General features: G+C 71.2%; 99 protein-coding genes, 1 tRNA gene and 1 riboswitch (1 of these 101 cut by a window edge). Of the genes, 32 read left to right on the top strand and 68 right to left on the bottom strand.

Annotated features, from left to right (window positions below):
• Both ALA01S_RS01475 and ALA01S_RS01470 read right to left on the bottom strand, forming a co-directional pair.
• Positions 1-172, bottom strand: the beginning of a protein-coding gene (locus ALA01S_RS01475; protein WP_084267111.1) for a PEPxxWA-CTERM sorting domain-containing protein. The gene continues 920 nt to the left of window position 1, outside the view; only the first 172 of its 1,092 coding nucleotides appear in the window; it begins with the start codon at positions 170-172; the stop codon falls past the left edge of the window.
• 158 nt (positions 173-330) lie between these two features.
• A complete protein-coding gene (locus tag ALA01S_RS01470) occupies positions 331-1,602 on the bottom strand; it encodes an O-acetylhomoserine aminocarboxypropyltransferase/cysteine synthase family protein (RefSeq protein ID WP_066331216.1) in 1,272 nt (423 codons plus the stop codon).
• Positions 1,603-1,774: 172 nt separating this feature from the next.
• Between ALA01S_RS01470 and ALA01S_RS31420 the strand changes: the two genes are divergently transcribed.
• Positions 1,775-1,921 (top strand): DUF3149 domain-containing protein, encoded by a 147-nt coding sequence (locus tag ALA01S_RS31420; RefSeq protein ID WP_084267110.1) that lies wholly within the window; start codon positions 1,775-1,777, stop codon positions 1,919-1,921.
• A 102-nt stretch (positions 1,922-2,023) separates the two neighbouring features.
• Here the strand turns inward: ALA01S_RS31420 and ALA01S_RS01465 are convergent, their stop codons facing one another.
• Positions 2,024-3,061, bottom strand: coding sequence for a TerC family protein (locus ALA01S_RS01465; RefSeq protein ID WP_084267109.1), 1,038 nt, complete (start codon positions 3,059-3,061; stop codon positions 2,024-2,026).
• 121 nt (positions 3,062-3,182) lie between these two features.
• On the bottom strand, positions 3,183-3,629 hold the full coding sequence (locus ALA01S_RS01460; protein WP_066331017.1) for a tellurite resistance TerB family protein: 447 nt from the start codon (positions 3,627-3,629) through the stop codon (positions 3,183-3,185).
• A gap of 152 nt (positions 3,630-3,781) precedes the next feature.
• Here ALA01S_RS01460 and ALA01S_RS01455 point away from each other — a divergent pair, with 152 nt between their 5' ends.
• The 5 genes from ALA01S_RS01455 (at position 3,782) to ALA01S_RS01435 (ending at position 10,098) form a co-directional block, all read left to right on the top strand.
• A complete protein-coding gene (locus tag ALA01S_RS01455; RefSeq protein ID WP_066331016.1) occupies positions 3,782-4,669 on the top strand; it encodes a LysR family transcriptional regulator in 888 nt (295 codons plus the stop codon).
• Positions 4,670-4,720: 51 nt separating this feature from the next.
• Entirely contained in the window at positions 4,721-6,511 is a 1,791-nt protein-coding gene (locus ALA01S_RS01450; RefSeq protein WP_238455656.1) for an MFS transporter, read from the top strand.
• Between the two features lie 4 nt (positions 6,512-6,515).
• Entirely contained in the window at positions 6,516-7,721 is a 1,206-nt protein-coding gene (locus tag ALA01S_RS01445) for an HlyD family secretion protein (RefSeq protein WP_157118696.1), read from the top strand.
• A gap of 302 nt (positions 7,722-8,023) precedes the next feature.
• Positions 8,024-9,532, top strand: coding sequence for an efflux transporter outer membrane subunit (locus ALA01S_RS01440; RefSeq protein WP_084267107.1), 1,509 nt, complete (start codon positions 8,024-8,026; stop codon positions 9,530-9,532).
• Between the two features lie 119 nt (positions 9,533-9,651).
• Positions 9,652-10,098, top strand: coding sequence for a zinc ribbon domain-containing protein (locus tag ALA01S_RS01435; RefSeq protein WP_157118695.1), 447 nt, complete (start codon positions 9,652-9,654; stop codon positions 10,096-10,098).
• Positions 10,099-10,216: 118 nt separating this feature from the next.
• Here ALA01S_RS01435 and glmS read toward each other — a convergent pair whose 3' ends face one another.
• Positions 10,217-12,046 carry a glutamine--fructose-6-phosphate transaminase (isomerizing) gene (gene glmS, locus ALA01S_RS01430; RefSeq protein WP_066331014.1) on the bottom strand — a complete coding sequence of 610 codons (1,830 nt, stop codon included), beginning with the start codon at positions 12,044-12,046 and terminating at the stop codon, positions 10,217-10,219.
• A gap of 152 nt (positions 12,047-12,198) precedes the next feature.
• On the opposite strand from glmS, the gene ALA01S_RS01425 reads away from it, so the two are divergent.
• Entirely contained in the window at positions 12,199-12,684 is a 486-nt protein-coding gene (locus ALA01S_RS01425; RefSeq protein ID WP_066331011.1) for an Lrp/AsnC family transcriptional regulator, read from the top strand.
• On the opposite strand, the gene ALA01S_RS01420 is transcribed toward ALA01S_RS01425, so the two are convergent.
• From ALA01S_RS01420 to ALA01S_RS01395, 6 genes are all read right to left on the bottom strand, one after another.
• Positions 12,656-13,837, bottom strand: a complete 1,182-nt coding sequence (locus ALA01S_RS01420; protein WP_066331009.1) for a class I SAM-dependent rRNA methyltransferase — start codon at positions 13,835-13,837, stop codon at positions 12,656-12,658. The genes ALA01S_RS01425 and ALA01S_RS01420 overlap by 29 nt on opposite strands.
• A 107-nt stretch (positions 13,838-13,944) precedes the next feature.
• Complete coding sequence (locus ALA01S_RS01415) at positions 13,945-14,928, bottom strand: tyrosine recombinase XerC (RefSeq protein ID WP_066331007.1); 984 nt, start codon at positions 14,926-14,928, stop codon at positions 13,945-13,947.
• Positions 14,929-14,930: 2 nt separating this feature from the next.
• The gene (locus ALA01S_RS01410) at positions 14,931-15,626 is read right to left on the bottom strand and encodes a DUF484 family protein (RefSeq protein WP_066331004.1); all 696 of its coding nucleotides are present in this window, start codon (positions 15,624-15,626) and stop codon (positions 14,931-14,933) included.
• On the bottom strand, positions 15,623-16,480 hold the full coding sequence (dapF, locus tag ALA01S_RS01405; protein ID WP_066330999.1) for a diaminopimelate epimerase: 858 nt from the start codon (positions 16,478-16,480) through the stop codon (positions 15,623-15,625). The genes ALA01S_RS01410 and dapF overlap by 4 nt, the downstream gene beginning before the upstream one ends.
• Positions 16,481-16,519: 39 nt before the next feature.
• Positions 16,520-17,404 (bottom strand): LpxL/LpxP family acyltransferase, encoded by an 885-nt coding sequence (locus ALA01S_RS01400; protein ID WP_066330996.1) that lies wholly within the window; start codon positions 17,402-17,404, stop codon positions 16,520-16,522.
• A complete protein-coding gene (locus tag ALA01S_RS01395) occupies positions 17,401-18,300 on the bottom strand; it encodes a lysophospholipid acyltransferase family protein (RefSeq protein ID WP_066330992.1) in 900 nt (299 codons plus the stop codon). Before ALA01S_RS01395 ends, ALA01S_RS01400 begins: the two co-directional genes overlap by 4 nt.
• A gap of 163 nt (positions 18,301-18,463) precedes the next feature.
• On the opposite strand from ALA01S_RS01395, the gene metK reads away from it, so the two are divergent.
• The 8 genes from metK (at position 18,464) to ALA01S_RS01355 (ending at position 31,801) form a co-directional block, all read left to right on the top strand.
• Positions 18,464-19,642, top strand: coding sequence for a methionine adenosyltransferase (gene metK / locus ALA01S_RS01390; RefSeq protein ID WP_066330991.1), 1,179 nt, complete (start codon positions 18,464-18,466; stop codon positions 19,640-19,642).
• A 323-nt stretch (positions 19,643-19,965) separates the two neighbouring features.
• Positions 19,966-20,586 (top strand): DUF2760 domain-containing protein, encoded by a 621-nt coding sequence (locus ALA01S_RS01385; protein WP_066330987.1) that lies wholly within the window; start codon positions 19,966-19,968, stop codon positions 20,584-20,586.
• Between the two features lie 32 nt (positions 20,587-20,618).
• Positions 20,619-22,505, top strand: coding sequence for an Hsp70 family protein (locus tag ALA01S_RS01380; RefSeq protein WP_066331211.1), 1,887 nt, complete (start codon positions 20,619-20,621; stop codon positions 22,503-22,505).
• Complete coding sequence (locus tag ALA01S_RS01375; protein ID WP_066330980.1) at positions 22,502-25,297, top strand: Hsp70 family protein; 2,796 nt, start codon at positions 22,502-22,504, stop codon at positions 25,295-25,297. Before ALA01S_RS01380 ends, ALA01S_RS01375 begins: the two co-directional genes overlap by 4 nt.
• Before the next feature lie 516 nt (positions 25,298-25,813).
• Positions 25,814-27,151, top strand: coding sequence for a dicarboxylate/amino acid:cation symporter (locus ALA01S_RS01370; RefSeq protein ID WP_066330977.1), 1,338 nt, complete (start codon positions 25,814-25,816; stop codon positions 27,149-27,151).
• Positions 27,152-27,244: 93 nt separating this feature from the next.
• Positions 27,245-29,104, top strand: coding sequence for a sensor histidine kinase (locus tag ALA01S_RS01365; protein WP_238455655.1), 1,860 nt, complete (start codon positions 27,245-27,247; stop codon positions 29,102-29,104).
• The gene (locus ALA01S_RS01360; protein WP_066330971.1) at positions 29,101-30,543 is read left to right on the top strand and encodes a sigma-54-dependent transcriptional regulator; all 1,443 of its coding nucleotides are present in this window, start codon (positions 29,101-29,103) and stop codon (positions 30,541-30,543) included. The genes ALA01S_RS01365 and ALA01S_RS01360 overlap by 4 nt, the downstream gene beginning before the upstream one ends.
• Before the next feature lie 283 nt (positions 30,544-30,826).
• The gene (locus ALA01S_RS01355) at positions 30,827-31,801 is read left to right on the top strand and encodes a transglycosylase SLT domain-containing protein (RefSeq protein WP_066330970.1); all 975 of its coding nucleotides are present in this window, start codon (positions 30,827-30,829) and stop codon (positions 31,799-31,801) included.
• 11 nt (positions 31,802-31,812) lie between these two features.
• Here ALA01S_RS01355 and ALA01S_RS32495 read toward each other — a convergent pair whose 3' ends face one another.
• On the bottom strand, positions 31,813-32,742 hold the full coding sequence (locus ALA01S_RS32495; protein WP_157118694.1) for a hypothetical protein: 930 nt from the start codon (positions 32,740-32,742) through the stop codon (positions 31,813-31,815).
• 275 nt (positions 32,743-33,017) lie between these two features.
• Positions 33,018-34,136, bottom strand: coding sequence for a hypothetical protein (locus ALA01S_RS01350; RefSeq protein ID WP_066330968.1), 1,119 nt, complete (start codon positions 34,134-34,136; stop codon positions 33,018-33,020).
• 88 nt (positions 34,137-34,224) lie between these two features.
• Here ALA01S_RS01350 and ALA01S_RS01345 point away from each other — a divergent pair, with 88 nt between their 5' ends.
• Entirely contained in the window at positions 34,225-36,156 is a 1,932-nt protein-coding gene (locus tag ALA01S_RS01345) for an acyl CoA:acetate/3-ketoacid CoA transferase (protein ID WP_066330966.1), read from the top strand.
• 4 nt (positions 36,157-36,160) lie between these two features.
• On the opposite strand, the gene ALA01S_RS01340 is transcribed toward ALA01S_RS01345, so the two are convergent.
• The 24 genes from ALA01S_RS01340 to ALA01S_RS01225 all read right to left on the bottom strand — a co-directional run bounded on the left by ALA01S_RS01340 (position 36,161) and on the right by ALA01S_RS01225 (position 65,747).
• Complete coding sequence (locus tag ALA01S_RS01340) at positions 36,161-37,453, bottom strand: YbfB/YjiJ family MFS transporter (protein WP_084267104.1); 1,293 nt, start codon at positions 37,451-37,453, stop codon at positions 36,161-36,163.
• 506 nt (positions 37,454-37,959) lie between these two features.
• Positions 37,960-38,493 carry an STAS domain-containing protein gene (locus ALA01S_RS01335; RefSeq protein WP_066330964.1) on the bottom strand — a complete coding sequence of 178 codons (534 nt, stop codon included), beginning with the start codon at positions 38,491-38,493 and terminating at the stop codon, positions 37,960-37,962.
• On the bottom strand, positions 38,486-39,655 hold the full coding sequence (locus tag ALA01S_RS01330) for a PP2C family protein-serine/threonine phosphatase (protein ID WP_066330956.1): 1,170 nt from the start codon (positions 39,653-39,655) through the stop codon (positions 38,486-38,488). Before ALA01S_RS01330 ends, ALA01S_RS01335 begins: the two co-directional genes overlap by 8 nt.
• 55 nt (positions 39,656-39,710) lie before the next feature.
• Complete coding sequence (locus ALA01S_RS01325; RefSeq protein WP_066330954.1) at positions 39,711-40,124, bottom strand: response regulator; 414 nt, start codon at positions 40,122-40,124, stop codon at positions 39,711-39,713.
• On the bottom strand, positions 40,121-42,121 hold the full coding sequence (locus tag ALA01S_RS01320; RefSeq protein WP_066330953.1) for a PAS domain S-box protein: 2,001 nt from the start codon (positions 42,119-42,121) through the stop codon (positions 40,121-40,123). Before ALA01S_RS01320 ends, ALA01S_RS01325 begins: the two co-directional genes overlap by 4 nt.
• A 188-nt stretch (positions 42,122-42,309) precedes the next feature.
• A complete protein-coding gene (locus tag ALA01S_RS01315) occupies positions 42,310-44,025 on the bottom strand; it encodes a GGDEF domain-containing protein (protein ID WP_066330952.1) in 1,716 nt (571 codons plus the stop codon).
• Positions 44,026-44,087: 62 nt separating this feature from the next.
• Positions 44,088-47,222 carry an NAD(P)-binding protein gene (locus ALA01S_RS01310; RefSeq protein WP_238455654.1) on the bottom strand — a complete coding sequence of 1,045 codons (3,135 nt, stop codon included), beginning with the start codon at positions 47,220-47,222 and terminating at the stop codon, positions 44,088-44,090.
• A 326-nt stretch (positions 47,223-47,548) separates the two neighbouring features.
• On the bottom strand, positions 47,549-47,776 hold the full coding sequence (locus ALA01S_RS01305; RefSeq protein ID WP_066330947.1) for a hypothetical protein: 228 nt from the start codon (positions 47,774-47,776) through the stop codon (positions 47,549-47,551).
• Between the two features lie 193 nt (positions 47,777-47,969).
• Entirely contained in the window at positions 47,970-48,791 is an 822-nt protein-coding gene (locus ALA01S_RS01300) for a caspase family protein (protein ID WP_066330946.1), read from the bottom strand.
• 26 nt (positions 48,792-48,817) lie between these two features.
• Positions 48,818-49,495, bottom strand: coding sequence for an anti-sigma factor family protein (locus ALA01S_RS01295; protein WP_066330942.1), 678 nt, complete (start codon positions 49,493-49,495; stop codon positions 48,818-48,820).
• Positions 49,492-50,082 (bottom strand): RNA polymerase sigma factor, encoded by a 591-nt coding sequence (locus ALA01S_RS01290; protein ID WP_066330940.1) that lies wholly within the window; start codon positions 50,080-50,082, stop codon positions 49,492-49,494. Before ALA01S_RS01290 ends, ALA01S_RS01295 begins: the two co-directional genes overlap by 4 nt.
• 98 nt (positions 50,083-50,180) lie before the next feature.
• Positions 50,181-50,834 carry an OmpA family protein gene (locus ALA01S_RS01285; protein ID WP_157118692.1) on the bottom strand — a complete coding sequence of 218 codons (654 nt, stop codon included), beginning with the start codon at positions 50,832-50,834 and terminating at the stop codon, positions 50,181-50,183.
• A gap of 186 nt (positions 50,835-51,020) precedes the next feature.
• The gene (locus tag ALA01S_RS01280) at positions 51,021-51,734 is read right to left on the bottom strand and encodes a GIN domain-containing protein (RefSeq protein ID WP_066330935.1); all 714 of its coding nucleotides are present in this window, start codon (positions 51,732-51,734) and stop codon (positions 51,021-51,023) included.
• Positions 51,731-52,087 (bottom strand): hypothetical protein, encoded by a 357-nt coding sequence (locus ALA01S_RS01275; protein WP_066330932.1) that lies wholly within the window; start codon positions 52,085-52,087, stop codon positions 51,731-51,733. The genes ALA01S_RS01280 and ALA01S_RS01275 overlap by 4 nt, the downstream gene beginning before the upstream one ends.
• Positions 52,071-53,636 (bottom strand): DUF4384 domain-containing protein, encoded by a 1,566-nt coding sequence (locus ALA01S_RS01270; protein WP_066330929.1) that lies wholly within the window; start codon positions 53,634-53,636, stop codon positions 52,071-52,073. Before ALA01S_RS01270 ends, ALA01S_RS01275 begins: the two co-directional genes overlap by 17 nt.
• 95 nt (positions 53,637-53,731) lie before the next feature.
• Positions 53,732-54,058, bottom strand: coding sequence for a hypothetical protein (locus ALA01S_RS01265; RefSeq protein WP_066330926.1), 327 nt, complete (start codon positions 54,056-54,058; stop codon positions 53,732-53,734).
• A 108-nt stretch (positions 54,059-54,166) separates the two neighbouring features.
• Positions 54,167-54,739, bottom strand: a complete 573-nt coding sequence (locus ALA01S_RS01260; protein ID WP_066330923.1) for a hypothetical protein — start codon at positions 54,737-54,739, stop codon at positions 54,167-54,169.
• Positions 54,740-54,875: 136 nt separating this feature from the next.
• A complete protein-coding gene (locus ALA01S_RS01255; RefSeq protein WP_066330921.1) occupies positions 54,876-56,579 on the bottom strand; it encodes a caspase family protein in 1,704 nt (567 codons plus the stop codon).
• Positions 56,576-57,199, bottom strand: coding sequence for a type VI secretion system-associated protein TagF (gene tagF / locus ALA01S_RS01250; RefSeq protein WP_238455653.1), 624 nt, complete (start codon positions 57,197-57,199; stop codon positions 56,576-56,578). Before tagF ends, ALA01S_RS01255 begins: the two co-directional genes overlap by 4 nt.
• A complete protein-coding gene (gene tssM / locus ALA01S_RS01245) occupies positions 57,181-60,702 on the bottom strand; it encodes a type VI secretion system membrane subunit TssM (RefSeq protein WP_066330915.1) in 3,522 nt (1,173 codons plus the stop codon). Before tssM ends, tagF begins: the two co-directional genes overlap by 19 nt.
• 45 nt (positions 60,703-60,747) lie before the next feature.
• The gene (gene icmH / locus ALA01S_RS01240; protein ID WP_066330913.1) at positions 60,748-62,502 is read right to left on the bottom strand and encodes a type IVB secretion system protein IcmH/DotU; all 1,755 of its coding nucleotides are present in this window, start codon (positions 62,500-62,502) and stop codon (positions 60,748-60,750) included.
• Between the two features lie 26 nt (positions 62,503-62,528).
• Positions 62,529-63,962 carry a serine/threonine-protein kinase gene (locus ALA01S_RS01235; RefSeq protein ID WP_066330911.1) on the bottom strand — a complete coding sequence of 478 codons (1,434 nt, stop codon included), beginning with the start codon at positions 63,960-63,962 and terminating at the stop codon, positions 62,529-62,531.
• Positions 63,963-63,993: 31 nt separating this feature from the next.
• On the bottom strand, positions 63,994-64,866 hold the full coding sequence (locus ALA01S_RS01230) for a Tll0287-like domain-containing protein (protein ID WP_066330909.1): 873 nt from the start codon (positions 64,864-64,866) through the stop codon (positions 63,994-63,996).
• Positions 64,863-65,747, bottom strand: coding sequence for a FecR family protein (locus ALA01S_RS01225; RefSeq protein WP_066330907.1), 885 nt, complete (start codon positions 65,745-65,747; stop codon positions 64,863-64,865). Before ALA01S_RS01225 ends, ALA01S_RS01230 begins: the two co-directional genes overlap by 4 nt.
• 230 nt (positions 65,748-65,977) lie before the next feature.
• Between ALA01S_RS01225 and tagH the strand changes: the two genes are divergently transcribed.
• The 5 genes from tagH (at position 65,978) to ALA01S_RS01200 (ending at position 71,189) form a co-directional block, all read left to right on the top strand.
• On the top strand, positions 65,978-67,108 hold the full coding sequence (gene tagH, locus ALA01S_RS01220) for a type VI secretion system-associated FHA domain protein TagH (protein ID WP_066330905.1): 1,131 nt from the start codon (positions 65,978-65,980) through the stop codon (positions 67,106-67,108).
• Positions 67,109-67,151: 43 nt separating this feature from the next.
• Positions 67,152-67,242: riboswitch (S-adenosyl-L-homocysteine riboswitch) on the top strand.
• 70 nt (positions 67,243-67,312) lie between these two features.
• A complete protein-coding gene (ahcY, locus tag ALA01S_RS01215) occupies positions 67,313-68,743 on the top strand; it encodes an adenosylhomocysteinase (RefSeq protein WP_066330903.1) in 1,431 nt (476 codons plus the stop codon).
• 52 nt (positions 68,744-68,795) lie between these two features.
• Positions 68,796-69,569, top strand: a complete 774-nt coding sequence (locus tag ALA01S_RS01210; protein WP_066330902.1) for a TlyA family RNA methyltransferase — start codon at positions 68,796-68,798, stop codon at positions 69,567-69,569.
• Complete coding sequence (gene metF, locus ALA01S_RS01205; RefSeq protein ID WP_066330899.1) at positions 69,566-70,417, top strand: methylenetetrahydrofolate reductase [NAD(P)H]; 852 nt, start codon at positions 69,566-69,568, stop codon at positions 70,415-70,417. The genes ALA01S_RS01210 and metF overlap by 4 nt, the downstream gene beginning before the upstream one ends.
• A 166-nt stretch (positions 70,418-70,583) precedes the next feature.
• On the top strand, positions 70,584-71,189 hold the full coding sequence (locus ALA01S_RS01200; RefSeq protein ID WP_066330896.1) for an OmpW/AlkL family protein: 606 nt from the start codon (positions 70,584-70,586) through the stop codon (positions 71,187-71,189).
• 102 nt (positions 71,190-71,291) lie between these two features.
• Here the strand turns inward: ALA01S_RS01200 and ALA01S_RS01195 are convergent, their stop codons facing one another.
• Together ALA01S_RS01195 and ALA01S_RS01190 are read right to left on the bottom strand one after the other, a co-directional pair.
• Positions 71,292-71,888, bottom strand: coding sequence for a 5-formyltetrahydrofolate cyclo-ligase (locus ALA01S_RS01195; protein ID WP_066330894.1), 597 nt, complete (start codon positions 71,886-71,888; stop codon positions 71,292-71,294).
• A gap of 121 nt (positions 71,889-72,009) precedes the next feature.
• Positions 72,010-72,390 (bottom strand): DUF2917 domain-containing protein, encoded by a 381-nt coding sequence (locus ALA01S_RS01190; RefSeq protein WP_066330892.1) that lies wholly within the window; start codon positions 72,388-72,390, stop codon positions 72,010-72,012.
• Between the two features lie 94 nt (positions 72,391-72,484).
• Here ALA01S_RS01190 and ALA01S_RS01185 point away from each other — a divergent pair, with 94 nt between their 5' ends.
• The 3 genes from ALA01S_RS01185 to ALA01S_RS01175 all read left to right on the top strand — a co-directional run bounded on the left by ALA01S_RS01185 (position 72,485) and on the right by ALA01S_RS01175 (position 76,615).
• Positions 72,485-73,456: a LysR substrate-binding domain-containing protein gene (locus ALA01S_RS01185; protein WP_066330890.1), complete on the top strand. Its 972-nt coding sequence runs from the start codon at positions 72,485-72,487 to the stop codon at positions 73,454-73,456.
• A 156-nt stretch (positions 73,457-73,612) separates the two neighbouring features.
• Positions 73,613-75,610: a lytic transglycosylase domain-containing protein gene (locus tag ALA01S_RS01180; RefSeq protein WP_066330889.1), complete on the top strand. Its 1,998-nt coding sequence runs from the start codon at positions 73,613-73,615 to the stop codon at positions 75,608-75,610.
• Between the two features lie 51 nt (positions 75,611-75,661).
• Positions 75,662-76,615, top strand: coding sequence for a complex I NDUFA9 subunit family protein (locus ALA01S_RS01175; RefSeq protein WP_066330887.1), 954 nt, complete (start codon positions 75,662-75,664; stop codon positions 76,613-76,615).
• A gap of 79 nt (positions 76,616-76,694) precedes the next feature.
• Here ALA01S_RS01175 and glmU read toward each other — a convergent pair whose 3' ends face one another.
• Entirely contained in the window at positions 76,695-78,062 is a 1,368-nt protein-coding gene (glmU, locus tag ALA01S_RS01170; RefSeq protein ID WP_066330884.1) for a bifunctional UDP-N-acetylglucosamine diphosphorylase/glucosamine-1-phosphate N-acetyltransferase GlmU, read from the bottom strand.
• Here glmU and ALA01S_RS01165 point away from each other — a divergent pair.
• Entirely contained in the window at positions 78,061-78,936 is an 876-nt protein-coding gene (locus ALA01S_RS01165; protein ID WP_066330882.1) for a DUF6279 family lipoprotein, read from the top strand. The genes glmU and ALA01S_RS01165 overlap by 2 nt on opposite strands.
• 140 nt (positions 78,937-79,076) lie before the next feature.
• On the opposite strand, the gene ALA01S_RS01160 is transcribed toward ALA01S_RS01165, so the two are convergent.
• From ALA01S_RS01160 to ALA01S_RS01145, 4 genes are all read right to left on the bottom strand, one after another.
• The gene (locus ALA01S_RS01160) at positions 79,077-79,718 is read right to left on the bottom strand and encodes a DUF4136 domain-containing protein (RefSeq protein ID WP_066330878.1); all 642 of its coding nucleotides are present in this window, start codon (positions 79,716-79,718) and stop codon (positions 79,077-79,079) included.
• A gap of 74 nt (positions 79,719-79,792) precedes the next feature.
• On the bottom strand, positions 79,793-80,770 hold the full coding sequence (gene ttcA / locus ALA01S_RS01155) for a tRNA 2-thiocytidine(32) synthetase TtcA (protein ID WP_084267100.1): 978 nt from the start codon (positions 80,768-80,770) through the stop codon (positions 79,793-79,795).
• An 8-nt stretch (positions 80,771-80,778) separates the two neighbouring features.
• The gene (locus ALA01S_RS01150; RefSeq protein ID WP_066330876.1) at positions 80,779-81,189 is read right to left on the bottom strand and encodes a dihydroneopterin aldolase; all 411 of its coding nucleotides are present in this window, start codon (positions 81,187-81,189) and stop codon (positions 80,779-80,781) included.
• A gap of 4 nt (positions 81,190-81,193) precedes the next feature.
• Entirely contained in the window at positions 81,194-81,973 is a 780-nt protein-coding gene (locus tag ALA01S_RS01145; protein ID WP_066330874.1) for an SDR family oxidoreductase, read from the bottom strand.
• An 18-nt stretch (positions 81,974-81,991) separates the two neighbouring features.
• Between ALA01S_RS01145 and ALA01S_RS01140 the strand changes: the two genes are divergently transcribed.
• Positions 81,992-83,095, top strand: a complete 1,104-nt coding sequence (locus tag ALA01S_RS01140) for a class I SAM-dependent methyltransferase (RefSeq protein ID WP_066330872.1) — start codon at positions 81,992-81,994, stop codon at positions 83,093-83,095.
• A 19-nt stretch (positions 83,096-83,114) separates the two neighbouring features.
• A complete protein-coding gene (locus tag ALA01S_RS01135) occupies positions 83,115-83,306 on the top strand; it encodes a DUF2905 domain-containing protein (protein WP_066330870.1) in 192 nt (63 codons plus the stop codon).
• 39 nt (positions 83,307-83,345) lie between these two features.
• Here the strand turns inward: ALA01S_RS01135 and ALA01S_RS01130 are convergent, their stop codons facing one another.
• Complete coding sequence (locus ALA01S_RS01130; protein ID WP_066330869.1) at positions 83,346-84,614, bottom strand: multifunctional CCA addition/repair protein; 1,269 nt, start codon at positions 84,612-84,614, stop codon at positions 83,346-83,348.
• A gap of 278 nt (positions 84,615-84,892) precedes the next feature.
• On the opposite strand from ALA01S_RS01130, the gene ALA01S_RS01125 reads away from it, so the two are divergent.
• The gene (locus ALA01S_RS01125; protein ID WP_157118691.1) at positions 84,893-85,228 is read left to right on the top strand and encodes a hypothetical protein; all 336 of its coding nucleotides are present in this window, start codon (positions 84,893-84,895) and stop codon (positions 85,226-85,228) included.
• Between the two features lie 68 nt (positions 85,229-85,296).
• Here the strand turns inward: ALA01S_RS01125 and ALA01S_RS01120 are convergent, their stop codons facing one another.
• Genes ALA01S_RS01120 through tsaB form a run of 3 tightly spaced genes read right to left on the bottom strand, consistent with a single transcriptional unit; the run spans position 85,297 to position 87,484 of the window.
• Entirely contained in the window at positions 85,297-86,274 is a 978-nt protein-coding gene (locus tag ALA01S_RS01120; protein WP_066330863.1) for a uracil-DNA glycosylase, read from the bottom strand.
• Between the two features lie 5 nt (positions 86,275-86,279).
• Positions 86,280-86,765, bottom strand: coding sequence for a ribosomal protein S18-alanine N-acetyltransferase (gene rimI / locus ALA01S_RS01115; protein WP_066330859.1), 486 nt, complete (start codon positions 86,763-86,765; stop codon positions 86,280-86,282).
• Positions 86,762-87,484 carry a tRNA (adenosine(37)-N6)-threonylcarbamoyltransferase complex dimerization subunit type 1 TsaB gene (gene tsaB / locus ALA01S_RS01110; protein ID WP_066330857.1) on the bottom strand — a complete coding sequence of 241 codons (723 nt, stop codon included), beginning with the start codon at positions 87,482-87,484 and terminating at the stop codon, positions 86,762-86,764. The genes rimI and tsaB overlap by 4 nt, the downstream gene beginning before the upstream one ends.
• 113 nt (positions 87,485-87,597) lie before the next feature.
• Here tsaB and dacB point away from each other — a divergent pair, with 113 nt between their 5' ends.
• Entirely contained in the window at positions 87,598-89,037 is a 1,440-nt protein-coding gene (gene dacB, locus ALA01S_RS01105) for a D-alanyl-D-alanine carboxypeptidase/D-alanyl-D-alanine endopeptidase (RefSeq protein ID WP_066330856.1), read from the top strand.
• Between the two features lie 64 nt (positions 89,038-89,101).
• Here the strand turns inward: dacB and ALA01S_RS01100 are convergent, their stop codons facing one another.
• The 4 genes from ALA01S_RS01100 to purE are packed head-to-tail and all read right to left on the bottom strand — an operon-like array spanning position 89,102 to position 92,794.
• Complete coding sequence (locus ALA01S_RS01100) at positions 89,102-90,112, bottom strand: SGNH/GDSL hydrolase family protein (RefSeq protein WP_157118690.1); 1,011 nt, start codon at positions 90,110-90,112, stop codon at positions 89,102-89,104.
• A 47-nt stretch (positions 90,113-90,159) separates the two neighbouring features.
• Positions 90,160-91,143, bottom strand: coding sequence for an L-threonylcarbamoyladenylate synthase (locus tag ALA01S_RS01095; protein WP_066330848.1), 984 nt, complete (start codon positions 91,141-91,143; stop codon positions 90,160-90,162).
• Between the two features lie 2 nt (positions 91,144-91,145).
• Positions 91,146-92,333, bottom strand: a complete 1,188-nt coding sequence (locus ALA01S_RS01090; RefSeq protein ID WP_066330845.1) for a 5-(carboxyamino)imidazole ribonucleotide synthase — start codon at positions 92,331-92,333, stop codon at positions 91,146-91,148.
• A complete protein-coding gene (gene purE / locus ALA01S_RS01085) occupies positions 92,330-92,794 on the bottom strand; it encodes a 5-(carboxyamino)imidazole ribonucleotide mutase (protein ID WP_066331203.1) in 465 nt (154 codons plus the stop codon). Before purE ends, ALA01S_RS01090 begins: the two co-directional genes overlap by 4 nt.
• Positions 92,795-92,923: 129 nt before the next feature.
• Here purE and ALA01S_RS01080 point away from each other — a divergent pair, with 129 nt between their 5' ends.
• Positions 92,924-93,868, top strand: a complete 945-nt coding sequence (locus ALA01S_RS01080) for a tetratricopeptide repeat protein (protein ID WP_066330843.1) — start codon at positions 92,924-92,926, stop codon at positions 93,866-93,868.
• A gap of 112 nt (positions 93,869-93,980) precedes the next feature.
• Here ALA01S_RS01080 and ALA01S_RS01075 read toward each other — a convergent pair whose 3' ends face one another.
• The 12 genes from ALA01S_RS01075 to def all read right to left on the bottom strand — a co-directional run bounded on the left by ALA01S_RS01075 (position 93,981) and on the right by def (position 107,201).
• Positions 93,981-95,351: a methyl-accepting chemotaxis protein gene (locus ALA01S_RS01075; protein ID WP_066330841.1), complete on the bottom strand. Its 1,371-nt coding sequence runs from the start codon at positions 95,349-95,351 to the stop codon at positions 93,981-93,983.
• Between the two features lie 155 nt (positions 95,352-95,506).
• On the bottom strand, positions 95,507-96,415 hold the full coding sequence (locus ALA01S_RS01070; RefSeq protein ID WP_066330838.1) for a phosphoribosylaminoimidazolesuccinocarboxamide synthase: 909 nt from the start codon (positions 96,413-96,415) through the stop codon (positions 95,507-95,509).
• A gap of 127 nt (positions 96,416-96,542) precedes the next feature.
• A complete protein-coding gene (fba, locus tag ALA01S_RS01065) occupies positions 96,543-97,607 on the bottom strand; it encodes a class II fructose-bisphosphate aldolase (RefSeq protein WP_066330835.1) in 1,065 nt (354 codons plus the stop codon).
• 206 nt (positions 97,608-97,813) lie between these two features.
• Complete coding sequence (pyk, locus tag ALA01S_RS01060; protein WP_066330832.1) at positions 97,814-99,244, bottom strand: pyruvate kinase; 1,431 nt, start codon at positions 99,242-99,244, stop codon at positions 97,814-97,816.
• A gap of 146 nt (positions 99,245-99,390) precedes the next feature.
• Complete coding sequence (locus ALA01S_RS01055) at positions 99,391-101,703, bottom strand: NADP-dependent malic enzyme (protein WP_066330830.1); 2,313 nt, start codon at positions 101,701-101,703, stop codon at positions 99,391-99,393.
• A 182-nt stretch (positions 101,704-101,885) separates the two neighbouring features.
• Positions 101,886-103,079 carry a phosphoglycerate kinase gene (locus ALA01S_RS01050; RefSeq protein ID WP_066330828.1) on the bottom strand — a complete coding sequence of 398 codons (1,194 nt, stop codon included), beginning with the start codon at positions 103,077-103,079 and terminating at the stop codon, positions 101,886-101,888.
• A 73-nt stretch (positions 103,080-103,152) separates the two neighbouring features.
• On the bottom strand, positions 103,153-103,506 hold the full coding sequence (locus ALA01S_RS01045; RefSeq protein ID WP_157118689.1) for an AzlD domain-containing protein: 354 nt from the start codon (positions 103,504-103,506) through the stop codon (positions 103,153-103,155).
• Positions 103,479-104,216 carry an AzlC family ABC transporter permease gene (locus ALA01S_RS01040; RefSeq protein WP_066330827.1) on the bottom strand — a complete coding sequence of 246 codons (738 nt, stop codon included), beginning with the start codon at positions 104,214-104,216 and terminating at the stop codon, positions 103,479-103,481. Before ALA01S_RS01040 ends, ALA01S_RS01045 begins: the two co-directional genes overlap by 28 nt.
• Before the next feature lie 33 nt (positions 104,217-104,249).
• On the bottom strand, positions 104,250-104,609 hold the full coding sequence (locus ALA01S_RS01035) for a hypothetical protein (RefSeq protein ID WP_066330825.1): 360 nt from the start codon (positions 104,607-104,609) through the stop codon (positions 104,250-104,252).
• 123 nt (positions 104,610-104,732) lie between these two features.
• On the bottom strand, positions 104,733-105,575 hold the full coding sequence (gene htpX, locus ALA01S_RS01030; protein ID WP_066330821.1) for a zinc metalloprotease HtpX: 843 nt from the start codon (positions 105,573-105,575) through the stop codon (positions 104,733-104,735).
• A 97-nt stretch (positions 105,576-105,672) separates the two neighbouring features.
• Positions 105,673-106,623: a methionyl-tRNA formyltransferase gene (fmt, locus tag ALA01S_RS01025; RefSeq protein WP_066331197.1), complete on the bottom strand. Its 951-nt coding sequence runs from the start codon at positions 106,621-106,623 to the stop codon at positions 105,673-105,675.
• Between the two features lie 62 nt (positions 106,624-106,685).
• Positions 106,686-107,201 (bottom strand): peptide deformylase, encoded by a 516-nt coding sequence (gene def / locus ALA01S_RS01020; RefSeq protein ID WP_066330818.1) that lies wholly within the window; start codon positions 107,199-107,201, stop codon positions 106,686-106,688.
• A gap of 230 nt (positions 107,202-107,431) precedes the next feature.
• Here def and dprA point away from each other — a divergent pair, with 230 nt between their 5' ends.
• Positions 107,432-108,658 (top strand): DNA-processing protein DprA, encoded by a 1,227-nt coding sequence (gene dprA / locus ALA01S_RS01015; protein WP_084267128.1) that lies wholly within the window; start codon positions 107,432-107,434, stop codon positions 108,656-108,658.
• A gap of 74 nt (positions 108,659-108,732) precedes the next feature.
• The gene (locus tag ALA01S_RS01010; RefSeq protein WP_066330816.1) at positions 108,733-109,185 is read left to right on the top strand and encodes a Smg family protein; all 453 of its coding nucleotides are present in this window, start codon (positions 108,733-108,735) and stop codon (positions 109,183-109,185) included.
• A gap of 99 nt (positions 109,186-109,284) precedes the next feature.
• Here the strand turns inward: ALA01S_RS01010 and secF are convergent, their stop codons facing one another.
• The 4 genes from secF to ALA01S_RS00990 all read right to left on the bottom strand — a co-directional run bounded on the left by secF (position 109,285) and on the right by ALA01S_RS00990 (position 112,880).
• A complete protein-coding gene (gene secF / locus ALA01S_RS01005) occupies positions 109,285-110,310 on the bottom strand; it encodes a protein translocase subunit SecF (protein WP_066330814.1) in 1,026 nt (341 codons plus the stop codon).
• Between the two features lie 24 nt (positions 110,311-110,334).
• Positions 110,335-112,218, bottom strand: coding sequence for a protein translocase subunit SecD (gene secD / locus ALA01S_RS01000; RefSeq protein ID WP_066330810.1), 1,884 nt, complete (start codon positions 112,216-112,218; stop codon positions 110,335-110,337).
• Between the two features lie 63 nt (positions 112,219-112,281).
• A complete protein-coding gene (gene yajC, locus ALA01S_RS00995; protein WP_066330807.1) occupies positions 112,282-112,602 on the bottom strand; it encodes a preprotein translocase subunit YajC in 321 nt (106 codons plus the stop codon).
• A gap of 201 nt (positions 112,603-112,803) precedes the next feature.
• Positions 112,804-112,880 (bottom strand) — tRNA-Met (locus ALA01S_RS00990).
• Positions 112,881-112,882 lie beyond the last annotated feature (2 nt).

Raw genomic sequence — 112,882 nt, 5'->3', positions numbered from 1 at the left:
CGTCGTTGATGTCCGCGGCCGAGCTGGTGCTGCGCGGCGCCAGCGTGCCCAGGTTGAACACGCGGTAGCGTGGTGTGTCGGTGTCTTGGGCTGCCAGCGCCGTCTGCGCCGCGCAGCCCAACAGGGCTGCCACGGCCAAAAGGCCCGGCAGCGTTGTGCTTGTTTGCTTCATGCAGTACCTCCGTGGGACGGCCTGGGCACTGTAGGTGCCCGCCGCGCGCTTTCTGGAGGCCGGAAGCGTTTCTTACCGCTCTGTAATAAAAGCGCCCTGGGCGCCCCCGCGGGGCACAGCGCGCGGGCGCTGCGGCGGGGGAGCAGGCGGCGCAGGGCTTACACCGCGTCCAGCGCCTGGGCGATGTCGGCCTTGAGGTCGTCGATGTGCTCGATGCCGATGGACAGCCGCACCGTGTCCACCGTCACGCCGGCCTTGGCCAGCTCTTCCGGTGAGAGCTGGCGGTGCGTGGTGGAGGCCGGGTGGCAGGCCAGCGACTTGGCGTCACCGATGTTGACCAGCCGCGTGACGAGCTTCAAGGCGTCCTGGAAGCGCGCGCCGCCCTCCAGCCCGCCCTGCACGCCGAAGGTGAGGATGCCCGACGCCCGCCCACCCATGTAGCGCTGCACCAGCTCGTGGTCGGCGTGGCCCGGCAGCCCGGCGTAGTTGACCCACTTCACCTTGGGATGGGTGCTCAGGAACTGCGCGATGGCCAGCGTGTTGTCGCAGATGCGTTCCATGCGCAGCGACACCGTCTCGATGCCTTGCAGGATGAGGAAGGCGTTGAACGGGCTCAGGGCCGCGCCCGTGTTGCGCAGCGGCACCACGCGCGCGCGGCCGATGTAGGCCGCCTCGCCCAGCGCCTGCGTGTAGACCACGCCGTGGTAGCTCACGTCCGGCTCGTTGAGCCGCTTGAAGCGCTGCGCGTGCTGGGCCCAGGGGAATTTCCCCGAGTCCACGATCGCGCCGCCTATCGAGTTGCCGTGGCCGCCGAGGTACTTGGTCAGCGAGTGCACCACGATGTCGGCGCCGTGCTCGAAGGGGCGGCACAGGAAAGGCGTGGGCACGGTGTTGTCCACGATGAGCGGGATGCCGTGGCGGTGGGCGATGTCGGCCAGCGCCTTGAAGTCCGTCACGTTGCCCAGCGGGTTGCCGATGGATTCGCAGAAGAGGGCCTTGGTGCGCTCGTCGATGAGCGGCTCGAAGGAGGCGGGGTCGCGCGGGTCGGCGAAGCGCGTCTGTATGCCCGACAGCGGCAGCGTGTGTGCGAACAGGTTGTAGGTGCCGCCGTACAGCGTGGAGGAGGAGACGATGTTGTCGCCCGCCTCGGCGATGGTCTGTATGGCGTAGGTGATGGCGGCCATGCCCGACGCCACGGCCAGGGCGCCGATGCCGCCTTCCAGGGCCGCGATGCGCTGCTCCAGCACCGCGGTGGTCGGATTCATGATGCGCGTGTAGATGTTGCCCGCGACCTTGAGGTCGAACAGGTCGGCGCCGTGCTGCGTGTCGTCGAAGGCGTAGGCCGTCGTCTGGTAGATGGGCACGGCCACGGCCTTGGTGGTCGGATCGGGGCTGTAGCCGCCATGCACGGCCAGGGTTTCAAATTTCAACTTGTGCTCCTCCAATCAGTGGGAACCGGAGTTTAGGCAGGCTGCGCCAGGGTGCGGCCGCATCCGCGCTTGCGCTGGCTCAATGCGGCGCCGTCAGTCGATTTGAGCCTGCGCAAAGGCGTTTTTTGCATGCGGTAGTCAGATACGCGGACTGAACAACAGGAGGACAACCATGCATGCACTCAAGGATCTGCTGACCACCGACTACGGCCTGATGAGCGTCGGCGTGATCGTCGTCACGCTGGGCCTGGGCGGGTTCTACCTGCGCTACTTCCTGCGCCACATCCAGCAGGACATGGCCCGCCACGGCGCCAAGTAAGCCGCCCACGCAGCCTGGACACCACAAAGCCGCCACGGCATCCCTGCCGCGGCGGCTTTGTTGCATGCCGGCCGGGCCGGCGGCGCCTTCAGTGCAGCGTGGTCACGGGCGGTGCGCCGCCAGGGACGCCGGCTTGTCCGGCGCCGGCTTGCCGTCCACCGCGCCTTGCGGCTGGGCGCCGCGCGTCTTCCACAGCGACACCAGCACGCCGCCGGCAATCAGCGCCAGGGTCACCGACAGGCTCACGCTCGCCGGGACCTTGCCGATGACGTTCACCAGGAAGATCTTGCCGCCGATGAACACCAGCACCAGGGCCAGCGCCACCTTGAGGTAGGCGAAGCGGTGGATGAGCGCCGCCAGCGCGAAGTACAGCGCGCGCAGGCCCAGGATGGCGAAGATGTTGCTGGTGTAGACGATGAAGGGGTCGGTGGTGATGGCGAAGATCGCCGGCACCGAGTCCACCGCGAAGATCAGGTCGGCAAACTCCACCATGCACAGCGCCAGGAACAGCGGCGTGGCCCACAGCACCGCGCGGCCATGCTGCGGGTGCGGCGCCTTCACGAAGAAGGCCTGGCCTTGCAGTTGCGGCGTCACGCGCATCACGCGGCGCAGCAGCTTGAGCATGGGGTTGTTCTGCATGTCCATGGCCGGCTCGTCCTTGCGGAACATCCACAGCATCTTCGCGCCGGTGAGCACCAGGAAGGCGCCGAAGAGGTAGAGCACCCAGCTGAACTGCGACACCAGCGCTGCACCCAGGCCGATCATGAGCGCGCGCAGCACGATCACGCCCAGCACGCCCCAGAACAGCACGCGGTGCTGGTACTGCCGCGGCACGGCGAAGTAGCCGAAGATCAGCGCGATGACGAAGACGTTGTCCATGGACAGCGACTTCTCGATCAGGTAGCCGGTGAAGTACTCGGTGCCGGCCTGCGCGCCGAGCTGCCACCAGACCCAGCCGCCGAACACCGTCGCCACGGCGATGTAGCCGGCCGACAGCCACAGGCTCTCGCGCACGCCGATCTCGTGCTGGTCACGGTGCAGCACGCCCAGGTCCAGCGCCAGCAGCAGCGCCACGATGGCCAGGAAGCTCAGCCACAGCCACAGGGGTTGAGTGAGGAACGGTGTGTAGAGGAATTCCATAGTCGCTGCCGGCGGGCAGTGGGAGCCAAGAAGTGGCGGTGCGGCGGCTTCAGGGTGTCAGCCCCGCCGCCCGGCGCACCGGGACGGGCGGCGAAGGGGACGGCGCGTCGGTGCGGCGCGCTCACGCCGCGGCGCGCGGCGGCTCGAAGGGCCGCAGCGCCGGGGGCCTGCCGGCAATGGGACAAGGCAGCGCCCAACTGCCGGCCACGGTGGCCAGCAGTTGGGCCTCGGCCTCGGCGATGTGGCGGTCGGCCTGCGCCAGCTCGGCGCAGCACTGCAGCACGCGGCGGCGCAGCCCGGGGTCGGTGATCTCGCCCAGCAGCCGGGTGAGCGTGGCGCGGCCCACGCGGCAGGCGCCGTCCCAGCTCAGTTGCGGGCCGCATTGCAGGTCTTCGCAGCAGTCGTGCAGCACCTCCATGAGCTCCGAGGGCAGCAGGCCCAGCGACTGCGCGGCGTGCCTGTGGGCCAGCGCCTCGAACTCGTCGTGGGAGAAGTGCCCATCGGCCAGCATGGTCAGCGCCACGATGCGGGCGGCGGCCTGGGGGCTGTTGTGCGGATAGCTGCGCATGAAAAGTCCTCGCTTTGGAGAAGAGTCCCGTGCCCCGGCTTGCGGCGGCTGCCGCGTCGGCGTGGAGCACGGGCCCAAAGGTAGGTGGCGTGAAACTTCTAAAAAAGCAGCGAATCACAGACCAACACTTCGCTCAAAACTGAGGAACTCGCATGGGCCCCGACTTCAGCTACCGGCACCTCCATTACTTCTGGGTCGTGGCGCAGGAGGGCGGCATGGCGCGCGGGGCGGCGCGGCTGGGCGTGGCGGTGCAGACGGTGAGCGCGCAGGTGCGCGAGCTGGAGCGCGCGCTGGGCCACACGCTGCTGCGCCCCGAAGGCCGCGGGCTGGCGCTGACCGACGCGGGCCAGGCCGCGCTGCGGCAGGCCGACCAGATCTTCGCCCTGGGCGAGCAGTTGCCCGCCGTGGTGCAGGAGGCCGCCGGCTCGCCGGTGGTGCGTCTGACCGTGGGCCTGTGCGACGGGCTGCCCAAGCTCATGGTGCACCGGCTGCTGATGCCGGTGCTGGCGCAGGCGGACCTGCGGTTGCTCTGCCACGACGGCGAGTTCGAGGAGTTATTGGCGGCGCTGGCGCTGCACAAGCTGGACCTGGTGCTGGCCGACCACCCCGCCCCGCCGCACCCGGGCCTGCGCATACAGGCGCACCCGCTGTCGCGCTCGGCCATCGCCTGGTACGCCACGCCCGCGCTGCAGGCGGCCGCGCGCGACGGCTTCCCGCAGTCCCTGGCGCGGCTGCCCGTGCTGCTGCCCACGGGGCATGCGGCCATGCGCGCGACGCTGGAGCGCTGGTTCGAGCAGGTGGGCGTGCGCCCGCGCGTGGCCGGCGAGTTCGAGGACAGCGCCCTCTTGAAAACCTTCGGCGCGGCCGGGCTGGGCGTGTTCCCGGCCGTGGAGCTGGTCGACGAGGACTTGCGCCGCCATTACGGCGTGGAGTGCGTGGGCCGCTGCGACGAGGCCGAGCAGCGCTTTTATGCCTTCTGCAGCGAGCGCAAGGTGCAGCATCCGCTGGTGCAGCGGGTGCTGGCGGCCGCCGCCGGCTGACGCGTCTTCGCCCCGGGAACACGCCACCGGGGCGCGGCGCAGGCGCGGCACTTGCCAAGCCTGCCCGCGATGACGGACCCCTACGCCCCACGCGCCTGGCTGCCGCACGAGCGGCCCATGATGCCGGGCTCGCCCTCCACGCCGCTGCACGCCCCGGCGCGGCGCGCTGCCTATGCCGCGGTGGGGCTGCTGGTGTCGCTCACCGGCGGCCTGGGCAACGCGCTGGTGAGCGCCAACCTGCAAAGCCTGCAGGGGGCCTTGGGCCTCTACGCCGCGGAGGCCGCGTGGCTGCCTGCGGCCTTCGTGATGAGCAACGTGTCCATGAACCTGCTGCTGGTGAAGTTCCGCCAGCAGTACGGCCTGCGGCTGTTCACCGAGGCGTTCATCGCGCTGTACGCCCTCATCGCGCTGGCGCACGTGTTCGTCCACGACTTCTCGACCGCGCTGGCCCTGCGCGCGGCGCACGGCATGACGGCGGCGGCCATGACCTCGCTGGGCCTGTACTACATGCTGCAGGCCTTCCCCGCGCCGCTGCGGCTGCGCGGGCTGGTGATCGCGCTGGGCACGTCGCAGTTGGCGCTGCCGCTGGCGCGGCTGCTGCCCGTGGGCGTGCTGGAAGCCTCGGCGTGGCGCGGCCTCACGCTCTTCGAGGCGGGCCTGGCGCTGCTGAGCTTCGCCGCCGTGCTGGTCTTGAAACTGCCGCCGGGCGACCGCTACCGCGTCTTCGAGAAGCTGGACTTCCTGACCTTCGCCCTCTTCGCCCCCGGCATGGCGCTGCTGTGCGCCGTGCTGGGCCTTGGGCGCACGCTGTGGTGGACGCAAAGCGCCTGGCTCGGTTGGGCGCTGGCCGGGGCCATCGTGCTGCTGACCGCCGCCGTGGCGCTGGAGCACCACAGGCGCAACCCGCTGCTCAACACGCGCTGGATCAGCAGCGCGGGCCTGGTGCGGCTTGGGCTGGTGATGCTGCTCATACGCGTGGTGCTGTCCGAGCAGGGGGTGGGCGCGGTGGGCCTGCTGCAGACGCTGGGCATGGGGCCGGACCAGTTGCGGCCGCTGTTCGTGATCGTGCTGCTGGGCACGGTGGCCGGCGTGGGAGCGAGTGCCTGGCTGATCAGTCCGACGCGGCTGCACTGGCCCATCCTGTTCGCGCTGGCGCTGATGATCCTGGGCTCGCTGCTGGACGCGCAGGTCACCAGCCTGGCGCGCCCTCACGACTTCTACGTGAGCCAGTTCCTGCTCGCCTTCGGCAGCGCGTATTTCCTGGGGCCGGCCATGCTCTCCGGCATGTCGCAGGTGATCGCCCAGCCGCGCAACCTGGTGAGCTTTACCGTGATCTTCGGCATCAGCCAGAACTTGGGCGGCCTGGCGGGCTCGGCGCTGGTGGGCACCTTCCAGACCTGGCGCGAGAAGTTCCACTCCAGCCAACTCACGGAGCCGCTGACGCTGCTGGACCCGCAGGTCGTGGCCCGCCTGCAGGCCGGCGCGGCGGCGTTGGCCGGCACGCAGGCCGACCCCGTGCTGCGCAACGCCCAGAGCAGCGCCGCGCTGGCGGCCGCGGCCGCGCGCGAGGCCAACGTGCTGGCCTACGCCGACGTGTTCCTCTTCACCGGCGTGCTGGCCGCGCTCACCCTGGTGTTCCTGATGGGCCATGCCGCTTGGGCCGCCCGCCGCGGCGCGCCGGAGATGGCGCAGCGCACGGCCCAAGCACCGGCACCGGCCGCCGCGGCGCCCTCGCCCGCCCCTGCCGCGTCCCCGGCACCCACTCCAGCCTCCACTGCGGCACCCGCCCCGGAGCGCCCCGGCAGCGCCGACCCCAGCGCGCCGCTGACCGACACGGTATGACCCCATGAGCCGCGACGCCCAACCGCCTGCCCCGCCCCCGCCCACCACCGCGCCGGTTGCCGCGGCCGCGCCCGCGGCCGAAACACCGGCGCAAAAGCGGCGCCGTTGGCTTTCCATTGGCGTGTTCACCGCCGTGGCGTTCGCCGGGGTGCTGGCCGTGCTGTACGCGTGGCAGTTGCCGCCTTTCGCCACGGCGCTGCAGCGCACCGAGAACGCCACCGTGCGCGGGCAGGTGACGCTCATAGGCACGCAGCTCAACGGTTTCGTCGCCGAGGTGCTGGTGCAGGACTTCCAGCCCGTCAAGCAGGGCCAGGTGCTGGTGCGGCTGGACGACCGCATCTACCGCCAGCGCGTGGACCAGGCGCGGGCGCAGGTGGCGTCGCAGCAAGCGTCGCTGGCCAACTTCGCGCAGCAGCGCAGCAGCGCGCAGGCCTCGGTGGCGCAGGCGCAGGCCACGCTGGCCAACGCGCAGGCGCAGGCCGCGCGGGCCGAGGCCGACTTGCGCCGCGTGGAGGCGCTGGCGGCCGACGGCTCGCTGTCGCAGCGCGAGCTCGACGCCACGCGCGCTGCCCGCGTGCAGGCCCGCGCCGCCGTGGAGCAGGCGCGTGCCGGGCTGGCGGCGGCGCGCACCAACGTCACCAGCGTGGGCGTGAACCGCGGCGCGCTGGAGGCGGCGGTGGCCGGCGCGCAGGCCGCGCTGCGGCTGGCCGAGATCGACCTGGGCAACACCGAGCTGCGCGCGCCCAGCGACGGGCAGCTCGGCGCCGTCACCGTGCGCGTGGGCGCCTACGTCTCGGCCGGCAGCCAGCTCACCTCGCTGGTGCCGCCGCAGCGCTGGGTGGTGGCCAACCTGAAGGAAACGCAGATGGCGCACGTGCGCCCGGGACAGCCGGTGACGTTCACGGTGGACGCGCTGGAGCACGCGCCACTGCGCGGCCACGTGGAGCGCAGCTCACCGGCGACGGGCTCGGAGTTCAGCGTCATCGCGCCGGACAACGCCACGGGCAACTTCGTGAAGATCGCCCAGCGCATTCCCGTGCGCATCGCCATCGAAGCCGACCAGCCGTTGGCCGCGCAGCTCAAGCCGGGGATGTCGGTGGTGGTGAGCATCGATACGGGGGCGGGGGAGCGCACCGCCAGCGCCGGGACGCAAACGACGGCGGCGTCCGCGCCGGCCGGGTCGGCTCCGGCTGCTCAGGGGAGTCGTTGAAGATGGGCAGGCTGGCGGGCCGACGTGCACGAGCTTGTTTGCGCGCCGCCCGCAAGCTGATCGGCAACACCCCCTACTTCGTCATTCCCGCGGAGGCGGGAATCCAGGCGGCCCCACGCTGCAACGTAGAGACGATGCAGGCCTACCACGGTCTTGACCTCGGTATACCGGCTAATGAGCTGACGGCTGACTGGGGGGCTGCCTGGATTCCCGCCTTCGCGGGAATGACGGCTCAGGGTGCGCTGCGGGCCGGCCTCCGGCAGGCGCCCGCTGGCCCGCTCCAGACGGGATTGATCCTCTGCATGGGGCCTTCTACCTCCTCAAAACCCGACGGTTCCGCCCAGCCCAACAGTCCCGCCCGCTTGCAGGCGGCCTCGCAGCCGCGCCCAATCGCCACCGCCGCCCTGCTGGCCGCGCTGCTCCTGGCGGGCTGCGCCTCGCCGCGCCCCACTTCGCCGCTGCCGCCGCCCGCGGTCGAAACGCCCGCCGCCTGGCGCACGCCCATCGCCGAGGCGCAGGACATCGACGCCGCCTGGTGGCGCCGCTTCAACGACCCGGTGCTCGATGCGCTCGTCGCCCAGGCGCTGCAGCGCAATGCCGACCTCGCCACCGCCCGCGCCCGCGTGGCCGAGTACGAGGCGCGCCAGCGCGTGGCCGCCGCGGGCTTGAGCCCCACGCTGGCCCTGAGCGCCGGCCCGGCGCGCGCCCGCGCCCGCACCCCGGCCGGCACCGTGAGCGAAAGCACGCTGCTGCAGGCCGGCGTGCAGGCGGCCTGGGAGGTGGATTTGTGGGGCCGGCTGCGCAGCCTGGAGGCCGCGGCGCTGGCGCAACTGCAGGGCCAGCGCGCGGCGGCGGATGCGGCGGCGCTGTCCATCGCCGCCACCACGGCCAACGGCTATTTCAACTTGCGCTCGCAGGACGCGCAGCTCGACCTGGCCCGCGCCACGCTGGCCTCGCGCGAGGAATCGCTGCGCCGCGCCCAGCGCCTGTTCGAGGAGGGCTACAGCTCGCGGCTGGACTTCGTCCAGGCCGAGGCCGAGCTGCACACCGCCGCCGGCGCCGTGGCGCAACTGGAGCGGGCCGTGGCCCAGCAGGAGAACGCCCTGGCCGTGCTGGCGGGCCGCGCGCCGGGACCGCTGCCGCGCGGCATGTCGCTGCAGGCGCTGCAGCCGCCCGCGGCGGTGGCCGGCCTGCCCTCGTCGCTGCTGCGCCGCCGCCCCGACCTGGCGCAGGCCGAGCAGGCCGTGGCGGCGGCGGACGCGGCCTTCGCCGCCGCGCGCGACCAGCTCCTGCCCGCGCTCAACCTCAGCGCCTCGGCCACGTATCAAGGCTTCACGCTGCACCAGTTGCTCGACGCGCCCACCCTGCTGTGGAGCGTGGGCGCGAGCGTGCTGGCGCCGGTGTTCCAGGGCGGGCGGCTGCGGGCGCAGGCCGACGTGGCGCAGGCGCAGCGCGAGCAGGCGCTGCACGGCTACGAGCAGGCCGCGCGCACGGCCTTCGCCGAGGTGGACAACGCGCTGGCGTCCATCGCCTCGCTGCGCGTGCAGGCGGCCGAGGCCGCGCTGCGCCGCGACGCCGCGCTGCAGGCGCTGCGTATCGCCCGCAACCGCTATCGCAACGGCTACGCCTCCTACCTGGAGGAGCTGGACGCGCAGCGCGGCAGCTACGCCGCCGAGCAGGGCGTGCTGCAGGTGCAAGGCGCTTTGCTGGCCGCCCACGTGGACCTGGCGCGGGCCTTGGGCGGGGGCTGGCGTGACGGTGGCGAAACGCCTGTTTCCGCATCGCGCGACATGGTGGTGCCGCGCCAGTGACCTATTGCGCAGGAAAGCGGTTCTTGCCAGCCGCGCCCGTGTGCCGGAGCAATTTGTTCTCCTAGAGTGTGGCCTCTCGCGACGGCGCAGCGCGCGTTGCGCGTCGGCCGTCCATGACCATGAAGCACAAGAACAGCCTCTCCACTGCCATCCCAATGAAGCCCCTGGCGCGACAGCCCTGGTGGGTGGGCGTGGCCGTGGCGCTGGCGGCCTTCGTGCTGCTGGAGCAGTTGGCCGAGCTGCCTTCGAGCGCGCTGGCGCAGTTGGCGGTGAACGTGGTGGCGGTGCTGGTGCCGCTGCTGTGCCTGCTGGCCGCGGCGCGCTCGGCATGGCGCCAGCGCATGGCGGCGATGGCGTGGCAAGCCCCCATGGCGCAGGACAGCGCGATGACGCTGCCCGTGCCGTCCGCGGCGGCGCAGCCGGACTTCGAGGACACCGTGCCGCCCTGCCCCGTGTGCAACAGCGGCATGGTGCGCCGCACCGCCCGCGGCGGCGCCGACGACGGCAAGGCCTACTGGCGCTGCGTGAACCACCCGGGCTGCGAGGGGCAGCGCGAGGTGGAGTGAGATGGCGCGATGACCCCGGGTCGCCGGGGCCATCGCTGCAGGGGATCGCAAGCGCTTCTTGAAGCGCCCTGCTTGCGCCCGCTGCCTGCTTGCAAACAGCGGGCGGAACCGGCTGGCCTTATTCGACCGTCACCGACTTCGCCAGATTGCGCGGCTTGTCCACGTCCGTGCCGCGCGCGCAGGCCGTGTGGTAGGCCAGCAGTTGCAGCGGCACCACGTGCAGGATGGGGCTGAGCACGCCGTAGTGCTCGGGCATGCGGATCACGTGCGTGCCCGGGGCGCTGGCGATGCGCGTGTCGCCGTCGGCGAACACGAACAGCTCGCCGCCGCGCGCGCGCACTTCCTGCAGGTTGCTCTTGAGCTTTTCCAGCAACTGGTCGTTGGGCGCCACCGTCACCACCGGCATGGCCGCCGTCACCAGCGCCAGCGGGCCGTGCTTGAGCTCGCCGGCCGGGTAGGCCTCGGCGTGGATGTAGCTGATCTCCTTGAGCTTCAAAGCGCCCTCCAGCGCCACCGGGTAATGCAGCCCGCGGCCCAGGAACAGCGCGTTCTCCTTGCTCGCGAACTCCTCGCTCCAGGCAATGACCTGCGGCTCCAGCGCCAGCACGGCCTGCACGGCCGCGGGCAGGTGGCGCAACTGGCGCACGTGCTCGGCTTCCTGCCCGGCGCTGAGCTGCCCGCGCACCTTGGCCAGCGACAGCGTCAGCAGGAACAGGCCCACGAGCTGCGTGGTAAAGGCCTTGGTGGAGGCCACGCCGATTTCCACGCCCGCGTGCGTGAGGAAGGCAAAGCGGCACTCGCGCACCATGGCGCTGGTGGCGACGTTGCAGATGGTCAGCGTCTGCTCCATGCCCAGCGAGCGCGCGTGCTTGAGCGCGGCGATGGTGTCGGCCGTCTCGCCGCTTTGGCTGATGGTCACCACCAGCGTGTGCGGGTCCGGCACGCTGTCGCGGTAGCGGTACTCGCTGGCGATCTCCACGCTGGTGGGGATGCGCGCGACGGACTCCAGCCAGTACTTGGCCGTGCTGCCGGCGTAATAGCTGGTGCCGCAGGCCAGGATGAGCACCTGCCGCACGTCCTTGAACACGGCCGTGGCGCCGGCACCGAAGATTTCCGGGTTGACGCCCTCTATGCCTTCGAGCGTGTCGGCGATGGCGCGCGGCTGCTCGAAGATCTCCTTCTGCATGTAGTGCCGGTAGGGGCCCAGCTCGGCCGCGCCGCTGTGCGCATGCACGGTGCGCACCTCGCGCTGCACGGGTCGGTGGCTGCCGTCGCCCTGGCGGGCGCTGATCCAGCTCTTACCCGGCTGCAGGTCCACCACGTCGCCCTCTTCCAGGTAGACGATCTGGTCGGTCACGCCGGCCAGCGCCATGGCGTCCGACGCCAGGAAGCTCTCGCCGTCGCCCAGGCCCAGCACCAGCGGCGAGCCCTCGCGCGCGCCCACCACGCGCTGCGGCTCGTCGCGGCAGAACACGGCAATGGCGTAGGCGCCGCGCAGCCGCGCGGTGGCGCGCTGCACGGCCTCGAACAGGTCGCCCTCGTAGAGGTAGTTCACGAGGTGGGCGATCACCTCGGTATCGGTCTGGCTCGCGAACTCGAAGCCGCGGCCCTGCAGCTCGGCGCGCAGCTCCTCGTGGTTCTCGATGATCCCGTTGTGGACGAGCGCGATGCGGTCGCCGGAGAAGTGCGGATGCGCGTTGTGCTCGGCCGGCGCGCCGTGCGTGGCCCAGCGCGTGTGCGCAATGCCCGTGCCGCCGGCCACGCCGTCCTGCGCCACCTGGTGCGCCAGCTCCGCCACGCGGGCCGTGCTGCGCGTGCGCCGCAGCACGCCGCCCTGCTGCACCGCGACACCGCAGGAGTCATAGCCGCGGTACTCCAGCCGCTTCAGGCCCTCCAGCAACACAGGAACGATGTCACGCCCGGCGACGCCGGCGACGATTCCACACATGGCACTCTCCCCAAACTTTCGTTGACCGGAAGTTTAGAAATTTCAAAGTGCAAGGTGCTTTCAAATTTCGCCAACTTTTGGAGATAATTTTCGTGTTGCCGACTGAACGAAATTTTCTTTCATTCAATAATATAAAAAGAAATAATCAGACAATGATTTCACTCGACGACGTGGACCGCAAGCTGCTGCATTTGCTGCAGCAGGACGCCGGCCGTTCCAACCAGGCGCTGGCCGAGGCAGCGGGCATTTCGCCGGCCACGGCGCTGCGCCGTGTGCGGCGGCTGGTGGAAGACGGCGTGATCGAACGCCAGGTGGCGCTGCTGTCGCCCAAGGTGCTGCCGGAAAGCCTCACGGCCATCGTCGAGATCACGCTGGACCGCCAGGGCGCCGAGCACCAGGCGGCCTTCGAGGCACGGGTGCGGGCCGAAGGCGCCGTGCAGCAGTGCTACCGCGTGGCCTCGGGGCCGGACTTCGTGCTGGTGCTGTGGGTGCCGGGCATGACGGCCTACCAGGCGCTGGTGCAGCGCCTGTTCACGCAGGACGCCAACGTGCGCAACGTGCGCTCCTTTTTCAGCTTGGAGCGCACGAAGTTCGAGCCGCGGATGGACCTCAGCGCTTCATCACCACCAGCCCCTTGAGGTACTCGCCCTCGGGGTAGGCCAGCGTGGTGGGGTGGTCGCAGGCGGCTTCCAGGCGGGCGAGCAGGTAGCCGTCCACGCCCGCGTCGCTGCCGGCGCCGGCCACGATCTTGTGGAACAGGTCCGGGCCGATGCCGCCGGAGCAGGAAAAGGTCAAGAGCAGGCCGCCCGGCTCCAGCAGCTTCAAGGCCAGCCGGTTGATGTCCTTGTAGGCGCGCGCGGCGCGGTCGGCGTGCGCGGCGGAAGCGGCGAACTTGGGCGGGTCCAGGACGATGGCGTCAAAGCGCTCCTCGCGCTGCAGGCAGCCGCGCAGGTACTGGTTGACGTCGGCGTCGGCGAACTCGGCCCGCGCGGGGTCGAAGCCGTTGAGCGCCACGTGCGCCTGGGCGCGCGCCAGCGCCGGGCCGGACGAATCCACGCTCACCACGCGCTCGGCGCCGCCGGCCAGCGCCGCGACGCTGAAGCCGCCCGTGTAGCTGTAGCAGTTGAGCACCCGCTTGGCGCCCAAGCGCTTGACCCACTCCGCGAAGCGCAGCCGGTTGTCGCGCTGGTCCAGGTAGTAGCCGGTCTTGTGGCCCTCGGCCACGTCCAGCGTGAGGCGCCAGCCGTGCTCGCGGATGGTGACGGCCGTGTCGCCGCCGCCGCGCAGCCAGCCGCTCACGGGCTCCAGCCCTTCGAGGCCGCGCACGCTGGAGTCGGAGCGCTCATACAGGCGCGTGAGGCCCGTGGCGGCCAGCAGCGCGTCGGCGATGACGTCTTTCCAGCGCTCCACGCCGGTCGAGAGGAACTGCGCGCTGAGCACGTCGGCGTAGCGGTCCACGATCAACCCGGGCAGGCCGTCGGCCTCGCCGTGGACCAAGCGCACGCCGTCGCTGTCTATGGGCAGCCTGGCGCGCAGCGCCACGGCCTGCTGGACGCGTCGCTGGAAGAAGGCGGCGTCCACGCGCTCGGCCTCGTCGAAGGTCCAGGCGCGCACGCGGATGGAAGAGCTTGGGCTGAAGGCGCCCCAGGCCAGGAAGCGGCCCTCATGGGTCTCGACGCGCACGGTCTCGCCGGCGTCGGCCTTGCCCTTGGCGATGGAGCCCTCGAACACCCAGGGATGCTTGCGCAGCAGCGAGCGCTCTTTGCCCTCGCGAATTCGTACTGATTTCATGGGGGCGGATTGTCCATGCCGGCGTGTGGACGGCCGTGGCGGCGGGGTCTCGCAATCAGCGCAGCCCGTCACGCCACGCGCGAGCGCACACGTCCGCTGCGCGCGCCTCAGCCTTCCTTCTTCTTCGCCCGCGGGTGCGCCTGGTCGTACACCTTGGCCAGGTGCTGGAAGTCCAGCCGCGTGTAGATCTGGGTGGTGGTGATGCTGGCGTGGCCCAGCAGCTCCTGCACGGCGCGCAGGTCGCCGCTGGACTGCAGCAGGTGCGAGGCGTAGCTGTGGCGCAGCATGTGCGGGTGCACGGAGGTCGGCAGCCCGGCCTGCAGCGCCTGGCGGCGCAGGCGCGAGCGCACCTGGGAGTCGGTCAGCCGCGTGCCGCGCCGGCTCACGAAGAGCGCGCGCTCGCCGGGCGCGGCCAGCAGCGCGCGCTGCGCCAGCCAGCGCTGGAGCGCCTCCAGCGCCGCCGTGCCCACCGGGCCGCTGCGGCGCTTGGAACCCTTGCCCATCACGTGCACGGTGGCGTCGGCCACGTCCACCCAGCCCAGGGCGCCCTCGCCCGCACCGATGTCCAGGCCGATGAGTTCGCCCACGCGCAGCCCGCAGCCGTAGAGCAGCTCGACGATGCAGTGGTCGCGCGCGGCCAGCGCCGGGTCGGCGCCGTCGCTCTCGTGCTCGGCCAGCGCCACGGCATGCTCCACCGACAGCGCCTTGGGCAGCGGCTTGGGCGCCTTGGGCGCGCGCAGCCCGGCCACCGGGTTGAGAGCGACTTCGCCGTTCTGGCCCCACCAGCGGTACAGGCCCCGCCAGGCCGAGAGGATCAGGGCGATGCTGCGCGGCGCCAGCCCGCCGCCGTGCAGCGCGGCCATCCAGCCGCGCACGTGGTGCGGCTGCGCGGTGCGCAAGGGCACGCCATCCTGCCCGGCCAGCGCCACCAGGCGGTGCAGCGCGTCGGTGTAGAGCTCCAGGCTGCGCGGCGCCAGGCGGCGCTCGGTCTTCAGGTGCAGCAGCCACTGCTGCAGGTCGTCCGGCAGCACCGGCGGGCTGGTGGGTTCAGGCACGGCCACTGCAGTGGCGGCCTTGGCGGCGCGGGCCATGCTCAGCGCGGCAGCAGTTGGGCCAGTGCGGCCGAGGCGATGTCGCCTATGCGCACCAGGAAATCCACGCCCATGTCGCTCGCAAAGCGCGTGGCGTCGGGCGAGCCCAGCATGAGCAGGCCGAAGGTGCCGCCCGCGGCCTCGTGGCGCAGCGGGATGGCCGCGACGGACAGCGCCGCCGTGCCGTCGAACAGCCACTGCGCGGCCTCCACCTCGCCGGTGTTCAGGCCGCAATAGGGCAGCGCCAGGCTGTCGGCGAACTCGCGCGCCGTGCCGGGCAGTTGCAGCACGAAAGGCTCGTTGGCGAACGGCGCATCCACGCCCCACAGCCGCAGCGCGGCCTGCGGGACGAGAAAGCGCTGCTGCATCTCCTCCACCAGCGTGGCGGGCAGGGCGTGGAGGTCGCGCTGCAGCATCACGGTGCGGGTCCAGCGGTGCAGCCGGTCGGCGATGGCGGTGTTCTCCTGGCCGTGGCGGATCATGTCCATGATCCTGTGCTCCAGCCCCTTGATGCGCTCGCGTAGCAGCGCGGCCTGGCGCTCCTGCAGCGACACGGCGCGCGAGCCGTGCGGGCTGGCCAGGCGCACGTCACCCAGCAGCTCGGCGTGGCGCTCGAAGAAGCCCGGCGTGGCAGCCAGGTAGCGGGCGATGTCTTCCTCGGTGATGCCTTGGGCGGGCGGCCGGGTGTCGTTGCTCACAGTTCCATTTCTCCCTCGAACACGGTTTCGGCCGGGCCGGTCATGAGCACGTGGGCGTCGCCGCCGGCCCATTCGATGGTCAGCCGCCCGCCCGGGGCGTCCACGTCCACACGGCTGTCCAGCCAGCCCAGGCGGATGCCGGCCACCACCGCCGCGCAGGCGCCCGTGCCGCAGGCCAGGGTCTCGCCCGCGCCGCGCTCGTACACGCGCAGCCGGATGTGGCTGCGGCTGACCACTTCCATGAAGCCCACGTTGACCTGGCGCGGGAAGCGCTCCAGGCCCTGGATCTGCGGCCCCTCGATCTCCACCGGCGCATGCCGCACGTCGTTGACGCGGCGCACCGCGTGCGGGTTGCCCATAGAAACGACGGCCACTTCCACCTCGTCCCCGTCGCCCAGCGACAGCGGCCAGAGCTGGAAGCCGCCCTCCTCGCGCGGCGTGAGGCCGGCGGGGTCGAAGGGAATGCGCGCGTGCTCGAACACGGGCGTGTTCATGTCCACGGTGACGCGGCCGTCGTCCTGCAGCCGCAGCTCCAGCAGCGTGGCCATGGTTTCCACGCGCACGCTGCGCTCGTGGGTGAGCTGCTTGTCGTGGACGTAGCGGACGAAGCAGCGCGCGCCGTTGCCGCACTGCTCGACCTCCTCGCCGCTGCCGCCGTTGAAGATGCGGTAGCGGAAGTCCACGCCGGGCGTGGCGCTCTTTTCCACCACCAGGATCTGGTCGGCGCCGACGCCGAAGCGCCGGTCGCCCAGGCGGCGGAAGTGCTCGGGGGTCAGCGCCAGCGGCTGCTGCGTGGCGTCGATCACCACGAAGTCGTTGCCCGCGCCCTGCATCTTGGTGAAGCGGAGTTTCATGGGCGGGATTATCGGCGGGCGCCCGCGGCGCCCACCGCCTCAGGCGTACAGCGACGCCTCCCCTTCGGGCCGCGTCTTGAACCGCTTGTGCACCCACAGGTACTGCGCCGGGCAGTGGCGTATCTGCTCCTCGATCCAGCGGTTCATGCGCGCGGCGTCGGCCTCGGGGTTGTCGGTGGGCCAGTCGTCCCAGGCGGGCAGGAACTTCACCTTGTAGCCGCGGCCGCCGGGCAGCATCTCGGCCACCACGGGCTGCACCACCATGTCCAGCGCGCGCGCCATCTTGGACGGCGCCAGCAGCGTGGCCGCGGGCACGCCGAAAAAGGGCACGAAGGCCGCTTCGCGCCGGCCGAAATCCATGTCCGGCAGGTTGAAGAAGGCCCAGCCGCGGCGGATGGCACGCACCAGCGGCAAGGCGCTGTCGCTGCGCGGGAACACCTGGCCCTGATCGAAGCGCAGCCGGCCCTTGCGGATCTCGGCATCCCACACCGGGTTGCTCTGCGCCTGGTAGATGGAGCCCACCTTGCGCGCCTGGAAGATCTGCGTGGCCACGCCGGCCACGTCCAGCGCCAGGAAGTGCGGCACCAGCCACATCACCGGGCGCTGGCTGCGCTCGGCCAGCGTCACGTCGCCCTCCACGTGGATGAGCCGCTTGAGCCGTTCCACCGGCGCATACCAGAGCAGGCCCCGCTCCATCACGCTGCGGCCCAGCCAGCCGAAGTGCTCGCGCACCAGGCGGCGGCGCTCGGCGGCGTCCATGTGCGGAAAGCACAGCGCCACGTTGCGCAGCGCGATGCGGCGGCGGCTGCCGGCCAGCGCGTGCATCAGCGCGCCCACGCCCTGGCCTATGGCCGCCTGCACGCCCAGCGGCAGCCGGTACACCGCGCGCAACAGGCCTATGCCCAGCTTGGCTCCCATGCTCATTGCGCCGGCCCCTGCGTGCCGGCCGCGGCCGGGGGCGCCGCCGCGTCGCGCGGCGCCTTGTAGCGGTGGTAACCCCAAAGGTACTGGGCGGGGTTGAGCATGATGAGTCGTTCCATTTCTTCGTTGATGCGGCGCGCGCAAGCCTGCTGCAGCGCCTCGCTGTCGGGTTCGCCCGCGCCGGGCAAGGGGTGCTGCGGCGCGCTCACGCGCAATATGAAGCCGCGGCCGCCGGGCAGCCGCTCGGCCCACATCAGCAGCCACTGCGCCCCGGTCTGGCGCACCAGCTTGGCCGCCAGCGTCATGGTGTAGGCGTCGCGGCCGAAGAACGGCGCCCACGCGCCCATGCCCTGCGGCGGCACCTGGTCCGGCAGCAGGCCAATGGTTTCGCCGCGCTTGAGCGCGCGCAGCATCTGCCGCACGCCGGCCAGCGTGGCCGGCGCGGTGTCCATGCCGGGCCGCCCACGTGCCGTTTCTTCCAGCTCGCGCAGCGCGGCCTTGCGCGAGGGGCGGTAGAGCACCGTCAGCGGATGCGCCGCGCCCCAGCGCTCGGCAAAGGCGCGCGCGGTGATCTCGAAGCAGCCCAGGTGCGGCGTGAGGATGACCAAGCCTTTGCCCTGCGCAAAGGCCTGCTCTATGAGCTCGGCCCCTTCCCAGCGGCAGTAGGGCGACACCTCGCCGTCGCGCAGCCACAGCCACGGCGCCTCGGCCGTCATGCACCCGGCCTGCGCCACCGAGGCGCGGCGCTGCGCGGGCGTGAGCCCGGCCAGGTCGGCATTGGCCCGCAGCCGCCGCCGGTAGGTGGGCGACAGCAGGTAGGTCACCCACCCCAGAAGGGCGCCCAGGGTGTGCAGTTTTCCCAACGGCCAGGAAGCCAGCCAGCGCAGAAGAGCATTCATCGATGAATAGAATTAGGGCGTCGCCGGTTTAAAGGACAACTTGCGGGGCGACGTGGGTGCCAACCCCACCGGGCTGCAAAGCCTGACAAATGCCGCTAAAGCGTTCGCCGCGACTCCCGATAAGGCCGGCAACGCGAGCCAGCAAACCCAGGAGTGTAAAAAAGTGGCGAACGACTACCTGTTCACCTCGGAGTCCGTCTCCGAAGGCCATCCCGACAAGGTCGCGGACCAGATCTCGGACGCGATCCTCGACGCGATCTTCCAGCAGGACCCGCGCAGCCGCGTGGCGGCCGAGACGCTGTGCAACACCGGCCTCGTGGTGCTGGCCGGCGAGATCACGACCAACGCGCACGTGGACTACATCCAGGTCGCGCGCGACACCATCAAGCGCATCGGCTACGACAACACCGAGTACGGCATCGACTACAAGGGCTGCGCCGTGCTCGTGGCCTACGACAAGCAGAGCAACGACATCGCCCAGGGCGTGGACCACGCCAGCGACGACTACCTCAACATCGGCGCCGGCGACCAGGGCCTGATGTTCGGCTACGCGTGCGACGAGACGCCCGAGCTCATGCCCGCGCCCATCTACTACGCGCACCGCCTCGTGGAGCGCCAGGCCCAGCTGCGCAAGGACGGCCGCCTGCCCTTCCTGCGCCCGGACGCCAAGAGCCAGGTCACGATGCGCTACGTGGACGGCAAGCCCCACAGCATCGACACCGTGGTGCTCTCCAGCCAGCACGCGCCGGAGATGAGCGACGGCACCAAGATGAAGCCCGCCTTCATCGAGGCCGTGGTCGAGGAGATCATCAAGCCCGTGCTGCCCAAGGAGTGGCTGCACAACACGAAGTACCTGGTCAACCCGACCGGCCGCTTCGTCATCGGCGGCCCGCAGGGCGACTGCGGCCTGACCGGCCGCAAGATCATCGTGGACACCTACGGCGGGGCCTGCCCCCACGGCGGCGGCGCCTTCTCGGGCAAGGACCCGACGAAGGTGGACCGCTCGGCCGCCTACGCCGCGCGCTACGTGGCCAAGAACATCGTGGCCGCGGGCCTGGCGCGCCAGTGCCAGATCCAGGTCGCCTACGCCATCGGCGTGGCCGAGCCCATGAACGTCACGGTCTACACCGAGGGCACGGGCAAGCTCCCCGACGAGCGCATTGCCGAGATCGTGCGCGAGGTCTTCGACCTGCGCCCCAAGGGCATCATCCAGATGCTGGACCTGCTGCGCCCCATCTACGGCAAGACCGCCGCCTACGGCCACTTCGGCCGCGACGAGCCGGAGTTCTCCTGGGAGAAGGCCGACAAGATCGCCGTGCTGCGCGACCTGGCCGGCAAGTAATTCAGGCAGCCACACCGGCCCTTCCCCCTCGGGAAGCCGCCGGCGGCGCCGCTTGGCCCCCCCGACGCCCGCCCCGGGCTGCCCAAGCGCAGCGCGGGACGGGCGTTTCGCTTTACCGCCTGTGCCACCGCCTGTGCCGCCGCCCGCACAGCCGCTGCAGGCCGCCCCGCGGCGCCCCGGCTCCGGGACTTCCCTAGGACTTCCCTAGAATCGGCCGGATGCCCTGGCGCCGCGCCCCGGCCTTCGCCGCCCGCGCGCCCTTGCCCGACTTGCCGGCACCCCCTGCCGGAACCTCTTGCCGGACCACCACGGAGAACCCGCTGATGCCCACCCCCAGCCAGGACCCCAAACCGTCGTTCCTGCGCCGCATTCCCATGGCCTTCGGGGCCTTCTTCAGCCTGCTCGGCAACGCCGACAAGGCCGCCCGCTACGAGCGGCTGGACGAGCCCCCCGCACCGCCCGTGGCGCCGCCACCGCCCGCCCCCGTGGCCACGCCCAAGCCCACGCCCGCCCCGGCGCCCGTGCCTGCTCCTCCGCCACCGCCGCCCGTGGTGCTGCGCGAGGCCACGCCCGACGCCGCGCTGCAACTGCTGGCGCTGCTGCAGCGCGAGGGCCGCTTCATCGACTTCATGCAGGACGACATCAAGGGCTACGCCGACGCCGACATCGGCGCGGCCGTGCGCGTTGTCCACGAGGGCTGCCGCAAGGTGCTCAAGGAGCACTTCCGCATCGAGCCCGTGCGCAGCGAAAACGAGGGCAGCCGCATCACGCTGCAGCCCGGCTTCGACGCCGCCAGCGTCAAGCTCACCGGCAACGTCGTCGGACAGCCCCCCTTCACCGGCACCCTGAGCCACCGCGGCTGGCGCGCCGCGGAAGTGAAGCTGCCCAAGCTGGCCGAGAAACATGACGCGCGCGTGCTCGCGCAAGCGGAGGTGGAGCTGTGAACGACGAAACGAATTTCAACGACGACGACGCCGTGCAGACCCAACAAGACCAGGGCCAGAGCGCCGGCCCGCGCTACGCGATCGGCATCGACCTGGGCACCACGCACTGCGCGCTGTCCTGGGTGGACGTGCAAGGCAGCGACGGCGAGAAGACCGTCCAGGGCTCCATGGACATCCCGCAGCTCACCGCGCCCGGCAGCGTCGAAGACCGGGCCCTGCTGCCCTCCTTCCTCTACCTGCCCCACGCCGACGAGCTCGCCCCCGGCGACATGGCACTGCCCTGGAGCGCCGACCAGGATTACATCGCCGGCGACCTCGCCCGCAGCCGCGGCGCGACCACGCCCATCCGCCAGGTCTCCAGCGCCAAGAGCTGGCTGGGCCACACCGGCGTGGACCGCCGCGCGGCCATCCTCCCGGCCGGTGCGCCGCCGGAAGTGAGCAAGGTGTCGCCGGTGACGGCCTCCATCCGCTACCTGGAACACCTGCGCAACGCCTGGAACCAGGCCCACCCCGAGGCGCCGCTGGAGCAGCAAAGCCTCACGGTGACGATTCCGGCCTCCTTCGACCCCGCCGCGCGCGAGCTCACCGCCGAGGCCGCCACCGCCACCTTCGGCAGCCAGTTCACGCTGCTGGAGGAGCCGCAGGCCGCGCTCTACAGCTGGATCCAGGGCAGCGCCGGCGGCTGGCGCAAGCAGGTGAAGCCCGGCGACGTGATCCTGGTCGTGGACGTGGGCGGCGGCACCAGCGACTTCAGCCTCATCGCCGTGGTCGAGCGCGAAGGCAACCTGGAGCTGCACCGCGTCGCCGTGGGCGACCACATCCTGCTGGGCGGCGACAACATGGACCTGGCGCTGGCCCACGTCGTGGCCAGGAAGCTGGCCGCCGCCGGCACCACGCTGGACCCGTGGCAGATGCGCTCGCTCACCCAGGGCTGCCGCGTCGCCAAGGAGGTGCTGCTGGCCGACCCCGAGGCGCCGGCACAGCCCATCGTCGTTCCCAGCCGCGGCTCGCGCCTGATCGGCGGGACGATACGCACCGAGCTCACGCGCGAGGAAGTCAGCGCCACGCTGGTGGAAGGCTTCTTCCCGCAGGTGGGCGCGGACGCGCGGCCCATCACCCGCACCCGCGCCGGCCTCACGCAGGTGGGCCTGCCCTACGCGCAGGACGCGGCCGTCACCCGGCACCTGGCCGCCTTCCTGGCCCGCCAGGCCGGCGCCACGGCCGACCTGGAAGGCTTCAACCACGCCGCCCCGGAAGACGCGACCTTCCTGCACCCGACGGCGCTGCTGTTCAACGGCGGCGTGTTCAAGTCGGACCTGCTGGCCGAGCGCGTGCTCCAGGTGCTCAACGGCTGGCTGGAGGGCGAAGGCGCCCCCGCGGCCCGGCTGCTCGAAGGCGCCGACCTGGACCGCGCCGTGGCCCAGGGCGCGGCCTACTACGGCTACGTGCGCCGCGGCCGCGGCGTGCGCATCCGCGGCGGCACGGCGCAGGCCTACTACGTGGCGGTGGAGTCCGCCATGCCGGCCGTGCCGGGCATGGAGCCGCCCATCTCCGCGCTGTGCCTGGCGCCCTTCGGCATGGAGGAAGGCACCGAGGCCGACGTGCCGGAGATGGAGTTCGGCCTGGTGGTGGGCGAGCCCGTGCACTTCCGCTTCTTCGGCTCCAGCGTGCGCCGGCAGGACCAGGTCGGCACGCTGCTGGACTTCTGGGCGCCGGACGAGATCCATGAGCTGGAGGAGATCCAGGCCACGCTGCCCGCCGAAGGCCGCACCCCGGGCGAGGTCGTGCCCGTGAGCCTGCAGGCCCGCGTGACCGAGACCGGCACGCTGGAGCTGTACGCCCTGCCGCGCGACGGCAGCGCGCTGTGGAAGGTGGAGTTCGACGTGCGCGGCAGCGAAGGAGCCGCCGCACAGGCATGAACAAGCCCGGCGCCGCCCCCAACGCCCCGGCCCTGGTCGGCATAGACCTGGGCACCACGCACACCGTCGTGGCTTGGGCCGAGGCCGGCGCCGGCGACATCCACCTCTTCGAGGTCGACCAGCTCATCGCGCCGGGCGAGATCGGCCGCCCCGCGCTGCTGCCCTCGCTGCGCTACCACCCCGCGCCCGGCGAGCTGCCGCCGCAGGCGCTGCAACGGCCCTGGCCGTCGGAGGAGCCCGCCGTCATCGGCGAGCTGGCGCGCCGCCTGGGCGCGCAGGTGCCGGGCCGGCTGGTCGCCAGCGCCAAGAGCTGGCTGTCGCACGCGGCGGTGGACCGGGTCGCCCCCATCCTCCCGTGGGGCGCCGAGGCCGACGTGCCCAAGGTGTCCCCGCTGGCCGCCAGCGCCAGCTACCTGGCGCACGTGCGCGCGTCGTGGAACACGCGCTTTCCCGACCGGCCGCTGGAGTGGCAGGACATCGTGCTCACGGTGCCCGCCAGCTTCGACGACAGCGCGCGCCAGCTCACCGTGGAGGCCGCGCGCGAGGCCGGCCTGCCGCAACTGCGGCTGCTGGAGGAACCGCAAGCCGCCTTCCAGGACTGGGCCTTCAAGCACCGCGACGACCTGGCCGCCGCCTTGGGCGGCGCGCGCCTGGTGCTGGTGTGCGACGTGGGCGGCGGCACCACGGACCTGAGCCTCATCCGCGTGGCCGAGGGCGGCAAGAAGCTGGACCGCATCGCCGTGGGCCAGCACCTCATGCTGGGCGGCGACAACGTGGACCTGGCGCTGGCCCACCTGGCCGAGCAGCGCCTGGGCGGCGAGCGCCTTTCCGCGGGCCGCCTGACGCAGCTCGTGGAGCGCTGCCGCGTCGCCAAGGAAACCTTGCTGGCGGCCGACGCGCCGGCCAGCGCCAACGTCACGCTGCTGGGCGGCGGCAGCCGGCTCATCGGCGGGGCCAGGACCGTCACGTTCACCCGGGAGGAAGTGCAGGCGCTGGCGCTGGACGGCTTCTTCCCCCATGTCGCGCCGGACGAGCCCGTGAAGCGCAGCCGCGGCGGGCTGGTCGCCTTCGGCCTGCCCTACGCGGCCGACAGCGCCGTCACGCGCCACGTCGCCGCCTTCCTGCGCCAGCACGCCGACGCGGCGCGGCAGGCGCTGGGCACGGCCGACCCCTTCCCCGTGCCGGACGCGCTGCTGCTCAACGGCGGCGTGTTCAAGGCGCACGCCATCGCGCAGCGGCTGCTGGACGTGCTGTCCGCTTGGCGCGGTGAACCGGTGAAGCTGCTGGCCAATGCCGACCCCGACCTGGCCGTGGCGCGCGGCGCCGTCGCGCACGGCCTGGCGCGGCGCGGCGCGGCGCCCAAGCTGGGCGGCGGCTCGGCCCGCGACTACTGGCTGCGGCTGGACGAGCACCAGGCCGTGTGCGTGCTGCCGCGCGGCACCGAGCCGGGCGTGGACGTGCCGCTGCGCGGGCGCCGCTTCGCGCTGCGCGTGGGCCAGCCGGTGAATTTCACCTTGCTGTCCAGCGTGGGCGGCGCGCCGGCGCGGGCGGGCGATTTGCGGGATCCGTCCGACGGCGAGCTCACGCCGCTGCCGCCCGTTTCCACCGTCGTCCAGGCGTCAGACCAGCGGCGCGAGCTGCCGGTGCTGCTCTCGGCCTCGCTGACGGAAGTCGGCACCCTGGCGCTGCAGGCGGCGGACGAGGGCGGACAGCAGCACGCGCTGGAATTCCGCCTGCGAGGCTTGAAGCCTTCAAGCCTCGCGTCCGGAAACCCGGACGCCGCCCTTCACCCCCGGCTGGACGAGGCGCTGGAGCGCCTGGCGCGCGTCTTCGGCCCGCGCGCCAAGGACGTGACGCCCAAGGAAGTGCGGCAGTTGCGCACGGCGCTGGAGCAGCTTTTGGGCGCCCGCGAGCGCTGGAGCCTGCCGCTGCTGCGCCGGCTGTTCGACGCGCTGCTGCAGCACGCGCGCGGGCGCCGCCGCAGCGCGGACCACGAGCGGCTGTGGCTCAACCTGGCGGGCTGGTGCCTGCGCCCGGGCTTCGGCTTCGCCGCCGACGACTGGCGCGTGCAGCAGCTCTTCATGCAGTACGACGCCGGCGTGCAGCACCGCGGCGACGCGCAGCTCGCCGCCGAGTGGTGGACGCTGTGGCGCCGCGTGGCCGGCGGGCTGGACGAGGCCGCGCAAGGCCGGCTGCTGCAGGATTTCGCGTTCAACCTGCAGGGCGAAGGCGAGCGTCCGCCCGGCCTGGTGCCTGCCGGCCGGGACGACATGCTGCGCCTGGGCGCGGCGCTGGAGCGCATCCCGGCCGAGTACAAGGCCGAGATCGGCGACTGGCTGCTTGGGCAGTTGCCGCAGGCTGGGAACGCCGCGTCCGGAAAACCGGCTTCCAAGGCGAACAAGGCGAAAACGGGCGCGGCCAAGAGCGCGTCACCGGCAGCGCTGGAGCTGTGGACGCTTGGGCGCCTGGGCGCGCGCGTGCCGCTGTACGGCAGCGCGCACACCGTGGTGGCGGTGGCGGCGGCGCAGCGGTGGATAGAAGCGCTGCTGGCGCTGGACTGGCGCGTGTCCACCGCGGCGCCGCTGGCCTGCGTGCACTTGGCGCGGCGCACGGGCGACCGCTCGCGCGACGTGGATGAAGCCTTGCGCGAGCGGCTGCTGGCGCGGCTGCGCGAAGCCGGCGTGGCCGGGCACGGGCTGGAGCTGGTCAGCGAAGTGCGCGCGCTGGACGAGGCGGCGGAGCAGCAGGCCTTTGGCGAGGCGCTGCCGCCGGGGTTGAGGTTGCTGGCCTAGGGCGTCTGGCTGGGCGAGGACCGATTTCTTCGCTCTGCTCTTTACTTCGCTGTGCCGCGAAAGCGTGGCGCTTTCCGGGAGGCCTGTCCGGTAGTCGCCTCCCGTGAGCCAGGGCGCTTCACCCTCTATTCCGTCATGCCCGCGAAAGCGGGCATCCACGAACGCCGAGGTGCGCCCTCGAACCCGCAGCACGGCAAGCCAACGTTTGCGCGCCAGCGCATTGGTAGAGGTGGATGCCCGCTTTCGCGGGCATGACGGATCAGGGAACGTGGCGCCTGTGCCAAAGGGCTGACGAATATCGGCAGTACCCCGCTGCCGGCCTTACCCCGTCCGGAATCCCGGACGCCCCTGCGTCCGCCCGTCCGGTCCACCGGCCCGCGCACCGCGTCGCGGCAAGCGCCGTTCCTTGTAAATCAAGGACTTAAGGCAAGCCGCCGTCCTGGCACCGCGCTTGCACAAGCACTCCTTGCTCGGCCACCCCTGTTCCTCCACCAACGGCCGTCCGAGGAGACATTCATGGACGTTGTCCAGAAAAAACCCATCTACAAGTCGCTGTACGTGCAGGTGCTGGTGGCCATTGCCATCGGTGTGCTGCTGGGCCACTTCTACCCGGAGACCGGCGCGGCCATGAAACCGCTGGGTGATGGCTTCATCAAGCTCATCAAGATGATCATCGCCCCCATCATCTTCTGCACCGTGGTGGTGGGCATCGCCGGCATGGAAGACATGAAGAAGGTCGGCAAGACCGGCGGCCTGGCGCTGCTGTACTTCGAGATCGTCTCCACCATCGCGCTGCTGGTGGGCCTGGTGATCATCAACCTCGTCAAGCCCGGCGCGGGCATGAACGTGGACGTGAGCCAGCTCGACACCAAGAGCCTGGCCGCCTACACCAAGCCCGGCGCCATGCAGAGCACCACCGACTTCCTGCTCAACGTCATCCCGAGCACGGTGGTCGATGCCTTCGCCAAGGGCGAGATCCTGCAGGTGCTGCTGTTCGCCGTGATGTTCGGCTTCGCGCTGCACAAGTTCGGCGGCCGCGGCACGCTGGTGTTCGACTTCATCGAGAAGTTCTCGCACGTGCTGTTCAGCATCGTGGGCTACATCATGAAGGTCGCCCCCATCGGCGCCTTCGGCGCCATGGCCTTCACCATCGGCAAGTACGGCGTGGGCTCGCTGGTGCAACTGGGCCAGCTCATGGCCACGTTCTACGCCACCTGCCTGCTGTTCATCTTCGTGGTGCTGGGCGCCATCGCGCGCGCCAGCGGCTTCTCCATCCTGAAGTTCATCAAGTACATCAAGGAAGAGCTGCTGATCGTGCTGGGCACCTCGTCCAGCGAATCCGTGCTGCCGCGCATGATGGCCAAGATGGAGAACCTGGGCGCGCGCAAGAGCGTGGTGGGCCTGGTCATCCCGACCGGCTACTCCTTCAACCTGGACGGCACCTCCATCTACCTGACGATGGCGGCCGTGTTCATCGCCCAGGCCACCAACACCGACATGACGATCTCGCAGCAGATCACGCTGCTGGCGGTGCTGCTGCTGACCTCCAAGGGCGCCGCCGGCGTCACGGGCAGCGGCTTCATCGTCCTAGCCGCCACGCTGTCCGCCGTGGGCCACGTGCCGGTGGCGGGCCTGGCGCTGATCCTGGGCATTGACCGCTTCATGTCCGAAGCGCGCGCGCTCACCAACCTCATCGGCAACGGCGTGGCCACCGTGGTCGTGGCCAAGCTGACGGGCGACCTGGACAGCGACCGCCTGCGCCGCACGCTCAACGGCGAGACCGTGGCCGAGGCCCAGGAGCCCGAGGCCGTGCTGGACGCCAGCGAGGCCCACATGCCCGCGACCGCCCGCTAAGCGCGAGCCAGCGCGTATGCTGCGCGCCGCCGTGGCCGACCTTGCTGTCGGTCGCCGCGGCGCGCAATGCTTTTCGCAGCCTACTTTTCTCCCTTGAAACCCCGCGCCCTGCTGGCCTGGAGCGGCGCCTGCGTGGCGCTGGTGGCGGCCTGCGCCTTCACCGGCCACCGCCTGGCCTGGCGCAGCGGGCTGGCCTCGCTGCAGGAGCAGGCGCAGCACCGGCTGGACCTCGTCGCCACCGGGCTGGACGCGCAGCTCGCGCGCTTCGACTACCTGCCCTCGCTGCTGGAGACCACGCCGCAGGTGCTGCAACTGCTGCGCGCGCCGCGCAACGAGGCGCTGCGCCACGACGTCAACGCCACGCTGCGCGGCATCAACGCCACGGCCGGCGCCGACATGCTCTACGTCATCGGCCGCGACGGCATGGTGCTGGCCGCGGGCGACGCCGGGCAGCCGGGCTCGCCGCTGGGCCTGGACCTCTCCTTCCGCCCCTACGTGCGCGACGCGCTGGCGCAGCAGCGCGGGCGCTTCTTCGGCGTGGGCATCTCCAGCGGGCGGCCCGGCTACTACCTCTCCTTCGCGCTGGCGCCGCCGCCGGCCTTCGAGGCCCCGCCGCCGGCCCCGCTGGGCGTGGCCACGGTCAAGGTCAGCCTGGAGGCCACCGAGCAGGCCTGGCGCAAGCTGCCGGGCCAGGTGCTGGCGCTGGACGAGCGCGGCGTGGTGATCCTGGGCACGCGCGAGGACTGGAAATACCGCCCGCTGCGCCCGCTGGCCGCCGCGGCGCTGAAGGAAACCACCGTCGCCCGCCCCTACGGCGGCGCGCCCTTGAAACCGCTGAGCTGGCAGGAGCGTGAAACCCTGGCCGACGGCAGCCGGCTGCTGGCGCTGGAGGGCGGGCGCTACCTGGCCTCCGAGCGCACGCTGCAGCGCGCGCCCTGGCGCCTGGTGGTGCTGGACGAGCTGGCCCCGCTGCAGGCCGACGCGCGGCGCATGGCCCTCACCGGCGCGCTGGCCGGGCTGCTGCTGCCGCTGCTGGCCTTTGCCTGGCTGCAGCGCCGCCGCGCCCTGCAGCAGCAGCGCGCCAGCCGCGCCGCGCTGCAAATGGCCTACGACAGCCTGGAAGCCCGCGTCGTGGAGCGCACCGCCGAGCTGCGCGCGGCGCAGAACGAGCTGGTCCACGCCGGCAAGATGGCCCTGCTTGGGCGCATGTCGGCCGGCATGGTGCACGAGCTCAACCAGCCGCTGGCGGCCATGCGGACGCTCGCCGACAACGCCTGCGTGCTGCTGCAGCACGGCCGCACCGCGGACGTGGAAGGCAACCTGCAGCGCATCGCCAAGCTCGTGGACCGCTTGGGCGCGCTCACCCATCGCCTGAAAAGCTTTGCCCACAAGTCGCAGCAGCCGCCGGCACCGGTGGCGCTGCAGCCGGTGGTGGCCAATGCGCAGTTCCTGCTGTCGCGCCGGCTGCGCGAGGCGGGCGTGGAGTTCGAAGTGGACATCGCGCCCGTGAAGCTGCAGGTGCTGGCCGACGAGGCGCGGCTGGAGCAGGTGCTGGTGAACCTGATGGCCAACGCCGTGGACGCCATGGCCGCGCACGCGGGCGCGCCGGGCGAGCCCGCCCCGGCGCGGCGGCTTTGCGTGCGCGCGCGGCCGCACGGGGACCACGCGCGGCTGGAGGTGGAGGACAGCGGCCCCGGCATCCGCGAGGACATCCTGCCGCGCCTGTTCGAGCCCTTCGTCACCAGCAAGCCCGCCGGCCAGGGTCTGGGCTTGGGCTTGATGATCTCCGCCCACATCGCCCGCGAGTCCGGCGGCACGCTGGCCGCGGAGAATCGCGCCGAAGGCGGGGCGCGCTTCGTGTTCATGCTGCCGCTGGCGCCGCCTGCAACCGGCGCGTCCGCCCCTACGGCGGCCCCCGCCGCCGCCGACCCCCATCAGCACCCGATTTCATGACCGCTCCCCTGCCCGCCGCCGACACCCCCATACGCGTCCTGCTGGTGGAGGACGACGAGGACGTGCGCCTGGGCAGCGCGCAGGCGCTGATGCTGGCGGGCTTCGGCGTCATCGAGTGCGGCAGCGTGGAGGAGGCGCGGGCGCACGTGCAGGCCGGCGCGCCGCTGGTAGTGCTCAGCGACGTGCGGCTGCCGGGCCTGAGCGGCCTGCAGTGGCTGGCCGAGGTGCAGGCCGTGGACGCGCAACTGCCCATGATCCTGGTCACCGGCCACGGCGACATCGCCATGGCGGTGGGCGCCATGCGCCAGGGCGCCTGGGATTTCATTGCCAAGCCCTGCAGCGCCGACACCCTGGTGTCGGCCGTGCGGCGCGCGGCCGACAAGCGCCGGCTCACGCTGCAGGTGGAGCAGTTGCGCGCCCAGCTCGAAGGCCGCCGCGGCGTGGAGTCCACGCTGCTGGGCGGCTCGGTGCTGATGGAGCGCGTGCGCGCCAAGGTCGCGGCGCTGGCGGCCACCTCGGCCGACGTGGTGATCTATGGCGAGACCGGCACCGGCAAGGAGCTCGTCGCCCGCTGCCTGCACGAGCAGGGCCCCCGCCGCGGCGCCAACTTCGTGGCCCTGAACTGCGGCGGTCTGCCGGAGAACCTGGCCGAGACCGAGCTGTTCGGCCACGAGGCCGGCGCCTTCACCGGCGCCAGCAAGGTGCGCATCGGGAAGCTGGAGCACGCCAAGGGCGGCACGCTGTTCCTGGACGAGATCGAGAGCATGCCCATGGGGCTGCAGGTGAAGCTGCTGCGGGCGCTGCAGGAGCGCAGCATCGAGCGGCTGGGCTCCAACGTGGCGCGCCCCATCGACTGCCGCGTGGTGGCCGCCGCCAAGGAGGATTTGCAGCGCGCCAGCGAACAGGGGCGCTTTCGCGCCGACCTGTACTACCGCATCGGCGTGGCCTTCGTGGAGCTGCCGCCGCTGCGCGCGCGGCGCGAGGACATCCCGCTGCTGTTCGAGCAGTTCACGCTGCAGGCGGCCAGCCGCTACCAGCGCGCGGCGCCGCTGGTGACGCCGGCGCAACTGGCGGCGCTGATGGCGCACCCCTGGCCCGGCAACGTGCGCGAGCTGCGCAACGTGGCCGACCGTTTCGTGCTGGGCCTGCTGGACGACAGCCTGCTGCCGGGCAGCGGCGCGGGCATCGCCCCGTCGGCCACGGGCCTGGCGCCGCCGCCGGGCGTGGCCGCCGAGCCGGCAGGCGACGCCGGCGCGCCCATGCGCCCGCTGCCGCAGCAGCTCGAAGACTTCGAGCGCGCCGTCATCACCCAGGCGCTGCGCCAGCACGGCGGCGAGGTGGCGGCCGCGGCGCGCGCGCTGGGCATCCCCAAGCAGACGCTGCACGACAAGCTCAAGCGGCTCAACGTCTCGGCGGCGGAGTTCAAGGCGCAGGCTTGAGCCTGGGCGGCCGGCGCTTGGGGTTGGGCGCAGCCCTGTCCTGCCCATAGACCCTTGCGCACTCCTACAAGCCGCGCGGGCGCGGCAACCGTTCGCTTCGGGGGTTGTCCGCGGCGGCGGGGATGGGGAACCTGCCGACCTCTGCCCTCGGCCGCGCCATCGCACGATGCGGTCCGTCAATCACCCTGAAGTTGGATTGGTTTCACCTGCAGTTCCCCGCCGACCTCCCGCCGCAGTTCCTCCCGCCGCTGCTGAGTTTCCATACCCAAGGAGCCGTCCGACCATGACTCACGCCTTGCTCAAGCGTTGCGCCGCTGCCGTGCTGTCGCTCTGCAGTGCCGTCGCGGCGCAGGCGGCCTCCCCCGCGGAAGACCCGGAAGCGCGGCTGCAGATGGCGCTGCTGCTGCGCGCCGACGCCGAGCGCTACGAGAAGGGCGACGGCGTGCCGCGCGACCCGGCCTTCGCCGCCGCCATGTACTGCCGCGCCGCGCGCGGGGGGGATGCGGAGTCGCAGTTCCGCCTGGGCTGGATCTACGCCTACGCGCGCGGCGTGCCGCGCAACGACGCTTGGGCGGCCTACATGTTCAAGCTGGCGGCGGACAAGGGCATTCCGCAGGGCGTGGAGATGCTGAAGATGGTGGGTGGCTCGGCGCCGGAGATGCCGGACTGCATGATCCCGCCCGCGCCGCCGCCGGCCGTGATCACCATGGTCAACGGCGCGGCGAGCGCGCAGGGCCTGGTGGCCGACCCGGCGCAGCGCGCGCGGCTCTTCAACACCGCGCCCAAGAAAGTGGTGGACCTGGTGAAGAAGCTCGCGCCCAAGTACTCGGTGCAGCCGGAGCTGGCGCTGGCCATCATGCGGGCCGAATCCAACTACGACCCGGCGGCGGTGTCGCCCAGGAACGCGCAGGGCCTGATGCAGCTCATCCCCGCCACGGCCGAGCGCTTCAACGTGCGCGACCCCTTCAACGAGGAGCAGAACGTGCGCGGCGGCCTGGCCTACCTGCGCTGGCTGCTGGCCTACTTCGAAGGCGACCTGAAGCTCGTGGCCGCCGCCTACAACGCGGGCGAAGGCACGGTGGACCGCTACCTGGGCGTGCCCCCTTACGAAGAGACGCGCAACTACGTCAGCAAGGTGCTGGAGTCCGCGGGCCTGACCAACCACCCCTACGACGCCAAGATCACCCGGCCCTCGCCGCGGCTGGAGCTCATCCGCAAGCCGCGGGTGGAGGCGGTGGGGTTGAGGCGGGGACGGTAACGTTCCGCCTATCAGGCCATGGCATTGCGAGTTGACCGACGCTGATACACGGCACCCATCAAGCCCAAAGCAAGACCGACCAGTGCCAGACCATTTGGCTCCGGCACCGGCGTTACAGGTGGAGAGCTTGATGGAATGCCAACAGAAAGTCCCAAAGAGTTTCCATCCGCTCCGCTTCCAGGCCGTGTCCACTGTATGGTCGTAAAAGTGCCATTCAATTGAAAACTTCCATAAGCTGAGGAAGTTGGCGAACCGCGACTTTTGTCAGTGAAATATCCTTCATCATGGTTTTTCATGTCATTGTCGCTGACCACATTATCGTAAGCCACCATATTAAACCCGGACAACACGGTTGCGGAAACGTCACCAAGAAAATTGTAGTACCTGTAATCCAGGTTATATACATGAAAAATTGGATTCTCGACTTCCCTTGAGAACGAAAGTGTATACACTGCCTGCTCGCTCCATGACTCCACCCGGACAAAATCATTTTTTCCAGGCAAGGCAGCCGCATACACATCGGCAGCGGTTGCACCGCCATAGAACGTTGAAAACAACGAGCTGTTTTGAATGACCGCTGCCTTGGAGCGCGTATCGTTGTAGTTGGTCAAGGAAAGAGTCACATCGACGTTCCCTTCAGAAGTTGCAATGACGCCTGTGACCATTGATCTGGTCAGACCAGTCCATTCATTCGTATAAGCAGGAGAGGCATGAACAGTACCTGCAGCACATAAGAACAAAGCACAAAAAATATCTCTCACATATCCCCCTGAAGTTCTTGAATTAGTCAAAAAGAAGTAAGTAACCCAATAGCCGGTCACCGAGCAGATCTTATTCAAAAACCCGGAAATCAATTGAGACCAAAAAGAGTTCCCAAAGGCAATCCCAAAAAAAACCGAAATAATCAGAAATCTATCGCCTATTAGCCAAAAAAACAGCACACAACACACCCATGTCATTGCACCTCAATTTTCACGATGCCTACAACATGGAAAGAATTTCAGTACAGAACTGATGAACTCTGGACAGACACTGGCCGCGTTGAGCTGCCTGTTGAAAGCCAGCGTGAGGCCCCATGGTGCGCCGCGATTCGGCCGCGTCCAGCATCGACCCGCCCTTGCAGGCACAGGACAGATCGTGGATGTCATGCACGACGGCCGCTTGGTCGCGATGAGGACATTGCAGGGTCACAGCCCCGATCACCCTCTCAGGTTGATCAGGGGTTGCCCTCCACCCGCTGCGGCTCGATGTGGAAGACCTCCGGCGTGCCCGGCAGCACGCGCACCTTGACCCAGTGGATGCGCGGGCTGCCGTAGCCCTGCACGCGCGTCACGTTGCCCAGGCGCGGCTCGGGGGCGCTGTCGCGGTACCAGGGCTGGTCGATGAAGAACTCGTGGTCGTCGCCGTGCAGCAGCAGCACGGGGCGCTGGAACGTTGCAGCGCGCTCGCGCAGCTTGGCCAGCACCGCGTCGAAGCCGCTGCGCTCCAGGCTGCCGGGCAACTGCTCGATGCGCGGGTTGGCCTGCATGGCCACCACCACGCCGGCGGCGCCGCGGCGGCGGGCCTCGTCGAAGAGGCGGTCCAGCCAGGCCACGTTGGCGGCCTGGCGCGCCTCGAACTCGGCGCCGCGCTCGGCGTTGGTGCCGCTCACGCCGTCCTTGGGGTCCACGCCCATCCACGACACCTGGTCGTTGCGGCTGCCCACCACGTGCAGCGTGGCGAAGACCACGCCGCCGCGCTCGAACATCACGTTCTCCACGAAGGCGGCATGCGCGGCGTCCACGCGCGCCTGCGAGACGACGGCCATGGGCTTTGCGCCCAACGTGCGCCCGGGCTCGGGGAAGAACAGCCGCCGCACCAGCGCCAGCCGCTCGGTGGGCACGTAGCTGCCGGCCGCGGGGCGGTGGCAGTCGGTCCACTCGTTGTCGCCGGGCGTGTAGACCAGCGGCTGCGCCACGCGCTGCAACTGCTGCAGGCGCTGGCGGTAGACGGCCTCGTCGCAGCGCTCGGCGCCGCCCTTGATGTCGCCCACGTGCAGCACCAGGCCGACCTCGGCATCCGCGCTGACGGCGGCGACGAGCCGGTCCACCGCCGGCAGCTCGCGCGGGCTGTAGGGCATGTCGCCCATGAGCGCGAAGCTGAAGCCGCCGGGCTGCGGCGCCGCGTGGCGCAGCGGCGCGGCGCCGGGTTGCGCGCAGCCGGCCAGCACGCCCAGCGCCAGCAGCAGCCCGCCCAGGCGCCGAAGCGGGCGCAGCGCACGGGCACTGGGCTTGCCCTGCGGGCCTTCGCGGTCGTCGTGGGCAGGGTTGCGATAGCGGGCGTGGGAAAAGCGCATTCGGTAATTCCTGAGAAGCCTGAGAAGCCCGAGAGAGGGCCGCGTATGCTGCCAGCGGCCAAGGCCGGCCGTCGTCCCGGGAGAAGTGATGCGACACAGGGAAACAAGTTTCCGTACCGCCGACAAAGTGGTCAGCGCCGAGGAGGCGGTCCAGCTCATCCCCGACGGCGCCACGGTGGCCACCGGCGGTTTCGTGGGCATCGGCTTCGCCGAGAACCTGGCCGTGGCGCTGGAGCAGCGCTTCACCAGCACCGGCACGCCGCGCGGCCTGACGCTGGTCTACGCGGCCGGACAGGGCGACGGCGCCAAGCGCGGATTGAACCACCTGGCCCATGAAGGTTTGTTGAAGCGCGTCATCGGCGGCCACTGGGGCCTGGTGCCCGGGCTGCAGCGGCTGGCGGTGGACAACCGCATAGAGGCCTGGAACCTGCCGCAGGGCGTGATCTCGCAGCTCTTTCGCGACATCGCCGCGGGCAAGCCGGGGCAGCTCTCGCGCGTGGGCCTGGGCACCTTCGTGGACCCGCGCCACGGCGGCGGGCGCGTCAACAGCCGCAGCACCGAGGAGCTGGTGCGGCTGATGGACATCGACGGCCAGGAGTGCCTCTTCTACAAGGCCTTCCCCGTGGACGTGGCGCTGCTGCGCGGCACCACGGCCGACCTGGACGGCAACATCACCATGGAGCGCGAGGCGCTGACGCTGGAGGTGCTGTCCATCGCCATGGCCGCGCGCAACAGCGGCGGGCTGGTCATCGTGCAGGTGGAGCGGCTGGCCGAGCGCGGCTCGCTGCATCCGCGGCAAGTGAAGATTCCGGGCGTGCTGGTGGACTGCGTGGTGGTGGCCGAGCAGCCGGAGCTGCACATGCAGACCTTTGCCGAGCCCTACAACCCGGCCTACGCGGGCGAGGTGCGGCTGCCGGCCACGCGCGTGGCACCGCATGCAGACACCGGCAGCGCGACGCTGGATGCGCGGCGCATCATCGCCCGCCGCGCCGCGCTGGAGCTGCGCCCGGGCGCGGTGGTGAACCTGGGGATAGGCATGCCCGAGGGCGTGGCGGCGGTGGCGGCGCAGGAGCGGGTGATCGACCTGATCACGCTCACCGCCGAGCCCGGCGTGGTGGGCGGCATCCCGGCCGCGGGGCTGAGCTTTGGCGCGGCGGTGAACGCGCATGCGGTCATCGACCAGCCCTACCAGTTCGACTTCTACGACGGCGGCGGGCTGGACATCGCCTTCCTGGGCCTGGCGCAGGCCGACGCGCAGGGCAACCTCAACGTCAGCCGCTTCGGCAAGCGGCTCGCGGGCGCGGGCGGCTTCATCAACATCAGCCAGAACGCGCGCAAGGTGGTGTTCGTGGGCAGCTTCTGCGCCGGCGATGGCAGCGTGGCGAAGTTCGTCAAAGAAGTGGAGCAGCGCACCTACGCGGGCCGGGAAGCCCTCAAGCGCGGCCAGGAAGCGCTGTACGTGACCGAGCGCTGCGTGTTCCGGCTGCACGAGCAGGGGCTGCAGCTCGTGGAGATCGCGCCGGGCGTGGACCTGGAGCGCGACATCCTGGCGCGCATGGAGTTCACGCCCGTCATCGACGGCGCGCCGCGGCTGATGGAGGCCTGCATCTTCTCCCCGGCCCCCATGAAGCTGCGCGAGCGGCTGCTGGAGCGCCCGCTGGCGCAGCGGCTGCAGCTGGACGAGACCGGCGAGACTTTCTTCGTCAACTTCGAGCGGCTGACGGTGCACAGCAGCGAGGACATCGCCGCCGTGGAGCGGGCGCTGACGCAGCGGCTGGAGCCGCTGGGCCGCCAGGTGCGCGCGGTGGTGAACTACGACCATTTCCAGATCGACGCCGCGCTGGAGGACGATTGGGCCGCCATGGTGGCGCGCACCGCCGGGCGCTTCTACTCGCGCGTGACGCGCTACGGCAGCGCGGGCTTCGCGCGGGCGCGGCTGGCGCAGGCGCTGGCCGCGCGCGGGGTGGACCCGCAGGTCTACGCCACGGCGCAGGAGGCGCGCGAGCGGCTTGGAGAGTGAGCGCTCAAGGCTGCTGAAGCGGCTTTTGCCGCAGCGCCAGCAGCGACCCCAGCGCCAGCGCGGCGGCGGAGCAAATAAAACCCAGGGGCAGGCCGCCGGGGCCGTCGGCCAGCCAGCCCACCAGCGTCGGGCCGGCGATCTGCCCGGCGGCGAACACCACGGTGAACGCGGCGATGCCCGCGGGCCACAAGGACGTCGGCAGGTTGCGCCGCACCAGCGCCGTGGTGGAGGCGACCACCGAGAGGAACACCGCGCCGAACAGCGCGCCGGAGGCGAACACGGCCAGCGGGTGGGCACTGAGCACCGGCAGCAGCGTGGCCAGCGCCAGCAGCCCGTTGAGCAGCGCCATCGCCCCGCCGGCCCTGGCCCGCTGCAGCAGCCCGGCCCACAGCCAGGACGAGGCGACGACGCCCGCGCCCAGCAACACGTAAAAGGCGGTGCGCAGCCCTTCCGACAGGCCCTGCCCGCGCAGCAGCGCAATCACGAAACTCATGTAGCCGATGTAGCCCAGGCCGAAGAGCAGGTAGGCGGCCAGCGCAAAGCCCAAGGGCGCCCAGCGCAGCCGCTCGCGGCGCGCGCCGGTGCCGGCCGCGCCGGGAGCGCCGGCCAGGCGCCGGGTGGTCAAGGCGGTCGCCAGCGTGGCGGCCAGCGCCGCGGCGCCCAGGGCGACCCAGGCCGCCGGCCAGTGCGCGGGCGCGTCCACGGCCAGCGGCACCAGCAGGGCGGAGGCGACGACCCCTAAACCCGTGCCGCCGTAGTACAGGCCCAGCAGCAGCCCCGCGTGGCCGGATTGCGCCGCCAGCCGCGCCGCGAGCAGCCCGCCGCTGACGAAGCTGGCCGCGCTGCCCATGCCGGTGAGCAGGCGCAGCGCGGCGATGGCGGTGTCGTGGCGCACGGCGCCGTGCAGCGCCAGCAGCAGGGCCGCCGCCAGGCCGCCGCCCAGCAGCAGCGCGCGGGCGTCGAAGCGGGCCAGCGCCCGCGGGGCGAGCAGCGCGCCCAGGAGGTAGCCGGCGGCGTTGGCGGTGTTCATGGCGCCGCCGGTGAACCAGTTCCAGCCCAGGTCGGCCGCCATGGGCGGCAGCAGCAGCGCATAGGAAAAGCGCGCCAGGCCCAGCGACACGGCGGCGGCCAGGGCCAGGCCGAAGGCGGGGACGAGAGAGGCGGCGAGCGGGATGGCGCTGGGGTCGGCGGCGGGGATGCCGGTGGGCGCGGTCGCGGTGGGCGGGTTGGCGGGCGCGGCGCCGGGCGGGGTGGCGGCGGACGGGGTGGCGCGGGGCGGCGGCGGAGGACGGCTCATGCCGCCGATTGTGGGCGGCGCGTCAGTCTGGGCGACGGGCCCCTTGAACACGGTGTTAGACCGTCTAACGCCTGCGGCTGCGCGCACGCGGTTCGCGAACGTGCGGCGGAGGTTGACGGGCAGCGGAGCACGGTGCCGTCATGTGCGCGAAGGCGTTGTGCTGTACGGAGGGAATTGATCGGGGCCAGCCGGAGACAGATCCGCAGCGCCCCCCAAGCCGTCATTCCCGCGAAGGCGGGAATCCAGGCGGCCCCACGCCGGAGCGAAGAGACAAGGCAGGAACGCCGCGGTTCAAGACCTCGTGACGCCGCCCCATGAGCTGGCGGCCGGCTTGGGGGCCTCCTGGATTCCCGCCTTCGCGGGAATGACGAAGTAAAAGGCGAAGCGCCTTGGCTTACGGGATGCCGTTACGCGCCTTGCGCCTTGCGCCTTGCGCCTTGCGCCTTGCGCCTTGCGCCTTGCGCCTTGCGCCTTGCGCCTTGCGCCTTGCGCCTTGCGCCCTGCCCTCAGACCAGTTTCTCCCCGCGCTGCGCCTGGTCCATTTCCAGCGCGGCGACCACGTCGGCGAACTGTTCGCGGTTGCGTTCGTTGAGCTCCATGAGGGCGCGGTGCGCGTCCAGCACGGTGTCGGCCATCGCGTGGTCGTCGGCGTCGTCGCCGCTGTCCTCGGCCACGGTTTCACCCTCACCGCCCAGCGCGGCGGCGGCCGGCCGGCCCTGGGCGTCGACGAGCTGGAATTCCTCGTCGAACCCCATGCTCAGCAGCACCTCGGTGATGTCGGGGCGGCCGGTGACGATGACGGCCCGCGGCGCGCCCGCCTGGCGCAGCCGCTTGGCCACGCGCGCCAGCAGCCCCAGGTGCGTGCTGTCTATGGCCTGCGTTTGGGCCAGGTCGATGACGAAGCCGCGCGGCGCCTCGCCCTCGAACAGCCGGCGCAGCCACGCGTCCAGCGCCGGGGCCAGCGGGTAGCGCACTTCGCCCAGCAGGCGCAGCACGTGGATGCCGTCGCGCTCGGCATGCAGGATTCGTCCCTCAGGCATGGTGCTCGATCTCCAGCAAGGCAATGTCGTCGATGCGGCGGGCCTGCTGCTCCATGCCCAGCCGCTGCATGAGCTGCGCGATGTCGCCGTCGGCCTCGGCCACCTGCGGCAGCAGCGCCTCGGCGCGGCCGGCCGATTGCGCCGGCGGCAGCAGCTCCAGCACGCCGTCGGACATCACCAGCAGCCGGCAGTGCTGCGGCAGGCTCAGGCAATGGTCCTGGTAGCGCGCGTTCTCGAAGAGGCCCAGCGGCCGCCCCGGATGCGACAGGAAACGCGCCTGCGCCCCGTCGTGCAGGATGGGATACGGGAAGTGCCCCGCGTTGCACCAGCACAGCGTGTGCTCGCGCCGGTCGATGACGCCGTAGAGCATGGTGGCGTGCTTGTCCAGCTCCTCGCCGCACAGGTCGCGGTTGATGTGCGACAGCGCCAGCGCGGGGTGCAGGATGGTCGGGTCGCGCTCGCGCGCGTGCGAGCGCAGGTAGCGCCCAACCAGCGTCTTCAGGATGACCGACACGAAGGCCGAGGCCGCGCCGTGGCCGGCGACGTCGGCCAGGTAAAAGCCGATGCGGTGCTCGTCCAGCGGGAAGTAGTCGATGAAGTCGCCGGAGAGGTAGGCCGAGGGCAGCAGCCGCCGCGTGAAGCGGTAGTCGCCGAAGGCCAGGCCGTCCGGCGGCAGCAGCCGCTGCTGCAGGTTGCGGGCGGCCTCCTCGTCGTCCTGCAACTGGCGCAGGGTGTGGGCGAGCTGGCGGTTCATGGCCTCCAGCCGCGACTGGTAGTCGCGGTTCTGGCGAATGAGGCCGGCACGGTCCAGCGCGTGGGCGATGGCACTGTCGAGCACGGCGAAGTCGGCGATGGGCTTGGTGATGTAGTCCCAGGCGCCGAGCTTGAGCGCCTGCACGGCCTCGCCCACCAGCGACAGCCCGGAGATGACGATGACGGGCGTGTCCGGCGCGCGCGCATGCAGCGCGGCCACCACCTCCAGCCCGTTCATGTCCGGCAGGCCCAGGTCGCACAGCACGAGGTCGGCCCCCCGGCGCTCGAACACCTCCAGCCCGGCGCGGCCGTCGGCGGCCTCCAGCACCTCGTGGCCGTTGTCTTCCAGGTAGGCGGCCAGGCTGCGGCGTATGCCGGTGTCGTCGTCGATGGAGAGGATGCGGGTCATGGCAAGGCGCGAAGCAATTGGGAGGCCCTGGGCAAGCGTCGCGGTGCCGGCCGTGTCAGGGCCGCCGGCCGGCCCTGGCCGATGCGCCCGCGCCGGCCAGGCGGCGCACCGTGGCCGCCAGCGGCGACATGTCGCGCAGCGGCTTGTGCAGCAGCGGGATGTCGCCCAGCTCCTCCAGCTCGTCCGGCAGCGTGTACTCGGCCGAGCCGGTGTGCATGGCAAAGCGCAGCGCGGGGCACAGCGCGGCCAGCCGCGCCACGGCAGTGGCACCGTCCATGCCGGGCAGGCGCACGTCCATGATGCAAACGTCGAAGCGGTCGCCCGCGCCCACGCGCGCCAGCGCCTCCTCGCCGGAGCGCACCGTGGTGACGAGCATGCCGTCGTCCTCCAGGAAGGCCTGCACGCACAGCGCGATGACGGGCTCGTCGTCCACCACCAGCACGCGCGGCACCGGCGCCTCAGGGCTCATGCAAGGCCTCCTTCCTGGCGCAGCGGCAGCCGCAGGGTGAAGCAGGTGCCCTCGCCGGGCGTGGACTCCATCTCCAGGCTGCCCTTGTGGTGGTCGGTGACGATGAAGTAGGACACCGACAGGCCCAGCCCCGTGCCGATGCCCACGGGCTTGGTCGTGTAGAAGGGCTCGAAGATGCGCCGCTGCGCCGAGGGCTCGATGCCGGGGCCGTTGTCCTCGATGTCCACGCGCACGGCGCCGTCCTCCAGCGCGGTGCGCAGCACCAGGCGCGGGGCGCGGCGGGCGTCGGCGGCCATGGCCTGCGCGGCGTTCTTGACCAGGTTGAGCAGCACCTGCTCGATCTCCGTGCGCGCGCAGGGCACGCTGGGCAGGCCTTCGGCGTAGCGGCGCACCACCTCGATCTGCTTGAAGTCGTACTGCTTCTTGAGGTCGTAGTCGCTGGCGGCCAGCCGCACCACGGCTTCGAGCATCTGGTCCACGCGCTCCGGCGCGAAGCTGGATTCGGCGCGGCGGCTGAAGGCCAGCATGTCGGCCACGATGCGCCCGGCGCGCTCGCCGGCCTCCTGGATGGCCTCGACGAAGCTGGTCAGGCCGCGCGCGTCCAGGTAGCGCTGCAGCGCGTCCAGGTCCAGGCCGACCTCCTCGGCCACGCGGCGGTTGGCCGGCAGCTCCAGCCCCAAGCGGCGGCGCAGGTTCTGGCAGCTCTGCAGGATGACGCCCAGGGGGTTGTTGATCTCGTGCGCCATGCCCGCGGCCAGGCCGCCCACGGACATCATCTTTTCGGTCTGCACCATCATCTGCTCGATGCGCACGCGCTCGCTGACGTCGTCCACGCGGATGACGGCGCCCACGGCACCGTTGGCGGTGAGCGGGTAGGTCATGACGTCCAGGAAGCGCGTCTCGCCGCCCTGCTCCACCACCTGGCGCTCGGCGCGCACGGGCACGCGCTCGGCGATGGCGCGGCGCACCTTGTCCATGAGCCCGGCGTAGGCGGGCAGCAGCTCGGTGAAGGGCCGGCCCACGGCCTGCGCGGCGGCGATGCCGCTGACGCGCTCGGCCGAGCCGTTCCACTGCGTCACCAGGCCTTGCGCGTCCACGCCCACGAGCACGGAGGGCATGGAGTCGATGATGTTCTCGAGGTAGCTGCGCATGCGCTGCAGCTCGCCCTCGGTGCGGCGGTGGCCGGTGACGTCGTGCATGGCGCCCACCATGCGCAGCGCCCGGCCGGCGGCGTCACGCATGACGTAGCCGCGGTCGTCGATGAGCGCCCAGCCGCCGTCGGCGCGCTGGAAGCGGTACTCGTCGCGCCAGGCCGAGCCGCCGCCGTCCATCACGGCGCGTATGCCGGCCATCACGCGCTCGCGGTCCTCGGGGTGGATGTGCGCGGCCCACCACGCCACGGAAGGCTCCACGGCCTCGGCGTCGTAGCCGAAGAGCGCGCACACGGCCTCGTTCCAGCGCAGCTCGTCGCTGGCGAGGTCCCAGTCCCACACCGCATCGACGGTGGCGCGCGCCACGATGCGAAAGCGCGCGTCGCTCTCGGACGCGCAGGCCTGCGCGCGCTCCAGGTCGCCCAAGCGCTGTCCCAGCTCGAACTGCATGCCCGCCAGCGCGCCCAGGGTGCGCAGCGCCTGGCGGTGGGTGTCGTCCAACAGGCGCGGGCGGTGGTCGGCCACGCACAGCAGGGCCAAGGCGCCCTCGGCCTGCAGCCGCAGGGGCATGGCGGCGCAAAAGCGCAGGTCGCGGTCGCCGCAGACGAAGGCGCCGCCGGGCAGCCGGGCGTCGCTGCGCACGTCGGCCACCACGAGCAGGTCGCCGTGCTGGTGCGCCAGGGCGCGCAGCGCGGGCGACAGCGGGCAGTCGCTGCCCTCCACCAGCCCGGCGCGGCCCACCAGGCGCGCGCCCTGCGCGTCGGCCACGCTGATCACGGCCAGCGGCGCCGCGCACACCAGCGCGGCCACGGCGGCCACGTCATCCAGCGGCGCGGCAGGCAGCACAGGAGGGAGCGGTGCGCCCGGGACCGCCTTTCCACGGGACAGCACGGTTGAGGACAGGGCATTCATCGGAGTGAGGGCATTGTTCCCCGCCCCCGGCGCCTAGCCAAACGCCACGGGAATGCAACCGGTGCCAGTCCGGTTACAGCTTGTCAGCCATCCCGGCCTCCCCGGGGCGGCCCCGGCCGGCCTCAACCCTCCTCGGCCTGCGCCGGGCGGGACGCCGCCGCATAGGCCGGCGCGGCGCCCTCGCCGGCCTCGCGCGACCCGCGCTTGCCCAGCTTGTGCGCGTACATGCGGCTGTCGGCGCGCGAGATGAGCTGGTTGGACGAGCGCGTTTCGCGGCCGTAGGCCATGCCGCAGCTCACGCCGCTGTCGGGGAAGCCCGCCGCGCGCAGCTGCACCTCCAGCGCGGGCAGCGCCGCGCGCAGCCGGGCCTCGTGGTCCACCTCGCTGAGCACCGCGAATTCGTCGCCGCCCAGACGGAACACCGTCGTGCGGGCGTCGCAGAGCGTGCGCAGCAGCCGCGCGAACTCGCACAGCAGCGCGTCGCCCTGGATGTGGCCGTCGCGGTCGTTGATGCGCTTGAGCCCGTCGAGGTCGATCATCACCAGCAGCACCCGGTGCACCTCCTCGTGGGAGCGCCCGGCCGCCATGGCCTGGTCCAGCAGGGTGTCGAAGGCATGGCGGTTGGGGATGCCGGTGAGGTGGTCGGTGCGCGTCTGCTCCAGCGCGTGGTCCAGGCGCTGCAGCACCTCGTCCTTCTGCCGCGCCAGCAGCCGGATCTTGTCGGCCAGCGCCAGGGCCAGCATCACCGCATCGAAGGCGCTGCCCAGCAGCGTCAGCAGCTCGGGATTGCCCACGGGCGTGTCGATCAGGCCCACGTTGGCCGGCAGGATGATGCTGGCCGGCAGCGCCAGCCCCAGGAAGGCCGCCAGGAAGTAGCGTGCCGGCGCGAAGCCCGCCGCCAGGCTGACCCAGCCCGCGGCCAGGGCCAGCAGCACCGACATCGAGATCACCAGCGTGGCCAGCGAGTGCGCCCAGGGCAGCGCCAGGAAGCAGCTGGGCAGCAGCGCCAGCGACAGCACGATGTTGAACCGCGTCGCCCGCGCCAGCCCGGGCGACACGCGCTGCAGCTGCAGGAACTCGATGAAGAACAGCCCGTTGAAGACCGGCAGCAGGAAGAAGCCGACGTAGTGCCAGTGCAGGTCGTGCCAGTGCAGCCACTGCGCGCCCAGGTGGAAGGTCAGGCCCCAGGCCCCGACCGCGCACAGCATGTACAGCGAGTAGTACAGCAGCGCCCGGTCGCGCGTGCCGAAGAACAGGAACAGGTTGTAGAGCGCCAGCGTGGCGATGGCGCCCAGCGCGGTCAGCGCCAGCACGGTCTCCGACAGCACGGCATGGCGGTAGGCGTTTTCGGCCACCAGCGACACGCGGGGAAAGCGGGCGAAGTAGGGGCTGTCCATGCGCACCAGCACCTGCGCCGTGGCCCCGGGCGGCACGTTCACGTCGCCGCCGTAGTGCAGCGGGTACTGGGGGTCGGCGGCGAGGTAGCCGCTGTCGAAGTCCTGCGCCGGCTGCCCCGGCACCAGCACGCGCACGCGGATGCGCTCGACCAGGCTGGCATGCGGGTCCACGACCCACTGCGACACGGCCGACGGGTTGTGCACCACCGCGTGCAGCCAGTAGTGCCCGCCGCGCAGGTCCATGCGCGCCACGGGCTGCAGGCCCGCCAGCCAGGCCTCCAGGTGCCGCGCATCGGCGGGCGGCCCGCCCTCTCCCGCCAGGTACAGCCGGCCGTCGCGCATCAGGTCCAGGGGCCGGGCCGGGTCGGCGGCCACGGTCACCGCGGCCCGCGCCGCGCCGGGCAGCCACCACGCCAGCAGCGCCAGGGCCAGCGCCAGCACCAGCGCGGCCCCCGGGCCGCGCTGGCGCGGCGGCCGGCACGCACCGGTACCGGTGCGCGGGTTCAGCCGTCGCGCTCACCGGCAATCACTGCAGGGTGCCCGCACAGCGCGCGGGAGGTTTGCATGCCCGCCATCACCGCCGCCTCGACGCAGCCGGCGTTGAGGCCGGTGCGTATCCAGTCGCCGGTCAGATAGAGGTTGGCGAAGCCGCTGCCGTCGGTGGGCAGGCGCCAGCGGCTGCTGCCCACCAGGCTCTGCACGTAGCGCTCGGACGGGTCGACGTTGGCGCGCCAGTACTGGGCCTCGAAGCGCTGCTCGCCCTGGCCCTGCGCGGGGTCGTAGAGCGCGTTCCAGTCGAAGCCGTCCCGGGTGGCCACCGCCGGCCACAGCGGCTGCATGCCGGTGCTCAGCGTGGCGATGGCCGCGGCCTTGACGTCGAGCTTCATGCGCGCCGGGAAGCCGTGATCGCTCGCGGGGGGGTACGCCTGCTGCGGCAGCACGCTGCAGAAGTAGGCGATGTTGCGCGGCCCGTCCAGCGGCGGCCAGTCCTCGCGGCGCAGCAGCTGGTCCATGGGCGCCCAAGTGTCGAAGGGCTCGGCGTAGGCCGTGAGCACGGGCGGCTGGCCCTCGCGGCCGCGCAGGGTCCAGCCCAACTGCGCCAGGTCGCCCACCTGCCAGGTCTGGAAGGCCCGCGTCGCCACCGCCCGGACCTGCCCGCAGCAGCGCGCCAGCGGCTCGCTGGCCGCCACGAGCTTGGGTGCGAGCACCGGCAGCGAGGCGACGGAGGCGCCGAACACCACCGTGTCGAAGTCCACGCCGCGGCGCAGCGTGCGCGTGGGCAGCGGGCGGCCCAGGACACGCTCGTTGCGCTCGGCCCAGTCCGACCAGTACGACTCCAGGTCGTAGCCCGCGTCCTGCAGCAGCGCGGCCTGGGCCGCGTCGAGCTGCTCCAGGTTGGGCGCGCTGGGCCAGCAGGGCAGTCCCTTGACCTCCACCAGCGGCTGGTACTCGGCCACGCCCGGGGCCAGATCGACCTGGCGCCGGATGCGGATCGCCTCCACCGTGCCGCCCTCGGCACCGGGCACCAGCTCCTCGACCTGGTGGAAGAAGGCGAACTTCACGCCGCGGCGCTTGAGCACCTCGTACAGCGGCGCGAACACCACGTCGCCCATGCCGGCCTGCATCTTCCACATGAAGGCGCCGCGGTAGTCGCAGGCCATGCGCAGCATGCCGCGCAGCATGGTGCCGGCCTCGATGTTGGGCCGCTCGGCGTCGCCGTCCTCGTAGGCGAAGACCAGGTCGTAGCAGCCGCGCACCAGGGGCGAGTCGACGGTGACGCGCGGGTTGGCGCCGTTGCGCAGCAGCCAGGCGCGGAAGTCCTCGCCGTTGATCACGTCCGCGCCGTGCACGAACACGCCGTCGCGCAGGCAGCCGATGAACACCGTGAGCGCGAGGTCGACGCAGGCATAGAGGCGGCGCAGCTCGGCCAGGGCGCCGCCCGTGTCCGTGCCGGCCTCGCGGGCGGCCTCGGCGCGGTCGCCGAAGTCGCGCTGCAGCCGCCGGCGCACGCCCTCCAGGCCCTCCAGGTGCAGCGCCAGCTCCGCCGAGCCGGGCTGCGGCGGCCCGCACAGCGCCAGCGCGCTGGCCTGCAGCGCGGCCAGGCAGGCCTCGGCGTCGTGCGCCAGGTGCTCCACGGCATGCCCGGCGGCCAACGCCAGGCGGTGCAGCCAGCCGCCCTCGTGCGGCGCCGTGCCGTCCGCGCTGTCCGCGCCATGCTCGGCGTGCAGCGTGTGCAGCCACTGCCGCATCCACTCGAAGGTGGTGAGCAGCAGCCGCCACAGGTCCACCCGTTCCGGCCCCTGGCCCGGCTCGCCCGGCGTGGGCGGCGTGTCTATGGGCCACATCTCCCAGCGCGCCCCCACCTTCTCGGACAGCGTGATGAAGTGCTGCGGCTTGAAGGCCTCGTCCCAGGTGGCCAGCGGCGCCCCGGGCGGACGCTCCAGCAGCTCGTAGGCGCGCCGTATCGTCTTGAAGGCGTTGTCGTAGAAGCCGAACCAGATGTGCAGCCCGTGCTCCTCGATGCGCTGGCCCAGGGCGGCGTTGCGGCCGCTGGCGCCCTTGCCGCCCAGCCGCCAGCCTTGCTGGTAGACCGTGATCTCGCGCCGGCTCTGCCAGCCGGGCTCGTCGCTGAGGTAGAAGGCGGCCGTCATGGCGGAGACGCCGCCGCCGAGGATGGCCACCTTCTGCGGCGCCACGACGGAGTTGTCGTAGAGCTCGCGCGCGGCCGGCACCTGGAAATCCAGGTCCAGGCAGAAGGGCAGCAGCGCGGGCTGCGCGCCCAGCTGCAACCCCAGCGAGCGCTCCAGCGGGAAGCTGGCGAAGCGGTGCAGCAGGCACTGGTACTCGCCGTGCAGCAGCTGCACCTGGCGCAGCGCCGTGATCTGCGCCGGCGCCGTGACCAGCGCCTGGTACACCGCCTTCACGCCGCTGCCGTCAGGCAGCTGCTTCAGGAAGATCTGCTCCACGCTCCTGGAGCGCAGCGCCTGCGCCACGCTCTCCCAGCCCTGGGCATCCAGCGCCAGGAAGCCGGGCAGGCTCGCGGCCATCAGCTGGATGGCCTGCTCGATGAGCTCTTCCAGCGACCGCAGCGGCGTGGGCGGGGGCACGTCGCCCACCGCCTGCACCTCCAGCAGCGGATGCATGGCCAGCCGGGTGTCGGGCGAGAACGGCTCGAAGCCCTTGGCCGCCAGCGTGAAGCGCGTGGCCGGCGCACCGTCCTGCGGCAAGGTGCACGCGCACTCGTACTTCGGGTAGCCGTACAGCTCGCGCCCGTTGATGAGCGCCATGCAGTCGTCCACCCAGATGTGGCAGGGGTACAGGTACACCGCATCGATGCCGGCGCTGCCGTGGTCGGACTGGCCCACCAGCACCCAGGTGACGATGTCGGTTTCCTCGCCCCAGCCCTTGGCCTCGTCGGAGGGCCAGTCCGAGTACGCGTGCCGCACCTGCGTGAAGGTGAGCATCACGTAGGGCGACAACACCCTGAAGCGCATCTTGGCGCCGGCCACGGCCGTGAGCGTGGCGTCCACGCTGGCCTGCAGCCGCTCCAGGGTGCCGGCCACGAAAAAGCCGTACATCCGGGATCGCTCCAGCTTCAGCGTCGGGTGCATCAGGACCGAGCCGGAGGGGTAAAGCATGTCGGGGCGCTGGAGCATTACAGCGGTTACCGTTTGTCAAAACGGGCCAGTGTATAGCTGCCCCTGACCAGAGGTTGACAACGGCCGGAAAGCAAGGAATCGGACATCCACGGCTTGGAACGCCGCCCGGGCGGCTGCGGCCGCTGTTCGACGTGAGCCGCCATCCGGCCGCGCAGGCGCAGGCGCCGCAGGCCGGCCCCGGCGACGGGACCGGCGGCACCTGAAAAGCCCTCCCTGAGCTTGTCCAAGGACTCGCCGCCAACGTGGGCGGCAGGCGCTTGGACAAGCCCAGGATCAACGGTGCGGGTTCGCTGCCACGCGGCGGCTCAGTGCAGCGTGACCGGGGCGACCACCGGGCGTGCGAACTCGCGGCCGATGACGGTGCGGGCGTAGAAGTAGTCCAGGCGGGTGCGGGCGTCCAGCGCGTCGATGTCCACATGGCCGGCCTCGTCGCAGGGGAAGGCGAAGACGCGGTCCTGCTGCAGCAGCGAGCTGTAGCGCAGCTCGAACGAGGCTTGAGCGTGCTCGGTGCGGGTCATGGTCGAGGCGTTCATGAAGGGCTCCTTGAAAGCGGTGACTGGATGCCCTTGGGTTGCGGGCCCGCGCGCCGCCGTTCATGGTTCAAAAGCTTGAACCGCGAGCACCCGCCTCGCGCGTGAAGAAGGTCACACGGCCGTCTTCAGAGGGCCCCCAAAAGGAATGCCCGCCGAGGCGGGCATGTGGGCCACGCGGCCTGCGCGAGGCGCCTCACCTCACCACCGCGCAGCCCCCGCCCGGCCCGGGCTTGAAGCAGAAATCCCCCGTCAGGCTGGAGCTTTCCCAGGGCACCTGCACGCGGCCGGTCTCGCGCGCCACGCTCAGGCGCACCTGCTTGAACACCATCTCTATGGGCAGCCCCGGCGTCTGCAGCACGCCCAGGAGGTGCTTGGTGTAGAGGCTGTGCGGCTCCTTGGGGTTGTCCAGCGCCACGCCGCCGGGCGCGGTGGAGAAGGCCACCATGGAGCCCAGCGGCGCCTCCACCGGCGCCAGCCCGGCCGGCGTGGCGCCGCGGAACTTCAGCCGCCGCCCGTCCGGCCCAAGAATCTCGGCGCCGGAGAACGGGTTGTTGCGGCAGGCGTCCAGGATGACGATGTTGATGCCCTGCGGCAGCGCCCCCAGGCGCTCCAGCAGCTCGTTGAGGTCGGCGCTCTTGGCCGGCACCTCGTCCTCGGCGCGGATCTCGCTGTCCACGGGCAGCAGGTAGTTGCGGCCTTTCACCTGCAGGCCATGGCCGGCGTAGAAGATCAGCCGCACCGCCGCGCCGCGCGAGTCCATGGAGAAGCGCCGGAAGGATTCGATGAGCTCGCGCAGCGGCGCGTCCTGCACCAGCGAGACATCGAAACTCAGCGCGCGCAGCGCCTGCGCCATGGCCTGCGCGTCGGCGGTCGGGTTTTTCAATGGCCCCACGCGGTAGGCGCTGTTGCCTATGACCAGGGCCACGCGGCGCTCAGGCGGCTCGGCCGGGACGGCGCGCACGCCGGCCGCGGCCAGCAGCGCGGCCCCGCACAGGGAGCGTCGCAGCGGCTGCATCGCGTGCCGGCTCCCGGTCCGGGGCGTCACTGCCGCGCCGGCAGGCCGTCCACGACCGCCACGCCGTCCACGATGGGGTTCACCTTGAGCTGCGCGGTGATGGCGTCCAGCCGCTGCGCCGGCACGCGCACGTGCACGTAGTAGTCGCCCAACTGCCCCGGCCCGGCGGCCAGGCTGCCGTTGATGCCCACCAGCAGCATGCGGATGTCGGCCTCGCGGGCATCGGCCTTGAAGTTCAGCTTCAGGTAGGGGCCCTGCTCCAGCGGCACCGCATCGCTGCGCAGCGTGCGCAGCTCGGTGCTGTCGTCCTCGTGGCGCTCCATGAGCTGCACGATCACCAGGCCCTGCACCGCCACCAGCGCCAGCGCGCCGGCCAGCGCGGGCCGGACGATGGACGGCGGCACCAGCGAGGCCAGCGCGCCGCGCAGCCGCTCCCACAGGCCCGGCTGCACCGCCGCGCGCCGCACGCCCTGCGGCGCGGGCCCTTCCGTGCGAATGCGCCGCAGCGCGCGCTCCAGGCCCACTTCGGCCGACACCGGCGGCACGTCCTCGCGCACGCGGGTCTGCAGCGAGCGCAGCCACTGCGCCTCGGCCTGTGCGTCGGGATGGGCCTGCAGCCAGCGCTCCACCTGCTCGCGCTCGCTCTCGGCCAGCGTGCCGTTGACGTAGAACGGCAGCAGTTCTTCCAGGCGTTGGTCGTTCATGGCGCTGCTCCTGAGAGGGATCCGCCGCCTTCGCGCTCCAACAGCAGCTTCAGGCAGTTGCGCAGCTTCTGCCGCGCGTGAAAGAGCCGGGTCTTGACGGTGTTCTCGGGGCAGTCCTGCACCTGCGCCACCTCGGCCAGCGCCATGCCTTCGTAGAACACGAGGTGGATGGCTTCGCGGTGCTCGTCCGTGAGGCGCTCCATGCAGTGCTGCACGCCCTCGCGGCGCTGGCGCTGCGCCAGCAGCTCGAAGGCGCCGGCGTCCTCGCTGGCCACCACTTCCGCGATGTCCTGCAAGTCCTCATGGATCGCGTCGGGCTTGCGCGAGCGGAAGGCCATGAGCACCTTGTTGCGCGCAATGCCGATGAGCCAGGTGCTGAACAGCGAATCGCCGCGAAAGCGATCCGGTGCCTTCCAGACTTCGTACAGGGTGTCGGCCACGATTTCCTCCGCCTGCGCTTCGTTACCGAGTTTTCGGATCACGTAGGCATAAAGCCGACGCGAGAAGGCCCTGTAGAGCTCGCGGAAAGCGGCCTCGTCGCCCTGGCTTATGCGCGCCAGCAGCCGCAGCACCTCGTCGTTGTCCATGGTGGAAGTGCGCCGATGGCACGGGGAGCGGTAGAGGGTTCATGGTAGAGGCCGCCTTGTTGAATGGGAACCGCGTGGACGGCGTGTGCCGGGCAGGCTCACTCGCCGCGGAATTGCACGCGGCGGTTCTGCGGCGCATGCGGGTCGCGGCCGGGCAGCGGGTCGTACTCGCCCAGGCCCACCGCGCGCAGCCGCGCCGGCTCTATGCCGTACTGCGCCACCAGGTAGCGCCGCACCGACTGCGCGCGCCGCAGCGAGAGCTGCTCGTTGTAGACCTGGGAGCCGGCGGCGTCGGTGTGGCCTTCGATCAGCACCGCGCGGCTGGCCGGGAGCAGCTTGATGCCCTGGGCCAGCGCGTCGAGCTGGCGCCGCGCCGCGGGCAGGAGGTCGGCGGAGTTGAAGGCGAATTGCACCGGCAGCGCCAGGGCCGACGTGCTTTGCGCCGCCGCGGGGGCGCCATCGGCCGCGGCGGCAACCGTGGCGGCGGCCGTGGAGGGAGGGGCACCAGGGTCCGCCTGGCCCGTGGTGGCCAGCGCCATCTGCTGCGGGGCGGCGGGCGCGTCATCCAGCAGCCGCAGCGCGCGGTACTTGATCTTGCGCGGCGCGCCCAGGATGGCGGCCACGTCCTGCGGATCGACCGCCTCCTGCTCGCCGTAAAGCCGCACCTCCTGCGCACGCAGGGGTTCAGCCACGAGCGCGGTGGCGGAAGCCAGCGCCAGGGCCAGCGTGGTGAGCATGAGGCGGTGTTTCATGGCGGGTCCTTCTTCGGTGGGCTTGCGCAAAGGCAACGGTTGACGCTGGGTTGCCGCGAGCCGCCATGCGGTTCAAGGTTTTGAAGGGCACCGCCGGGCGCGATGCCCGCACGCCAACGCGCGCGCCGGGGTGCCGCTCCCACGGCACCCCGGCGTCGCCACGCAAGCGGCTTCAGGGCCGGCGCATCAGGCGCCTCCCTGCTCCACCGTCCCCGCCCCGCTGATGTCCTGCTCCACCACCGGATGCCCCCGGTAGCGCACGTTGCCCGCGCCGGCGATGCGCGCGATCAGCCGCTGCTCGGCGGCCAGCTCGGCGTCGCCGCTGCCGGCGATCTCGATCTCGGCCTGCCGCGAGGCCAGGCCCGCGGCCTGGTAGCCGCTGGCGCCCGCAATGAGCACGTGCTGGCGCTCCACCGCGCCGCCGTCTATGGCCAGCAGCCCGGAGCCGGCCAGGCGCGCGTCCAGGCTGCGTGCGCGCAGCGCCGCGATGCGAGTCTCGCCGCTGCCGGCCAGCTCCAGCGCCAGCGCGGGCGTCTGCAGCGCGCCCACGTGCAAGTCGCCCGCGGCCTGGCTCTCCAGCGCGACCAGCGCGCGCAGCTTCAAAAGCAGCCGTAGGGGCGCCTGGGTCACGACGCGCCCGGGCAGGAAGCCGATCTCCAGCCGCCCGCCGCGCACCCCGACCTGCAGACGCGCCAGCACGGCCGGTTCGGCTTCGACGTTCAGGCTCTCCTGCGTGCCCTGCTCAATGAAGAGCTCGCCGCTGCCTCGCCACAGCACCGAGTCGAAGCCTTGCACGGCAAAGGACCGCTGCGCCGCCGCGGCGAGCTGCCATCCGCAAGCCCACAACGCGGCGGCGCCGGCCAGCAGGCAGCCGCGGCGGGAGAGGCGCTGCGCGCTCATCGCCGCCCCGGCGCGACGTCGCTGCGGATCAGGCAGGTCGCGTTGCCGGTGTCGGTGAGGATGACGGGGCGGCGCTTGCGGTCCGTGCCGCGCAGCTTCAGGCCGTCCAGCGACTCGCCGTCGAGCTCCACGTTGCGCTGCTCGAACAGCAGTTGCCCGTACTGCCAGCAGCGCAACTGGTAGCCGGCGGGCGGCGCCTCGGCGGCGGGCCGTGGCGGCACGGCCTGGCGGTCCACGTCCACGCGCCCGGCGTGGGCGGGCGGCGCCAGCAGCGCGCCCAACAGTCCCAGCGCGGCCAGCGCCGGCCAGGCCCCGGCCCAACGGCCGGCGCGGGGGTCACTTCGGTTGGACATGGAAACTCTCCTGCGCCAGCGCCCCTTGGCTGGCCTGGGTGAAGGCGGTGCGCACCTGCTCCAGCGAGGCCCCGGGCAGCGTCTCGAAGTCCGTGCCCAACACCGCCTGCGGCAGTTGCTGCGCCACGTCGCGCGCGGTGGCGAAGCAGGCCACCGTCTCGCTGGCGCCGCGCTCGTTGGCCACGAGCTGGAAGCGCATGCTGCCGGGCAGCGCCAGCGGGCGCGCCGCGGGCACCAGCGAGTCGCGGGCGAAGCGGTTCGGATAGAAGCGCTGCACCTGCCCCTTGTCGTCCTGCAAGTAGCAGTACACGTGCGCGTCCTGCGTGGGTTTGATGGTCAGGCTGAAGGCCTCGCCGCGCGCCAGGCGGCCTTGCGGCGCCGAAGGCTCCAGGGCCAGGCCCAGTTTGGCGGGCGGCTGCGCCGGGGCTTGCGCGGGTGCGGGCGTGGCAATCCACGTGGCCGGCTTGTCCGGTGCCTTGATCTTGTTGTGGTCGGCCGCGAGGTAGGCCTTGAAGAAAGCCTCGTCCAGCAGCGACTTCTTCTCCAGGCCCAGCTCGCCGCGGTAGTTGGCGATGGCCTCGTCGATGGCCGGGTTGAACTCGCCGTCTATGGGGCCGTCGTAGAAGCCGCGGCGGCGCAACTGGTTCTGGAACCACGCGATCAGCTCCACGCGGCTGCCGGCCATGGCGAAGTACCAGTCCGACACCTCGCGCTGAATCTCGGCGCTGTCCGCGGCGCTGGCGCCCAGGCAGCTCCAGTAAGGCGTCTTGGTGAGCTTGCCCATGAGCTCCACCACGGCCAGCTCCACCAGGCCGCGCAGCGCCTGCGACTGCCCTTCGGCCTTGCTCAGCGTCATGCTGTAGCTCACGCCGAACTTGTGATAGGCCGCGTCGCCGTCCACGCCCTTGCCGTGCTTGAGGATGACCACCGAATTGCGAGAGGTCACGCCGGGCAGGATGGACATGTCCTCGGTGCTGAGCACGCTCAGGTCCAGCCCCATGACGTTGGAAGCCGCGTCGCCGGCCGCGCCCAGGTTGATGAAGGGCGCAAAGCCGATGCCGAAGTCCTTTTGCTTGCGGATCACGTTCTCGTCGAACTGCGACACCGAGCCCTTGATGTCGTACTGCGGGATCACGTCGTACACGCTCTGGCGCTGCGCCGAGGCCAGGAAGCCGATGACGTTGGCCGAGTCCTTGCCATAGGCATTGACGCGTATGGCGCGGCTGCGCCGCGTCATGTCGGACACGGCGGTGATGAGCATGTCGCGCGTGCCGGCGTTGACCTTCTTGGTCTGGTCCAGGATGTCCTCGACCAGCATGCTCACGTCGCGCACGCCGTAGGTGATGAGCAGGTCGTCCATGCAGCGCAGCGCGCCGGAGAAGCCGGTGATGGTGCGAAACGGCGGCAGCTCGGGGCCTATGGTCGCGGCCTGCGTGCCGGTGATGGTGTCCTGCTTGACGTCCAGCGTGGAGCAGCCGGCCAGCACGGCCACGGCGGCCAGCGCCAGGCCCAGGCGGTGCTTGGGCGTTGCGGTGCACGGGGATGCCATGGGAGACCTCATTCGCTTTCTTGCCTGCGCGCCCCGCTGATGGGGTGTCCGGCGCGAGCCGCGTTGCTGTGGGGAGTCGGACGGGCAGCGGGCCGTCAGCGGCAGCCGCCTCGTGAAACCATGTTGATGGCGTTGGGCGCGAAGATGAACACCTCGCGCGGCGCGCGGCCCGGGCGGCCGCCGGTGTCGATGTTGCCGATGTTCTGGCTGCCGCAGCCCGCCGTGTCGTCAGGCTCGCCGGGCACGTTGGCGGCACGGGCCTCGGCGGCGCGCTCCAGCGCGCCCTGGCGCACCTTCTCCTTGGCGATCTTGGCGCGAAAGCGCGTGTCGATGTCGAAGTTCTCCTCGCCCGCCAGGACGGGCGCGCAGGCGACGGCCAGCAGCGTGGTGAGTGCGAGGCCCTTGAGCGTGCGAGCGTTCATGTGGTGTCTCCAGGCAAGGAATGAGGCCGCGGCGCCCGGCCGCGGCCCTTGGGCCGTCGCCGCACCCGTGGCGGGCGCAACGGTGGCCGGACCGCCGGCACAGGCCCTTCAGCGCGCCACCCCCACGCGCTGCGTGGCGGAGCTGCCCAGGCCGGTGGAGCTGTTGGCCATGCCGTTGGCCACCACCGTGACGTTGTTGAGCACGCCCTTGTTGGCCGCGCCGCCGATCTCCTGCGTGGCGCTGGAGCCCAGGCCGGTGGAGCGGTTCGTCGCGTTGTTGGCGGTGATGGTGGAGCGCTCGATGCGGCCATCGTTGACGGCGAAACCGATGGACTGCGTGGCCGAGGCGCCCAGGCCCGTGGCGCTGTTGGTGGCGTTGGTGGCGTTGACCGTGGAGTTGTTGATCTGGCCGTTGTTGCGCACCACGCCGATGTTCTGCGTCGCGCTGGAGCCCAGGCCGGTGGAGCTGTTGCGCGCACCGTTGGCGTTGATGGTGGAGTTGCGCAGGCGGCCGTTCTGCTCGGCCACGCCGATGTTCTGCAGCGCGCTGGCGCCCAGCCCCGTGGCGCGGTTGCTGCCGTTGCTGGCGTTGATGTTGCTGTCGGCGATCTCACCGGCCATCGCGCCGAAGGCGGACAGGCCCAGAGCCAGAACGAGGGCGGTCGTGCGGAAAGCTTGCATGGCGGTTCTCCAAAGTCGGTCGCTGTTGAGGGTTGCGCGGTGGCTTGCGTTCTTTCGTTTTCGCTTGCCATCCGCTCTTTCAGTTGCAGCGGCGCCGAACCCGGTTCAAGCCTTTTTCGAAAAACCGAAAAAATCTTCAGTGCAGCTCGTACTCCACCAGCTCGAAGCTGGTGGCCTCGCGCAGCGTGCCGCCCACGCTGGTGGAGATGGTGCTTTTCACCATGCGCTTGACGGCCGGCGCGTACCAGACGGTCTGCTCCATGCTCACCGCCTTGCCCCCGCGCGGCGCCACGCGCCCGCTGAGCACGACCTTGAGCGCCCGGAAGCGGCCGGCGGCGACCTGAATGTCCTCCTCGCCCTCCACGCGCGCCTGCAGCGGCACGCTGAGCTGCTCCACCCGCCGCGACGTCGTGCCCAGCGCCTCACCCGGCTGCCAGCCGCCCGCGGCCAGCAGGTAGGGCGAGAACTCCGGCGGCGTGAGCGTCCAGCCCGGCAGCTCATGAAAACCCGGCGCCAGCGCCGCCACGGCGGTGCGCAGCTTGGCGTCGGAGGTGGTGCTCCAGCTCTCGGCCACGCCCTCGGCGGTGAGCGCCTCCACGCGGGCGCTCACGAACAGGTCGCCCAGGCGGAACTGGTCCTGCACCCGGTAGCGCCAGCGGTCGCCCACGCGCGGCAGCGCCTGCGCATGCGCCACGCCGGCCGGCAGCGTGCCCGCGGACGGCGGCGGCGCGGGCACGGCCACCGGTGCAGCGGCCACGGTTTGCGAGGGCGGCAGCTCCGCCTGTGCGGGCACGGCGGGCGAAGCGGCGGTGGATGGGCCGGTGGCCGGCGCCGCCGCCGCCACACCCGCCCCCACGGTGGTGGCCGCTGATGCTGCGGCCACCGCGGCCGGCGCGGCTGTGAATGCCGCCAGCCGCGCCTGCGCCAGAGAAGCAAAACGGCCCTGCGGGTACTGGCGCAGGTAGGCGCGATATTCGTCGGCGCGGCTGGCGCTTGAAATGCTGTTCCAGAAGGCGATCTCGCCGGCCTCGTCGCCCCCTTGCGCCAGGGCCGGCGCCGCCACGCCGGGGACGAAGGCGAACTCGCCCTGCAGCGAAGAGCTTTCCCAGGGCACCTGCTGCTGCTGCGTCTCGCGCACCACGCCTTCGCGCACGCGCTTGAAAACCTGCTCCACCGACAGGCCCGGCGTGAGCAGGTGCCTGGCCAGGTGCGCGGCATAGACGCCGTTGGCGCCGCTGCCGGAGTCCGCCGCCAGCTTGCCCGGCGCGGTGGCGTAGGCCAGCAAGGTGCCCACGGGCGCGTCCATCTGCGCCAGGCCCTGCGCCGACACCGTCTTGCCCAGGAAGGGGTTGTTGCGGCAGGCGTCCAGGATCACCAGGTTGACGGGGCTGCGCGCATGCGCCATGCGCCCAAGGACGAAGCCCACGTCGATGCCGGCAATGGGGATCTCGTCCTCGCTGCGGATTTCCGCGTCCACCGGGATGAAGTAGTTGCGGTCGCGCAGTTGCAGCCCGTGGCCGGCGTAGTACAGCAGCGCCACGGTGTTCTCGTTGAGACGGTTGCCGAAGCCGCGCAGCGCCTCCAGCAGCGCGGCGCGGTTCAGGTCCTGCGCCAGCGTCACGTCGAAGCCGGCCTTTTTCAGCACGCCGGCCACCAGCCGCGCGTCGTTGACCGGGTTGTCCAGCGGATCGCCGCGGTAGGCGGCGTTGCCGATGACCAGCGCGATGCGCGCCTGCGTCACCTCGCTGCCCTCGCCCGCCCCCAGGGCCCGCCCCGCCGCGACCAGCAGCACGGCCGCCAGCATGAGCAGGCACAGCCATTGGCGCGGCAGCGGCTTCATGCGCAGGCTCCCAGCAGCCCGCTGAGCGCCTGCACCGGCGGCAACGCGTCGAAGTGGCAGCGCAGCTCGCCGCCGGCGCTGGGGAACCACCACAGGCTGCCCGCAGCCGCCTCGGGGGCCGCGGCTTCGCCCGCCGGTGCGGGCAAAGGCGAGTGCCGCACCGCCTGCGACAGCGTCCGCTCCAGGTCGTCCACGGTGAAATCCACGTCCAGCGCCAGGCGCATGGCGGCGTCCAGGGCCGCGAACCAGCCCGGCGCCGCCTGCGCCTGCGCCAGCGGCACGCCGGCCTGCGCCACGGTGAGCGGGAAGTGGCGGCCGACGCGGTCCACGCTGGGCATGATCAGGCCGGCCCAGGCGCCGGCGCCCAGCAGGCCCGGCGCCAGCCAGAAGCGGACGATGGGCGCCACCAGGTAGCCCGCCAGCCAGCGCCCGCCCAGCGCCTGGCGCGAGTCGGCCAGCGCCTGGCCCAGCCAGGCGTCCCAGCCGACGATGAACGCGTCAGGCAGCCGGCGCGAGGCGAAATCGCCCAAATGCGGCAGCTTCCCGTACCAGCCGGGCAGCAGCGCCGCGGGCGTGGGTGCCATGGCGGGGGTCAGGGTCGTCACAGGTGTCTGGGACATGTGAAGGACTCCAGCTCGGTGCGCAGCAAGGGGTTGAGCGCCGTGGCGCTGCGTGCTTCGAAGCGGGCCTTGCGGCCCTCCACGTCAAAGACCAGCGCCACGCGGCCGCCGCCCAAGGGCTCCATGCGCACGCGGTCGAACAGCCGCAGCAGTGCCCAGGGGCCCTCGAAGCTGTAGCCGCTGCCCTGCCCGGCGCGCAGCGTCACGCGGCCGGGCGCGTCCGCGGACGCCGGCCAGCGCAGGGTCTGCGCCGCCTTGAGCTCGCGCCGAAAGCGCAGCGCCTGGCCGTCCACGTCGATGCTGAAGTCCGACAGCGCCGGGTCCAGCTCCAGCAGCCGCAGCTCCAGTTGCACGCCGAAGCGCCGGCCGCCGTCGCTGAAGAAGGCCTCGCGCACCTGCCGTGCGCGCTGGAAAGCCGCCGGCGCGGCGCTCTCGCCGTAGGGCAGCAACTGGCGTTGGACAAAACCGTCCACCACGCCGCCGGTGCCGAAGAAGCGGATGAAGTCCTCGCGCGCCACCTCCTGCGCCGCGCCGCGCGCGAAGGGGTAGCGGCCTTCCAGCGCGCGGCTGCAGGCGGTGCCGACCTCAGCCGAGAGCTGGCGCGACAGCGGCTCGCGCAGCGCGGCCAGCGCCTGTACACCGGCCGTGGCGGCAAAGGGCGACAGCAGCGCATTGACGGGGGCAGGCGCCTGCGCCGCGACGGTGGCCAGGTTCCTGAGGGCCGGACCGGGCGGCGGCAGGTTGCGGTTGCGCAGCGCGTCCTCGATCACGGTGAGCTGCTGGCCCGCGGCGCCCAGCAGCGACAGCGCGTCGTCCAGCGGCGCGGGCGTGCCGGCCACGAAGCGCGCCAGCGCCTCGTGGCCTTGGGCCAGCACGGGTGACGCCGCCACCTCGCGTGCCAGCGCGCGCAGCAGTTGCGCCAAGGGCGAGTCGGCGCGCGACAGCGCCTGCGCCAGCTCGATGCTGGCGGCCGGCGTGGGCGTGGGCGCCAGCCGCAGGTCGGAGATGAAAGCGTCCCATTGGCGCGCGTGGTCCGACAGGTACAGCCGCTCCACCGCCTCGGCCAGCGAGACGTTGGGCGAGGCGGGCGCCGGGCTTGGGCCTGCAGCCGCGCCTGACGCCGGCCCCGCGCCCGCGGCGGCGCCCGCCGTGCTGCCGGGCGCCGGCACGTTGAGCGCGATGGGCATGGCGCGGGCGCCGGCCGAGCCCAGCACCCAGGCGCGCTCGCGGTCGAGCTGGCGCAGCACCTCCTGCGTGCGCTCGCGCAGGCGCTGCGGGTAGACCGCCCGCGTGTAGAAGCCGGGCACGCCCTCGTCCAGCGGCCGCCCGCTGGCGCGGGCGAAGAACCGGGTGGCCCCTGCCCCGGCCACCGAGGCGATGCTGAAGGGCGCGGCCCCGGCATCGCCCTGGCGCAGCCGGTTGTAGACGCGCTCGGCCACGGGCACGCCCGCCACCAGCGCGCGCGCTTGGGCGATGAGCTGCGGGTCGGCGCGCTGCGGCGCCCCCACCTCGCCGCCGGCCAGCAGCCGCTGCAGGTGGTGCAGCAGCGCGGCACGCTCGGCCTCGGAGGCCGGCAGCGTGGCTTCCCAGTCGGAGGCCAGGTCGGCGCGCAGCGCCGCGGCGTCGAAGTTGCGGCCGGCGAAAAGCATCAGGTAGGCGCGCAAGGCCTCGTAGACCAGCTCGACGTGCTCGCGCGCGCCGCTGCGCAGCCGCGTCTCCAGCCGCGCGGCGATGCGGGGCTGCAAGGCCTCGCGCAGCAGCCGCGCATAGGCGTCGTCCGCGGCCGAGGCCAGCAGCTCATGCCGGTCCAGGCCCAGCGACCACAAGGCCGCCGCGCCCTCTTGCGGGCGGGCCGGCGCCACGGCCTGGGCCGGCGGGCCCGCCTCGCCCGCCCCCTGCGCGAAACGCTCCACGCCGCCGAGCACGGGCAGCAGCGCCACCAGGTCCGTGGGCGCGGTGGCCTGCACCATCTGCGCCTGCTGGCGCAGCGCGGGCAGCCGCGCCGCGGCGCCGGCCAGCAGGTCCCGGTTGGCCAGGTAGGCACGCCAGCCCAGCAGCGTCACGCCCGCCGCCAGCGCCAGGCACAAGCCGCTCAAGCCCAGTTGCAGCGCCGTGCGGCGGCGCTCGCGGCGCAGGTTCAGGCCGGCCAGCCCGGCCTCGGCGAAGACCACGTCGCGCAGCAGCCGGGTGACGAAGAAGCTGCGCCCGCTCGGCCGCGCCGGCGCCAGCAGCCGCGCCGACAGCCCCAGCGCGCGTGCGATGCCGCCCAACGCGCGGTCCATGGGCGTGCCCTCCTGCGTGGCGCTGGTGAAGTACACGCCGCGCAGCAGCGCGGGCACAGGCACCGCGCCGGCCGCACCCGCACCCGCACCCGCGCTCTCGGCCGCGTCGCCCCCATCCTGCGGCGCGAAGGTGGTCTGCAGCAGCTCCAGCAGCAGCTCGTGCAGCAGCCGCCACTGCTGGGGAAAGGCGAACAGCGCCGCGCGGCGCTCGCGGTCCGCCTCGGCATGCAGCCGCTCCAGCAGGTATTCGCCCAGGCGCTTTTCCAGCGCGGCGAGCTCGCTGCCGATGAGCGGCAGCGGGTCGGCCGGAGCGCCTTCGGCCGGCAAGGTGAAACCCCAGACCTGGGCGCGCTCGTCCTTGTCCAGGTCGGCGAAGAACTCCATGAAGCCGGCCAGCAGGTCGGTCTTGGTCACGAGCACGTAGACCGGGAAGCGCAGCCCAAGGCGCTGGCGCAGCTCGGCGATGCGCGCGCGCAGGGCCAGTGCGTGGGCGTGGCGCGCTTGGGCGTCGGCGCCCAACAGGTCGGCGATGCTGACGGTGAGCAGCACGCCGTTGATGGGCCGGCGCGGGCGGTGGCGCTTGAGCAGCTCCAGGAAACCCAGCCAGGCGGCGCGGTCCGTGGCCTGGTGGCTGTCCTGCGTGGTGTAGCGGCCGGCGGTGTCTATGAGCACGGCCTGGTCGGTGAACCACCAGTCGCAGTTGCGCGTGCCGCCCACGCCGCGCAGGGCCTGGCCGTGGCCGAGCTGCTGCGGCAGCGGGAAGTTCAAGCCGGCATTCGCCAGCGCCGTGGTCTTGCCCGCGCCGGGCGCGCCGATGATCACGTACCAGGGCAGCTCGTAAAGGTAGCGACCCGGCGACAGCAGCCGGCGCCAGGCGCCGCGCCCGCCCAAGCGCGCGCGGCGCAGTTGGGCCGCCGCCTCCTTGAAGCGCTGCCCAAGCAGCTCGACTTCGGCCGTGGGCGCCGCCGGCTCCTCCTGCGCCACCAGGCCGTCGAGCAGCCTGGCGTTGTTGCGGCGGGACTTGAGCGCCTTGCCGCCTGCCAGCGCCAGGCTCAGCGCCAGCAGCGCCGCCAGCGCCGCACCGCGCGCCGCCTCGCCGGCCAGGGGCACCACGCCGGCCACGGCCACCAGCGGGCCCACCCACCAGATGAGCGCGCCCGCGGCGAGCACGCCGGCGGCCTGCAGCAGCGGGCGCAGCCAGGGCAGCTCAGGCCGGGTCATGGCCCTGCCCCCGGCGCTGAACGACGAAACGCCTGCGTCGCCATGTCACTCCTGAGGCCGCGGCAGCCGCAGCTCGATCTCGACGCGCCGGTTGCGGGCCCGGTCCTGGGCGGAGCGCCCGCCCGCGATGGGCTCGGCGTCGGCGCGGCCCTCGGCATGCAGGCGCTGCGCGTCGACGCCCTGGCGTGCGAGCTCGTCCAGCACCGCCTGCGCGCGGGCGCGCGAGAGGTGCCAAGCGCTGGGGTACTGCAGCGAGGCGGCGGGGGCGTCATCGCTGTGGCCTATGACGGCGACCTGCCCGGGCTGGGAGCGCAGCGCCTGCGCCACGCGGCCCAGCAGCGCTGGCGCGTGCGGCTGCAGCGCGGCCCCGCCGCCCTTGAACAGCGCGTCGGCCGGCAGCGTGAGCACCGAGCGCAGCCGCTCGTCGCGCACCGCCAGCGCGCCCGCGGCCACGTCGGCCTGCAGCAGCGGCGCCAGGCGGGCCGGCCCCGCCGCGACAGCCGCATCGGCCGGCGCACGCTGGCCCAACAGCAGCGCGGGCAGCGCATGCAGCTCGCGCAGCAGCGGCTGCGCCTGCGCCGCCAGCCGAAGCTGAAAACCCAGCAGCGCCGCCAGCACCAGCGCCGCGGCCAGCAGCGCCACGCTCCACAGCGGCGGCAGGCGCAAGCCCGGCTGCAGCGGCGCGGACACCCCCTGCCAGCGCAGCGACAGGCTGCGCGCCTCGCGCGGGGGCTGCAGCGCGGCGGGCCGCACCTCGGCCAGCACGCGTTCGGCGATGGCCTCCAGCCGCGCCGGCCCATCCGGCTGGCCCCGGTAGCGGCCCTCGAAGCCCAGCGCCAAGCAGACGTAGAACAGCTCCAGCACGTCGGCGTTGGCGGCCGGGTCCTGGCCCAAGCGCTCCAGCAGCTCGAAGCACTTGTCGCCCCCCAGGCGCTCCTCGTGGAATTCGCCCAGCAGCGTGCGGGCTTCCCAGGTGCCCAGGCCCCAAGGGGTGGCGGCGATCACCTCGTCCAGGAAGCTGCAAAGCAGGTAGCGCGCGGCGCTGATGCGCGGGCGCGGCACCCCGGCGACGGCGGCCTGGGCCTCGAAGTCGGCCATGTGCGCCAGGAGCTGGCGGCGCAGGCCGTCCGGGTCGGCATGCGCGCTGGAGGCACGCAGCCGCGCCACCAGCGCCAGCAGCACGCTGGCCGCGCCCAACAGCGGGTTGACGCCGGCCACCAGCCGCTGCAGCTCCACGCCCGCACGCGGCGCACGCGGCTGGGGCCCCTGCGCAGCCGGCGCTGCGGCCGGCCGGTGCGGCAGCAGCGTGCGCAGGCCGCCGGGCGCGGGCATGTGCAGCGTGGCGTCCTCGGCATCGGCGTCCGCCTGCGCGTATTGCTCGTAGTGCTCGTATTGCGTGGGCTGCGCGTATTGCGTGGGTTGCGAATCGGCCTCCTTGGGCGCAGGCCCTGCGCCGGGCTGGGGCATGCGCGGCAGCCCGCCCCATGCCGCGGGTGCGGCGAACAGCGTGCGGTCCGCGTCCTCCACGTCGGGTTCACGCCGCGGCGGGAGGGCAGGCACGGCGCGGCCGGGGATCAGCGTGGCGTCTGCGTCCGCGGGCGCGGCAGCAGGCGGCGCTTGAAGGTCCGCGGCAAAAAGCGTCGCCTCGTTGTCCGCGAGCGCGGCCGCGGGTTGCGGCCGTTGCGGCGCGAACAGCGTGGCCTCGTCAGCCGCCGTCGCAGCGGGCGGCGGCAGCGCGGGCGCGGGCGGACCAGCCGCCGCGTCGGCCGCGGGCGCAGGGGTCGGAGGCCCGGGTTGCATGCGTACGGCCCTCGCCCAAGCGAGCCTCAGTGGCCCGCCGCGGCCTCGCGCAGGAAGCGCTGGCGTTGCGCCTCGTCGTCGAGGCTGCGCGCCACCTCGTCGAGGAAGGCGCGGCGGCTGCCGCCGCGGGCCGCGGCGCGCTTGGTCACGACGCGGGCGATGGGGCCGATGTAGGTGGTCAGCACCCGCGTGGCGTGCTCCACGTCGGCCGGGGTGAGCGCGGGCCCGCCCGTGGCCAGCGGCGTGGGCGTGGGCGTGCCGCCCATCGTGGCGCCCACGCCCAGGGTGGCCGGTGCCGGCACCGTGGCGCGGCCCAGCACCGTGCGCAGGAACACCTCGCGATCCACGGGCTTGTCCAGGGTTTCGGCCAGGGCCGCCGCCAGCGGCCCCAGCGACTTGTGCTGCTGCGCGGCGCGGCGCACCAGCACCCGCGCCACGGGGCCGACGTGGCGGGCCAGGGCCAGCTCCACGTCCTTGAGCACGGGCGGGCTCCAGCCCGTGGGCGGCGGCGTGCTGGGCTGCGCCGGGCTCAGCACCGAGGCCGGCGCGGGCGGGTGCGCGGTGTCCGGCACCAGCGGCCGCGCCGGCGGACCCGAGGCAATGATGGTGGACTCGGAGATGGTGTCGGCCAGCGGGCGGCCGTACTGCGCCAGCAGCGCGCAGCGGAAGGCCGCGGCGCTTTGAAACCGCTCGGCCGGCGCCTTGGCCAGCGCGCGCGCCACCACGGCGTCGAACTGCGGCCAGCGGTGCTGCGGGTCCACGGCCGAGGGCGGCTCGGGGTCGTGGTAGCAGACGTCGTGCATCACCGCCTCCAGCCGGCCGCGGAAGGGCGGCTGGCGCGCCAGCAGGTGGTACAGCAGCACGCCGGCGGAGAAGATGTCCACGCGGTGGTCCAGCACGCCGCCCAAGTAGAACTCCGGCGCGATGTAGCCCGGCGTGCCCATGATGATGTTGGTGCGCGTGCGGTCGGCGGACTCAATGCGGGCGATGCCGAAGTCGGTGAGCTTGATGCGCCCGTTGCCCATCACCAGGATGTTGGCGGGCTTGATATCGCGGTGCCAGATCTCGTGGCTGTGCGCGTACTCCAGCGCGTCCAGCAGCTGCGCCATGGTGCTGGCCACGTCGCGCTCGTCGAAGTCGGTGCGGCGGTCCAGGTACTCGCGCAGGCTGTGGCCCTGCACGTACTCCATGGCGATGTAGGCCCAGGGGCCGTCCTCGCCGTACTCGTACACCGAGACGATGCCCGGGTGGCTGAGCGTGCCCGCGGCCTGCGCCTCGCGGCGAAAGCGCTCGGACAGCGACTGCGCCTTGTCGTCGTCCTCGATCAGCTCCTTGTGGATGGTCTTGATGGCCACCGGGCGCTTGATCACCGGGTCGTAGCCGCGGTAGACGATGCCCATGGCCCCCCGGCCGATCACTTCCGTGATCGGGTACTTGCCCAGGCGTTCGGGGATGGCCATGTGTGCGGGACGGTCGGCGGCGCGCGCGGCCTCAGCCGTCGAGCATCTTCATCGCCTGGACCATGCTGGTGCGCATGCGGGCGATGGAGCGCGCGAGCACGCCGATCTCGTCGTTGGCGGTGCGCTCGAAGTCGGGGATGTCCAGCTCACCGAGGCTCACGCGGTCGGCAAAGCGCGAGAGGTGGTCCACCGGGCGAATGACCATGGCCCACAGCATCAGGTTGAGCACCACGCCGATGGCCAGGAACACGCCGGCGATCGACCCCATGAACACCGTGTAGACCCGCTCCGCGCGGTCCAGCGCCACCTTGGTGGGCACGGAGATGATTTGCGCGCCCACCACCTCGTTGAGGTTCCAGCCGAAGCCGTTGGCCGGGCCGTAGCGGTCCACCAGCGTCTTGGGAGCCACCTCCACGGAGCTGTGGCAGCGCAGGCACGCGGGGTTGGTGATGCGTATGGGGCGCGCCACGTAGAAGGAGCGGCCCGTGGGCGTGTCGCGGTCGCCTATGAGCTCGGTGGCCTCGGCGTTGCCGCGGAACTGCGTGACGATGTCGGCCTCCCACTCCACGGCGCGGTCGCGCGGGTTGGTGGGGTTGAGCACCGCCTCCTTGTAGCCGTACTCGTCGTGCTTCTTGCGCAGGTCGTTGAAGACCTCGGTGGCCGAGTACGCGGGGATGGACTGGGGCAGGAAGCTGTACTTCATCTGCGTCTCCAGCAGCGGGCCGATCTGCGCGGAGGTGTAGTTGCGCGTGGCCAGCGCGGTGTCCATGAGCAGCTTGGCGCTGCCGGCGATCTCCTCGCGCGCATTGCGCTCCAGCAGCCGCCAGGACACGAAGCCCGTGGCCGCGAAGCCCAGGGCGAAGATCAGGATGAATACCAGGTTGAACTTCAACAGCAGCTTCACGGTGAGCCTCCGGGGTCAGCGCGACGCGGGCCTGCCGGCGCCGAGGCGTGCTTGGGCAGGTACTTCTCGGGAAAGAGGATGGGGTCCCACTCGGGGTGGGCCGCCAGGTTGGACACCAGCGCGGCGCGGAAGGCCGGCTCGCGCGCCTTGGCCTTCCAGCGCTGCACCAGCGGCCGGCGCAGCGCGGGCTCGGCCTTGAGCCAGGGCTCGACGTCGGCATAGCCGAAATCCGGCGCCGCCTTGGCCGCCACGGCCTGGTCGCGCCAGCGCTCGGCGCGCAGCGGCAGCGAGTCGCGGAAAGGGCGCGGCATGTCCTGCAGCAGCCCGGACGTGGCCGCCGACACCGTCTCGCCGCGCGCACCGGGCTTGCGCTGGTACAGCACGCCTTCGCTGAGCGACTGCGGCGCGGGGGCCGCACCGGCGCCGCGCTCGGCCACGCGCACCGGGCCGCCTTCGACGAACAGCGTCAGCGCTGCGGGCAGCACGTGCAGCACCACGGTGCAGGGCGCGGATTGCAACTCGGCCAGCGGCGTGCGCACGGCCAGCGGCACGGCCTTGCCCTCGGCCGTGGGCAGCCGCACCTTGGCCCAACCCTGCAGCACGTACAGCGAGCGCTCACTCGACGCCATCAAGAAGGCCCGCGTGGCCGGGCCCAGTTGGGCCACGCTGCGGTCGGCCAGTTCGAGCTGCATGAAGGTGGAGGCCGCCGTTTCGACGATGTCCCCCGGCGCCAGCGCCAGGCCCTCGGCCGCCCGCACGCGGCCCGCGCCGCGGTAGATCAGCGCCTCGCCTTCGAGGATGGTGATGCCCCCGGGCGCGTCGGCGGCGCGCGTGCCCAGCGGCATCGCGATCGCGGCAAACAGCATGAGCACACGCAACATGGCTTTGGCCTCCGGCAACTTTCCAACGGGGCGGCAAGCGAACCGGGGAATTAAGACCCTGGGCTGTTGGACTGTCAATTGAACCTTGGGCACCCTGAAGAGCCCCCCTGGGGAGCCAACCCCATGGAGGCCCGCCTGGGGGTGTGAGGCCGCGCCGCGACTGCCGCCAGGTGCGGCAGTAGCATGGCCCGTTGCGCTTGTGTTGCACCACGGCCCCGAGGGTTCAAACCATGCTGATCCGAGTGCTCTCCCACGGCGGCCAGCCGCTGCCGGCACCGACCGTGGCCCGCTTCGACACCGCCGGTGGCTACATCGGACGCGGCATCGACTGCACGCTGGTACTGGCCGACGCCCAACGCCTGATGTCGCGCCGCCATGCGCAGGTGAGCTGGCGCGAGGGCCGCTTTTTCATACGCCGGCTGGGCGCCAACCTCGCGGTGGAAATCGGCGGCCAGGCCCTGGGCGCGCAAGCCGAAGCGCCCCTGGCTCCAGGCATGAGCCTGCGCATAGGCCCCTACCTGCTGGAAGCCGAGGCCGAGGCCGCCGAAGCGCCCTCGCCCGCGGCGATCCGGGACTTGCCCACCCCTGCCGCTGCAGCGCCCGCCGCCCGCCCAAGCGCCTTCAGCGAGGTGCTGGGTGCTGCCGCGCCGCCGCCCGATATGGATGCGTCCGCACCCATGCGGGCGCCTGCGGCCGGCACGCCTTCCGGGCCCGCGCCCGGCACGTCCCCCCAGCCCGCCGCGGCGAGCGCACCTGCCGCAGCCGACGCGGCGGTGCTGCTGGGGGCGCTGTATGGCGGGCTGGAGCAGCCCATGCCGCCGGCACCCACGGCGCAGGACCTGCAGCTCGTTGGCCGGCTGCTGCACGAGGCCTTGGGCGGGCTGCTGCAGTTGCTGGCCGCGCGCCACGTGGCCAAGCGCGAGCTGGGCGCGGCGGGCACGCGGCTGCAGGCACGCGAGAACAACGCCCTGAAATTCTCGCCGGACGTGGACACCGCGCTGGCGCACCTGCTGGGCCCGCTGCGCCGCGGCTTCATCCCGCCGCTGGCGGCGGTGCGCGAGGCCTTCGAGGACGTGCGCACGCACGAGATCGCGCTGCTGGCCGGAGCGCGCGCGGCACTGGACGCGCAGCTCGCCCAACTCGCGCCACAGGCCCTGGAGCCGCAGCGCCCCGGGCGCGGCGGCTGGGGCGCGCCGCTGGACGTGTGGCGCAAGGCGCAGCTGTGGGAGCGCTACTGCGCGCTGCATGCCCAGGCGCAGGCGCAACTGCAGGAACAGTCCGACCCCTTCTCGGCGCGCGCCTTCGTGGAAGCCTACGAGGCACAGCGTGAAAAGCTCTCGCGCGCGGCCGATGCGCAATGACCCGGCACCCAACCGGCGCGAAACCCGTGGCTACAATGGCCGCCTTTCCGAGGAGCGTTGCAAGGTCGGCTGTCCGCGTCAGGACCCTGGCCCCAGGCTCGGAAGCCTTTCCCAAGCAACCGCGCTCACCCGCAACGTCCGGCACGTGGGTGAGTCCGTCCTCCCGGCATGCGCGTGCGTTGCGGGCTCTGCACTGGAGCCTCCATGAACGCCGTTCTCAAGCCCGCTCAAGACTACGTCATCGCTGACGCCTCCCTGGCCGACTGGGGCCGCAAGGAAATCCGCATCGCGGAAACCGAGATGCCCGGCCTGATGGCCACCCGCGAGGAGTTCGCCGCGCAGCAGCCGCTCAAGGGCGCGCGCATCACCGGCAGCCTGCACATGACCATCCAGACCGCCGTGCTGGTGGAGACGCTGCAGGCGCTGGGCGCCGAAGTGCGCTGGGCCTCGTGCAACATCTTCTCCACCCAGGACCACGCCGCCGCCGCGCTGGTGGCCACCGGCACCCCGGTGTTCGCCTACAAGGGCGAGACGCTCAAGGACTACTGGGACTACACGCACCGCATCTTCGAGTTCGGCGCCAAGGGCAGCGAGGGCGAAGGCCCCAACATGATCCTGGACGACGGCGGCGACGCCACGCTGCTCATGCACCTGGGCAAGCGCGCCGAGAAGGACGCCAGCCTCATCGCCAACCCGACCTCCGAGGAAGAGCGCGAGCTCTTCAGCGCCATCAAGGCCAAGCTGGCCGAGGACAGCACCTGGTACTCGCGCAAGTCCGCCCAAATCGTCGGCGTGACCGAGGAGACCACCACCGGCGTGCACCGCCTCAAGGAAATGAGCGCCAAGGGCACGCTGCTGTTCCGCGCCATCAACGTCAACGACTCCGTCACCAAGAGCAAGTTCGACAACCTCTACGGCTGCCGCGAGTCGCTGGTGGACGGCATCAAGCGCGCCACCGACGTGATGATCGCCGGCAAGGTGGCCGTGGTGTGCGGCTACGGCGACGTGGGCAAGGGCTCCGCCCAGGCCCTGCGCGCGCTCAGCGCCCAGGTGTGGGTGACCGAGATCGACCCCATCAACGCGCTGCAGGCCGCGATGGAAGGCTTCAAGGTCGTGACCATGGAGTGGGCCGCCGACAAGGGCGACATCTTCGTCACCACCACCGGCAACCGCGACGTCATCACCTTCGAGCACATGGCCGCCATGAAGGACCAGGCCATCGTCTGCAACATCGGCCACTTCGACAACGAGATCCAGGTCGCCAAGCTGGAGCAGCAGTGCAAGTGGGAGGAGATCAAGCCCCAGGTGGACCACGTGGTGTTCCCGGACGGCAAGCGCATCATCCTGCTGGCCAAGGGCCGCCTGGTGAACCTGGGCTGCGCCACCGGCCACCCCAGCTTCGTGATGAGCTCCTCCTTCGCCAACCAGACCATCGCCCAGATCGAGCTGTTCACGCACAGCGACGCCTACGACGTGGGCAAGGTGTACGTGCTGCCCAAGCACCTGGACGAGAAGGTGGCCCGGCTGCACCTGAAGAAGGTCGGCGCCATGCTCACCGAGCTGAGCGACGAGCAGGCCGCGTACATCGGCGTGCCCAAGCAGGGCCCGTACAAGCCCGACACCTACCGCTACTGACGGGGAAAGCGGCAAGCGCTGCGCCGGCCGCCTGCAAGGAAGGAAGTTGCCCATGCGAGTGGACCAGCTGCTGGTGCAGCGCGGCCTGGCGCCCAGCCGCTCGGCGGCGCAGCGCCTGATACAGCGCGGCGCCGTGCGCTGGCTCTCGCCCACGGGCTGGAGCGTGCCCAGGAAGGCGGGCGACGAGCTGCCCGCCGGCTGCGAGCTGCAGGTGGCCGACGACGCCGAGCTGCGCTGGGTGTCGCGCGGCGGCCTGAAGCTCGAAGGCGCGCTGAGCGCCACCGGGCTGGACCTCGCGGGCCGCACCGCGCTGGACGTGGGCCAGAGCACCGGCGGTTTCACGCACGTGCTGCTGGCGCAGGGCGTGCAGCGCGTGGTGGGCGTGGACGTGGGCCATGGCCAGCTGCACCCCAGCCTGCGCGACGATCCGCGCGTGCAAGCCTTTGAAGGCCTCAACGCCCGCCAGTTGTTGCCGCAACAGTTGGGCCAGGCCATGCCGGCCGGCGGCTTTGGCTTCATCACCGGTGACCTGTCCTTCATCTCGCTGACGCTGGTGCTGCCGGCCCTGGCGCCGCTGCTGGCGCCGCGGGGCGACCTGTTGATGCTTGTCAAACCGCAGTTCGAGCTGCAGCCGGCGGACATCGGCAAGGGCGGCCTCGTGAAGGACGCCGCCGCCTACGCCCGCGTGGAGCAGCGCCTGCGCGACGCTTGCGCCGAGTGCGCGCTGCACGTGCAGGGCTGGCTGGACAGCCCCGTGACCGGCGGCGACGGCAACCGTGAATTCTTCGTGTGGGCGCGGCCCGCACGCCAGGGAGACGACACATGACTCAAGCCATGGCGCGGGACTTCCCGCTCAGCCTGGAGTTCTTTCCGCCCAAGACGCCCGAGGGCGTGACCAAGCTCGCGGCCGCGCGCGAGCAGCTCTACGCGCTCAGGCCGGAGTTCTGCTCCGTGACCTATGGGGCCGGCGGCTCCACGCAAAGCGGCACGCTGCAGACAGTGCAGGCCATCCTGGCCGAAGGCCACGAGGGCGCGCCGCACTTCTCGTGCATAGGCGCCAGCCGCGACTCGATACGCGAGCAACTGGCCGTGTTCAAGGCCGCGGGCATTCGCCGCATCGTGGCGCTGCGCGGCGACCTGCCCAGCGGCTTCGGCGCGGGCGCCCTGGGCGAGTTCCGCTACGCCAGCGACCTGGTGCGCTTCATCCGCGAGGAGACGGGCTCGCACTTCACCATTGAAGTCGGCGCCTATCCCGAGATGCATCCGCAGGCGCGCTCGCCGCGGGCCGACCTGCTGGCCTTCGCCACCAAGGTCGAGGCCGGCGCCAGCTCGGCCATCACGCAGATGTTCTTCAACGCCGATGCCTACTTCCGCTTCGTGGACGATGCGCGCGCACTGAACGTCAACATTCCCATCGTGCCGGGCATCATGCCCATCACCAATGCGTCGGGCATCCTGCGCTTTGCCGACGCCTGCGGCACCGAGGTGCCGCGCTGGATGCGGCTGCGGCTGGAGTCCTTCGGCGACGACACGGCCTCCATCAAGGCCTTCGGCCTGGACGTGATCACGGCGCTGTGCGAGAAGCTGCTGGCCCAGGGCGTGCCTGCGCTGCACTTCTACACCATGAACCAGTCCGCCGCGGTGCTGGAACTGTGCCGCCGCCTGGGCCGCTGAGCCGGCCAATTTGATTCAGATCAGCTTTCAGGGTTGGGCCTTGCGGACGTGGCGAGTCCGCAACAACCCTGATTGACATTGCTTCAGCTCAATTCACTGGCCAGGGCCGGCGCCTTTAATCCCCTTCTGCCACACGGCTTTAACCCCGTATCGAGGAGAAGAGGACATGAAAAAGCACCTGATCGCCATCGCCGCCCTGGCCGCCCTGGCTGCCCCCCTGGCTCAAGCCCAGGACACCGGCGACTGGATCGTGCGTGGCCGCGCGCTGCATCTGGATTCGGCTGACAAGGGCTCCCTGGGCGACGCCGGCCTGAAGCTGGACAACAAGACTTTTCCTGAAGTCGACATCACCTACTTCTTCACGCCCAACCTGGCTGCCGAGCTGGTCCTGACCTACCCGCAAAAGCATGACCTGACCCTGGGCGCCCTGGGCAAGGTCGGCACCGTCAAGCACCTGCCCCCGACCCTGAGCCTGCAGTACCACGTCACCGGCCTGCAGGGCTTCCGTCCTTACGCCGGCGTGGGCATCAACTACACTCGCTTCTCCAACCTGAACCTGATCGTGCCGTCCAGCTACGACAAGAACAGCTTCGGCCTGGCTTTCGGCGCTGGCGTGGACGTGCCGCTGAGCGGCGGCTGGCTGCTGAACCTGGACGTCAAGAAGGTACACATCCACCTGACGGACGTGAACATCCCGGCGCTGAACGTGTCCAACGGCACCTTCAAGGTCGATCCGACCCTGATCAGCGTCGGCGTGGGCTACCGCTTCTAAGCAGTCCCCGCTCCAAAGAGAACGGCGGCCCGCGGGCCGCCGTTTTTCATGGGTGCCAGGCCTGGACGCGCCTGCGGTTGCCGGCGCATCCAGCACCAAACTTCAATCAGGTTGCTGCCAAGCCAAACCTTCTTCGTTGAGGATGGCGTCCAGCGGCACGTCGTGCGGCTCGCCCTTGAGCCACGGCACCCAGCCGTGCGTGTAGGCCAGGCCCACGGTGTAGGGGCGCGGCTGCAGCGCAGCGAGCGTGCGGTCGTAGAAGCCGCCGCCGTAGCCCAGCCGCAGCCCGCCCGGCCCATAGCCCACGCAGGGCACCAGCAGCATCTCGGGCTGGAAGCTCTCGGTGTCCTTGGGCTTGGGGATGCCGAACGCGTCCTCCTCCATGGGGCAACCGGGCCACCACACGTGAAAGCGCAGCTGCTTGGTTTCGCGGTCAATCACCGGCAGGCCGATGCGGCGGCCCGGCTCGGCCTCGCTCCAGCGGTAGAGCGCGGGCAGCGCGTCGAACTCGCCCTTGATGGGCCAGTACGCGCCGATGGCCGTTTCCTTGCGGGTGCACAGCCACACGCGCAGCACCTGCTGCAGGTATTGCGCGCGCTGCAGCCGGTCCACCAGCGACTGGCGCTCGGCTTGCAACTGGCGGCGCAGCAGGGTCTTGTCTCGCGAAAAGTCCAGCGGCAGGGACGAAGGTGTCGTCATGGCGGCAAGGGCAAAAGCGCAGTGAGGGAAAGGCCCCCATTGTGCCGGCAGCGCATTGCGCTGGACTTGTGCCCCGGCAAGCAGCCCCAGCATGGCCCGCCACGGGCCGCCGCCGGCACCCTCAGCCCGCAGCCAGCGGGGCGCCGCGTCCGCGCAAGGCGCGGTGCACGCGCGACAGCAGCGGCCGCAGCCACTGCGCGCTCCACGCGGCCACCGGCCCCGGCGCCAGCAGCAGCTCGAAGCGGCTGTCGCGCCAACCCTCGGCCACGAACTCCACCCCGGCGGGCAACTCCAGCCGCTGGCCGGCGCGCAGCCACAAGTCCTCGCTGGCGCTGCGCGCGCCGGCGCTGGGCGTGACCCACAACTCGCCCTCCAGCACGCGCAGGAAACGGCGGTGGCGCGTGGCCGCCAGACGCCGCGCCTGCCGGCGCGACAGCGTCCACACCGGCGCGGCGGCGCCTTGCGAGCGTTGCGTTTCAGGCATCAAAATCTGCGTCTTCATGTGGGCCTCCTGGCGTCCGTCACAGCTCTACTATCGTGGCGATACCCCCTGCCGGTCCAATGACTTCACAAGCCTTGATTGATGCGCCCTGATCATGAATAGAGTGCCCCACCGCCCGCTCTCCGTCGGCGCGCTGCGCAGCTTCGAGGCCGTGGCGCGGCTGCTGAGCTTTCGCGCCGCGGCGCAGGAGCTGCACCTCACGCAGTCGGCCGTGAGCCGCCAGATCCAGGCGCTGGAAGAGGAGGTGGGCGCACAGCTCTTCACGCGCGGCACGCGCCACGTGGAGCTCACCACCGCCGGCGCCACGCTGCAGCGCGCCGTGCTGCCCATGCTGGAGCGGCTGGACGCCACGGTGCGCCAGATCCGCCTGGCACGCGGGCGGCGCCAGGTGAGCATCTCCACCTTCGCGTCGCTGGCCTCGCTGTGGCTGCTGCCGCGGCTGGAAGCCTTCCAGCGCCAGCACCCCGACATCGACATCCGCGTCAGCGCCACCGACAACATGGCCGACCTCGACGACCCCGAGGTCGACCTCGTGCTGCGCTACACCCTGCCCAGCGCCGTGCCGCCGGACTCGCAGCGCCTCTTCGGCGAGCGGCTCACGCCCGTGGTCAACGCCGGCTACCTGGCCCAATCGCGCGCGGGCCTGGCGCCGCCGCTGGAGTCGCCCGCCGACCTGGCGCGGCACACCCTGCTGGAGGAGGACGACAACCGCCCCTCCGCCGAGTACCTGAGCTGGCGCCACTGGCTGCGCCAGCAGGGCGTGCCGCGGCTGGAGCCCGCGCGCTGGATCTACCTGAACTTCACGTACCAGCAGGTGCAGGCCGCGCTGGCCGGCCAGGGCGTGGCGCTGGCGCGGCTGGCGCTGGTGCACGAGTCGCTCGCCCGCGGCGAGCTGGTGGAGCCCTTTGGCGCGGCCGCGCGCGCGCACTCGCCCTACGCCTACTGGCTCATCACCGGGCGCGCCACGCGGCCGCGCCCGGAGCTGGCGCAACTGCAGCAGTGGCTGCTGGCGCAGGCCGCGGCCTCGTGCCTGGCGCTGGGCGAGGACGCCGCGCCGGCGGCCTGAGGCACTGCGCGCACCGGCCGCTTTTCACGCCAAGGCGATGTTTTCGAACGGGAATTGAGCCTGCTATGCCGTGCACGGCGGCAGGGCATTTTTTGCACGCTTGGACCGGGCCCGCGCTGCGCTAGATTCAGCCGGTTCTCCTCCTGTCGCTCCTCCATGAACCGCCATTTCCGCCTGGCCGCGCTGTCGCTTGCGCTGCTGTCCGCCCTGCCCTGCGCCCTTCCCGCCGCCCATGCCCAAAGCGGCGACGACATCGTGGTGGAGGCCCGCGACGCGCTGCGCAAGCGCGACCGCATGAAGCTCGCCGCCGCGCGCAGCCTGGTCAACGCCGAACAGCACCCGCTGGCCTCCTGGGTCGAGTACTGGGAGCTCGGCAACCGCCTGGCGCAGGCCACGACCGATGAGGTCGAAGCCTTCTACACGCGCTGGAGCGGCACCTACGTCGAAGACCGGCTGCGCAACGACTGGCTGCTGGAGCTGGGCCGCCGCCGCGACTGGTCGGCCTTCAGCCGCGACTACCCGCGCTTTCGCATGAACGACGACCGCGAGGTCAGCTGCTACGCGCTGCTCTCCGACCATCTCGCCGGCAAGGACGTGCGCGAGGCCGCGCGCGAGGCCTGGTTCGCGCAGCGCGACCTGGACGACGGCTGCCACCTGCTGGCCTCCACGCTGGTTCGCGCCGGCGTGTTCAGCACCGACGAGATCTGGCAGAAGGTGCGCCTGGCCGCCGAGGGCAACCGGCCCAAGGCCGCGATGGCCGCCGCGGCGCTGCTGAACGTGCCGGGCCTGACCGCCAGCGTCAGCGACGCCTTCAGCCAGCCCCCGCGCTACCTGGCCCGCAAGGCCTCGGCCGGCGACCGCACCGGTGCCGAGCTCACCGCGCTGGCGTTGGCCCGCGCCGCCGCGTCCGACCCCGAAAGCGCCGCCACCCTGGCGCAGGACTGGCAAAACCGCCTGCCGCCGCAGCTCGCCGGCTGGGTGTGGGGCCAGGTGGGCCTGCAGGGCGCGCTGAAACTGCTGCCGCAGGCCTCGGAGTGGTACCTGCGCGCCGGCGCCCTGGCCGTGGCGCCCGGCCCCAAGGTGGCGTGGAGCGAGGACATGCTGGCCTGGCAGGCGCGCGCCGCGCTGCGCGGCAGCCCACAGCGCTGGGCCCTGGTGCGCGACGCCGTGGACGCCATGCCCGGCGCACGCCAGCGCGAACCGGTGTGGGTGTACTGGAAGTCCCGCGCCGTGCTGGCCGAAGCCGTGCGCGGCGCCGACGGCGACCCCGTGCGCCAGCAGGCGCAGCAGGCGCTGGCGGGCATCGCCACCGGCGTGGGCTACTACGGCAAGCTCGCCGCCGAGGAACTGGGCCGCAAGCCCGCGCTGCCGCCCACCCCCCAGCCCCTGAGCAAGGCCGAGCGCGAGGCGGCCAACGCCAACCCGGGCCTGTCGCGCGCGCTGCAGCTCATAGACATCGGCCTGCGCAACGAGGGCGTGCGCGAGTGGAATTTCACGCTGCGCGGCATGGACGACCGCGCGCTGCTGGCCGCCGCGCAGCGCGCCTGCGAGCGCGAGGTGTGGGACCGCTGCATCAACACCAGCGAGAAGACCCGCGACGAGATCGACATGAACCAGCGCTTCCCCATGCCGCACCGCCAGGCGGTGCTGCGCGAGGCGCGCGCCATCGGCCTGGACCCGGCCTACGTCTACGGCCTCATACGGCAGGAGTCGCGCTTCATCACCGACGCGCGCTCGCACGTGGGCGCCTCGGGGCTGATGCAGGTCATGCCCGCCACCGCGCGCTGGACGGCCAAGAAGCTGGGCATTCCCTACTCCGGCGACCTCATCACCGACCGCGACACCAACCTCAAGATCGGCACGGGCTATCTGAAACTCGTGCTGGACAGCTTCGAGGGCCACCAGGCCCTGGCCGCCGCGGCCTACAACGCCGGCCCGGGCCGGCCGCGGCGCTGGAGCGAGGGCGGCACGCTGGAGGCCGCGGTGTGGGCCGAGAGCATCCCCTTCAACGAGACGCGCGACTACGTGCAGAAGGTGCTGTCCAACGCGGTGGACTACGCCGCGCTCATCGCCGGGCAGCCCATGAGCCTGAAGTCGCGCCTGGGCGCCACCATTGGGCCCGGTACGCGCGCGCCGGACGCTGAACTGCCGTAAGGCCGCGCCTGTCATTTGCCAGTGCAAGCAGTCCGTCACCTGGAGACCGTCATGAAGCGAGTTCTCATCCTGGGCGGCACCGGCTTCGTGGGCCGGGCCCTGTGTGCCCAACTGGCCGAGCGCCATCCCGACACCGAGGTCGTGGTGCCCACGCGCCACACCGGCCAGCGCCGCGCCCTGCTGGCGCTGCCGGACGTGCAGATGGTGCAGGCCGACATCCACGACGAGGCGGCGCTGGCGCGGCTGCTGCAGGGCTGCGACGCGGCGGTGAGCCTGGTGGGCGTCCTGCACGGCGACGAGGCGCGCTTTCGCCGCGTGCACGCCGAGCTGCCGCGCAAGCTCGTGCATGCCTGCCGCGTCGCGGGCGTGCGGCGCATCGTCCACGTCAGCGCCCTGGGCGCGGCGCCGGACGCGCCGTCGCGCTACCTGCGCTCCAAGGCTGCCGGCGAGGCCGCGCTGCTGACCTCGGGCCTGGACGTGACTCTCCTGCGCCCCTCGGTGATCTTCGGCGAGGAGGACCATTTCCTGAACCTGTTCGCCAGGCTGCAGGCCTGGGCCCCGGTGATGCCGCTGGCCGGCGCCCACGCCCGCTTCCAGCCCGTGTGGGTGCACGACGTGGCGCGGGCGCTGCTCAAGTGCCTGGAAGACCCGCACACCACCACAGGCCAGACCTACGAGCTGGCCGGCCCGCACGTGTACACGCTGGCCGAGCTGGTGCAGCTGGCCGGGCGCGCCTGCGGGCATGAGCGCCCCATCATTCCGCTGCCGGACGCCGTGGGCCGGCTGCAGGCCGGCTTCATGCAACTGCTGCCCGGCGAGCCGCTGATGTCCGGCGACAACCTGGACTCCATGAAGGTGGACAACGTCGCCAGCGGCCAGCTCCCGGGGCTGCAGGCCTTGGGCATACAGCCCGCGGCCGTCTCGGCCATCGCGCCGGAATACCTCTCGGCGCGACACGGCTGCCAGCGGCTGGACTTGCTGCGGGCTCGCGCGCGGCGCGGCTGACGCCGCCCCCGGGCCGCCGCCGGCCCTGAAAACGGCAAAGGCCGCTTCGTGCGGCCTTTGCTGTTCCTGCGGGAGGCGTTTACTTCGCCTTCTTCACCGGCCGCTGCCACCCCGACAGCGACACCTGCCGGGCGCGCCCAACGGTGAGCTGGTCGGCCGGGGCGTCCTTGCTGATGGTGGAGCCACCGCCAATGGTGGCGCGGTCGCCGATGGCGACCGGCGCCACCAGCACGCAGTTGGAGCCGATGCGCACGTCCTCGCCGATCACCGTGCGGTGCTTGTTGACGCCGTCGTAGTTGGCGGTGATGGAGCCCGCGCCGTAGTTGGTGCGCGCGCCCACCGTGGCGTCGCCCAGGTAGGCCAGGTGGTTGGCCTTGGCGCCGCGCGCCAGCGTGGAGTTCTTCACCTCCACGAAGTTGCCGATGTGCACCTCCTCCGCCAGTTGCGCACCCGGGCGCAGCCGCGCGAAGGGGCCGATCTGCGCCTGGCTGCCCACCTGCGCGCCGTCGATGTGGGTGAAGGCGGCGATCTGCACGCCCGCGCCTATGCGCGCGTTGCGGATGACGCAGTGCGGGCCGACGCGCACGCCGTCGCCCAACTGCACCTCGCCCTCGAACACGCAGCCCACGTCGATGTCCACGTCCTGGCCGCAGGAGAGCTGGCCGCGCAGGTCGAAGCGCGCCGGGTCCATCAGCCGCACGCCGGCTTCCATGAGCGCCTCGGCCTGCTGGCGCTGGAAGCGGCGCTCCAGGTCGGCCAGTTGCGCCGGGCTGTTGACGCCCAGCACCTCGGTCTCGCCCGCGGCGGGCGTGGCCACCACCGGCACGCCGTCGGCCACGGCCATGGCCACGATGTCGGTCAGGTAGTACTCGCCCTGGGCGTTGTCGTTGTTCAGTTGCGATACCCAGCGCTGCAGCAGCGCCGTGGGCGCGGCCATCATGCCGGTGTAGACCTCGCGGATGCGGCGCTGGGCGTCGCTGGCGTCCTTGTGCTCGACGATGGCGCGCACCTGCTCGCCCTCGCGGACGATGCGGCCGTAGCCGCTGGCGTCGGCCAGCTCGATGGTCAGCAGCGCCAGGCGCTGGCCGCCGCAGGCCTCGATCAGCGCCTGCGCCGTCTGCGCGCGGATGAGCGGCACGTCGCCGTTGAGGATGAGCGTGGTCTGCTGCGCCACATCCAGCGCGGGCGACGCCTGCTGGATGGCATGCCCCGTGCCCAGTTGAGGCATCTGGCGGACGAACTGGAGGCCGGGTGCGGCCACAGCGGCTTCCACCGCTTCGGCGCCGTGGCCCGTGATGACCACCGTGCGCCGCGAATCCAGCGCCTCCACGGTGGACAGCACATGCTGCAGCAGGCTGCGGCCGGCGAGCTTGTGCAGCACTTTGGGCAGCGCTGACTTCATGCGGGTGCCTTTGCCCGCGGCCATGATGACGACGTTGGATGCCATGAAAACTGAGTCCTTGCGAGGTTGGCGGATTATCGCGGCGGCCCTGCTGCTGCTGGCGCTCGGCGGCTGCGGCGCCATGCGGCTGGTCTACAAGCAAGCGGATGAGCTGCTGTACTGGTGGGCCGACGGCTACGCCGACTTCACCGACGAGCAGGCCCCGCGCGTGCGCGCGGCCATCGCCCAGTGGTTCGACTGGCACCGCCACACGCAACTGCCCGTCTACGCCGCGCGGCTGGCGCAACTGCAGCCGCAAACCGCGGCCGACACCACGCCTGCGGCGGTGTGCGCGCTGCGCGACGAAGGCGAGCACTGGGCCGAGGCCGCCTTCACGCACGGCCTGCCCACCGTGGCCGCGCTGGCCGTGACGCTGCAGGCCGACCAGCTCAAGAACATCCAGAAGCGCTTCGACAAGGTCAACCGCGACTACCGCTCGGACTTCGTGAAGCCGGACGCCGCCGCGCAGCGCCAGGCGCTGCACAAGCGCACGGTGGAGCGGGCGGAAAAGCTCTACGGGCGGCTGGAGCGCGCGCAGCGCGAGCGCATCGCCCAACTGGAGGCCGACACGCCCTTCGACGGCGAGCGCTCCCTGCAGTTGCGCGTGGCGCGCCAGCAGGAGGTGCTGCGCACCCTGCGCGGCCTGCAGGGCGCCACGCCCGCGCAGGCGCAGGACGCCCTGCGCGCCCTGGCGCAGCGCCTGCAGGCGCCTGCTCAGGACGATTTAAACCGCTACCAGGCCGCGCTGGAGCAGTTCAACTGCGGCCTGGCCGCCGAGATCCACAACCTCACCACGCCGGAACAGCGCCGCACCGCACGCGAGCGGCTGCAGGGGTGGGAGATGGATTTCAGGGCGCTGGCGGCGCCGGCCAAGGGGTGAGCGTGCGCCGCAAGCCGGCGAGCCGCGCCCACGACCTCGTCATCCCCGCGCAGGCGGGGACCCAGGCGGTCCCCTATCGCAACGTGAGCTGCGAGGCAGGACCTGCTGCCTGTCAGCCCCACAACGCTGCTGCCGGGCCCTCAAGGCGCCTTGGCCGATTCCGCCTCCAGCGGCACGTTCACGCGCCGCGGCGAGGGGTTGCCCTGCGGGAAGTCGGCCAGCGCGGCGCGGAACATGGCCTCGTACAGCGCCGGGCTGCCGGCGAGCGCGCCGTCGCTGCGCGCGTGGCCCTCGTACAGCACCGCGCCGCCGTTGCGATCGCGTATGAGCACGCTCACCTCGCGCTCGTACCAGGGCGTGCTGAAGGACGGCCCCCACCACGGCGGCCCCCACGGGTTGCCCCAGAAGCCCGGATAGCGCCGACCCGGCACCGTCCACGCCGGCCCCCACGGGCCGCCCCACGGACCCCAGGCGTAGTCCAGCCGCTCAAAGCGCATGTTGCGCAGGTTGACCTGCACGCTCACGGCGGCCTGCGCCGCGTCGGCCGCGGGCGTGAAGGCGGCCTGCGCCAGCGCGGGCCGCGCCGCGTCTTCGAGCTGCTGCTGCAGCGTCAGCTCGGCCTGCTGCGAGGGCAGCCGCTCGAACACGTAGCGGCCCCCGGGCGTGCGCCCGGCGGGCCAGGCGCCATAGCCCACCACGTCGGACGACACCTGGTTGAGCGAGGCACAGCCGCTGACCGCGACGGCGGCGGCCAGCGCAAGCGGCAGGCGGTGGAACTTCATGACGGGGCTCCCGTGACGGGTGGGTTCGGCAAGCGCCATGCCCCGCCAGGCGAGGCCGGCGCCCGCGCCGGGGTTCAGCGGTCGAGCTGCAGCTGCACCACGTTCTGCACCGGCGGCTCGTCGTCGTGGTCAAAGGCCTTGTCGCCCTCCGGATCGGCCAGGCCCGTGGCCTTGAGACCCGTGAAGTCGTAGAGCCGCTTGTCCATCATGTGCGACGGGACGATGTTGCCCATGGCGGTGAACATGTTGTCGATGCGGCCGGGGAAGCGCTTGTCCCAGTCGCGCAGCATCTGCTTGATCTGCACGCGCTGCAGGTTCTCCTGGCTGCCGCACAGGGTGCAGGGAATGATGGGGTACTGCCGGTGCGCGGCCCAGCGCTCGATGTCGGTCTCGGCCGCGTAGGCCAGCGGGCGGATGACGATGTTCTTCCCGTCGTCGCTCACGAGCTTCGGCGGCATGCCCTTCATGCGGCTGCCGAAGAACATGTTCATGAACAGCGTCTGCAGCATGTCGTCGCGGTGGTGGCCCAGCGCGATCTTGGTGGCGCCCAGCTCGCCCGCGACGCGGTAGAGGATGCCGCGGCGCAGCCGCGAGCACAGGCTGCACATCGTCTTGCCCTCGGGGATGTGCTTCTTGACGATGCTGTAGGTGTCCTGGTTCTCGATGTGGAACGGGATGCCCAGGCCCTTGAGGTACTCCGGCAGCACGTGCTCGGGGAAACCGGGCTGCTTCTGGTCCAGGTTCACGGCCACCAGCTCGAACTTGATGGGCGCGCGCTGGCGCAGGTTCATCAGGATGTCCAGCAGCGTGAAGCTGTCCTTGCCGCCGGACAGGCAGACCATGACGCGGTCGCCCTCCTCGATCATGTTGAAGTCGGCAATGGCCTGGCCGACCTGGCGGTGCAGCCGCTTGGCTAATTTGTTGATCTCGAACGCAGCCTTCTTCTCGGCGCGGCGCGCCTCCTCGTCGGCGTCGGCGGGGGCCTGGGCCAGGGTCTGCGCCGACAGTTCGGCGTCTTGCCCGTTCAGGGCGGGGGCGGGGATGCTGCTCATGGTGATGCTCAGGAGGCCTGGGACTCGTCGTTCTTGACCGCGAAGACTTCAACGCCCACGGCCTCGCAGTCGGGATACACGTCGGGCTTTTCGGTGGACACGCGCGCGGCCATGACGCGCGGGTGGGCCAGCATGAGGGCCAGCACGTCGTCGCACAGCGTTTCCTGCAGGTGGATGTGGCCGCGCGAGACGCGCTCGGCGATGGTGCGGCGGATGAAGTCGTAGTCCACCACCTCGGCCAGCTCGTCGGCCTTGGGCGTGGACAGTGCCAGCGGGATGTAGAGCTCCACGTTGATCAGCACCCGCTGCTCGCCCTTCTTCTCGAAGTCGTGCACGCCGATGTTGATCCAGACCTCGTAGTTGCGCAGGAACAGCCTGCGGCAGGACATGAGGCTGGGATGGGAGAGCAGGCTTTGCATGACTTCAATCGGTGTTCGTGGGCGCGAGGAAAAGCACGTCGCGCGCCTGGCGTGCCAGGTGTTGGCCGCCATCCACCAGCAGCGTGGTGCCGGTGATGGCCGGCGATTCGAGGACGAAGCGCACGGCGTGCGCGATGTCCTCGGCGGTGGAGGAGCGGCCCAGGGGCGTCATCGCATGCGCGGCCTGGAACTGCCGCTCGTCCATGGGCCCGGAGGGCAGCGTGACGCCGGGCGCCACGCCCGCCACGCGCACCCGCGGCGCCAGCGCCATGGCCAGCAGCGTGGTGGCGCTCTCCAAAGCCGCCTTGGACAGGGTGTAGGACAAGTGGTCCGGATTCGGGTTCCACAGCTTCTGGTCCAGCAGGTTCACCACGCAGCCGCGCGCGCCCTCGCGCGTGGCCAGGTGGGCATGCAGCGCCTGCGCCAGCAGCACGGGCGCGGCGGTGTTGGCCTTCCATTGCCGCTCCATGGCGGCATGGGAAAAGGTCTCCACCGTGTCGTGCTCGAACAGCGAGGCGTTGTTGACCACCGCGTCCAGCCGGCCGAAAGCCCTCACCGCCGCCGGGACGAGGGCGCGCGTGGCGGCCTCGTCACACAGGTCGGCGCTGAGGATCTCGCAGCGCGCGCCCAGGGCGCGCACGGCCTCGGCGGTGTCGTGCGCTTCGCCCTGCGAGCCGCGGCAGTGCAGCGCCACGTCCCAGCCGTGGGCGGCCAGCTCCAGGGCGATGCTGCGCCCTATGCGGCGGGCGCTGCCGGTAACCAGCACGGCGGGTCGCTGGACCATGATTCCTACAATCCCAACATGCGAAAAGACGAACCCGCCAGTGTATCGGCCGAGCTGGCCCACCGATTGCGCCAGGACATCGCCGCCGAAGGCGGATGGTGGCCTTTTGACCGCTTCATGGCCGCCGCGCTGTACACGCCGCACCTGGGCTACTACGCCCACGGCGGCGTGAAGTTCGGCGCCCTCCCCGAAGGCGGCAGCGACTTCATCACCGCGCCGGAGCTCAGCCCGCTCTTCGGCCACACGGTGGCCGTGCAGGTGGCGCAGGTGCTGGACGAGGCGGGCCTGGACGAGGTCGTCGAGTTCGGCGCCGGCACCGGCGCGCTGGCGCAGCAGCTCCTGGAGGCCCTGGGCGAGCGCTGCCGCCGCTACACCATCGTGGAGCTGTCGGCCTCGCTGCGGCAGCGCCAGCAGCAGCGGCTGGCCGCCTTCGGCGAGCGCGTGCGCTGGGTGGACGCGCTGCCGGACGTGATCGAAGGCGTGGCCGTGGGCAACGAGGTGCTGGACGCCATGCCCGTGCAACTGCTGCACTGGGACGGCGCACAGTGGCTGGAGCGCGGCGTGGCCGTGGACGAGTGGCGCTTCACGTTCGCCGACCGGCCCACGGACCTGCGCCCGCCCGTGGACGGGCCCTTCCTGCCCGGCACGGTGACGGAAATCCATCCGCAGGCCCGCGCCTTCATCACCACGCTGGCCGAGCGGCTGCAGCGCGGCGCGGCCTTCTTCATCGACTACGGCTTTCCGGAAGCCGAGTACTACCACGTGCAGCGCCACGGCGGCACGCTGATGTGCCACCGCGCCCACCAGGCCGACACCGACCCGCTGTCGGACGTGGGCCTGAAGGACATCACCGCCCACGTGGACTTCACCGGCATCGCCCTGGCCGGCCAGGACGCCGGGCTGGACGTGCTGGGCTACACCTCGCAGGCGCACTTCCTCATGAACTGCGGGCTGGCGCAGCGCCTGGCCGATGCCGGCGTGCGCGAGCGCGCCCTGGGGCAGAAGCTGATGCAGGAGCACGAGATGGGCGAGCTGTTCAAGGTCATCGCCTTCGGCCGCGGGCTGCCTGAAGGGTTCGATCCCGTCGGCTTCACCCGGGGCGACCGCAGCCACCGGCTGTGAGCGGCACCGTCAGGACCGCATGCGCTGGCTGATCGTCTTCCTGCTGGCCTCGCTGGTCTTCAGCGGCCTCAACAGCTGGTTGCGCAAGATCGGCTTGGGCCGCCTGCCCGGGGATTTCACCTTCCGCTGGCGCGGCCGCGAGTTCCACGTGCCGCTGGCCAGCAGCCTGGTGCTGAGCTTGCTGATGGGACTGATCGGCTTGCTGATCTGAGGACGCCCCGGCGCCCGCCTCAGGGCCCGCAAAGCCTGTTCAAAGGCCGAAGGGCTCGCCGCCGTCCTCGTCCTGGCCGGCCCAGCCGGCCAGCCCGGCCTCTATCGCCGCCACCCGCGCCTGCTGCACCGCCTCGCCTATGGCCGGCCCCTTGAGGCCGCGCGCCACGGCCTGCGCCGACGCGGCGTGGGCGTCCATGCCGCGCGCCCAGCCCAGCACGGCCCGCAGGCGGCGGCGCTGCGGGTAGTCCACGTCCTCGCGCCCGGCACGGCCACGCGCGTCGCACTCGCAGGCCAGCAGCAACTGTTCAAAGCGCTCCGGGCGTCGCAGCGCGTCACAGCGCTCCAGCAGCCGCAGCAGCGCCTTGGCATTGAAATCGCCGCTGCGGTGCACGTTGCCGTGCTCGCGCGCCACGACCTCCGCCAGATGTGCGCAGTCGTTGGGCACTTTCAAGCGCTCGCAGACGTCCTGCAGCAGCTTCACGCTGCGCATCTCGTGCCCCAGGTGGCGCGGCAGGATCTCGGCCGGCGTGGTGCCCTTGCCCAGATCGTGGCCCAGGCAGGCGAAGCGCACGGGCAGCGGCGCGTGCAGCCGCGCGGCGCAATCCAGCACCAGCAGCAGGTGCACGCCGGTGTCCACCTCGGGGTGGTGCGCTTCCGGCTGCGGCACGCCCCACAGGCGATCCACCTCCGGCAGCAGCACGGCCAGCGCGCCGCAGTCGCGCAGCACCTCCAGCATGCGGCTGGGCCGCGGCTCCATCAGCCCGCGCGCGAGCTCCTGCCACACGCGCTCGGGCACCAGGTGGTCCAGCTCGCCCTCGGCCACCATGTGGCGCATCAGCTCCAGCGTCTCGCCGGCCAGGCTGAACTCGGTGAAGCGGGCCGCGAAGCGCGCCACGCGCAGCACGCGCACGGGGTCTTCCACGAAGGCCGGGCTGACGTGGCGCAGCACGCGCTCGCGCAGGTCGCGCTCGCCGCCCCAGGGGTCCACCAGCGTGCCGTCCTCGCGCAGCGCCATGGCGTTGATGGTCAGGTCGCGGCGGCGCAGGTCGTCTTCCAGCGTCACGTCCGGCGCGGCGTACACCGCGAAACCACGGTAACCCCGCCCGCTCTTGCGCTCGGTGCGCGCCAGCGCGTGCTCCTCGCCTGTTTCCGGATGCAAAAAGACCGGGAAGTCCGCGCCGACGTTGCGGTAGCCCGCATCCACCATTTGTTGCGGCGTGGCGCCGACCACCACCCAGTCCGTATCGCTGTGCGGCAGGCCCAGCAGGCGGTCGCGCACGGCGCCGCCGACGATGAAACGTTGCATGCGGCGCAGTCTACGCAGCGCCCCTGGACGCACCTAAAACCGGCGCCGGCATTGCGCCCGCGCATAGAAGATTTGCAACCAAGCATCAACGTCTTGTGACACCCGGCCTTGGAGCACGGGGTGCCACGGGACTCGCGGAGATCGGTAAATACCCGAACGCGCGACGGCTGGCCCCATTCCGGCAAGCCGGCACACCGTCGACGCCCCCTCCATGCGCCGCCGCGGCTCCCTGCCGCCGGCGCCTTATTCCAGAAGTGCCGCCCTTCAGGAGAGATGGCATGAGATCGAAGTCTTGGGTCCTGGCCGCGGCCTTGTCGGCCGCCGCCGTTGTTTTTGCCCCCGCGGTGTTTGCCGTCACGGGAGCGGGCAGCGGGCTGGGCTCCACCACAGCCACGACCGTTGCCGCCAACACGCCGGCCGCCGTGCAGGTGCTGGTGCCTCGCGAAGCCGGGATGGATCCCGGCGCCGTGCGCCCGGTGGCCAACACCTCGCCGGCCACGGTCGCCAAGCCGGGCGAGCCGGACCCGTCGCAAGGCCCCTTCCCCACATCCGAAACCCTGCTGCTGCTGGCCGGGTTGCTGGCCGTGGGCATCATCGTCCGGCGCCGGCAATAGCCGCCGGTGCGCTTGCGGCACGACATGGCGGGCCCCACACGGGGCCCGCCGGCTTTTTGGGGGCTGGCCTACGCCGGCAGCCCGGATGCGCCGGCCCCGGCCTGCCGCTCCATGACTTCGGCGGCCAGGCACAGGTCGTCCCAGGCACGGGCCTTGTCCACCGGGTTGCGCAGCAGGTAGGCCGGGTGGTAGGTCACCACCAGCGGGATGCCCTGGTAGCTGTGCACCTGGCCGCGCAGCTTGCCTATGGGCAGCGTGCTGCGCAGCAGCGACTGCACCGCGAAGCGTCCCATGGCCAGGATCACCTTGGGCTGCACCAGCGCGAGCTGGCGCTGCAGGTAGGGCTCGCACTGCGCCAGCTCCTGCGGCGCCGGGTTGCGGTTGCGCGGCGGGCGGCATTTCAGCGTGTTGGCGATGAACACCTGGCGCTGCGGCTCGGCCGGCTCGCGCGTGAGGCCCAGGGCCTGCAGCATCGCGTCCAGCAGCTCGCCGGAGGGGCCGACGAAGGGTTTGCCCTGCAAATCCTCCTGCTCGCCCGGGGCTTCGCCTACGATCATCCAGTGCGCGCGCTCGTTGCCCATGCCGAAGACGGTGTTGCGGCGGCTGTTGCACAGCTCGCAGGCACGGCAGCTCTCGACCGCGGCGCGCAGCGCGGGCCAGTCCATGCCGGCAATGCCGCGGTCGTCGCCAAAGGCCAGGCCCGGGGCCACGTCCAGCGGCCCGTCCACGCGCAGCGCGGGCGCGGGGGCCGACGCCGCACTGGCGCTGCCGGCCCCGGCCGCCAGGGGCAGCGGCCGGCCCGTGGGCGCCAGCACGGGCGCAGCCGCGACGGGCGCGGGCGCCGGGGCCGGACGCTCCTGGGCCGCGGGCGCCACGGGAGCCTGGACGCGCTGCGCCGGCAGGGCCGGCGGCGGCTCGGTGGCGGGCGCGCCGTTGGCGGCGTGCAGGTCCGCCGCGGCTTGGGCCGTGCCGTCCTGCGCCGCGGGCTGCCAGAGCTTGATGCCCATCCAGGCCAGCATCTGCTGCTGGCGTTCACTGTAGGCCATGGCGTTCAGCCCTCCAGCGGCGCGATGGGCAGGTTCATGAGCAGCGCGTCCTCGCGCTGCCCGCCCGCCGCGGGGTAGTAGGCGCGGCGGCGCCCAACCTGGGCAAAGCCGTAGCGCTCGTAGAGCTCGCGCGCGCCGGTGTTGCTCTCGCGCACTTCCAGCCAGAGGCTTTCGGCCTCCACCAGGCGGCAGTGGTGCACCAGCGCGTCGAGCATGAAGCGGGCGTAGCCGTGGCGCCGTGCCGCGGGCGCCACGGTGATGTTGAGCAGGTGCATCTCGTCCACGCCGTCCATGGCCACGAAGTAGCCCACGGGCGCGCCGCCCGGCGCCTCGCGCAGCAGTTGCGCGAAGTAGCCCGCGTGCAGCGAATCCACGAAGTTGCCGCGGCTCCACGGGAAGTCGTAGCTGGCCTGCTCCAGCACCATCACGGCGTCCAGGTGCGCCACGCGCAGGGGCTCCAGCACGGGGTGCGGCTGCAGCGCGGCGCTCATGCAGCCGCTCCGGCGGCGGCCGTGGCGGCGCGCGCAGCTTCGCGCTCGGCCGTGGTCTGCGCCACCTTGTCGCGCAGGTACAGGGGCAGCGCCTGTGCGGCGTCCAGCGCCTGGCCGGCCACCCAGGCCTGCTGGGCCAGCCGCATGAGGGCGGCGCCGCGGTCGCGCGCCTGCGGCACGTGGCGCGGCGCGGTAGACGAGGCGTCGTCTACGGGCAGCAGGTGCAGCCCGGAGCCGGCCAGCACCTCGGCCTCGCAGCGCCAAGCCCCGGGGGCGTACAGGCCCGGCTCCTGCAGCGTCAGCCAGCCCTGGGGCGTGAACCGGTAGTGCGCGGCGTAGAGCTCGTTCATGCGCGCGTCCATGGCCACGCCGACGCTGAAACCCTCGCCGCCGCCGCATTGGGCGCGCGCGTCCTCGGCCACGACGAGCAGGCTGTCCAGCGCCAGCACGGGCTTGCCCGCGCCATAGGCCAGGCCCTGCGCCACGGAGCAGGCGGTGCGCAGCCCGGTGAAGGCGCCGGGGCCGCGGGCGAAGGCGATGGCGTCCAGGCCGGCCAGCGTCAGCCCGGCGCGCCGCAGCAGCTCCAGCGCCGCGGGCAGCACGCGGCGCGAGGACTCGGCGCCGCCGGCCTCGTCCAGCGTCAGCACGCCCTGCGCGCCGGCCACGGCCAGCACCAGGCGCTCGGTGGAGCAGTCCACCGCCAGCAGGGCTGTGCTCATGCGCAACGCCTCCAGCAGGCCCGCGACGGGAAAGAAAAGAGCAGGGCTTCCATCGGCCCGGATTATCCGGCAGGCCCATCCCGCGGCCAGGGGGCCGGCTAGGATGCCCCGCCATGCCGACCCGTCGCCTCTGCCTCTCCGCCCTGCTCGCCCTGCCCATGGCCTTGCGGGCCCAGACCACCTCCCTGCCTTTACCCTCCGGCACCTCGGACGCCGCCGCCCTGCCCCTGCCTGTGGCCCAGGCGCTGCAGCAAGTGAATTTGCCGCCGCAGGCGCTGGCCGTGCTGGTGCAGGAAGTGAACAACGGCGCGCAGCGCCTGGCCTTCAACACGGCGCAGCCCATGAACCCCGCCTCGGTCATGAAGCTGGCCACCACGGCCGCGGCGCTGGACCTGCTGGGCCCGGCCTGGAGCTGGCGCACCCCGGTGTGGCTGTTGGGCGAGGTGGAGCGCGGCCGGCTGCGCGGCTCGGTGCTCATCCAGGGCCGCGGCGACCCCAAGCTCACCCAGGAGCGGCTGTACCTGCTGATGCGGCGGCTGCGCGCCATGGGCGTGGACCAGATCGAGGGCGACTTCATCCTGGACCGCGCGGCTTTCGAGCCTGCCGCCGGCAGCGCGGGCGACTTCGACGGCGAGCCGCTGCGCCCCTACAACGTGCTGCCCGACGCACTGCTGCTCAACCTGCGCGCCTTGATGCTGAGCTTCATGCCGGACGCCGCGCACGGCGTGGCCCGCGTTGGGCTGGAGCCGCCGCTGGAGGGCGTGCGCGTGGACGCGGTGGTGCCGCTGTCCAACGCCGCCTGCGGCGACTGGCGCGGCGTGCTCAAGGCCGACTTCGCCGACCCCGCCCGGCTGCGCCTGGCCGGCCGCTACCCGCTGGCCTGCGGCGAGCGCCAGTGGCCGCTGGCCTATGCCGACCCGCGCGCCTTCGACGCGCGGCTGCTGCAGGCCCTCTGGACGGAAGCCGGCGGCAAGCTGCGCGGCGGCGTGCGCGAGGGCCGCGCCCCGGCCGACGCGCCGCCCAGCTTCGAGCTCACCTCGCCGCCGCTGGCCGAGGTGGTGCGCGACATCAACAAGTTCAGCAACAACGTGATGGCGCAGCAGCTCTTCCTGACGCTGGCGCTGGAGCGCCAGGGCTCAGGCAGCGTGGAAGGCGCGCGCGCGGTGATGGGGAACTGGTTGCTGCAGCGCCTGGGCCCCGAGGCGGCCGCCGGCGCGGTGGTGGACAACGGTTCAGGCCTGTCGCGCCAGACGCGGCTGAGCGCGGCGCTGCTGGGCCGGCTGCTGCAGACGGCCTGGTCCGCGCCCTGGATGCCGGAGCTGATGTCCTCGCTGCCCATTCAGGGCCTGGACGGCACGGTCAAACGCTGGAACGGCGAGCCCGGACGCGCCCACCTCAAGACGGGCTCGCTGCGCGACGTGGCGGCCGTGGCCGGCTACGTGCTGGGCAACAGCGGCCGCCGCCACGTGCTGGTGGCCCTGGTCAACCACCCGCAGGCCTCGGCCGCCCGCCCGGTGCTGGACGCGCTGCTGCAGTGGACGGCGCAGGATTGAAGCGCCGCCAGGCGGCGTGACCGCGGCGTGCGCCGCGCCTTTTGAGGCAGCGGCGCTGGCCGGATCACTGGCCCGGTGCCAGCGTGTTGCGCACGCGGTTGTAGGCGGCGGTGCCCATCACGTAGTGCGTGTAGGGCGAAGGGTGCAGGTCGTCGGCCCAGATCCAGTTGTTGATCTTGCTGGCGTCCGTGAGCGTGGAGGTGGTGCACAAGGGCGTGTTGGTGCCGGCGATGCAGTTGCGGGCGTTGGTGTAGCCGTCGCCCGGGTTGCCGTTGCGGTCCAGCCCGTAGGGACGGCCGAAAATCAGGCCCACCTTGTGGCCGTCGGGCGGCATGTTGGTCACCAGCGCCTCGTTGAAAGCGGCCGTCCACACCTGGACGTTGGCCGTCGCGCCCCGGGAGACCATGTAGGGCGACTGGCCGATATCGGGCACGGTCGCAACGATGATGCCTATGCCCGCCTCGGTGAAGCGCGTGACCTCGGCAGCCAGCAGCTTGCCCAGCCGCGTGGCTTCGGCCGTTGCGGCGGTAACCTCGTCGGCCGTGACGGTGCCGTCGGCGGCAGCGGCGTCGTACAAGGCCTTGATGTCGTACATGCCCACCTGCACCGTCACCAGCGTGCTGCTGGTGGGCACGGGCGCCGTGGTGCGCAGCGCGGCCAGTTTCGTCACCACATCCCCGGTGCGGGCGCCCACCGTGGCGCGGGTTTCGGCCGCGAAGGTGGTGTAGCTGCCGGCGCACTGCTTGAAGGCCATGCCCATGTCGGCGGCCAGCTGCTGCACCCACATCGGGTTGACGGTGCAGTCCAGCGCGCCCGTGGTGCCGTTGAAGCCGTTGATCGTGTACTTCACGCCGTTGCCGGCGGCGCTGCTGGTGGCCGCGCCGGTGACGGTGTTGGTGCCGGTGGCGACGGTGGCGTCGTCGATGAGGCTCAGCTCGTCGCCATAGGCCAGCAGCCGCTGCGGCACGTAAGGCTCCACGCGGTCGCCGCCGCCGCAGGCGCTCAGCACCGCCGCGGCACACAGGGCCAGAGACACACGCCCAGGGCGGCGTGCAAACAGTCGATTCAGGCTCATCGGTTCTCCAGGGCGGCCCTGCCGGCCGCCGGCATTGGCATTGAGGTTCAGGCGGCCGCGGCGGCGCGCTGCAGCCGGTCGCGCACGCCGTCCCATTCCGGCGTGGCGGGTGGGCGTTCCACCCAGATGTGCGTGGCGCCCTGCGCATCCAGCTCGCGCAGCACGGCAAACAGCTCGAAGGCCGCGGCACGCGCGTCGTCCGGCATGCGGCGGTGGGTGACGCCGGGAGGCGGCTCGACGGAGCGGGAATATAGCGCCAGCGCCATCCCCGGCTCGCGTGGCCCGGCCAGGGCCTGGCGCAGCGCATCGGCGTCCAGCAGCCGCAGCGGTGCGCGCGGGGCGTAATGCGCCTCCAGCGTGCCGGAGGCGCGCGGGGCCTGGGCATCGCGGCCGCGCAGGGGCTGGCCGCAGGCGGCCTCAATTTGCGCCGGCGTGAGCACGCCCGGGCGCAGCAGCACGGGCTCGCCGCGCGTGAGGTCCACGATGGTGGATTCGATGCCCACGGCACAGGCCCCGCCGTCCAGCACCAGCATCTCCTCGCCAAACTCGCCCAACACGTGCGCGGCGGTGGTGGGGCTGATGCGGCCGAAGCGGTTGGCACTGGGCGCGGCCACGCCGGGCACGCCCAAGCGGGCGGCCGCCTGCAGCAGCGCATGCGCCACGGGGTGCGCCGGGCAGCGCAGGCCAATGCTGTCCTGCCCGCCCGCGGCCGCCGTGGCCACGCCCTCGCGCCGCGGCAGGATGAGCGTCAGCGGCCCGGGCCAGAAGGCGTCCATCAGCCGGCGCGCCAGCGGCTGCTGCGCCGCGGGCGTGAAGGCCGGCGCCTCGGCAGCGTCGCTGACGTGGACGATGAGCGGGTGGTCGCTGGGCCGGCCCTTGGCGGCAAAGATCTTGGCCACGGCCGCATCGTCGTCGGCGCGCGCGCCCAGGCCGTAGACGGTCTCGGTCGGCAAGGCGACCAGCTCGCCCGCGGCCAGGTGGGCCGCGGCCTGCGCCAGGGCGTGGGGGTCGGCGCCGTCGATCAGCGGCATGGTCAGAAGGGCGCCAGGCCCAGCAGCGACGCGGCCTGCAGCGCCACGTCGCGCGCCGTAGCGGCGTCGGCGGCCGTGACGGTCAGGTGGCCCATCTTGCGCCCGGGGCGCGGCGCCGCCTTGCCATAGAGGTGCAGTTGCACGCCGGGCAGCGCCAGCACCTGCGGCCAGGGCGGCGAGCGCTCGGCGCCCTGCGCGTCGAACCACAGGTCGCCCAACAGGTTGAGCATCACGGCGCTGGAGTGCAGCCGCGGCTGCACCAGCGGCAGCCCGGCCAGGGTGCGCACCTGCAGGTCGAACTGCGAGACGTCGCAGGCGTCGATGCTGTAGTGGCCGGAGTTGTGCGGGCGCGGCGCCATCTCGTTGGCCACCAGCGAGCCGTCCTGCAGCACGAAGAACTCCACGCACAGCACGCCCACGTAGCGCAGCGACTGCGCCACGGACTGCGCGCACTGCACGGCCTGCTGCTGCAGCGCCTCAGGCACGTCAGGCGCGGGCACCTGCGTGACGGCCAGGATGCCGTCGCGGTGCAGGTTCTGCTGCACGGGGAAGTTCACCATCGCGCCGTCGGCCGCGCGGGCCACGATGACGCTGATCTCGCGCTGCAGCGGCAGCATTTTTTCCAGCACGCAGGGCACGCCGCCCAGCTCGGCCCAACCCGCAGCGAGCTGCTCGCGGTCGGCCACGCGGATCTGGCCCTTGCCGTCGTAGCCCATGCGCGCGGTTTTCAGGATGCCGGGCAGCAGCTCATCGGCCACGGCCGCAAGCTGCTCGGCCGTCTCCAGCAGCGCCCAGGGCGCGCAGGGCACGCCGCAGCCGCGGAAGTGGCGCTTCTCGGCATCGCGGTCCTGGCACACGGCCACGGCGTCGGCGGCCGGGGCCACGGGGCGCTGCCCGCCCAGGGTCAGCAGCGCGGCGGCGGGCACGTTCTCGAACTCGGTGGTGATGGCGCTGGCGCGCTGCATGAGCTGCGCCAGGCCCTGCTCGTCGAGGTAGCCGGCGCGGATGTGGTGGTGCGCCACGGCGCCGGCGGGGCTGGCGACGTCCGGGTCCAGCACCACGGTGACGAAGCCCATCTCCTGGGCCGACTGCACGAACATGCGGCCGAGCTGGCCGCCGCCCATCACACCCAGCGTGGCGGGGCGGCCGTCCTCGCCCAGGGCATTGGGCAACAGTGCGGAGTGGATCATTTGAGGTCCTGCGTCATGGCGCGGGCGACCTCGGTCTGGCGCGCGCGGTAGGCCTGCAGCTTCTCGCGCAGCGCCGGGTCTTCGTTGGCCAGCATGGCCACGGCGAACAGCGCGGCATTGCCCGCGCCGGCCGTGCCGATGGCGAACGTCGCCACGGGGATGCCCTTGGGCATCTGGACGATGGAGTGCAGCGAGTCCACGCCGCTCAAGTGCCGGCTGGCCACCGGCACGCCCAGCACGGGCACCGTGGTCTTGGCCGCCAGCATGCCGGGCAGGTGCGCCGCACCGCCCGCGCCCGCGATGATGGCCTTGAGGCCACGCTCCGCGGCGCTTTCGGCGTAGGCGAACATGTCGTCAGGCATGCGGTGGGCGGAGACCACCTTGGCTTCGAACTCGATGCCGAACTCGGCGAGAATCTGCGTGGCGTGCTGCATGGTTTCCCAGTCGCTGCTGGACCCCATCACCACGCCCACCGTCACTGGGGCCGTATTCACTGCGTGCTCCACGGGAAATCAGGGAAACCTTGCATTGTAGGCGGGCACGTTTTCCCAAGGCCGCCCAACGCCTCTGTCCATCGCCTCTCCAACGACATGACCGACATCACCATCCAGAACTTCGAACAGGAACTCATCGCCGAGTCCATGCGCCAGCCCGTGCTGCTGGACATTTGGGCGCCGTGGTGCGGACCCTGCCGCACGCTGGGTCCGCTGCTGGAGAAGCTGGAGGTGGCCTACGCCGGGCGGTTCAAGCTGGCCAAGCTCGACAGCGACGACCAGCCCGAGATCGCCGGCCAGCTCAGCCAGGCCTTTGGCGTGCGCTCCATCCCGTTTTGCGTGCTCTTCGTCCAGGGCCAGCCCGTGGACGGCTTCGTGGGCGCGCAGCCCGAGGCGCAGATCCGCGAATTCCTGGACCGCCACGTGCCCAGCGCCCAGGAAGCGCAGGCCGAGGAGGAGCACGAGGAAGCCCAGGCCCTGGCCGCCCAGGGCGACCCCGGCGCGGCGCTGGAGCGGCTGCTGGCCACCATCGCCAACGACCCAGACAACGACACCGTGCGCTGCGACGTGGTGAAGCTGCTGCTGCAGCGCGGCCAGGTGGCGCTGGCGCGCCAGGCCTGGGAGCCCATGGCGGCCAAGGCCCAGTTCGACGCCCGCATCGCCGCGCTGGGCCACTGGCTGGACGCTTCCGAAAAAGCCGCCACCGCGCGCGGCGCCGACGCGCTGGCCGCGGCCATCGCCGCCAACAAGCGCGACTTCGAGGCCCGCTTCGAGCTGGCGCAGACGCACTTGGCCGCCGGCCGCTTCACCCAGGCCATGGACGAGCTGCTGGAAATCCTCATGCGCGACAAGGCCTGGAACGGCGAGCTCGCGCGCAAGGCCTACGTCGCCATCCTGGAGCTCATGGCCAAGCCCGCCCCCAAGCCCGCCGCCGCCGAGGCCAAGAAAGGCACGCTGGAAGTCACCGGCAAGGCCGACACGGCGCCGGCCGACCCGGTGGTGGACCAGTACCGCCGCAAGCTCAGCATGGCGCTGTTCTGAGCGCCCTGCCCCGGCCCGCCTGAAGCGGGCCCGCCAATGACGACGGCCCGCGGATCGCGGGCCGTTGTCGTTCATGCGCCCGTCAAGACGGCGCCGCGCGGCGCGCCGGGCTTCAGAAGCTGAAGCCTATGCGCAGCCCGCCCCAGTGGCGGCCGCCCACGACGATGGGCGCCGACGCCTCCTTGAGCAGCACATGCTGGCCGCCGCCCATGTCGCGGCGGTAGGTCTGCAGCAGGAAGGGCCGCTGGTTGCGTGCCGAAGCCAGGCCCGTGCGGTCGTTGAAGATGCGGCGGTAGCGGCTGTTGGCCGTGTCCCAGGCCACGTTGCCGCGCTGGGGCTGCGAGTACTTCTTGTTGTGCATCGCGCAGTAGCCGTTGCGGTCCACGGCGATGCAGTAGCTCACCCGCGGCGACATGCCCAGCATGCGCTCCTGCACCTGCGGGAACAGGCGGTCGGCCAGCTCCACGAAGCGCGTGAGGTGCTGCGCCGGGTTGGTGTGGGGGATGGCGCGGTACTGATCGTCGAACAGGTCGGCCTGGCGGATGGCACCGCTGCGCACGGCGTTCTCCAGCAGCGTGGAGATCTGCTGCGCGGCCTGCTGCGCGGCCTGGATGAAGGGCGTGTCGTCGGTCTCTATGCCGAAGCCCGCGACCTGCTCGATCATGGCCTCGGACACCTTGAGGAAGCGTTCGCTGCAAGCGAGCGCGCCGTTGAGTTTGGCGCTGGCCTGCTGCACCTCGCTGCCGAGCTCCTGGGCGTTCTCGTTGAGCCGGGCGCAGATGTTGCGGCTCTGGTCCGCGGCCTGGCTGATGCGCTCCACGTCCTGCTCCACGCTGCTGAAGGCCTTGTGCACGGCGCTGCGCGAGCGCACATCGGCTGTCTCGTCGAAGCGCAGGTCGCGGCTGAAGTTCTCGATGCGCTCGTCGAGCTGGCCCACGGTGCTCATGATGGCCTTGGAGGTGGTCTCGACCTTGCCGGCCAGATCCTTCACCGCGTCAGCCACCACGCCGAAGCCCCGCCCCGCGTCGCCCGCGCGCTTGGCCTCGACCGAGGCGTTGAAGGCCACCAGCCGTGTCTGCAGTGCGATCTGCGTGATCTGCCCGGCCGCATCCGCCACTTGGTGCAGCGTCTGCATGATGCCCTGCACCTCGCGGCTGACGGACTGCAGCGCCTCGCGCGCATGGGCCACGGCCTGCAGCGTCTCCAGCGTCACGTTGGCGATGGAGCCCTGCGCGGTGTGCACCTCTTCGAGCTGCCTGGCGACCTGCTGCATGGCCAGGCCCTGGGCGTGGACGATCTTTTGCGCGTCTTCCATGACACCGCGCACTTCCGCGGCGTCACGGCCGACGTTGGACGCCTGCGCAGACATCGCCCGCACGACGGCCACGGCATCGGAAGTTGCCGTGGGCGTGGCCGCTTCCACGCCGGCATCGACCCGTTCGGTGGCGCCGCTGCCGTCTGAACGGCGAAAAAGTCTGAGCATGGGTACCTCTCCTCCACGGCGCCTCTGCAGAGCGCGCGTTACTGCTTCAAATCCTGCACGTCACATCGTGCCTACGGCACACCCGTTTCATCCGGGTTTACACGCAGGCCCAGTGACGTAATGCACGGCCATGGCCGCGCGCAGTGGCGTGAAGCTCAGGCCGTGAGCCGCTGCAGGGCCTCGCGGTACTTGGCGGCGGTGTTCTCCACCACCTCGGCCGGCAGCGCGGGCGCGGGAGCCTGCTTGCCCCAGGGCTTGCCGTCCACCTGCGCGGCTTCCAGCCAGTCGCGGACGAACTGCTTGTCGTAGCTGGGCGGGTTGTCGCCGCGGGCCACGGCATCGGCGTAGCTCTCCACGGGCCAGTAGCGCGAGGAGTCGGGGGTGAGCACCTCGTCCATGAGCGTGAGCTGCCCGGCCTCGTCCAGGCCGAACTCGAACTTGGTGTCGGCAATGATGATGCCCTTGGTCAGCGCGTAGTCCGCGGCCTCGCGGTACAGGCGGATGGACACCTCGCGCACCTGCTCGGCCAGCTCCTTGCCGACGATCTCCACCATGCGCTCGAAGCTGATGTTCTCGTCGTGCTCGCCCATCTCGGCCTTGGTGGCGGGCGTGAAGATGGGCTCAGGCAGCTTGGCCGCGTTGTGCAGGCCCGCGGGCAACTGCACGCCGCAGACGCGGCCGTCCTGCTGGTATTCCTTCCAGCCGCTGCCGGCCAGGTAGCCGCGCACTACGGCTTCCACCGGCAGGGGCTTCAGGCGCTTGACGAGCATGGAGCGGCCGCGCACTTGGGCGCGCTCGGCCTCGGTCACGACGGACTCCGGGTCTTCGCCCGTGAGGTGGTTGGGAACGACGTGGCCCAGGCGCTGGAACCAGAACATCGCCATCTGCGTCAGCAGCTCGCCCTTGCCCGGAATGGGCTCGCCCATCACCACGTCGAAGGCCGAAAGCCGGTCGCTGGCCACCATCAGCAGGCGGTCGGCGCCCACGGCGTAGTTGTCGCGCACCTTGCCGCGCGCCAGCAGCGGCAGGGAGGTGATGGAGCTCTCGAGCAGTGCAGAGGTCATGGCGGTCCGGATCGGCGGTGCTTCAAAAATGAGGCGGCGATTGTAGAAGCAGCAAAAAGGCCCGCCGAGGCGGGCCTTTGGAGCTTGGGCGCGGACTCGTCAGCCCGCGCAAGCAGTGCGTGACTTATTACTGCACCACCTGGGCCAGCGCGCCGCTGGTGTAAGCCTGGGCGATCTGCTCCAGCGACAGCGGCTTGATCTTGCCGGCCTGGCCTTCGCAGCCGAATTCGATGTAGCGCTGCTTGCAGACCTGCTTGGCGGCCTCGCGGGCGGGCTTCATCCACTCGCGCATGTCGAACTTGTCGGGGTTCTCGGCCAGGAACTTGCGCACCGCGCCCGTCATGGCCAGGCGGATGTCGGTGTCGATGTTGATCTTGCGCACGCCGAACTTGATGGCTTCCTGGATCTCCTCGACGGGCACGCCGTAGGTCTCCTTCATCTTGCCGCCGTACTGGTTGATGATGGCCAGCAGGTCTTGCGGCACGGAGGAGGAGCCGTGCATCACCAGGTGGGTGTTGGGGATGCGGGCGTGGATTTCCTTCACACGCGAGATGGCCAGGATGTCGCCCGTGGGCTTGCGGGTGAACTTGTAGGCGCCGTGGCTGGTGCCGATGGCAATGGCCAGCGCGTCCAGTTGCGTCTGCTTGACGAAGTCGGCGGCCTGCTCGGGGTCGGTCAGCAGCGCGGCGTGGTCCAGCTTGCCGACGGCGCCGATGCCGTCCTCTTCACCGGCTTCGCCGGTTTCCAGCGAACCCAGGCAGCCCAGCTCGCCCTCGACGGTCACGCCCACCTTGTGGGCCATCTCGACCACCTTGCGGGTGACGTCCACGTTGTACTCGTAGCTGGAAGGCGTCTTGCCGTCCTCCATCAGCGAGCCGTCCATCATCACCGAGCCAAAGCCCAGGTCGATGGCGCCGCCGCAGATGGCGGGGCTTTGGCCGTGGTCCTGGTGCATCACCAGCGGAATCTCGGGATAGGCCTCGACGGCGGCCTGGATGAGGTGCTTGATGAAGCTGCCGCCGGCGTACTTGCGGGCACCGGCGCTGGCCTGGAGGATCACCGGCGCGCCGGTTTCCTTGGCGGCTTCCATCACGGCTTGCACCTGCTCCAGGTTGTTGACGTTGAAGGCCGGAATGCCGTAGCCGTTTTCGGCGGCATGGTCCAGCAGCTGGCGCATCGAGACGAGAGGCATGGTGAAAGTCCCCGGGGAGGTGTTAAAAAAATCTGCAAAACGGCCCTTGCCGGCCGCGAATTTTGAATTTTACCGACGCACCCCCAGCGGTCCGCTTACGGGTCGCCCGCCCAAAGCGGGCGGATCGATGCACGTCAAGCGCGGTGCATGGGCACGCCGTTTGACACGGCGCCCGGCGTGGCCAGGCGCGCATCCGGCCAGGCGCCTCAGCGCACTTCCATGACCTTGAGCATGTTGGTGCCGCCGGGGTGGCCCATGGGCTCGCCGCAGGTGATGGCGTAGGTGTCGCCCGGCATGAGCACGCCGCGTGCCACCAGCAGCGCCTCGGCCTGCCTGAGCGCCTCGTCGCGGTCGTTCAGGCGCGGCATGAGCATGGGCTGCACGTTGCGGTAGAGCGCCATGCGGCGCTGCGTCAGCGGTTGCGAGGTCAGGCCGTAGATGGGCGTATGGATGCGGTGGCGGCTCATCCACAGCGCGGTGGAGCCGCTCTCCGTGAGCGCCAGGATGGCCTTGCAGCCCAGGTGGTGTGCGGTGAAGAGCGCGCCCATGGCGATGCTCTGGTCGATGCGGGCGTAGCGGCGGTTGGAGAAGTCGCCGTCCAGCTTCGAGTCCTCGGCGCGCTCGGCCTCCACGCAGATGGCGGCCATATAGGCCACGGTTTCCACCGGGTAGCGGCCCGCGGCGGTCTCGGCGCTGAGCATCACGGCGTCGGTGCCGTCGAGCACGGCGTTGGCCACGTCGCTCACCTCGGCGCGGGTGGGCACCGGGTTGACGATCATGCTCTCCATCATCTGCGTGGCGGTGATGGTGAGCCTGTCCATGGCGCGCGCCATCTTGATCATCTTCTTCTGCAGCGCCGGCACGGCGGCGTTGCCCACCTCCACCGCCAGGTCGCCGCGCGCAACCATGATGCCGTCGCTGGCGCGCAGGATGGCCTCGAGCTGCGGAATGGCTTCGCTGCGCTCGATCTTGGCGATCATGCCCGGCTTGTGGCGCCAGGGCTCGCCGGCCACGTTGGCGAGCTGGCGCGCCATTTCCATGTCCGTGGCGTTCTTGGGAAAGCTCACCGCCAGGTACTCGCACTGGAAGCTCATCGCCGTGCGGATGTCTTCCATGTCCTTGGCCGTGAGCGCGGGCGCGGTCAGCCCGCCGCCCTGCTTGTTGATGCCCTTGTTGTTGGAGAGCTCGCCGCCGATCTTGACCAGCGTGTGCACGGCCTCGCCCTGCACGCGGTCCACGGTGAGGACGATCAGGCCGTCGTTGAGCAGCAGCACGTCGCCGGGCTTCACGTCACGCGGCAGCTCCTTGTAGTCCAGGCCCACGCGCTCGACGTTGCCGGGCTCCTTGAACGCCGCGTCCAGGACGAAGGGCTGGCCGGCTTCCAGCATCACGCGGCCGTTCTCGAACTTGCCCACGCGGATCTTGGGCCCCTGCAGGTCGGCCATGATGGCCACCGACTTGCCCGCGCGCTCGGCTGCGGTGCGCACCATGGCCGCGCGGTCGATGTGGTCCTGCGCGGTGCCGTGCGAGAAGTTCAGCCGCACCACGTCCACGCCGGCACGAATCAGGTTCTCCAGCGTTTCCGGCGATGAGGAAGCGGGGCCCAGGGTGGCGACGATCTTGGTCTGGCGCGACATGCAGTCTCCGAGAGAGGGGTTTGACGGGGGAAAGCGGGAAGGGTCTGAAAAAAGAAAAAGCGGCGGCGCATTATCGGCGCCGCCGCTTGTCCTTCTTCCTCAAGCCGTCACGGGCGGCTCGCGCTGCCCGGCGGGTGGGACGGGCCTCACTCGGCGACCGCGTCCGCCACGGCCAGCGCCGTCATGTTGATGATGCGGCGCACCGTGGCCGAGGGCGTGAGGATGTGCGCGGGCTTGGCCGCGCCCAACAGCACGGGGCCCACGGTGACGCCGTGGCCGCCGGTCATCTTCAGCACGTTGAAGAGGATGTTGGCCGCGTCGATGTTGGGCAGCACCAGCAGGTTGGCCTCGCCCGTGAGCGTGCTCTGCTCAGGCAGCATGCGGTCACGGATGTCCTGCGACAGCGCGGCGTCGCCGTGCATCTCGCCGTCGCACTCGACGTCCGGGGCGATCTGCTTGAAACGGTCGGCCGCGGTGCGCATGCGCCTGGCCGACGGGCGGTTCGAGCTGCCGAACATGGAGTGCGACAGGAACGCCACCTTGGGCGGCAGGCCGAAGCGGCGCACTTCCTCGGCAGCCATGCGGGCGATCTCGGCCAGCGACTCGGCGTCGGGCTCCTCGTTGACGAAGGTGTCGGTGATGAAGAGCGTGCGGTTGTCCAGCAGCACGGCATTCATGGCGCCCATGACCTTGGCCTCCGGCGCCAGGCCGATGACGTTGCGCACATGCTCCAGGTGCTGGTCGTAGCGGCCCACCAGCCCGGTGAGCATGGCGTCGGCCTCGCCGCGGCGCACCATGAGCGCGCAGATCAGCGTGTTGGAGCGGCGCACCGCGACCTTGGCCATGTCGGGCGTGATGCCCTCGCGGCCCATGAGGCGGTAGTACTCCTCCCAGTAGGCGCGGAAGCGCGGATCGTCCTCGGGGTCCACCACTTCGAAGTCCACGCCCGGACGGATGCGCAGGCCCTCGCGCTCGATGCGCATCTGGATCACGGCCGGGCGGCCGACCAGGATCGGTTTCGCAAGCCCTTCGTCGATGACGACCTGCACCGCGCGCAGCACGCGCTCGTCCTCGCCCTGCGCGTAGGCCACGCGCGCGGGCTTGGACTTGGCGGTGGCGAACACCGGGCGCATGACCATGCCGGTCTGGTAGACGAAGCGCGAGAGCGACTGGCGGTAGGCGTCCAGGTCCGTGATGGGGCGCAGCGCCACGCCGCTTTCCTCGGCGGCCTTGGCCACGGCCGGCGCGATGCGCAGGATCAGCCGCGAGTCAAAGGGCTTGGGAATGAGGTAGTCGGGGCCGAACTTGAGTTCCTGGCCCGCATAGGCGGCGGCCACCTCGTCGCTGATCTCGGCCTTCACCAGCGCGGCGATCTCGCGCACGCACGCCAGCTTCATCTCCTCGGTGATGCGCGTGGCGCCGCAGTCCAGCGCACCGCGGAAGATGTAGGGGAAGCACAGGACGTTGTTGACCTGGTTGGGGTAGTCCGAGCGGCCCGTGGCGATGATGCAGTCCGGCCGCGCGGCCTTGGCCAGCTCGGGGCGGATCTCCGGCTCGGGGTTGGCCAGCGCCAGGATGATGGGCTTGTCGGCCATGGTCTTGACCATCTCCGGCGTGAGCACGCCGGCGGTGGAGCAGCCCAGGAACACGTCGGCCGCCTTCACCACGTCGGCCAGGGTGCGCGCGGAGGTGTTCTGGCAGTAGCGGCGCTTGCTCTCGTCGAGCTTGCCCGCCAGCGCGTCGGCGCGCTCGGAATGGATCACGCCCTTGGAGTCGACGACGAAGATGTTCTCGCGCCGCACGCCCAGGCCCACCATGACGTCCAGGCAGGCGATGGCCGCGGCACCGGCGCCGGAGGCCACGAGCTTGATCTGGCCGATGTCCTTGCCCACCAGCTCCAGGCCGTTGAGCAGCGCCGAGCCCGAGATGATGGCCGTGCCGTGCTGGTCGTCGTGGAACACGGGGATCTTCATGCGCTCCTTGAGGGCCTTCTCGATGTAGAAGCACTCAGGGGCCTTGATGTCCTCCAGGTTCACGCCGCCCAGCGTGGGCTCCAGCGCGGCAATGATCTCGATGAGCTTGTCCGGGTCCTTCTCGGCCAGCTCGATGTCGAACACGTCGATGCCGGCGAACTTCTTGAACAGGCAGCCCTTGCCCTCCATCACGGGCTTGGCCGCCAGCGGGCCGATGTCGCCCAGGCCCAGCACCGCCGTGCCGTTGGTGACGACGCCCACCAGGTTGCCGCGCGAGGTGAACTCTGCGGCCAGGTTGGGGTCGCGCTCGATGTCCAGGCAGGGATAGGCCACGCCCGGCGAATAGGCCAGCGACAGGTCGCGCTGGTTGGACAGCGGCTTGGTCGGCGCGATGGAAATCTTGCCGCGAGAGGGCGAGCGGTGGTACTCGCGGGCAGCGTCGCGCAAGGCCAGCTCGGCCGGGGACATGGATGCTTCTTCGGACATGGTGCTCTTCCTGCGGGGGGTGTGTCAGGTCGGAGTAAGGTGCCGGCAACGCCGACGGCTGAGCCGGCCGGGTGCTCTCGCGGCACCCGTGCCGGCATGGTCAGTGCGATGGAAACTGGAAGCTAGGAGCAAAAACCCGGCGCCGCTCGGGTGCCGGGTTTGCCAAGGACGCTGAGCAGCGATCAGCCCGCGGCGCGGCGCGAGAGAATTTCGAAGGCCGGCAGGGTCTTGCCCTCCAGCACTTCCAGGAAGGCACCGCCGCCCGTGGAGATGTAGCCCACGTCGCCCTCGATGCCGTACTTGGCGATGGCGGCCAAGGTGTCGCCGCCGCCGGCGATGCTGAAAGCCGGGCTCTCGGCGATGGCGCGCGCCAGCGTCTCGGTGCCCTTGGCGAAGGCATCGAACTCGAACACGCCCACTGGGCCGTTCCAGACGATGGTGCCCGCAGCCTTGAGCTGCGCGGCGAGCTTGGCGGCGGTCTTGGGACCGATGTCCAGGATCAGGTCGTCAGCCTCCACCTCGTTGGCGGCCTTGACGCTGGCCGGCGCGTCGGCGGCAAAGCGCTTGGCGGTGACCACGTCCTCGGGAATGGGCACCTCGGCGCCGCGGGCCTTCATGGCCTCGATCACGGCCTTGGCCTCTTCCAAGAGGTCCGGCTCGGCCAGGCTCAGGCCAATGGGCAGGCCCGCGGCCAGCATGAAGGTGTTGGCGATGCCGCCGCCGACGATGAGGCCGTCCACCTTGGCCGACAGCGCCTTGAGGATGGTGAGCTTGGTGCTCACCTTGGAGCCGGCCACGATGGCCAGCAGCGGGCGCTTGGGTTGGGCCAGCGCCTTGGAGATGGCGTCGATCTCGGCGGCCAGCAGCGGGCCAGCGCAAGCCACGGGCGCGAACTGCGCGATGCCGTAGGTGCTGGCCTCGGCGCGGTGCGCGGTGCCGAAAGCGTCATGGACGAAGACGTCGCACAGCTGCGCCATCTTGCGGGCCAGCGCTTCGTTGTTCTTCTTCTCGCCCTTGTTGAGGCGGCAGTTCTCCAGCAGCACCACCTGGCCCGGCGCGACCTGCACGCCATCGACCCAGTTGCTCACCAGCGGTACTTCGCGGCCCAGCAGCTCCGACATGCGCTGCGCCACCGGGGCCAGCGAGTCCTCAAGCTTGAACTCGCCCTCCGTGGGACGGCCCAGGTGCGAGGTCACCATCACGGCCGCGCCGGCGTCTAGCGCCATGCGGATGCACGGAACGGAGGCGCGGATGCGCGTGTCCTCGGTGATGCGGCCGGAATCGTCCTGGGGCACGTTGAGATCGGCCCGGATGAAGACACGCCGCCCGGCCACCTGGCCCTGTGCGACGAGATCGGAGAAGCGGAGAACATTCATGGAGAAGAGCGCCGGAAAGCGGGAAAATTTCCCGAAGGGCGACGATTCTAGGCCCGCGCCGCGACCACCCCGGCTACCAGCCCAGTCCAAGGCGCAGCGCAAGCAGCACCACGCTGCCGCTGACGATGGTGCCCAGGATGCCGCGGCGCCACCAGAACCAAGCGCTGCCGGCGGCCACGGCGAAGAGCCGCGCGTCCTGCCAGGTATGTATGAGCTCACCGCGCGTCATCACCACTTCCGGCACCACCACCGCCGCCAACGCGGCCAGCGGCGCGTAGCGCAGCCCCTGCTTGAGCCACACGGGCAACGGCATCTCGCGCCTGGAAAGGAAGAAAAATGTGCGCGTGACCACGGTGATCACGCCCAGGCCCAGGATGGTGACGAAGGCTTCAACCGCGCTCACGACGGCCTCCGGCGCACGGGCCATTGCTCCATCAACAAACCCATGGCCACCGCCGCAGCGATGGCCACGACGATGTTGAGCCGCAGTGGCAGCGCATAGGCCGCCACCGCCGCACAGCCCGCCACGGCGGCCGCCACCCAGGTGGCGCGGTCGCTCAGCAGCGTGTTCATCAAGCCCAGCAGTGCCAGCGTGCCGGCAAAGCCCAGGCCCCACTGCGTGGGCACGCGTTCGCCCAACAGGATGCCGGCGATGGAAGGGAGCTGCCACGCGCACCAGTTCAGCGCCACGCCGCCCCAGAAGTACGGCAGTTGCTCGGCCGACGGCCGTGGCTCGGGGTAGCGCTTCATGAACATCACGTAGTTCAGGTCGGCCGTGAAGTAGCCCAAGCGCAGCCGTTGCCCAAGCGGCAGATGCGCGAAGTAAGGCCGCCATTGCGCACTGAAGATGACGAAGCGCAGGTTCACGCACAGCGCCGTGGCCCACACCACCCACACCGGCGCACCCGCGGCGATGAGCGGCAGCGCCGCCAGTTGCGCGCTGCCGGCAAAGACCACCAGCGACATCAGCAGCGCCAACGGCATGCCCAGCGCCTTGACCATGGCCACGCCCGTCACCAATCCCCAGGCCGCAATGCCCGGGGCGATGGACGTCATTTCGCGCACCCCGGTGCGAAAGGCCGGATGGCGCCACGGCGGCACGGTGCCGCCTTCACTACCTTCAGTACCCTGATTCATTGCCGGGATTGTGCCCGGCCGGGATGGACGCTCTCAGGAGCTGCTCTTGCGCGGCTTGGCGCGCGGCGCGTCCACAACCTCGGACTCGGCCGAGGCGCTGGCTGCTGCGGAGCCTGGCGTGGGCGTCAACTGCGGCGCGACGACTTGGATGTTGTTCTCCCGCATGTAGTCGTTCATCTCGCGCCAGCCGGCGTAGACGGCGGCCTTGTCCGCCTTGCGGTTGAGCGTGAAGCAGTCTTCTATGGCGCGCCCGGCATGCCGGCAGGCTGCGCCTACGGCCTTGCCTTCGGATTCACGCTTGTGCGCCACGGCGCCGGCGGACTCTATGCCCAGCGGCTCGCAGCCCGCGAGCGCGACAAGAACGGGCAGCAGCAGGGACAGGCGGGGCTTCAAGGGCGTGGTCAGGCAGCCAGGGGTTGCACAGCATATCGGCCTCCCCCCGCCAGACTTGACCGCGGCGCATGTGCGCAGTGCACGGCTACCGCCTTTTTCGTGCCCGGATGCACTTTTTCAGCGTCAGCGCGACATGGCCAGCAGCCGCGCCACACGTTCTTCGGTGGCGGGGTGGGTACTGAACAGGCCCTTGAGGCCGCCGCCGGACAGCGGGTTCATGATCATCATCTGCGCCGTTTCAGGGTGGCGCTCGGCCGTGGGCAGCGGGATGCCGGTGGCGTAGGCGTGAATCTTTTCCAGCGCGCTGGCCAGCGCACGCGGGTCGCCGCTGATCTCGGCGCCACCGCGGTCGGCCTCGAACTCGCGGGCGCGGCTGATGGCCATCTGGATCAGGCTGGCGGCCAGCGGCGCCAGCAGCGCCACCAGCAGGCCGGCCAGCGGGTTGGTGGGACGGCCCTCCTCGTCACGGCCGCCGAAGAACATGGCGAAGTTGGCCAGCATGGACACCGCGCCGGCCATGGTGGCGCTGATGGTGCTGATGAGGATGTCGCGGTGCTTCACGTGCGCCAGCTCGTGCGCCATCACGCCGCGCAGCTCGCGGTGGTTGAGCACCCGCAGGATGCCGGTGGTGGCAGCCACCGCGGCATTGTCGGGATTGCGGCCGGTGGCGAAGGCGTTGGGCGCCTCTTCGTCTATCAGGTAGACGCGCGGCATGGGCAGACCCGCGCGCTGCGCCAGCTCCTGCACCATGCCGTAGAAGTAGGGCTCGGACTGGGCATCGACCTCGCGGGCGCTGTACATCTTCAGCACCAGCTTGTCGCTGAACCAGTAGCTGAAGAAGTTCATGCCCAGCGCGAACAGCAGGGCCAGCATCATGCCGGCACGGCCACCGATGAGGTGGCCCACGGCCATGAAGAGCGCGGTGATGGCGGCCATGAGGATGGCCGTCTTCATCAGGTTGAACATTGCGTGCGTTCCCAGGTGGGTGATTCCATCTGGCCGGTAGATGCGGGCGGCGGCCGCAAGTTCAATCAGCCGGGCGCGCGGACCGCGCCACGGCGGCTCAAGCCGCCAGGCTGCGTCCGGCGGCCAACGCCTGCGGCTGCTGCTGGAAGGCGCGCACGGGCAAGCGCTTGCCGCCCGGGCGCTGCAGCTCCAGCAGCGCAAGCGAGCCTTCACCACAGGCCACGACCACTTCCTGCGCATCGGCGCGCAGCACGGTGCCGGGCGCGCCGGAGAGCTCGGGGCGCAACGCGGCCCGCCACAGCTTCACTGCCTGGCCGTCCAGATTGAAACTCATGCCGGGGAATGGATCGAAGGCGCGCACGCGGCGCTCCAGCACGGCGGCGGGCAACGTCCAATCGATGGCGCCCTCAGCCTTCTCGATCTTGTGGGCGTAGCACACGCCTTCGGCCGGCTGGGGCTCTCGCGACAGACGGTCAAGCTCACGCAGCGCCGCGACGATGGCGGACGCGCCCAATGCCGCCAGCCGGTCGTGCAGCGTGGCCGAGGTTTCAGCGGGCGCGATCTCCAGCGCCTGCACCAGCAGCATGTCGCCCGTGTCCAGGCCCTCGTCCATCTGCATGATGGTGATGCCGGTGCGCTCGTCGCCCGCCTCGATGGCACGCTGTATGGGCGCCGCGCCGCGCCAGCGCGGCAGCAGTGAGCCGTGGATGTTGAGGCAGCCGCGCGGCGGCAGCTCCAGCACCCAGCGCGGCAGGATGAGGCCGTAGGCCGCCACCACCATCACGTCGGCGCGAGCAGCCAGCAGCGTCTCGCGCGCGGCAGCGGCGTCTTCAGGGAATTTGCCGTCCAGGCGCAAGCTGCGTGGCTGCGCCACCGCGATGCCGCGCTCCATCGCAAGCTGCTTCACGGCCGAAGGCTGCAGCTTCATGCCCCGCCCGGCAGGCCGGTCAGGCTGCGTGAGCACCAGCGGCACGGCAAAGCCCGCGTCCAGGATGGACTGCAGTGCCACGCGTGCGAACTCCGGCGTGCCGGCATAGGCCACGCGCAGCGGCGCGGTGCCGGCAGGGATGGCGGAAGCAGCGCCCGCCGCGTCGCCTTGCATCACGCCGCTCATGCGCGCTGCAGGTCTTCGCGGTTCTTCTTGAGCATCTTGGTCTTGATGCGCTCGCGCTTGAGCGGGCTGAGGTATTCAACAAAGACCTTGCCCAACAGGTGGTCCAGCTCATGCTGCACGCACACGGAGGTCAGGCCTTCGGCCTCGAACTCCTGCACCTGCCCGTCGCGGTCCAGCGCGCGCACCTTCACGCGAGCGTGGCGCTGCACCTTGTCGTAGATCGCCGGCACCGAGAGGCAGCCCTCGTCGCCCACCATCATTTCCTCGCTGCGCTCGATGATCTCGGGGTTGATGAGCACGCGGGGCTGGTCGCGGGTCTCGGAGGTGTCCATCACCACCACGCGCTCGTGCACGTTGACCTGCGTGGCGGCCAGGCCCACGCCTTCGGCGGCGTACATGGTCTCCAGCATGTCGGCCGCAAGGCGGCGGATGCGTTCGTCCACCTCCTCCACCGGGGCGGCAACGGTATGCAGGCGGGGATCGGGGAAACGCAGGATGGGAAGCTGGGCCATGGCGCAAGGCCCCCGGCGCCGCGTCCCGCTGGCATCCAAACGCAGGCGCGGCGAGCGCAGTTCAGCGTTTGCGACCAGGGCCGCCGGCGCCCATGAGGGGCAGAATCAGGTGAAACCGGGCGCGCATTTTCGCCCATTGGTCATGCCGTCACCGGCGTGTGCCCATGAACCGCAGCGCGCCCCACCCCGGCGGAACCGGCGGCCGCTGCACCGACCAGGGAAAAAGCAACATGGCAACGCCCGACACGGCCGACCTGCTCCCCGACGCCCCCATCAACGGCGATCACCTGTTTCCGCGCGCCGGCGAGGACGAATTGCGTGCCTGGCTGCGCTTGGCCACGAGCGTGGGCCGTGCCAGCGGGCGGCGGCTGCTGGCGGCGCTGGGCACGCCACAGCAGGTGTTCGACAGCGCCTCATCCTTGCTTCGCGACCTGGTGACGCCGGCGCAGGCGCAGGCCTTGTCGGCGCCGCCGGCCGACCTGGAGGCCTGTGTGCTCAAGACGCTGAACTGGCTGGACGGCGGACCGGACCGGCATGTGGTCACGCTGGGCGACGCGCTGTATCCCGCGGCGCTGCTCAACACCGCGGACCCGCCACTGCTGCTGCACCTGCGCGGCCGCCATGAGCTGTTGCGGCGCCCGGCTCTGGCCATCGTCGGCAGCCGCAACCCCAGCGCCCAAGGCGTGAACAACGCCCAGGCCTTCGCACGCTGCATGAGCGAAAGCGGATGGTCCATAGTCTCGGGCTTGGCGCTGGGCATAGACGGTGCAGCCCACGAGGGTGGCTTGGCCGGGCCAGGCGGCACCATTGCCGTGCTGGGCACGGGAATGGACCGCCTCTACCCAGCCCGCCACAGGGAGCTGGCGTTGCGCATTGCCGCGCAGGGATTGCTGGTGAGTGAATTTCCATTGGGCACGCCGCCGCTGCGGGAAAACTTTCCGCAGCGCAACCGCCTCATCGCTGGCCTCACCCGCGGCACGCTGGTCGTGGAAGCCGCCTTGCAATCGGGCTCGCTCATCACGGCCCGACTGGCGGCCGAGTGCGGGCGGGAGGTGTTTGCCATTCCCGGCTCCATCCATGCACCGCTGGCGCGCGGCTGCCATTCGCTCATCAAGCAAGGCGCCAAACTGGTGGAAAGCGCACAGGACATCCTGGAGGAATTTCACATGACGCAAGAGGACGCTGCGAACGGCGCCGGCAACCGTCTGCCCAATCGCAAGACTTCCAAGCGCGCGATGCCTGCCGTGGCCACGGCTGCTGCCAATGCCGCACAGGACGACGGCCCGGCCGACGATGTGCTGACCGCGCTGGGCCACGACGCTGCGACACTGGACATGCTGGTGGAGCGCACCGGCTTGCCTGCACCCGCGCTGGCCGCGCGGCTGCTGGAGTTGGAATTGGAAGAACGCGTGCAGCGCCTGCCGGGCGGGCTGTACCAGCGCTGCGGTCTGGCTTGAGCTTGGCGGCGCATGCAATACGGGCATCGTGATTGCAAGCCTGCATTCAGATACCGTGAGCTATAGTGCCCCCCATGTTCGACGTGCTCGTCTACCTGTACGAAAACTACTGGCGGCCTGATGCCTGCCCTGATCACGACCAGCTCACGCGCAAGCTGTCGGCGGTTGGTTTCGAGTCGGACGACATCGAGGAAGCGCTGAGCTGGCTGGACGGACTGGCCGGCATGGCCGAGTCCGGCACTCAGGCGCAGGCGCCGTCGAGCATCCGGGTCTACACCGCTGGCGAGCGCGAGATGCTGGGCGATGCCTCCATTGGCTTCATCAGCTTCCTTGAGGGCGCCGGCGTGCTGCCGCCGCTGATGCGAGAAATGGTGTTGGATCGCGCCACGGCTATTGGCCGCGTACCGCTGGAACTGGAAGACCTCAAGATCATCGTCCTGATGGTGTTCTGGAGCTTGGGCGAAGAGCCCGACGCGCTCATCCTGGACGAGCTGTTTGTAGACGACGAACAACGCATCATCCACTGATGCCGTCCGCGGCGGAGTGGGCAGCACAGCGCCTCTGCCTCCGCGACACAAAGACAAAGGGCCGCTTTCGCGGCCCTTGTGCTTTTCAGGCTGACGGCGTCACACCGCCGCGCCGGCGTTGGGATCGTTGGGATCCGAACCGCCGCGGGTAGAGGCCTTCACCAGGTCTTCGCGCTTGACGCCCAGCCACATGGCAATGGCTGCGGCCACGAACACCGAGGAGTAGATGCCGAACAGGATGCCAATGGTCAGCGCCACGGCGAAGTAGTGCAGCGTCGGACCGCCAAAGAGCAGCATGGCCAGCACCATCATCTGTGTCGAACCGTGCGTGATGATGGTGCGGCTGGTCGTGCTGGTGATGGCGTGGTCAATGACCTGCGAGGTGCTCATCTTGCGGTACTTGCGGAAGGCTTCGCGGATCCGGTCGAAGATCACCACCGACTCGTTCACCGAGTAGCCCAGCACTGCCAACACCGCCGCCAACACCGCCAGCGAGAACTCCCATTGGAAGAAGGCGAAGAAGCCCAGAATGATCACCACGTCGTGGAGGTTGGCGATGATGCCGGCCACCGCGAACTTCCACTCGAAGCGGATGGCGAGGTAGATCATGATGCCCGCCACCGTCACGGCCAGCGCCAGCGCACCGTCGCGCGCCAGCTCCGAACCCACGGACGGTCCGACGAACTCGGTGCGCGAGAGTTTCAAGGGCTCGCTGCCGTCGGAGGCGACGCAGGCTTGGCGCGTCGTGTCGCCATCGCCAGGGCGCGTTTCGAGGCTGCCTGAGGATGCCTGGCACAGCGCGGCGAACACACGGCCCGCCACCTCGCCTTGTTTGACGTCACCGCGCACGGGCAAGCGGATAAGCACGTCGCGCGCGGTGCCGAAGTTCTGCACCTGCACCTCGCCAAAGCCCAGCGCGTCCACCGCGGTGCGCGTGCGGTCTATGTCGGCCGGCTGCGCGTAGCTCACTTCCAGCACCGTGCCGCCCGTGAACTCGATGGACAGGTGCAGCCCCCGCGTGAACAGGAAGAACACCGCCGCGGCGAAGGTCAGGAACGAAATGACGTTGAACACCAGCGCATGCCGCATGAACGGGATGTCGCGCCGGATGCGAAAGAACTCCATCTACTTTCTCCGCTCGGGGCCGCTTCAGGCCTTGGCGGCCGGGGTGGTATCGCCTTCGGGGCGCCACACCTGGCCGATAGATACGGACTTCAGGCGCTTCTTGCGCCCGTACCAGAGGTTGACCAAGCCCCGCGAGAACATCACGGCCGAGAACATCGAGGTCAGGATGCCCAGGCAGTGGACGACAGCGAAGCCGCGCACCGGACCGGAGCCAAAGGCCAGCAGCGCCACGCCGGCAATCAGCGTGGTGACGTTGGAGTCCAGGATGGTGGCCCAAGCCCGCTCGTAGCCCGCGTGAATGGCTGTCTGTGGTGCAGAGCCGTTGCGCAACTCCTCGCGCACACGCTCGTTGATGAGCACGTTGGCGTCGATGGCCATGCCCAGCGTCAAAGCAATAGCAGCAATGCCCGGCAGCGTCAGCGTGGCCTGCAGCATGGACAGCACCGCCACCAGCAGCAGCAGGTTGAACGCCAGCGCCAGCGTGGAGAACACGCCGAACAGCAGGTAGTACACGCACATGAACGCGGCAATGGCCAGGAAGCCGAACATCACGCTGTGGAAGCCCTTGGCGATGTTGTCGGCACCCAGGCTCGGCCCAATCGTGCGCTCCTCGATGATTTCCATGGGAGCGGCCAGCGAACCCGCCCGCAGCAGCAGCGCCGTGTCGCTGGCTTCCTGCGTGGTCATGCGGCCGGAAATCTGCACGCGGCCGCCGGAGATCTCGGAACGGATCACCGGCGCGGTGACGACCTCGCCCTTGCCCTTTTCGAACAGCAGGATGGCCATACGCTTGCCCACGTTCTCACGCGTGATGTCCCGGAAGACGCGCGCACCCTTGGCATCCAGCGTGAGGTGCACCGCGGGCTCGTGGTTTTGGCCATCAAAGCCTGGTTGAGCGTCGTTGAGGTTCTCGCCGGTGAGGATGACTTGGCGCTTGACGATGAGCGGTGCGCCACCGCGCTCGACGTAGCGCTCGGTACCGAAAGGCACGGGGCCGCTGCCCACGGCCGCAGCGGCGGCTTCGGCGCTGTCGTCCACCAGGCGCACTTCCAGCGTGGCGGTGCGGCCGATGATGTCCTTGGCCTTGGCCGTGTCCTGCACGCCGGGCAATTGCACCACCACGCGGTCCGCGCCCTGCTGCTGGATCACGGGCTCGGCCACGCCCAACTCGTTGACTCGGTTGTGCAGCGTGGTGATGTTCTGCTTGAGTGCGGCCTCCTGCACCGCACGTGCGGCCTGCGGCTTGAGCTGACCCACCAAGCGCAGGTCACTGCCCTCGCCGGCCGGCGTCCATTGCATGTCAGGCAGTTGCTGCACCAGCACCGCCTGCGCGCTGCCCAACGTGGCGGCATCGCGGAAACGCACTTCGACGTTGTTGCCTTCGCGGGAGATGCCGGCATGGCGCACGTTCTTGTCGCGCAGCAGCGAGCGGACGTCGCCGGCGACCGACTCAGCCTTCTTCGTCAAGGCTGCCCGCATGTCCACCTGCATCAGGAAATGCACGCCACCGCGCAGGTCCAGGCCCAGGTACATGGGCAACGCGTGCAGGGACGTGAGCCAGGCGGGCGAGCGGCTCACCAGGTTGAGCGCAACGATGTAAGTCGGATCGGCCGGATCGGTGTTCAACGCGCGGTTGAGCGCATCTTTGGCCTTGAGCTGGGTGTCGGGATCACCAAAGCGGGCGCGCACCGAGTTGCCATCCAGTTGCACAAAGTCAGGCTGGATGCTGGCCTGTTTGAGCACATCTTCAACACGCTGCACCAGCGCGCCGTCAACCTTGATCGTGGCCTTGCCGCTGGAGACCTGGACGGCCGGGGCTTCGCCAAAGAAGTTCGGCAGCGTGTAGACGAGGCCGACCAGCAGCGCGACCGCCAGGATCGCGTACTTCCACCACGGATAGCGGTTCATCGCATGTTCCTTGCGCCGCGCGTGGGCGGCGCGCGCAGCGGGCCCATAAGGGCCCGCCGTCGATTACTTGAAGGTGCCCTTGGGCAGCACCTGGACCACGGCGGTGCGCTGCACCTGGATTTCGACACCGCCGGCTATTTCCATGTGCACGAAGCTCTCGTTGAGCTTGGTGACCTTGCCCAGCAAGCCGCCAGCAGTCACGACTTCGTCACCCTTAGCCAGGGCGGAGATCATGGTCTTATGCTCCTTCTGCCGCTTCATCTGGGGGCGAATCATGATGAAGTACAGCACCACGAACATCAGCACCAGAGGCAGCATGCCCATCAGGCTGTCGGTGGCAGAGGCCGGCGCGGCGGTCTGAGCAAAGGCGGAAGAAATAAACACAGCAGGCAGTCCTTTTTTTGCGATGCTTGGCAGCCGCCCCGACCAAAGGGTGGACGGTGCAGGGAACCTGCGATTCTAAGCGGCGGCCGCACGCGCATTCGACTGCCTCATTGCCACCGGGTTCACTTCAGAAGCGAAGAACCTCAATGGGAAAGCACAAAAGCAAGAAGGCCGTCACGAGGACGGCCTTCTTGCTTTGTTTGGTTGCGGGGGCTGGATTTGAACCAACGACCTTTGGGTTATGAGCCCAACGAGCTACCAGACTGCTCCACCCCGCGAC

This window comes from Azohydromonas lata NBRC 102462 (genome assembly GCF_001571085.1).
Lineage (GTDB): Bacteria > Pseudomonadota > Gammaproteobacteria > Burkholderiales > Burkholderiaceae_C > Azohydromonas > Azohydromonas lata.
This window is presented reverse-complemented; position numbering and strand designations above follow the sequence as displayed.

Bases quoted from the DNA above. Each gene is read 5' to 3' on its own strand.
- ALA01S_RS31420 (WP_084267110.1), top strand. From the start codon at position 1,775: ATGCATGCACTCAAGGATCTGCTGACCACCGACTACGGCCTGATGAGC.
- ALA01S_RS01465 (WP_084267109.1), bottom strand. From the start codon at position 3,061: ATGGAATTCCTCTACACACCGTTCCTCACTCAACCCCTGTGGCTGTGG.
- ALA01S_RS01460 (WP_066331017.1), bottom strand. From the start codon at position 3,629: ATGCGCAGCTATCCGCACAACAGCCCCCAGGCCGCCGCCCGCATCGTG.
- ALA01S_RS01455 (WP_066331016.1), top strand. From the start codon at position 3,782: ATGGGCCCCGACTTCAGCTACCGGCACCTCCATTACTTCTGGGTCGTG.
- ALA01S_RS01445 (WP_157118696.1), top strand. From the start codon at position 6,516: ATGAGCCGCGACGCCCAACCGCCTGCCCCGCCCCCGCCCACCACCGCG.
- ALA01S_RS01440 (WP_084267107.1), top strand. From the start codon at position 8,024: ATGGGGCCTTCTACCTCCTCAAAACCCGACGGTTCCGCCCAGCCCAAC.
- ALA01S_RS01435 (WP_157118695.1), top strand. From the start codon at position 9,652: ATGAAGCACAAGAACAGCCTCTCCACTGCCATCCCAATGAAGCCCCTG.
- glmS (WP_066331014.1), bottom strand. From the start codon at position 12,046: ATGTGTGGAATCGTCGCCGGCGTCGCCGGGCGTGACATCGTTCCTGTG.
- ALA01S_RS01425 (WP_066331011.1), top strand. From the start codon at position 12,199: ATGATTTCACTCGACGACGTGGACCGCAAGCTGCTGCATTTGCTGCAG.
- ALA01S_RS01420 (WP_066331009.1), bottom strand. From the start codon at position 13,837: ATGAAATCAGTACGAATTCGCGAGGGCAAAGAGCGCTCGCTGCTGCGC.
- ALA01S_RS01415 (WP_066331007.1), bottom strand. From the start codon at position 14,928: ATGGCCCGCGCCGCCAAGGCCGCCACTGCAGTGGCCGTGCCTGAACCC.
- dapF (WP_066330999.1), bottom strand. From the start codon at position 16,480: ATGAAACTCCGCTTCACCAAGATGCAGGGCGCGGGCAACGACTTCGTG.
- ALA01S_RS01400 (WP_066330996.1), bottom strand. From the start codon at position 17,404: ATGAGCATGGGAGCCAAGCTGGGCATAGGCCTGTTGCGCGCGGTGTAC.
- ALA01S_RS01395 (WP_066330992.1), bottom strand. From the start codon at position 18,300: ATGAATGCTCTTCTGCGCTGGCTGGCTTCCTGGCCGTTGGGAAAACTG.
- ALA01S_RS01385 (WP_066330987.1), top strand. From the start codon at position 19,966: ATGCCCACCCCCAGCCAGGACCCCAAACCGTCGTTCCTGCGCCGCATT.
- ALA01S_RS01375 (WP_066330980.1), top strand. From the start codon at position 22,502: ATGAACAAGCCCGGCGCCGCCCCCAACGCCCCGGCCCTGGTCGGCATA.
- ALA01S_RS01370 (WP_066330977.1), top strand. From the start codon at position 25,814: ATGGACGTTGTCCAGAAAAAACCCATCTACAAGTCGCTGTACGTGCAG.
- ALA01S_RS01360 (WP_066330971.1), top strand. From the start codon at position 29,101: ATGACCGCTCCCCTGCCCGCCGCCGACACCCCCATACGCGTCCTGCTG.
- ALA01S_RS01355 (WP_066330970.1), top strand. From the start codon at position 30,827: ATGACTCACGCCTTGCTCAAGCGTTGCGCCGCTGCCGTGCTGTCGCTC.
- ALA01S_RS01350 (WP_066330968.1), bottom strand. From the start codon at position 34,136: ATGCGCTTTTCCCACGCCCGCTATCGCAACCCTGCCCACGACGACCGC.
- ALA01S_RS01345 (WP_066330966.1), top strand. From the start codon at position 34,225: ATGCGACACAGGGAAACAAGTTTCCGTACCGCCGACAAAGTGGTCAGC.
- ALA01S_RS01340 (WP_084267104.1), bottom strand. From the start codon at position 37,453: ATGAGCCGTCCTCCGCCGCCGCCCCGCGCCACCCCGTCCGCCGCCACC.
- ALA01S_RS01335 (WP_066330964.1), bottom strand. From the start codon at position 38,493: ATGCCTGAGGGACGAATCCTGCATGCCGAGCGCGACGGCATCCACGTG.
- ALA01S_RS01330 (WP_066330956.1), bottom strand. From the start codon at position 39,655: ATGACCCGCATCCTCTCCATCGACGACGACACCGGCATACGCCGCAGC.
- ALA01S_RS01325 (WP_066330954.1), bottom strand. From the start codon at position 40,124: ATGAGCCCTGAGGCGCCGGTGCCGCGCGTGCTGGTGGTGGACGACGAG.
- ALA01S_RS01310 (WP_238455654.1), bottom strand. From the start codon at position 47,222: ATGCTTTACCCCTCCGGCTCGGTCCTGATGCACCCGACGCTGAAGCTG.
- ALA01S_RS01305 (WP_066330947.1), bottom strand. From the start codon at position 47,776: ATGAACGCCTCGACCATGACCCGCACCGAGCACGCTCAAGCCTCGTTC.
- ALA01S_RS01300 (WP_066330946.1), bottom strand. From the start codon at position 48,791: ATGCAGCCGCTGCGACGCTCCCTGTGCGGGGCCGCGCTGCTGGCCGCG.
- ALA01S_RS01295 (WP_066330942.1), bottom strand. From the start codon at position 49,495: ATGAACGACCAACGCCTGGAAGAACTGCTGCCGTTCTACGTCAACGGC.
- ALA01S_RS01290 (WP_066330940.1), bottom strand. From the start codon at position 50,082: ATGGACAACGACGAGGTGCTGCGGCTGCTGGCGCGCATAAGCCAGGGC.
- ALA01S_RS01285 (WP_157118692.1), bottom strand. From the start codon at position 50,834: ATGAAACACCGCCTCATGCTCACCACGCTGGCCCTGGCGCTGGCTTCC.
- ALA01S_RS01280 (WP_066330935.1), bottom strand. From the start codon at position 51,734: ATGAGCGCGCAGCGCCTCTCCCGCCGCGGCTGCCTGCTGGCCGGCGCC.
- ALA01S_RS01275 (WP_066330932.1), bottom strand. From the start codon at position 52,087: ATGTCCAACCGAAGTGACCCCCGCGCCGGCCGTTGGGCCGGGGCCTGG.
- ALA01S_RS01270 (WP_066330929.1), bottom strand. From the start codon at position 53,636: ATGGCATCCCCGTGCACCGCAACGCCCAAGCACCGCCTGGGCCTGGCG.
- ALA01S_RS01265 (WP_066330926.1), bottom strand. From the start codon at position 54,058: ATGAACGCTCGCACGCTCAAGGGCCTCGCACTCACCACGCTGCTGGCC.
- ALA01S_RS01260 (WP_066330923.1), bottom strand. From the start codon at position 54,739: ATGCAAGCTTTCCGCACGACCGCCCTCGTTCTGGCTCTGGGCCTGTCC.
- ALA01S_RS01255 (WP_066330921.1), bottom strand. From the start codon at position 56,579: ATGAAGCCGCTGCCGCGCCAATGGCTGTGCCTGCTCATGCTGGCGGCC.
- tagF (WP_238455653.1), bottom strand. From the start codon at position 57,199: ATGTCCCAGACACCTGTGACGACCCTGACCCCCGCCATGGCACCCACG.
- tssM (WP_066330915.1), bottom strand. From the start codon at position 60,702: ATGACCCGGCCTGAGCTGCCCTGGCTGCGCCCGCTGCTGCAGGCCGCC.
- icmH (WP_066330913.1), bottom strand. From the start codon at position 62,502: ATGCAACCCGGGCCTCCGACCCCTGCGCCCGCGGCCGACGCGGCGGCT.
- ALA01S_RS01235 (WP_066330911.1), bottom strand. From the start codon at position 63,962: ATGGCCATCCCCGAACGCCTGGGCAAGTACCCGATCACGGAAGTGATC.
- ALA01S_RS01225 (WP_066330907.1), bottom strand. From the start codon at position 65,747: ATGTTGCGTGTGCTCATGCTGTTTGCCGCGATCGCGATGCCGCTGGGC.
- tagH (WP_066330905.1), top strand. From the start codon at position 65,978: ATGCTGATCCGAGTGCTCTCCCACGGCGGCCAGCCGCTGCCGGCACCG.
- ahcY (WP_066330903.1), top strand. From the start codon at position 67,313: ATGAACGCCGTTCTCAAGCCCGCTCAAGACTACGTCATCGCTGACGCC.
- ALA01S_RS01210 (WP_066330902.1), top strand. From the start codon at position 68,796: ATGCGAGTGGACCAGCTGCTGGTGCAGCGCGGCCTGGCGCCCAGCCGC.
- metF (WP_066330899.1), top strand. From the start codon at position 69,566: ATGACTCAAGCCATGGCGCGGGACTTCCCGCTCAGCCTGGAGTTCTTT.
- ALA01S_RS01200 (WP_066330896.1), top strand. From the start codon at position 70,584: ATGAAAAAGCACCTGATCGCCATCGCCGCCCTGGCCGCCCTGGCTGCC.
- ALA01S_RS01195 (WP_066330894.1), bottom strand. From the start codon at position 71,888: ATGACGACACCTTCGTCCCTGCCGCTGGACTTTTCGCGAGACAAGACC.
- ALA01S_RS01190 (WP_066330892.1), bottom strand. From the start codon at position 72,390: ATGAAGACGCAGATTTTGATGCCTGAAACGCAACGCTCGCAAGGCGCC.
- ALA01S_RS01185 (WP_066330890.1), top strand. From the start codon at position 72,485: ATGAATAGAGTGCCCCACCGCCCGCTCTCCGTCGGCGCGCTGCGCAGC.
- ALA01S_RS01180 (WP_066330889.1), top strand. From the start codon at position 73,613: ATGAACCGCCATTTCCGCCTGGCCGCGCTGTCGCTTGCGCTGCTGTCC.
- ALA01S_RS01175 (WP_066330887.1), top strand. From the start codon at position 75,662: ATGAAGCGAGTTCTCATCCTGGGCGGCACCGGCTTCGTGGGCCGGGCC.
- ALA01S_RS01165 (WP_066330882.1), top strand. From the start codon at position 78,061: ATGAAAACTGAGTCCTTGCGAGGTTGGCGGATTATCGCGGCGGCCCTG.
- glmU (WP_066330884.1), bottom strand. From the start codon at position 78,062: ATGGCATCCAACGTCGTCATCATGGCCGCGGGCAAAGGCACCCGCATG.
- ALA01S_RS01160 (WP_066330878.1), bottom strand. From the start codon at position 79,718: ATGAAGTTCCACCGCCTGCCGCTTGCGCTGGCCGCCGCCGTCGCGGTC.
- ttcA (WP_084267100.1), bottom strand. From the start codon at position 80,770: ATGAGCAGCATCCCCGCCCCCGCCCTGAACGGGCAAGACGCCGAACTG.
- ALA01S_RS01150 (WP_066330876.1), bottom strand. From the start codon at position 81,189: ATGCAAAGCCTGCTCTCCCATCCCAGCCTCATGTCCTGCCGCAGGCTG.
- ALA01S_RS01145 (WP_066330874.1), bottom strand. From the start codon at position 81,973: ATGGTCCAGCGACCCGCCGTGCTGGTTACCGGCAGCGCCCGCCGCATA.
- ALA01S_RS01140 (WP_066330872.1), top strand. From the start codon at position 81,992: ATGCGAAAAGACGAACCCGCCAGTGTATCGGCCGAGCTGGCCCACCGA.
- ALA01S_RS01135 (WP_066330870.1), top strand. From the start codon at position 83,115: ATGCGCTGGCTGATCGTCTTCCTGCTGGCCTCGCTGGTCTTCAGCGGC.
- ALA01S_RS01130 (WP_066330869.1), bottom strand. From the start codon at position 84,614: ATGCAACGTTTCATCGTCGGCGGCGCCGTGCGCGACCGCCTGCTGGGC.
- ALA01S_RS01125 (WP_157118691.1), top strand. From the start codon at position 84,893: ATGAGATCGAAGTCTTGGGTCCTGGCCGCGGCCTTGTCGGCCGCCGCC.
- ALA01S_RS01120 (WP_066330863.1), bottom strand. From the start codon at position 86,274: ATGGCCTACAGTGAACGCCAGCAGCAGATGCTGGCCTGGATGGGCATC.
- rimI (WP_066330859.1), bottom strand. From the start codon at position 86,765: ATGAGCGCCGCGCTGCAGCCGCACCCCGTGCTGGAGCCCCTGCGCGTG.
- tsaB (WP_066330857.1), bottom strand. From the start codon at position 87,484: ATGAGCACAGCCCTGCTGGCGGTGGACTGCTCCACCGAGCGCCTGGTG.
- dacB (WP_066330856.1), top strand. From the start codon at position 87,598: ATGCCGACCCGTCGCCTCTGCCTCTCCGCCCTGCTCGCCCTGCCCATG.
- ALA01S_RS01100 (WP_157118690.1), bottom strand. From the start codon at position 90,112: ATGAGCCTGAATCGACTGTTTGCACGCCGCCCTGGGCGTGTGTCTCTG.
- ALA01S_RS01095 (WP_066330848.1), bottom strand. From the start codon at position 91,143: ATGCCGCTGATCGACGGCGCCGACCCCCACGCCCTGGCGCAGGCCGCG.
- ALA01S_RS01090 (WP_066330845.1), bottom strand. From the start codon at position 92,333: ATGATCCACTCCGCACTGTTGCCCAATGCCCTGGGCGAGGACGGCCGC.
- purE (WP_066331203.1), bottom strand. From the start codon at position 92,794: ATGGGGTCCAGCAGCGACTGGGAAACCATGCAGCACGCCACGCAGATT.
- ALA01S_RS01080 (WP_066330843.1), top strand. From the start codon at position 92,924: ATGACCGACATCACCATCCAGAACTTCGAACAGGAACTCATCGCCGAG.
- ALA01S_RS01075 (WP_066330841.1), bottom strand. From the start codon at position 95,351: ATGCTCAGACTTTTTCGCCGTTCAGACGGCAGCGGCGCCACCGAACGG.
- ALA01S_RS01070 (WP_066330838.1), bottom strand. From the start codon at position 96,415: ATGACCTCTGCACTGCTCGAGAGCTCCATCACCTCCCTGCCGCTGCTG.
- fba (WP_066330835.1), bottom strand. From the start codon at position 97,607: ATGCCTCTCGTCTCGATGCGCCAGCTGCTGGACCATGCCGCCGAAAAC.
- pyk (WP_066330832.1), bottom strand. From the start codon at position 99,244: ATGTCGCGCCAGACCAAGATCGTCGCCACCCTGGGCCCCGCTTCCTCA.
- ALA01S_RS01055 (WP_066330830.1), bottom strand. From the start codon at position 101,703: ATGTCCGAAGAAGCATCCATGTCCCCGGCCGAGCTGGCCTTGCGCGAC.
- ALA01S_RS01050 (WP_066330828.1), bottom strand. From the start codon at position 103,079: ATGAATGTTCTCCGCTTCTCCGATCTCGTCGCACAGGGCCAGGTGGCC.
- ALA01S_RS01045 (WP_157118689.1), bottom strand. From the start codon at position 103,506: ATGGCCCGTGCGCCGGAGGCCGTCGTGAGCGCGGTTGAAGCCTTCGTC.
- ALA01S_RS01040 (WP_066330827.1), bottom strand. From the start codon at position 104,216: ATGAATCAGGGTACTGAAGGTAGTGAAGGCGGCACCGTGCCGCCGTGG.
- htpX (WP_066330821.1), bottom strand. From the start codon at position 105,575: ATGTTCAACCTGATGAAGACGGCCATCCTCATGGCCGCCATCACCGCG.
- def (WP_066330818.1), bottom strand. From the start codon at position 107,201: ATGGCCCAGCTTCCCATCCTGCGTTTCCCCGATCCCCGCCTGCATACC.
- dprA (WP_084267128.1), top strand. From the start codon at position 107,432: ATGGCAACGCCCGACACGGCCGACCTGCTCCCCGACGCCCCCATCAAC.
- ALA01S_RS01010 (WP_066330816.1), top strand. From the start codon at position 108,733: ATGTTCGACGTGCTCGTCTACCTGTACGAAAACTACTGGCGGCCTGAT.
- secF (WP_066330814.1), bottom strand. From the start codon at position 110,310: ATGGAGTTCTTTCGCATCCGGCGCGACATCCCGTTCATGCGGCATGCG.
- secD (WP_066330810.1), bottom strand. From the start codon at position 112,218: ATGAACCGCTATCCGTGGTGGAAGTACGCGATCCTGGCGGTCGCGCTG.